Annotated in this window: 97 protein-coding genes, 1 tRNA gene, 2 pseudogenes and 1 riboswitch (2 of these 101 running past the window's edge); of the genes and pseudogenes, 55 read left to right on the plus strand and 45 right to left on the minus strand. The window is 39.7% G+C overall.

Annotation, left to right across the window (positions count from 1 at the left end; all coding sequences use genetic code 11):
• Together AC1M9E_RS00790 and AC1M9E_RS00795 are read left to right on the plus strand one after the other, a co-directional pair.
• Window positions 1-482, plus strand: partial view of a hypothetical protein gene (locus AC1M9E_RS00790; protein ID WP_481589197.1) — the 3' portion only. It extends 244 nt beyond the left edge of the window; only the last 482 of its 726 coding nucleotides appear in the window; its start codon lies off the left edge, out of view; the stop codon is at window positions 480-482.
• 76 nt (window positions 483-558) lie between these two features.
• Window positions 559-870 carry an ankyrin repeat domain-containing protein gene (locus AC1M9E_RS00795; protein WP_481589196.1) on the plus strand — a complete coding sequence of 104 codons (312 nt, stop codon included), beginning with the start codon at window positions 559-561 and terminating at the stop codon, window positions 868-870.
• 42 nt (window positions 871-912) lie between these two features.
• Here the strand turns inward: AC1M9E_RS00795 and AC1M9E_RS00800 are convergent, their stop codons facing one another.
• Window positions 913-1,455 (minus strand): type 1 glutamine amidotransferase domain-containing protein, encoded by a 543-nt coding sequence (locus AC1M9E_RS00800; protein ID WP_481607894.1) that lies wholly within the window; start codon window positions 1,453-1,455, stop codon window positions 913-915.
• Between the two features lie 489 nt (window positions 1,456-1,944).
• Window positions 1,945-2,970: an alpha/beta hydrolase gene (locus tag AC1M9E_RS00805; RefSeq protein ID WP_481607893.1), complete on the minus strand. Its 1,026-nt coding sequence runs from the start codon at window positions 2,968-2,970 to the stop codon at window positions 1,945-1,947.
• Window positions 2,971-3,296: 326 nt separating this feature from the next.
• Between AC1M9E_RS00805 and AC1M9E_RS00810 the strand changes: the two genes are divergently transcribed.
• On the plus strand, window positions 3,297-5,693 hold the full coding sequence (locus AC1M9E_RS00810; RefSeq protein WP_481607892.1) for a YgiQ family radical SAM protein: 2,397 nt from the start codon (window positions 3,297-3,299) through the stop codon (window positions 5,691-5,693).
• 427 nt (window positions 5,694-6,120) lie between these two features.
• Window positions 6,121-6,666, plus strand: a complete 546-nt coding sequence (locus AC1M9E_RS00815) for a DUF2726 domain-containing protein (protein WP_092767397.1) — start codon at window positions 6,121-6,123, stop codon at window positions 6,664-6,666.
• A gap of 44 nt (window positions 6,667-6,710) precedes the next feature.
• Here AC1M9E_RS00815 and AC1M9E_RS00820 read toward each other — a convergent pair whose 3' ends face one another.
• The 5 genes from AC1M9E_RS00820 to mdtD form a co-directional block, all read right to left on the minus strand.
• A complete protein-coding gene (locus AC1M9E_RS00820) occupies window positions 6,711-7,064 on the minus strand; it encodes a RidA family protein (RefSeq protein WP_481591509.1) in 354 nt (117 codons plus the stop codon).
• A 364-nt stretch (window positions 7,065-7,428) separates the two neighbouring features.
• Window positions 7,429-8,490, minus strand: coding sequence for a DNA polymerase IV (gene dinB / locus AC1M9E_RS00825; protein WP_488224935.1), 1,062 nt, complete (start codon window positions 8,488-8,490; stop codon window positions 7,429-7,431).
• Window positions 8,491-8,532: 42 nt separating this feature from the next.
• Window positions 8,533-9,543 carry an MBL fold metallo-hydrolase gene (locus AC1M9E_RS00830; protein WP_481607890.1) on the minus strand — a complete coding sequence of 337 codons (1,011 nt, stop codon included), beginning with the start codon at window positions 9,541-9,543 and terminating at the stop codon, window positions 8,533-8,535.
• A 99-nt stretch (window positions 9,544-9,642) separates the two neighbouring features.
• Complete coding sequence (locus tag AC1M9E_RS00835) at window positions 9,643-10,407, minus strand: glycoside hydrolase family 25 protein (RefSeq protein ID WP_488224936.1); 765 nt, start codon at window positions 10,405-10,407, stop codon at window positions 9,643-9,645.
• 88 nt (window positions 10,408-10,495) lie between these two features.
• Window positions 10,496-11,887: a multidrug transporter subunit MdtD gene (mdtD, locus tag AC1M9E_RS00840; protein ID WP_481607888.1), complete on the minus strand. Its 1,392-nt coding sequence runs from the start codon at window positions 11,885-11,887 to the stop codon at window positions 10,496-10,498.
• Window positions 11,888-12,051: 164 nt separating this feature from the next.
• On the opposite strand from mdtD, the gene AC1M9E_RS00845 reads away from it, so the two are divergent.
• On the plus strand, window positions 12,052-13,893 hold the full coding sequence (locus AC1M9E_RS00845; RefSeq protein WP_488224937.1) for a choice-of-anchor I family protein: 1,842 nt from the start codon (window positions 12,052-12,054) through the stop codon (window positions 13,891-13,893).
• 89 nt (window positions 13,894-13,982) lie between these two features.
• Here AC1M9E_RS00845 and AC1M9E_RS00850 read toward each other — a convergent pair whose 3' ends face one another.
• On the minus strand, window positions 13,983-14,609 hold the full coding sequence (locus AC1M9E_RS00850) for an LOG family protein (RefSeq protein WP_035268124.1): 627 nt from the start codon (window positions 14,607-14,609) through the stop codon (window positions 13,983-13,985).
• 349 nt (window positions 14,610-14,958) lie between these two features.
• Between AC1M9E_RS00850 and AC1M9E_RS00855 the strand changes: the two genes are divergently transcribed.
• The 4 genes from AC1M9E_RS00855 to niaP all read left to right on the plus strand — a co-directional run bounded on the left by AC1M9E_RS00855 (window position 14,959) and on the right by niaP (window position 19,236).
• A complete protein-coding gene (locus AC1M9E_RS00855) occupies window positions 14,959-16,545 on the plus strand; it encodes a TerC family protein (protein ID WP_035268121.1) in 1,587 nt (528 codons plus the stop codon).
• A gap of 54 nt (window positions 16,546-16,599) precedes the next feature.
• Complete coding sequence (locus AC1M9E_RS00860) at window positions 16,600-17,067, plus strand: YchJ family protein (protein ID WP_481607887.1); 468 nt, start codon at window positions 16,600-16,602, stop codon at window positions 17,065-17,067.
• Between the two features lie 61 nt (window positions 17,068-17,128).
• Window positions 17,129-17,773 carry a trimeric intracellular cation channel family protein gene (locus tag AC1M9E_RS00865; RefSeq protein WP_035268119.1) on the plus strand — a complete coding sequence of 215 codons (645 nt, stop codon included), beginning with the start codon at window positions 17,129-17,131 and terminating at the stop codon, window positions 17,771-17,773.
• Window positions 17,774-17,916: 143 nt separating this feature from the next.
• The gene (gene niaP, locus AC1M9E_RS00870; RefSeq protein ID WP_481596093.1) at window positions 17,917-19,236 is read left to right on the plus strand and encodes a niacin transporter NiaP; all 1,320 of its coding nucleotides are present in this window, start codon (window positions 17,917-17,919) and stop codon (window positions 19,234-19,236) included.
• A gap of 34 nt (window positions 19,237-19,270) precedes the next feature.
• Here niaP and AC1M9E_RS00875 read toward each other — a convergent pair whose 3' ends face one another.
• Window positions 19,271-21,001 (minus strand): hypothetical protein, encoded by a 1,731-nt coding sequence (locus AC1M9E_RS00875; protein ID WP_481593219.1) that lies wholly within the window; start codon window positions 20,999-21,001, stop codon window positions 19,271-19,273.
• Window positions 21,002-21,245: 244 nt separating this feature from the next.
• Here AC1M9E_RS00875 and parC point away from each other — a divergent pair, with 244 nt between their 5' ends.
• Both parC and AC1M9E_RS00885 read left to right on the plus strand, forming a co-directional pair.
• Window positions 21,246-23,462 carry a DNA topoisomerase IV subunit A gene (gene parC / locus AC1M9E_RS00880; protein WP_481607886.1) on the plus strand — a complete coding sequence of 739 codons (2,217 nt, stop codon included), beginning with the start codon at window positions 21,246-21,248 and terminating at the stop codon, window positions 23,460-23,462.
• A 150-nt stretch (window positions 23,463-23,612) separates the two neighbouring features.
• On the plus strand, window positions 23,613-25,286 hold the full coding sequence (locus AC1M9E_RS00885) for a long-chain-fatty-acid--CoA ligase (protein WP_481591500.1): 1,674 nt from the start codon (window positions 23,613-23,615) through the stop codon (window positions 25,284-25,286).
• A 36-nt stretch (window positions 25,287-25,322) separates the two neighbouring features.
• On the opposite strand, the gene AC1M9E_RS00890 is transcribed toward AC1M9E_RS00885, so the two are convergent.
• On the minus strand, window positions 25,323-25,706 hold the full coding sequence (locus AC1M9E_RS00890) for a hypothetical protein (RefSeq protein ID WP_035268065.1): 384 nt from the start codon (window positions 25,704-25,706) through the stop codon (window positions 25,323-25,325).
• A gap of 100 nt (window positions 25,707-25,806) precedes the next feature.
• Between AC1M9E_RS00890 and AC1M9E_RS00895 the strand changes: the two genes are divergently transcribed.
• Together AC1M9E_RS00895 and ppa are read left to right on the plus strand one after the other, a co-directional pair.
• Window positions 25,807-26,205 (plus strand): MAPEG family protein, encoded by a 399-nt coding sequence (locus AC1M9E_RS00895; RefSeq protein WP_035268067.1) that lies wholly within the window; start codon window positions 25,807-25,809, stop codon window positions 26,203-26,205.
• Between the two features lie 121 nt (window positions 26,206-26,326).
• Window positions 26,327-26,863, plus strand: a complete 537-nt coding sequence (gene ppa / locus AC1M9E_RS00900; protein WP_005233448.1) for an inorganic diphosphatase — start codon at window positions 26,327-26,329, stop codon at window positions 26,861-26,863.
• Window positions 26,864-26,964: 101 nt separating this feature from the next.
• On the opposite strand, the gene AC1M9E_RS00905 is transcribed toward ppa, so the two are convergent.
• Window positions 26,965-28,278, minus strand: coding sequence for an OprD family outer membrane porin (locus tag AC1M9E_RS00905; RefSeq protein WP_481591499.1), 1,314 nt, complete (start codon window positions 28,276-28,278; stop codon window positions 26,965-26,967).
• A 690-nt stretch (window positions 28,279-28,968) separates the two neighbouring features.
• Between AC1M9E_RS00905 and AC1M9E_RS00910 the strand changes: the two genes are divergently transcribed.
• Window positions 28,969-29,709, plus strand: a complete 741-nt coding sequence (locus tag AC1M9E_RS00910) for a TorF family putative porin (protein WP_481596094.1) — start codon at window positions 28,969-28,971, stop codon at window positions 29,707-29,709.
• Window positions 29,710-29,752: 43 nt separating this feature from the next.
• Here AC1M9E_RS00910 and AC1M9E_RS00915 read toward each other — a convergent pair whose 3' ends face one another.
• Window positions 29,753-31,237, minus strand: a complete 1,485-nt coding sequence (locus AC1M9E_RS00915; RefSeq protein WP_488224938.1) for a YifB family Mg chelatase-like AAA ATPase — start codon at window positions 31,235-31,237, stop codon at window positions 29,753-29,755.
• 89 nt (window positions 31,238-31,326) lie between these two features.
• Window positions 31,327-31,554 carry an accessory factor UbiK family protein gene (locus AC1M9E_RS00920; protein ID WP_092767430.1) on the minus strand — a complete coding sequence of 76 codons (228 nt, stop codon included), beginning with the start codon at window positions 31,552-31,554 and terminating at the stop codon, window positions 31,327-31,329.
• Between the two features lie 272 nt (window positions 31,555-31,826).
• Here AC1M9E_RS00920 and glnK point away from each other — a divergent pair, with 272 nt between their 5' ends.
• The 7 genes from glnK to AC1M9E_RS00955 all read left to right on the plus strand — a co-directional run bounded on the left by glnK (window position 31,827) and on the right by AC1M9E_RS00955 (window position 37,988).
• The gene (glnK, locus tag AC1M9E_RS00925) at window positions 31,827-32,165 is read left to right on the plus strand and encodes a P-II family nitrogen regulator (protein WP_004650081.1); all 339 of its coding nucleotides are present in this window, start codon (window positions 31,827-31,829) and stop codon (window positions 32,163-32,165) included.
• Between the two features lie 59 nt (window positions 32,166-32,224).
• Window positions 32,225-33,619: an ammonium transporter gene (locus AC1M9E_RS00930; protein WP_488224939.1), complete on the plus strand. Its 1,395-nt coding sequence runs from the start codon at window positions 32,225-32,227 to the stop codon at window positions 33,617-33,619.
• Between the two features lie 138 nt (window positions 33,620-33,757).
• Window positions 33,758-34,222 (plus strand): transcriptional regulator NrdR, encoded by a 465-nt coding sequence (gene nrdR / locus AC1M9E_RS00935; protein ID WP_092767359.1) that lies wholly within the window; start codon window positions 33,758-33,760, stop codon window positions 34,220-34,222.
• Window positions 34,223-34,253: 31 nt separating this feature from the next.
• On the plus strand, window positions 34,254-35,351 hold the full coding sequence (ribD, locus tag AC1M9E_RS00940) for a bifunctional diaminohydroxyphosphoribosylaminopyrimidine deaminase/5-amino-6-(5-phosphoribosylamino)uracil reductase RibD (protein ID WP_481607885.1): 1,098 nt from the start codon (window positions 34,254-34,256) through the stop codon (window positions 35,349-35,351).
• Window positions 35,348-36,640, plus strand: a complete 1,293-nt coding sequence (locus AC1M9E_RS00945; protein ID WP_481607884.1) for a DNA adenine methylase — start codon at window positions 35,348-35,350, stop codon at window positions 36,638-36,640. The genes ribD and AC1M9E_RS00945 overlap by 4 nt, the downstream gene beginning before the upstream one ends.
• Window positions 36,641-36,668: 28 nt before the next feature.
• Window positions 36,669-37,328 (plus strand): riboflavin synthase, encoded by a 660-nt coding sequence (locus tag AC1M9E_RS00950; protein WP_092767353.1) that lies wholly within the window; start codon window positions 36,669-36,671, stop codon window positions 37,326-37,328.
• 111 nt (window positions 37,329-37,439) lie between these two features.
• A complete protein-coding gene (locus tag AC1M9E_RS00955; protein ID WP_488224940.1) occupies window positions 37,440-37,988 on the plus strand; it encodes a VTT domain-containing protein in 549 nt (182 codons plus the stop codon).
• Window positions 37,989-38,032: 44 nt separating this feature from the next.
• On the opposite strand, the gene AC1M9E_RS00960 is transcribed toward AC1M9E_RS00955, so the two are convergent.
• The 4 genes from AC1M9E_RS00960 to AC1M9E_RS00975 form a co-directional block, all read right to left on the minus strand.
• Window positions 38,033-38,251 (minus strand): hypothetical protein, encoded by a 219-nt coding sequence (locus AC1M9E_RS00960; protein WP_035263886.1) that lies wholly within the window; start codon window positions 38,249-38,251, stop codon window positions 38,033-38,035.
• 109 nt (window positions 38,252-38,360) lie between these two features.
• The gene (blhA, locus tag AC1M9E_RS00965; protein WP_488224941.1) at window positions 38,361-38,969 is read right to left on the minus strand and encodes a cell division protein BlhA; all 609 of its coding nucleotides are present in this window, start codon (window positions 38,967-38,969) and stop codon (window positions 38,361-38,363) included.
• 30 nt (window positions 38,970-38,999) lie between these two features.
• Complete coding sequence (locus AC1M9E_RS00970; RefSeq protein ID WP_092767347.1) at window positions 39,000-39,407, minus strand: DNA polymerase III subunit chi; 408 nt, start codon at window positions 39,405-39,407, stop codon at window positions 39,000-39,002.
• Entirely contained in the window at window positions 39,407-40,846 is a 1,440-nt protein-coding gene (locus AC1M9E_RS00975; protein WP_488224942.1) for a leucyl aminopeptidase, read from the minus strand. The genes AC1M9E_RS00970 and AC1M9E_RS00975 overlap by 1 nt, the downstream gene beginning before the upstream one ends.
• Before the next feature lie 143 nt (window positions 40,847-40,989).
• Here AC1M9E_RS00975 and lptF point away from each other — a divergent pair, with 143 nt between their 5' ends.
• The 4 genes from lptF (at window position 40,990) to AC1M9E_RS00995 (ending at window position 46,023) form a co-directional block, all read left to right on the plus strand.
• Window positions 40,990-42,090: an LPS export ABC transporter permease LptF gene (gene lptF / locus AC1M9E_RS00980; RefSeq protein ID WP_481607879.1), complete on the plus strand. Its 1,101-nt coding sequence runs from the start codon at window positions 40,990-40,992 to the stop codon at window positions 42,088-42,090.
• A complete protein-coding gene (lptG, locus tag AC1M9E_RS00985; protein ID WP_488224943.1) occupies window positions 42,090-43,160 on the plus strand; it encodes an LPS export ABC transporter permease LptG in 1,071 nt (356 codons plus the stop codon). The genes lptF and lptG overlap by 1 nt, the downstream gene beginning before the upstream one ends.
• 123 nt (window positions 43,161-43,283) lie before the next feature.
• On the plus strand, window positions 43,284-44,828 hold the full coding sequence (gene gpmI, locus AC1M9E_RS00990) for a 2,3-bisphosphoglycerate-independent phosphoglycerate mutase (RefSeq protein WP_035263895.1): 1,545 nt from the start codon (window positions 43,284-43,286) through the stop codon (window positions 44,826-44,828).
• A 19-nt stretch (window positions 44,829-44,847) separates the two neighbouring features.
• Window positions 44,848-46,023 (plus strand): S41 family peptidase, encoded by a 1,176-nt coding sequence (locus tag AC1M9E_RS00995; RefSeq protein ID WP_228143113.1) that lies wholly within the window; start codon window positions 44,848-44,850, stop codon window positions 46,021-46,023.
• Window positions 46,024-46,051: 28 nt separating this feature from the next.
• Here AC1M9E_RS00995 and AC1M9E_RS01000 read toward each other — a convergent pair.
• From AC1M9E_RS01000 to gacA, 4 genes and pseudogenes are all read right to left on the minus strand, one after another.
• Window positions 46,052-46,231 (minus strand): annotated as a pseudogene (locus AC1M9E_RS01000) (helix-turn-helix domain-containing protein); the annotation flags it as partial.
• 107 nt (window positions 46,232-46,338) lie between these two features.
• Window positions 46,339-47,467, minus strand: a pseudogene (locus AC1M9E_RS01005) (sigma-54-dependent transcriptional regulator); the annotation flags it as partial.
• 17 nt (window positions 47,468-47,484) lie between these two features.
• The gene (locus AC1M9E_RS01010) at window positions 47,485-49,056 is read right to left on the minus strand and encodes an ATP-binding protein (RefSeq protein ID WP_488224944.1); all 1,572 of its coding nucleotides are present in this window, start codon (window positions 49,054-49,056) and stop codon (window positions 47,485-47,487) included.
• Between the two features lie 18 nt (window positions 49,057-49,074).
• On the minus strand, window positions 49,075-49,710 hold the full coding sequence (gacA, locus tag AC1M9E_RS01015) for a response regulator transcription factor GacA (protein WP_092767334.1): 636 nt from the start codon (window positions 49,708-49,710) through the stop codon (window positions 49,075-49,077).
• Between the two features lie 217 nt (window positions 49,711-49,927).
• Between gacA and AC1M9E_RS01020 the strand changes: the two genes are divergently transcribed.
• Window positions 49,928-50,989, plus strand: a complete 1,062-nt coding sequence (locus tag AC1M9E_RS01020; protein WP_143047408.1) for a serine hydrolase — start codon at window positions 49,928-49,930, stop codon at window positions 50,987-50,989.
• Window positions 50,990-51,037: 48 nt separating this feature from the next.
• On the opposite strand, the gene thrC is transcribed toward AC1M9E_RS01020, so the two are convergent.
• From thrC to xerD, 4 genes are all read right to left on the minus strand, one after another.
• Complete coding sequence (thrC, locus tag AC1M9E_RS01025; RefSeq protein WP_092767330.1) at window positions 51,038-52,177, minus strand: threonine synthase; 1,140 nt, start codon at window positions 52,175-52,177, stop codon at window positions 51,038-51,040.
• Between the two features lie 60 nt (window positions 52,178-52,237).
• Window positions 52,238-53,542: a homoserine dehydrogenase gene (locus AC1M9E_RS01030; RefSeq protein ID WP_488224945.1), complete on the minus strand. Its 1,305-nt coding sequence runs from the start codon at window positions 53,540-53,542 to the stop codon at window positions 52,238-52,240.
• A gap of 124 nt (window positions 53,543-53,666) precedes the next feature.
• Entirely contained in the window at window positions 53,667-54,482 is an 816-nt protein-coding gene (locus tag AC1M9E_RS01035) for a DsbC family protein (RefSeq protein ID WP_488224946.1), read from the minus strand.
• Window positions 54,483-54,591: 109 nt separating this feature from the next.
• Window positions 54,592-55,509 carry a site-specific tyrosine recombinase XerD gene (xerD, locus tag AC1M9E_RS01040; RefSeq protein ID WP_092767326.1) on the minus strand — a complete coding sequence of 306 codons (918 nt, stop codon included), beginning with the start codon at window positions 55,507-55,509 and terminating at the stop codon, window positions 54,592-54,594.
• 170 nt (window positions 55,510-55,679) lie between these two features.
• Between xerD and AC1M9E_RS01045 the strand changes: the two genes are divergently transcribed.
• From AC1M9E_RS01045 to ftsW, 5 genes are all read left to right on the plus strand, one after another.
• The gene (locus AC1M9E_RS01045) at window positions 55,680-55,931 is read left to right on the plus strand and encodes a FeoA family protein (RefSeq protein ID WP_488225190.1); all 252 of its coding nucleotides are present in this window, start codon (window positions 55,680-55,682) and stop codon (window positions 55,929-55,931) included.
• Window positions 55,928-57,784 (plus strand): ferrous iron transporter B, encoded by a 1,857-nt coding sequence (feoB, locus tag AC1M9E_RS01050; protein WP_488224947.1) that lies wholly within the window; start codon window positions 55,928-55,930, stop codon window positions 57,782-57,784. Before AC1M9E_RS01045 ends, feoB begins: the two co-directional genes overlap by 4 nt.
• A gap of 24 nt (window positions 57,785-57,808) precedes the next feature.
• The gene (locus AC1M9E_RS01055) at window positions 57,809-58,057 is read left to right on the plus strand and encodes a DUF6587 family protein (protein WP_488224948.1); all 249 of its coding nucleotides are present in this window, start codon (window positions 57,809-57,811) and stop codon (window positions 58,055-58,057) included.
• 150 nt (window positions 58,058-58,207) lie between these two features.
• The gene (murD, locus tag AC1M9E_RS01060; RefSeq protein ID WP_481591487.1) at window positions 58,208-59,563 is read left to right on the plus strand and encodes a UDP-N-acetylmuramoyl-L-alanine--D-glutamate ligase; all 1,356 of its coding nucleotides are present in this window, start codon (window positions 58,208-58,210) and stop codon (window positions 59,561-59,563) included.
• Window positions 59,564-59,573: 10 nt separating this feature from the next.
• Window positions 59,574-60,770 carry a putative lipid II flippase FtsW gene (gene ftsW, locus AC1M9E_RS01065; RefSeq protein WP_488224949.1) on the plus strand — a complete coding sequence of 399 codons (1,197 nt, stop codon included), beginning with the start codon at window positions 59,574-59,576 and terminating at the stop codon, window positions 60,768-60,770.
• Window positions 60,771-60,786: 16 nt separating this feature from the next.
• On the opposite strand, the gene AC1M9E_RS01070 is transcribed toward ftsW, so the two are convergent.
• From AC1M9E_RS01070 to AC1M9E_RS01100, 7 genes are all read right to left on the minus strand, one after another.
• Window positions 60,787-61,041, minus strand: a complete 255-nt coding sequence (locus tag AC1M9E_RS01070; RefSeq protein ID WP_035263916.1) for a zinc-ribbon domain-containing protein — start codon at window positions 61,039-61,041, stop codon at window positions 60,787-60,789.
• A 79-nt stretch (window positions 61,042-61,120) separates the two neighbouring features.
• Complete coding sequence (gene gluQRS, locus AC1M9E_RS01075) at window positions 61,121-61,984, minus strand: tRNA glutamyl-Q(34) synthetase GluQRS (protein WP_481607872.1); 864 nt, start codon at window positions 61,982-61,984, stop codon at window positions 61,121-61,123.
• A gap of 59 nt (window positions 61,985-62,043) precedes the next feature.
• Entirely contained in the window at window positions 62,044-62,565 is a 522-nt protein-coding gene (gene dksA, locus AC1M9E_RS01080; RefSeq protein WP_035263919.1) for an RNA polymerase-binding protein DksA, read from the minus strand.
• Between the two features lie 206 nt (window positions 62,566-62,771).
• Complete coding sequence (gene cpdA, locus AC1M9E_RS01085) at window positions 62,772-63,578, minus strand: 3',5'-cyclic-AMP phosphodiesterase (protein ID WP_481590437.1); 807 nt, start codon at window positions 63,576-63,578, stop codon at window positions 62,772-62,774.
• 3 nt (window positions 63,579-63,581) lie between these two features.
• A complete protein-coding gene (locus AC1M9E_RS01090; RefSeq protein ID WP_481607871.1) occupies window positions 63,582-64,208 on the minus strand; it encodes an NUDIX domain-containing protein in 627 nt (208 codons plus the stop codon).
• A 73-nt stretch (window positions 64,209-64,281) separates the two neighbouring features.
• Entirely contained in the window at window positions 64,282-66,177 is a 1,896-nt protein-coding gene (gene thiC, locus AC1M9E_RS01095; RefSeq protein ID WP_481591483.1) for a phosphomethylpyrimidine synthase ThiC, read from the minus strand.
• An 87-nt stretch (window positions 66,178-66,264) separates the two neighbouring features.
• Window positions 66,265-66,384: riboswitch (TPP riboswitch) on the minus strand.
• A 40-nt stretch (window positions 66,385-66,424) separates the two neighbouring features.
• Complete coding sequence (locus AC1M9E_RS01100; protein WP_481607870.1) at window positions 66,425-67,477, minus strand: hypothetical protein; 1,053 nt, start codon at window positions 67,475-67,477, stop codon at window positions 66,425-66,427.
• Window positions 67,478-67,756: 279 nt separating this feature from the next.
• Between AC1M9E_RS01100 and abuO the strand changes: the two genes are divergently transcribed.
• Together abuO and phoU are read left to right on the plus strand one after the other, a co-directional pair.
• Window positions 67,757-69,097, plus strand: coding sequence for a multidrug efflux outer membrane protein AbuO (gene abuO, locus AC1M9E_RS01105; RefSeq protein WP_092767312.1), 1,341 nt, complete (start codon window positions 67,757-67,759; stop codon window positions 69,095-69,097).
• Window positions 69,098-69,193: 96 nt separating this feature from the next.
• The gene (gene phoU / locus AC1M9E_RS01110) at window positions 69,194-69,919 is read left to right on the plus strand and encodes a phosphate signaling complex protein PhoU (RefSeq protein ID WP_035263928.1); all 726 of its coding nucleotides are present in this window, start codon (window positions 69,194-69,196) and stop codon (window positions 69,917-69,919) included.
• 398 nt (window positions 69,920-70,317) lie between these two features.
• Here the strand turns inward: phoU and scpC are convergent, their stop codons facing one another.
• From scpC to ompR, 3 genes are all read right to left on the minus strand, one after another.
• Entirely contained in the window at window positions 70,318-71,835 is a 1,518-nt protein-coding gene (scpC, locus tag AC1M9E_RS01115; protein WP_092767310.1) for a succinyl-CoA:acetate CoA-transferase ScpC, read from the minus strand.
• Between the two features lie 208 nt (window positions 71,836-72,043).
• Complete coding sequence (locus AC1M9E_RS01120; RefSeq protein WP_481593240.1) at window positions 72,044-73,504, minus strand: ATP-binding protein; 1,461 nt, start codon at window positions 73,502-73,504, stop codon at window positions 72,044-72,046.
• Between the two features lie 107 nt (window positions 73,505-73,611).
• Window positions 73,612-74,376 (minus strand): osmolarity response regulator transcription factor OmpR, encoded by a 765-nt coding sequence (gene ompR / locus AC1M9E_RS01125; RefSeq protein ID WP_035263934.1) that lies wholly within the window; start codon window positions 74,374-74,376, stop codon window positions 73,612-73,614.
• Between the two features lie 482 nt (window positions 74,377-74,858).
• Between ompR and AC1M9E_RS01130 the strand changes: the two genes are divergently transcribed.
• Together AC1M9E_RS01130 and AC1M9E_RS01135 are read left to right on the plus strand one after the other, a co-directional pair.
• On the plus strand, window positions 74,859-77,225 hold the full coding sequence (locus AC1M9E_RS01130) for a Tex family protein (protein ID WP_481607869.1): 2,367 nt from the start codon (window positions 74,859-74,861) through the stop codon (window positions 77,223-77,225).
• Between the two features lie 195 nt (window positions 77,226-77,420).
• A complete protein-coding gene (locus AC1M9E_RS01135) occupies window positions 77,421-79,616 on the plus strand; it encodes a bifunctional SulP family inorganic anion transporter/carbonic anhydrase (RefSeq protein ID WP_481607868.1) in 2,196 nt (731 codons plus the stop codon).
• 58 nt (window positions 79,617-79,674) lie between these two features.
• Here AC1M9E_RS01135 and AC1M9E_RS01140 read toward each other — a convergent pair whose 3' ends face one another.
• The 4 genes from AC1M9E_RS01140 to AC1M9E_RS01155 all read right to left on the minus strand — a co-directional run bounded on the left by AC1M9E_RS01140 (window position 79,675) and on the right by AC1M9E_RS01155 (window position 82,927).
• The gene (locus tag AC1M9E_RS01140) at window positions 79,675-79,992 is read right to left on the minus strand and encodes a hypothetical protein (RefSeq protein ID WP_092767300.1); all 318 of its coding nucleotides are present in this window, start codon (window positions 79,990-79,992) and stop codon (window positions 79,675-79,677) included.
• Window positions 79,993-80,104: 112 nt separating this feature from the next.
• Window positions 80,105-80,404, minus strand: coding sequence for a hypothetical protein (locus AC1M9E_RS01145; protein WP_035263939.1), 300 nt, complete (start codon window positions 80,402-80,404; stop codon window positions 80,105-80,107).
• A gap of 116 nt (window positions 80,405-80,520) precedes the next feature.
• Window positions 80,521-81,408, minus strand: a complete 888-nt coding sequence (locus AC1M9E_RS01150; RefSeq protein ID WP_488224950.1) for an SDR family NAD(P)-dependent oxidoreductase — start codon at window positions 81,406-81,408, stop codon at window positions 80,521-80,523.
• A 241-nt stretch (window positions 81,409-81,649) separates the two neighbouring features.
• Entirely contained in the window at window positions 81,650-82,927 is a 1,278-nt protein-coding gene (locus AC1M9E_RS01155; protein ID WP_488224951.1) for an O-acetylhomoserine aminocarboxypropyltransferase/cysteine synthase family protein, read from the minus strand.
• 298 nt (window positions 82,928-83,225) lie between these two features.
• Between AC1M9E_RS01155 and ettA the strand changes: the two genes are divergently transcribed.
• Complete coding sequence (gene ettA, locus AC1M9E_RS01160) at window positions 83,226-84,887, plus strand: energy-dependent translational throttle protein EttA (protein WP_035263944.1); 1,662 nt, start codon at window positions 83,226-83,228, stop codon at window positions 84,885-84,887.
• 52 nt (window positions 84,888-84,939) lie between these two features.
• On the opposite strand, the gene AC1M9E_RS01165 is transcribed toward ettA, so the two are convergent.
• From AC1M9E_RS01165 to AC1M9E_RS01185, 5 genes are all read right to left on the minus strand, one after another.
• Window positions 84,940-85,245 (minus strand): SEL1-like repeat protein, encoded by a 306-nt coding sequence (locus AC1M9E_RS01165; protein ID WP_051586493.1) that lies wholly within the window; start codon window positions 85,243-85,245, stop codon window positions 84,940-84,942.
• Window positions 85,246-85,403: 158 nt separating this feature from the next.
• Complete coding sequence (locus tag AC1M9E_RS01170) at window positions 85,404-85,745, minus strand: zinc-ribbon domain-containing protein (protein WP_035263946.1); 342 nt, start codon at window positions 85,743-85,745, stop codon at window positions 85,404-85,406.
• 105 nt (window positions 85,746-85,850) lie between these two features.
• Window positions 85,851-85,926, minus strand: a tRNA-Glu gene (locus AC1M9E_RS01175).
• 114 nt (window positions 85,927-86,040) lie between these two features.
• A complete protein-coding gene (gene gltX, locus AC1M9E_RS01180) occupies window positions 86,041-87,549 on the minus strand; it encodes a glutamate--tRNA ligase (RefSeq protein WP_481589160.1) in 1,509 nt (502 codons plus the stop codon).
• 127 nt (window positions 87,550-87,676) lie between these two features.
• Window positions 87,677-87,991, minus strand: a complete 315-nt coding sequence (locus AC1M9E_RS01185) for a hypothetical protein (protein ID WP_092767291.1) — start codon at window positions 87,989-87,991, stop codon at window positions 87,677-87,679.
• A gap of 404 nt (window positions 87,992-88,395) precedes the next feature.
• Here AC1M9E_RS01185 and AC1M9E_RS01190 point away from each other — a divergent pair, with 404 nt between their 5' ends.
• From AC1M9E_RS01190 to AC1M9E_RS01230, 9 genes are all read left to right on the plus strand, one after another.
• Complete coding sequence (locus AC1M9E_RS01190; RefSeq protein ID WP_488225191.1) at window positions 88,396-89,370, plus strand: sulfate ABC transporter substrate-binding protein; 975 nt, start codon at window positions 88,396-88,398, stop codon at window positions 89,368-89,370.
• 239 nt (window positions 89,371-89,609) lie between these two features.
• Window positions 89,610-90,626, plus strand: coding sequence for a sulfate ABC transporter substrate-binding protein (locus AC1M9E_RS01195; RefSeq protein ID WP_481589159.1), 1,017 nt, complete (start codon window positions 89,610-89,612; stop codon window positions 90,624-90,626).
• Window positions 90,627-90,810: 184 nt separating this feature from the next.
• Window positions 90,811-91,734, plus strand: coding sequence for a 16S rRNA (cytosine(1402)-N(4))-methyltransferase RsmH (gene rsmH / locus AC1M9E_RS01200; protein WP_481591473.1), 924 nt, complete (start codon window positions 90,811-90,813; stop codon window positions 91,732-91,734).
• Entirely contained in the window at window positions 91,734-92,078 is a 345-nt protein-coding gene (gene ftsL / locus AC1M9E_RS01205; protein ID WP_092767285.1) for a cell division protein FtsL, read from the plus strand. The genes rsmH and ftsL overlap by 1 nt, the downstream gene beginning before the upstream one ends.
• A gap of 9 nt (window positions 92,079-92,087) precedes the next feature.
• The gene (ftsI, locus tag AC1M9E_RS01210; protein ID WP_035263956.1) at window positions 92,088-93,917 is read left to right on the plus strand and encodes a penicillin-binding protein PBP3; all 1,830 of its coding nucleotides are present in this window, start codon (window positions 92,088-92,090) and stop codon (window positions 93,915-93,917) included.
• 7 nt (window positions 93,918-93,924) lie between these two features.
• On the plus strand, window positions 93,925-95,421 hold the full coding sequence (locus tag AC1M9E_RS01215) for a UDP-N-acetylmuramoyl-L-alanyl-D-glutamate--2,6-diaminopimelate ligase (protein WP_488224952.1): 1,497 nt from the start codon (window positions 93,925-93,927) through the stop codon (window positions 95,419-95,421).
• Window positions 95,422-95,430: 9 nt separating this feature from the next.
• Window positions 95,431-96,834 carry a UDP-N-acetylmuramoyl-tripeptide--D-alanyl-D-alanine ligase gene (locus AC1M9E_RS01220; RefSeq protein WP_488224953.1) on the plus strand — a complete coding sequence of 468 codons (1,404 nt, stop codon included), beginning with the start codon at window positions 95,431-95,433 and terminating at the stop codon, window positions 96,832-96,834.
• Window positions 96,835-97,953 (plus strand): phospho-N-acetylmuramoyl-pentapeptide-transferase, encoded by a 1,119-nt coding sequence (gene mraY / locus AC1M9E_RS01225; protein WP_488224954.1) that lies wholly within the window; start codon window positions 96,835-96,837, stop codon window positions 97,951-97,953.
• A gap of 71 nt (window positions 97,954-98,024) precedes the next feature.
• Window positions 98,025-98,831, plus strand: a complete 807-nt coding sequence (locus AC1M9E_RS01230) for a putative RNA methyltransferase (protein WP_481607866.1) — start codon at window positions 98,025-98,027, stop codon at window positions 98,829-98,831.
• Window positions 98,832-98,863: 32 nt separating this feature from the next.
• Here AC1M9E_RS01230 and ponA read toward each other — a convergent pair whose 3' ends face one another.
• On the minus strand, window positions 98,864-101,389 hold the full coding sequence (ponA, locus tag AC1M9E_RS01235) for a penicillin-binding protein PBP1a (protein ID WP_488224955.1): 2,526 nt from the start codon (window positions 101,387-101,389) through the stop codon (window positions 98,864-98,866).
• Window positions 101,390-101,557: 168 nt separating this feature from the next.
• On the opposite strand from ponA, the gene AC1M9E_RS01240 reads away from it, so the two are divergent.
• The 10 genes from AC1M9E_RS01240 to AC1M9E_RS01285 all read left to right on the plus strand — a co-directional run.
• A complete protein-coding gene (locus tag AC1M9E_RS01240) occupies window positions 101,558-102,616 on the plus strand; it encodes a pilus assembly protein PilM (RefSeq protein ID WP_035263966.1) in 1,059 nt (352 codons plus the stop codon).
• Window positions 102,616-103,242 (plus strand): PilN domain-containing protein, encoded by a 627-nt coding sequence (locus tag AC1M9E_RS01245; protein ID WP_179998862.1) that lies wholly within the window; start codon window positions 102,616-102,618, stop codon window positions 103,240-103,242. The genes AC1M9E_RS01240 and AC1M9E_RS01245 overlap by 1 nt, the downstream gene beginning before the upstream one ends.
• Window positions 103,239-103,967: a type IV pilus inner membrane component PilO gene (locus tag AC1M9E_RS01250; RefSeq protein ID WP_035263971.1), complete on the plus strand. Its 729-nt coding sequence runs from the start codon at window positions 103,239-103,241 to the stop codon at window positions 103,965-103,967. The genes AC1M9E_RS01245 and AC1M9E_RS01250 overlap by 4 nt, the downstream gene beginning before the upstream one ends.
• Entirely contained in the window at window positions 103,967-104,494 is a 528-nt protein-coding gene (locus AC1M9E_RS01255; RefSeq protein ID WP_035263973.1) for a pilus assembly protein PilP, read from the plus strand. Before AC1M9E_RS01250 ends, AC1M9E_RS01255 begins: the two co-directional genes overlap by 1 nt.
• A 19-nt stretch (window positions 104,495-104,513) precedes the next feature.
• Entirely contained in the window at window positions 104,514-107,003 is a 2,490-nt protein-coding gene (locus AC1M9E_RS01260) for a type IV pilus secretin PilQ (protein ID WP_488224956.1), read from the plus strand.
• 36 nt (window positions 107,004-107,039) lie between these two features.
• Window positions 107,040-107,582 (plus strand): shikimate kinase AroK, encoded by a 543-nt coding sequence (aroK, locus tag AC1M9E_RS01265; RefSeq protein WP_035263975.1) that lies wholly within the window; start codon window positions 107,040-107,042, stop codon window positions 107,580-107,582.
• Between the two features lie 25 nt (window positions 107,583-107,607).
• Window positions 107,608-108,687 (plus strand): 3-dehydroquinate synthase, encoded by a 1,080-nt coding sequence (aroB, locus tag AC1M9E_RS01270; protein WP_481607864.1) that lies wholly within the window; start codon window positions 107,608-107,610, stop codon window positions 108,685-108,687.
• A gap of 14 nt (window positions 108,688-108,701) precedes the next feature.
• Window positions 108,702-109,547 (plus strand): hypothetical protein, encoded by an 846-nt coding sequence (locus AC1M9E_RS01275; RefSeq protein ID WP_488224957.1) that lies wholly within the window; start codon window positions 108,702-108,704, stop codon window positions 109,545-109,547.
• Between the two features lie 413 nt (window positions 109,548-109,960).
• Window positions 109,961-114,436: a glutamate synthase large subunit gene (gene gltB, locus AC1M9E_RS01280; protein WP_171076729.1), complete on the plus strand. Its 4,476-nt coding sequence runs from the start codon at window positions 109,961-109,963 to the stop codon at window positions 114,434-114,436.
• Window positions 114,437-114,508: 72 nt separating this feature from the next.
• Window positions 114,509-115,343: the 5' portion of an FAD-dependent oxidoreductase gene (locus AC1M9E_RS01285; protein WP_035263992.1), read on the plus strand. It continues 587 nt past the right edge of the window; the window shows 835 of its 1,422 coding nt (coding positions 1-835); its start codon is at window positions 114,509-114,511; its stop codon lies beyond the right edge, outside the window.

A 115,343-nucleotide genomic window follows, 5' to 3' on the forward strand; every position in this document is an offset into this window, starting at 1 on the left:
ATGAATTTACAATTAAAGTGCTTTTAAGTAAGTCTTGTGATGAGCAAGCAATAGATCAAGGCTGGAAAAAAGTGGCTAGCCAATCTGAGAGACAGTTTGGCGCTTTTTTATTTTTATGGATAAATCATTTTAACTCTTTGCCTGTAGTTTTATCAGACAAAATGGTAAATTTTAGGAACTTAGTTATTCATAAAGGAGTCATACCAACAAGAGAAGAAAGTATAAAATATGGAGAAGAGGTACTAAATATTATTAATACTTTGAAGAAAGAGCTTATAGAAAATTATTCATCACAATTAGAGAAAATAGTTTTTAAACATTTATCCAAGTCATATCAGAATACTAATCCTAATTTACCTTTTACTACAATGTGTCTATCTACAATTGTAAGTCTGTCAAATGTGCAAGAGAGTCACAATAAAAAAACATTAGATGAACACTTAAAATGTTTATCCGATAGAAGGGAAATCTATAAAAGTTAATGCTAAGCAATATTTTTTGTTATATAAACATCGTAAGGTAAGAAGGTAAAATTTAATCTTGCATAGTGGAATTATTATGAACTTCAGCTCCATCTCCCCAATCCCTGAAGATAATAGCGAACTTCATCTTCCTGAACTCATCTATTGGGCTTCATTAGGCGAAATCACAGAAGTTGAAACAGCTTTAAATAACGGAGCTGATGTAAACCAAATTGATGATGAAGGTTATAGCGCACTTCAAGCAGCCGCAGAGAACGGGTACTTAGATGTAGTACAACTGCTAGTCGAAAAAGGTGCAAATGTTGCTTACAAAGGTCAATTTACAGCTTTAGAACTCGCTGAAATGGCAGGCGAGCAAGAAATCGTAGATTACTTAAAAAGTCTGTAAAACATGCAAAATAAAACCCCAAAAAAAAGGGGTTTTAATCGTTTAAGACTGCGTCAATTCTTTATAAATGGCTTCATTAAATGCAGGAATATCATCAGGACAACGTGAAGTAATGAGCGACCAACCGCCAGTATTACAACGATGCACCTCTTCATCGACCCATTTACCGCCTGCATTTTCTAAATCAATTTTTACTGACTTATAAGACGTCAAATTTTTATCTTTGATACGTTGTGCATCAATTAATGTCCAAGGCGCATGACAAATAGCTGCGATTGGTTTTTGATGGTCAGCAAAACTTTGAATCCATTTTTGAACCTGTGGATGAATTCGCAAGTTATCCGCATTCACCGTTCCCCCAGGAATAATCAGGATGTCATAGTCGTTTGCATTGACTTCATCAAAGCTTATGTCAGGTTGAACTTGATCTGAAGGCTCTTGATCCCCAACCACAGTCTGAACAGATTTCTTTTCTTCAGCAGCATGATAGGTTTCAATCCCTTTTAATTTTAAAAATGCTAAGGGTTTGATTAATTCATCTTTTTCAACACCAAAATTTGCAGTAATAAATAAAGCTTTTGCCATGTTCACATCCTCAATCTTTAAAATTTTGTATGTAAGCGGTTTGCACTAGGATATTCCGTCTTGTAGGAACAGCATAAGTCGCTTGCACTTTGGAAATTACAGTCAGAGTTGTTGCGTGACACACTTTAAAATTAACAAATGGAATTCATGAAAGTGTTGTGAAAGCGAAAAAGCATGATGAATAATTGTTTTACAAGCGTGACAACGTGTAGTGTGCTTAAAAAATTCTATGTGTAAGAAAAAGAAAAGCCCATCTTCCTGATGGGCTTTTCTTCGTATCGGCTGCTTGTAGGTATAACTCCTGTCGTACCTCACGTCCTGATGCTCAAACTTATTATTGTTGTTTTTTGTTTGGGAAACTTCCTGTTTCCTGATGGTTTAAGAATAGTGCAGTGACGTTGATATGCATAGCCGACAATAGAAGAGATGATTGTAGGAAAATGCTTACAAAACTGTCTAAGTGATTAATTTATCGCTCAATAGATCAATTTAGCGTTTTATATTTTCACGAATGAATTGATCACTGTATTTTACCAGCTGATCTAATGCAGGTTGCTCAACAGGGTAGTGCCCACCATTTTGTAAAGTCATCACACGATAAGGTACTTTCAACTGTTTCAAAACAGGTTGGCTCAATTTTAAAGGAGTCCATTGATCCTGTTCAGGTTGAGTCAGTAACACAGGTGCTTGATTAAACTGAGTCAAAGGATATGGTTTTTGGTAATGCATATAGCTGTTTAAAAACTCCACGCTCATGCTATTACCTGCGGATGTCTTGTCAGCCAGCATGATGCGTAAGGCTTCAGGGTCATTGGTGAGTTTTGACATCTTTGAGACCAAGGACATAGGTAAGGTGATTTGCTTCAAAGGGGTATGTGCTACTGCTTTCATACTCGGCAAAAGAACAGGGCTTAGAGCACTAAAACGCATAGTTCCTTTTTGAACGTCTTTAAATTCTTGATCGAGAAAGGTCATTCCGATGATGCCATCGACATGTTGATTCTGCATGGCCACATGTAGCGTGAGCATTCCACCTGCTGAGAGTCCATAAAGGAAAATAGGACGATCATCTTTTTGCACTTGTTCGTTCACAAAATCATTGACCAATTTCACCCAATGATCATAACGAATTTCTTTTTTTGAAGGATATTGTGTCAGACCATAACCGGGTAAATCCAATGCGAAGGTTTCATACCCTTTTTGGGCAAGTGGACGCCCAAGAATTAAACTCATCTGACGACCATTTGTACCTACGCCATGTAATAAAATGACTTTGGCTGGCGCTTTAGTATTGGGATAAGCATCGACATGTACACGGTAATCATTCCAACTCCAGTAGTACTCATGTGGTTTGTTTTGGTCATTCAGTCGAAATTTCGAAGGGAGTCTTTGTTGTAATTGTTGCCAAGCTGCTTGTTGCTGGTAAGACTGTGGAATTTTAGTTTGAGTCCAAGCCAAATTGGAAATTAATAAAGCCATCATGGTGGCAACGGTTGTGAGTATTATTTTGAGCACGATTAAACGCCTTTCGTTTTTTTCAAACACTATAAAAATGAAAAGCAACTTTGTTTATTACCCAAATCATCAGTCGTAAAGGAATCGAGTCAATTGCTAAGCTCAAGTTACTGAAATTAAATGCATATTATTTTTTGTTTAGATTTGGTTGTATGTTAAATGTACAGAAATAGGTCTTAGGTCATCAGTGATGAATAGAAAATTTAAGCAGTTGTATTTGATTGTTTTTTAATCAAGCAAGTTGAGTTGAATTCATGGTAAAATGATCGGCTTTCATCTTTGATCTATTTTTTGATCTTCCATCTGCCAGCCGAGAATTGCTAGCCATGTCTACTGCTTATACCGCTCAGACTGCGCCAAAAGCGTTGTTTGATTACGACAAATATTGGGCGTCTTGTTTTGAACCCGCGCCTTTTTTGCCGATGTCACGCGAGGAAATGGACCAACTCGGTTGGGATAGTTGTGACTTTATTTTTGTTTGTGGTGATGCTTATATCGATCATCCATCATTTGTAACCGGTATCATTGGCCGTGTGCTTGAAGCGCAAGGTTTCCGTGTTGGTATTATTGCCCAACCAGACTGGACGAATGTTGAAGCATTCCGTGTACTTGGTAAACCAAATATTGCTTGGGGCGTATCGGCAGGTAACATGGACTCTATGATCAACCGTTATACGGCTGACCGTAAGATCCGTTCAGATGATGCTTATTCTCCAGATAACCAACCGAATAAACGTCCTGACCGTGCAGCAACAGTCTATTGTCAACGTTGTCGTGAAGCGTTCCCTGATGTTCCTGTTCTGCTAGGCGGTATCGAAGGTTCATTACGTCGTATCGCGCATTATGACTATTGGTCTGACAAAGTTCGTCGTTCTATTTTAATGGATTCAAAAGCAGATCTATTAATGTACGGTAATGGTGAGCGTTCGATCATTGAAGTGATGCATCGTTTGGCACGTGGTGAGAAAATTCACGAGATTACTGATGTCCGTGGTACAGCATTTATTATCAATAAACACAATCGTGCGGCGAAAGCCAAATTTGTGGAAATTGCATCAAATGATGTCGATACCATTGGTCGTGTTGATCCAATCATCAATCCGTATGTGATGACCGAAGATATTGATGGTTGTGAAATTGAAAAAGACAAAGGTAACAGTTTAAGCCAGTACCAGAATTTCCAAAAAGAAGTGGTCACCAATCCAATTGTACGTGAAGGTGACAATTTGGATGCAGATACACAAATCGTTCAGTTACAGCCATCCTCTAAGGCAATTAAGCATAAGTTGCCACCACGTGAATTGGCTGTGATTCGTCTGCCTTCTTTTGAAGAAGTTGCTAATGATCCAGTGCTTTATGCCCATGCCAACCGTATTTTGCATTTAGAAACCAATCCAGGGAATGCGCGCGCACTTGTGCAGAAGCATGGTGAGCGTGATGTCTGGATTAATCCACCGCCAATCCCACTAACCACAGAAGAAATGGATTATGTGTTCGACTTGCCTTATGCACGTCTACCCCATCCATCTTATGGCGATGCGCGTTTCCCAGCGTTTGACATGATCAAGTTCTCTGTGAACATCATGCGTGGTTGTTTCGGTGGTTGTACCTTCTGTTCGATTACGGAGCATGAAGGTCGAATTATTCAAAACCGTTCTGAAGAATCGATCTTACGTGAAGTTGAAAAGATTCGTGATACGGCGCCGGGCTTTACAGGCATTATTTCGGACTTAGGTGGTCCTACAGCCAATATGTATCGTTTGGCCTGTAAAGATCCAGAAATTGAAAAGAACTGTCGTAAGCCATCGTGCGTGTTCCCAGGTGTTTGTCAAAACTTGCATACTGATCACGCACCTCTTACGCAGTTATATCGTAAAGCTCGTGCTTTACCGGGTATTAAAAAGATTTTGATTGGTTCGGGTCTACGTTATGACCTTGCAGTATTGAACCCTGAATATGTGAAAGAATTAGTCACGCATCATGTCGGTGGCTACTTAAAGATTGCACCTGAACATACCGAAAAAGGTCCGCTCAATAAAATGATGAAGCCGGGTATCGGGACTTATGATCGCTTTAAGCAGATGTTTGATCGTTTCAGTAAAGAAGCAGGCAAGGAACAATATTTGATTCCTTACTTTATTGCGGCACATCCGGGTACAACCGATTATGACATGATGAACCTTGCAATTTGGTTGAAAAAGAATGGTTTCCGTGCTGACCAAGTACAAACCTTCTATCCATCACCAATGGCAACTGCGACCACCATGTACTACACCGGTAAAAATCCGCTTGCGAAAGTGGCACGTTATACTGAAGATGTCGACATTGTAAAAGGTGAAAAACGCCGCCGTTTACATAAAGCTTTCTTACGTTACCATGATCCAAATAACTGGCCTTTACTGCGCGAAGCTTTGAAAGAAATGGGTCGTCAGGACTTAATTGGTAATTCTAAGCAACATTTGATTCCGATGTATCAGCCTCAGGGCACGGATGGTCAATATCAATCTGCACGTAAGAAAAACTCAACCGTAGCAGGTGATTCGCAAAAACGTACAGGTCAAACCGCTAATCGTGGTCAATCGCAAGGACAAAATAATCGTCCGAAGAAAGGCCAAATCTTGACACAGCACACTGGTTTGCCACCACGTGAGACTGGAGATCGCAAAAAACCTTTTGGCGAGGGGAAACCTAAGGGTAAATCCAAACCCAAGTCTCGTGCATAAATGATAATTTCTTTCAAAAGGACGCTGCGGCGTCCTTTTTTGAACATTTTCTATACAATATTTTCGATGATGCTCATTTATCGGAATATTGGGCTTGATTTGGGTAAGTCTCTTTTTTATTTTAAAATAATCATTTAAATTAGTAGTTTAGTGAGGTTTTGAGTTTTTCATTTCAGGTGATATTGTATTATCTTCAAATGAAATTTTCATCATTGTCCAACAATTATGTAATAGTGTGATGTGGTTCATGTTTTAAACTATAGCCAATAAGTGCAGAACATGTTTAATATAAGCTTGGTCTGAAGCGCTTTTCACTTGGACTATGCGATGTATAACATCAGCATAATGAAACAATAATAAAAGTTGTGTTTTTTGAAGTAGTTTAAAAAAGAAATTAACGATAAGAATTCAAATAAGGATACTAGTCATGGATATCATGATCATCGCGAGTGTGATCATACTCGCTGTGGTGTTGTTCATTGCTTATAAAGGATTAAAGCATCAACAACCCTCTGATAGCATGCTTCGTCAAAGAGCAGTGTTTAGCCCCTATCAGCAAGTAACTTTCAATCGTCTTAAAGAAATCATGCCAAATGCGCATATTTTGGCACATGTCTCTTTTGACGCCTTACTGACCACAAAGTTACCGCGTACACGCCGTAAATATGAGTCAATGTTTGCTGATTTTGTGGTGATGAATAAGGATTGTAAAGTTCTTGCCATTGTCAGTTTAGAAGATAAATTTTCATTCAAACGTGGACATACTTTACAGTTTCAAAATGCATTACTTGAAACCGCGGGATACAAAGTGATCTCTTACCATGCTGTCCCAGAATATGTGCAGTTAAGACGTGATTTTTTGGATGAATACACTGAGGATATGCCAATTGAATGGGGAGATGAATCCGTGATTGAGCATAAATTAGAAAAGTATAGTGCTGGGCGATTGGCAGATATTCGCGCATTTAGCTAATCATCTTTGAAATAAAAAAGCATGCTCAGGCATGCTTTTTTTTATCAAGGTTTCGCGGCAATTACCGTTAGCTCAACAAGAACATCGGGATGATACAGTTTAGCCTCTACGCATGTACGCGGTAGAGCTTGAATATCAGAAACCCATGCATCCCAAACTTCATTGAATGCTGCATAATCTTTGTCAATATCTTTTAGATAAATTGTCACAGACATGATATGGCTTTTATCTGTACCTGCTTCAGCCAATAAACGGTCAATAATGTCAAAGGTTTGTTGTGACTGTCCACGAATGTCGAGAGACGTATCTTCTGCTAACTGACCTGCCAGATGAACGAAGTGACCAAAAATAGCAACCTCAGAAAAACGTTTTTGAACGTGTAAACGTTGAACAGACATAAAGCTCATCCCTTATAGATATAAATATAGATTATGAAATGCCGTATAGGATTTAGAAAGTATAGGGTAAGTGGAACTATGAATTCGGTTTAATTGCTGTATCTCTGAAAGTTTATTTTTATGGGAGGAGATCAGAAATATTTGGAGGAAAAAGACATTGTACCCATTCAGATTAGAGTGCCCTGTAATATTCGGATGGATTGTCACGCCAATCACAGGACAAATGTGTTAGATATAGGTCTTCTAACAACATCTCAGCAGACACATGGGTAAATGTATTGCGCGATTAGATTACTCTAAAAAGGAAAAAAAGGCGAAAAAAATTGACTTAATTTTGTTCTTTTGCATGAAAACTAGACGAAATTTACAATCCGAATAAACTGAGTTGCGTGTCTTGTTGTTTTTCTGAAAGTTGATACACCCCAACACCAATGAGTCTAAACTGATATTCATCAGGAATATTCATTTCCATTAACAATAATTTGAGTGCCAGTTGCAAATCCTCTATGTGATTGAAAGGTTGTTTAAAGCTTTTAGAGTGTTGTAAAACTTGAAAATTTTTAAGTTTGAGTTTGACGCTGATACCTCTAGCGATCATTTCCTTGTTTTGAAGATTTTGCCAAACACGAGAAAGCAGTGAAGTCCAAAATTGATCACATTGGTTTAAAAAAAGATCTTCATCAAACGTGGTTTCTTTAGAAATTTGCTGTCTTTGGCGTTCGCTTTGAACAGGTCGCTCATCGATCCCTTGAGCATAGAGAAATAATTGTTTGCCATATTTTCCGAAATGATGAGTGAGAAAGTTTTCTTCGACTTGCTGTAAATCCCCAAGTTTTTCGAGTTGCAAAGCTTTTAATTTTTCCTGTGTGACCTTTCCTACACCAGGGATTTTTTTGAGTGGAAGATCATAGATAAACTGTTGCACCTGATTGGGTTTGATCACACAAATGCCATTCGGTTTATTCCAATCAGATGCAATTTTGGCTAAAAACTTATTTGGTGCAACGCCTGCTGAGGCGGTCAATCCAGTAAGCTGAAATATTTCATCACGAATATACATTGCAACTTCAGTGGCACTTGGGATCTGCTGTAAATTTTCAGTCACATCTAAATATGCTTCATCCAGCGATAAGGGTTCGATGATGCTGGTATATTTTTGAAATATCTCATGAATTTGAGCTGAAGCATGTTGGTATTTAGAAAAATTTGGCTCAATGACGATCACTTGTGGGCAAAGTTTTTTGGCTTGTGTCATCGACATGGCCGAACGTAAGCCATACTCACGAGCTGGGTATGATGCTGCTGCAACGACGGCCCGTGGGTGATGAGATGCAATGACCACTGGTAAGTGTTGTAATTCTGGACGCTCTCTAAGCTCCACAGAAGCGTAAAAAGCATCCATATCGATATGAATTATCTTTCGCAAAATGTTCAATCAATCATGAGATGCCTTAATTTTAACCCATAATTAAGGCGTCGTTGAGCTGATTATTGGGTATGCGTAAGGCTCCGTCAGTAAAGTCACCTTTCGACCTTGATGCTGTGCATGATCAATCACGAGTTGTAGGCTTTTCGGAGAATGATCTGCTATTCGTGGTAGAAACTCTAAAGGCTGTGAAAGTGGTTTAAAGAAATTGTCCCAATGAATTGGAATGACTTCTTTCGGTTGTAACTGATCAATGGTTTCAGCGAGATACTGTTGTTGAAACTCGGGTGATTGTTTTGAAAGCTGAGCAATTCCTAAAAACAAGACATCTACATTTAACTTTTGAAATTGATTAGGAAGCGCACCTGTGCTGGCTTTAACTAAAATTTTGTGATTATTGTGCTCAATCAAGTAGTCAAAGCTACCGCCTTCTTTAAACTCATAAAAACGTGCTGGCTGAGGCAGTGGATGCAGAATCTCTTCACCTAAATCATTGTTCACTGCTGTAGGTGGCGTATGTTGTGAGGGAATAGGCGTAATACGAAATGCACCCAATTGTAGTGCTTGAAAAGGCAGTGCCAGTTTCAATTGATGCTCAGGCACTTTGCCGCCTCGTGCTATATTTAGTGTACTCAACGAACCAATGATGTGAGTTTTTGGGAGTGAACTTCCGAGCACTGAGATATCCAAAGCATGATCATAGTGACTGTGGGTCACCAATATGGCTTTGAGGCGTTTAAGCTCATGGTCCTGAATCATATTGTGAAGCAGTGCTTGATCACTGGAGAGGCGTTGTAAAGCAATGTTCATGAGAGATGGTCGACTAAAAAAACCATCAATTAGAATTTGTGAATTACCATCATCAAATAGCAATGTGGAAACGCCAAAAAAGCGAACATTTAATTTTTGTTCACTGACGGGTTGGTCTATTTTAGCCTTCCATTGATTAAATTCGGAGAGCTTTCCTGATGGTTGCCATAAATAAAAAAACGCAGCCATGAGCGTGACAGCCAAAAGACCAACCACTGTTAAAATCCCTTTTTTAAGCGACATCATGTCATCCTTATAAAGCGTAACTCGCTTGCTTGAGCCCAGTTGCACTCTATTTTTTTGTTAGATCTCTTTAGTTGTAACGTACTGACTCCTTAAAATTTATGGCTTAATTTGATTTAATTTTAGAAATTTTATCCAGTCGTTTTGATCGCCATTAAATACATTCAAATCCACTGGTGTAGAAATACCCTTAATTTTACCTTTATTAGTGTATTGCCAAAAGATCCAATCTGGATTGTCTTTTAATTCAGGTTGAGAGTTGTATTCACGTACCCAGAGTGGAGTATTCGTAAAAGCACCCGCAAGTACGATGTTATAGAAGGCTTTAGAAACATAAAAGATAGGTTGTTTGCCATAATGTTGATGCAGCAAATCGTGCATAACATCGATTTCATATAACAGTTGTTCTTTGCTATAGGTATTGATGCAATTGCTGTCGTATTCCAAATCAATGACTGGAGGAAGGGCATCTTCTTTACGTGGCACAGAATCAATGAAATTTAATGCCTGAACTTTACCATCACGGCAAAGTCGATAGAAATGATACGCTCCGACTTTAAAACCATGCTCGCGTGCTTTGAGCCAATGATCCTGAAATTTTCGATCTTTAAAGTCGCCACCTTCTGTCGCTTTGAGGTAGACAAATTGATATTCCTTTTTGGGAATTTGTGACCAGCGAATTTCTTTTTGATGATGTGAGACATCAAATCCTTTGATTGGATATTCTTGAGCTGTTGCTGGTTGAAACGGCAAAAAGAAAAAGCTCAAGAATCCGACCATGAGTGCGATCAGGGCTGCACCTAAAAGGGAAGTCCACAAGATAATCTTCTGCGAATAGATATGCTGCTTATTTTTTGAATTCATGAGCACTTAAAGTTTGGTGCAAAATATAATTAATATCATAACGCGAATAAACGTAAATGGTAGTGACAGTATCTAGAATCCATATCCATTAGTCATCATCCATTTCTTTCGGAATTTTCCAAAAAATAAAGATGGTAATAATGTTAATTGAGCCCATTAAAATTAAGGTCCATTGGAAGGCCTGTTGCATTTGTGCAGTACCAAGATAAGCGGTGAATACATTGACCAGTGTACCTGCAAGCGCTACACCAATACTCATAGATACCATCATAATCATCGAGAGAAAACTGTTACCACTACTAGCATCTTGTTGAGGCAAATCCTTTAAGGTTAGCGTATTCATAGAAACAAATTGCAGTGAGTTCAACATACCAAAAATGAAGAAATGCAATGTTCTTAACCATAAAGGTGTTTCGGCTGAGGTGAGGGCAAAACTTGCAATACATAAGCCAATAAGGCAGGTATTGACTAATAACACCCGACGATACCCAAATCGTTGAATAATTTGGCGAATGATCGGTTTTGATGCCAGTGAACCCAATACCGTTGGAATCATAAGTAAACCGGTAATAAATGGTTCAAAACCAAAAGCAACTTGTAGCATTAAGGGGATAAGAAAAGGCATCGCATTGCCGCCTAAGCGGGCAAAAAAGTTGCCTACAATACCAATCGCGAAAATTTGATTTTTGAATAGTTTCCCACGAAATAGAGCATTTTGGTGGGTATGGGCATGCACCATGTACCAAGCACTTGCAGATAAACCAAACACAATAAGAACAATACTCCACCATAGTGGAAGATAGGGGCTAGCAAAATTTTCAATCCCTAAACTTAAGCCAACCATCGCGATGACTAATAACAAGAAGCCAAAAAAATCAAATTTAGCAACATGGGTCTCGGTCACATTTGGCATGGCTTTAAATGTGAGAAAAACTCCAATGAGTCCAATAGGAATATTAATTAAGAAAATCCACTCCCAAGTCACGTACTCCACTAACCATCCGCCAAGAGTAGGACCGATTAAGGGGCCAATCAGACCTGCAAGACTCATCAGAGACATGGCTGCAAGGAATTGGGTTCTAGGAATGATTTTCAACATTGCAAGACGCCCAACTGGAAGCAGTAAAGCACCTCCAATCCCTTGAATCACTCGGAAAAATAAAAGCTCATTTAAATTAGAAGAAAATGCACATCCGAGCGATGCCAAAGTGAAAATGATAATTGCAGAAAAATAAACATTTCGGACACCAAATCGGTCAGCCAGCCAACCACTGAGTGGAATACAGGCTGCGACTGACAATACATAAGCCACCACGACACTATGCATGTGTAGAGGATCTTCATTGAGGTGATGAGCGATTGCAGGAATCGCAGTATTGATGATAGTTGTGTCTAGACCTTGCATAAAAAAGCCGATCGAAACCAAAAACACCAATAATCTAAACTCAGGCTGTAAGGGTTGGTGTGCTGTGCTGCTCATCTTGTAGGATCATATTAGTAAGTTAATATTTTAAAACAGTTTCTCAGTATCACTTGTGGTTTATTTACGAAGGATTTGCAACAAAATTGCAATCTAATGGTCACAGCATTGTCATCGCATGGTCATAGAGTTGTTGCCAACAACATCATAAGAAGATTAAAAAAATGAAGCTAAAGTCTAACGCACTTGTGATCGCAATGTGTGCATTGGGGCTAGGGGCATGTAATGATGACACTAACAATATCACATCAGTACCAAATATTACGCCTGAATCGATTGAACTCAACTATCTCAGTCGTACAGAAAGTCGTGGTTTTGCGGTCAGCGCAGCAGAGATACCTGCCTATGATCCACAAAGCCAAAGATTGTTTGTTGTAAACGCAAAAGAAGGCGTGGTTGATATTTTTGATTATCGCCAACCTCAGCAACCTAAATGGATTGGCTCTTTAGATGCTAAATCTTATTTAACAGACTCAGAAGTAAATAGTGTTGCTGTAAAAAATGGAATTGTTGCCTTGGCTGTACAAGCCAAAGATAAAACAGATCCAGGAATCGTGGCACTTTTTAATGCCAATGATTCGAGCTTTATTGCCCAAGTTCCAGTGGGTTCTCTACCCGATATGCTGACCTTTAGTACAGATGGTAAAACCTTATTGGTGGCGAATGAAGGAGAGCCATCTCATGATTATGCGATTGATCCCGAAGGTTCGATTTCAATCATTGATCTCTCAAATTTGAACAAACCAGTTGCAAAAACAGCTGACTTCAAAGCCTTTAATAGTCAAGCTCAACTATTACGTGATCAAGGTGTGCGAATTTATGGTCCAAATGCAACAGTAGCGCAAAATTTTGAACCTGAATACATCACACTCAGCACAGATGGCAAAATTGCATGGGTCGCATTACAGGAAAATAATGCCTTAGCTAAGGTGGATGTTTTAAATGCCAAAGTCATGGCTGTTTATCCGCTCGGTTTTAAAGATCATGGCTTACAAGGTCATGGTTTAGATGTCAGTGATGCCGATGGTGAAAATGGTCTTGCGAAGATCAATATTCAAACTTGGCAGCATGTTCGTGGCTTATATATGCCAGATGCGATCTCAAGTTACGAAGTCAATGGTAAAACGTATATTGTCACTGCCAATGAAGGGGATGCTCGTGCTTGGGGTGAAGATGATCCTGAATATTGGGGAGAAAAATTAAAGGATAATCCGAGTGCTCAAGGTAATATTAAAAAGGGTTTTGTTGAAGAATGGCGTGTGAAGCATCTAGTCCATAAAGATGGTTTCGATAGACGACAAGGGGAAGATCTGCCACCACAGTTACGAGCACTGGCGAAAGGTGCTGAATTGAATCCTCTGCATTTTGCATATTGTGGAGCGATCGATGGAGATGCTAAAGGATGCCGTGAAGACAAGATGCTTGGTCGTTTGAATATCACTTGGACTGAAGGTTATCAAAAGAATACTGATGGCACACCTAAACTCAATGCTCGAGGCAATTTGGTTTATGATCATTTATATAGCTTCGGGGCACGATCTGTCAGTATTTGGACAGAAAATGATGCTCAAACAGGATTAGAGCTGGTTTGGGATTCGGGTGATGATTTTGAACAATATATTGCTCAGCACCATCCTGAGATCTTTAATGCAAACCATGAAGAAGCAGGGTTCGATAATCGTAGTGACAATAAGGGACCAGAGCCAGAAGGCGTGGTGATAGGTCAAATCGGCCAGAAAACTTATGCATTTATTGGTTTAGAACGAGTTGGAGGCGTGATGGTATATGACATCTCCAATCCTGCCCAACCCCAATTTGTGCAATATATTCATTCGCGAAAACTTGATGCAACCACTGCCGATATCGAGGAAGGTCAGGCAGGAGACTTAGGTCCTGAAGGATTAACCTTTGTTTCCGCAAAAGAATCTCCAACGGGTACGCCTTTACTGATTGTAGGGAATGAAGTCAGTGGTACTACAGCAACGTATCAAATCACGTTGAAATAGAGCCTGATCGTGTAGATGTATGATAAAAGAGCCATATGGCTCTTTTATTTTTTACTCGTCATGCGTAATGCTTTAAAGTCTTGTCGAATTTAGACCACGAATTGTTCAGGGCATTTCATGTTTGCGATGGCATTGATGATTTGATGTGAATGCTCGCATACGATGATTTTTGCCCGATGTTGAGCAGGTAGAAAACCTTCTTGTACTGCATGATCGAGTTGTGCAATCAAGGCATTATAGAATCCATTGACGTTATAAATAATCATTGGTTTTTGGTGTTGATTTAACTGTCCCCAAGTTGCGATTTCTAAGATTTCTTCAAATGTACCTAAACCTCCCGGGAGCGCAACAAAAGCACTAGCACGTTCAGCCATCATGGCTTTGCGTTCATGCATTGTTCTTACCACGTGAAGTTCTGTTAACTGATTATGGGCAACCTCGTAATCAAGCATAAATTCAGGAATAACACCAACAACTTCACCATTGTTTTCAATGACTGTATCTGCGACTTGTCCCATTAATCCGATACTTGCACCACCATATACGATGCCAAATCCTTGCCTTGCAATTTTTTCAGCCAAAGCAATGGCTTTTTGTTGGTAAATAGGATTATTGCCAAAACGAGAACCACAATAAAGTGCAATAAGGCATTGAGTTGCTTTTGATTTAACTGATGTATCGGTCTCTAAGGTGTTATTAAGAATGCTTGTATTCATATTTATTTACTCACCTTTTTTAAATTAACTTCATCATGTAGTTTAATCTAAGCAAGAAAGGTGACAACTGTATAGATAAATAAGATTTTTTTGAAATATTTTGTAGTTTCATTCCAAAATGATTGATAAAGCCAATCTTGATTCACCGAAAAAATAGTGAATTGCAATAAAATCTTTTCTATACTGAAAATCTGTTCGGCAACCAATACATCAATATGAGTAGTGATCGACATCGCTCAATAGAACAAAATATTATTTATTTTCTAAATTTAAATACTGCATTTATAACTTTGCCTCATCACTTTGGTTTAAATGAATCCCATCTTCCTGAAACGTGGGAGTGTAACTCATGATTTTTGAATGGATGTCTGATCCTTCCGCATGGGTGGGACTCTTAACTTTAATTATTTTAGAAATTGTTCTCGGGATTGATAATCTCGTCTTTATCGCGATTTTGGCGGAAAAACTGCCGCCTGAGCAACGCAATAAAGCCAGAATTTTAGGCTTAACGCTCGCGCTTGGCATGCGCCTAATCCTTTTGGCGTCAATCGCTTGGATTATCACGTTAACGAATCCATTATTCCATATCTTTGATCATCCGTTTTCAGCCCGAGATCTTATTTTGATTTTTGGCGGTATTTTCTTGTTAATGAAGGGAACTTTAGAACTACATGAACGTCTAGAAAGTAAAGTTCATGTTAAAGAAGAAAATCCTGTTCATGCTGCATTTTGGATGGTCATTGTACAGATCGTGGTATTGGATGCAGTGTTCTCACTCGACAGTGTGATTACAGCAGTCGGTATGGTCAAAGATCTTTCGGTCATGATGATCGCCGTAATTATTGCGATAGGAATCATGCTATGGGCCTCTAAAGCCCTCATGGACTTTGTGAATAAGCATCCAACTGTGGTGATTCTGTGTCTATGTTTCTTGATGATGATCGGTTTCTCATTGGTTGTCGAAGGCCTAGGCTTCCACATTCCGAAGGGTTATCTATACGCTGCAATTGGTTTCTCTGTCCTGATTGAGTTTTTAAATCAATTGATGCGCCGTAACCAAGAAAAAACGGTAACAACGACTGATTTACGTTTCAAAACAGCATCTGCCGTCATTCGTATGCTTGGTGGTAAGTCAAAAACGGCAGATGCTCAATCGGCAAATACGGATGATGTTTTGGCTACCCAAGCGTTGGTAGAGGAAATGTTCTCGGATGAGAATGCTGTATACCAAAGCGTGATGTTGCAAGGAGTATTAGGTTTATCTGAGCGACCAGTCAAATCATTAATGACCCCACGTCCAGAACTCGAATGGATCGATTTAGATGACGATCCTGAAAGTATTAAACATCAAGTGCTTTCTATGAAACATTCACGTTTGATCGTTGCACATGGCGAGCTAGACAATATTGCTGGGGTGGTGCTCACGCATAACGTTTTGAATGACTATATTGAATCAGGCGATTTTAATTTCGAAAAACACATTCGAGAGCCTGTCATAGTCCATGAAAGCGCTCAAGTCTTAATGGTGATGGATCAATTGCGTCAGGCACCCTTACAAATGGCGATTGTGCTCAATGAATATGGTTCCATTGAGGGTATTGCAACACCGATTGATATTTTAGAAGCGATTGCGGGTGAATTCCCGAACGAAAATGAAATAGAAACTGCAGTTGAAAGCTTAGAGGATGGTTCACTCATGCTCGAGGGTTCAACTGATATTCGTCATATTTCATTATTGCTTGATCGTGATTTAGTTGATGAGTCAGAACAGTATTCTACGCTGTCTGGTTATATCTTATTCCATTTAGGACATTTACCTGAAAATGGAGAAACCTTTGAAGCAGAAGGATATCTATTTGAGGTGGTTACAATGGATGGTCATAAAATCGAAAAAGTACATATTGTACCCATCGTAAAACAAGACCCATCAGAATGATTTAAACTCAGTTAAAATAGCATCTCATTAGGTGCTATTTTTTTTGGAATATTGATGTCCGAACTCAATTGTCCTTGCGGGCATGGAATTTATACACACTGTTGTGAACCTTTACATCGTGGTCAGCGTGTTGCAGAAAGTGCTGAACAGCTCATGCGTTCTCGCTATAGTGCATTCGCTAAACATGAAATCGACTATATTGTGAGTACCACAGCATCAGGTCAGCAAAGTCATTTAGACATTGCTGCCATTCGGGATTGGGCGATGAGCAATCAGTGGTTAAAATTAGAGGTTATTCAGCATTTACCTCGTCTGGATAAAACCCATGCTCAAGTTGAATTCAAAGCACATTACCAACATGTCGATCAGGTACATGTCCATCATGAAACCTCAAATTTCGTATTCACCAATAGACAGTGGTATTTTTTAGACCCAACGACAGATCAAACTGTGACGATGAAGCAGCCTTGTATTTGTGGATCAGGAAAAAAATTTAAGCAATGTTGTGCGCGATTTCTCTAGAATTAATTTTTAATTAACTTAGAATATTGCGCATTAAAAACCCTCATTTGGAAGTAGGGCAATGTTACTCACCGTTATTTATATTATTGCGATTACTGCGGAAGCGATGACAGGCGCCTTGTCTGCAGGTCGACGAAGTATGGATTGGTTTGGTGTCATTATTATTGCCTGTGTGACTGCTTTGGGCGGAGGATCAGTTCGTGATGTTTTGCTAGGGCACTATCCTTTAACTTGGGTGAAACATCCTGAATATCTAGTACTTACATGTTGTGCAGCATTATTTACGATTTTTATCGCAAAATGGATGCGACATTTACGTTCGGTATTCTTACTTCTAGATGCCTTAGGTCTGATAGGTTTTACCATTATTGGTTGTCAAATTGCGATTCAAATGGAACAGGGTTTCGTGGTTTGTGCAGTGGCAGGTGTATTGACAGGCGTTTCAGGGGGTATTTTACGAGATATCTTATGTAACGATGTGCCTTTAGTCTTCCGTCGCGAACTTTATGCCAGTATTTCTTTTGTTGCGGTCATTTTCTATTGGGGCTGTATCGAAGTCGGTTTTTCACAAGATATCACCATTATTTCTACTCTTGTTTTTGGTTTCACATTGCGTTGTATCGCAATTTACTTTGGCCTTGAAATGCCAAAATTTATTTATAAAGATGATGATGAACAGTCGGCGTCATCAAAAGATGTAAATTAAACTTTTTACACTCATCTTTCAAAATGGCCGATAATGTGATCGGTCATTTTTATATGGTTCTTTAGAAATTAAAAAAAAGCAGTGTTGAGAAAACAGCGATTGTCATTGGTTGTATTTAAATCACTCCTCACAGAGAGCATGCTATGGATTTAATCTCACGAATACAGCGTTTACCTATTGGTAAATTTCACTACACCTTGTTGTGGGTGATTGGATTAGGCTGGATGTTTGATGCAATGGATACTGGACTAATTTCCTTTATCTTGGCGAAGATGGCTGAAGACTGGCAAATGACGCCTGCTGAAAAAGGTTGGGTTGTATCCATCGGCTTTGTGGGAATGGCGATAGGTGCAGTATTCTCTGGTGGACTGGCGGATCGAATCGGACGTAAAGCAGTATTTGCTACAACATTGGTCATCTATAGTATAGCAACAGCTCTTTGTGCTTTCGCACCAAATTTAACATGGTTATTAATCTTTAGATTTATTGTAGGTTTAGGCTTAGGCGGACAGTTACCAGTTGCCGTGACTTTAGTGAGTGAATACATTCCAGCCCATGTTCGTGGTCGCTTTATTGTGTTACTTGAAAGCTTCTGGGGGCTAGGCTGGTTATGTGCTGCACTGGTTTCTTATTTTGTCATCCCTAAATTTGACTGGCATGTTGCATTTTTATTGGGTGGTTTGCCTGCACTTTATGTCTTCGTCATTCTAAAAAAAGTTCCGGAATCTGTTCCTTACTTGATCAATCGAGGTCGTATTAATGAAGCGCACGCGATTGTGCAAAAAATCGAGCGACAGTGTGGTGTCGAAGTCATCGAAAAAATTGAAGTGAAACCAGTTTCAACACATTCAAATGTCAGTTTTGGTCAGTTATGGTCAAGCGGTTTCGCTAAGCGCAGTTTAATGCTGTGGTTAATTTGGTTTGGGATTGTTTATTCGTATTACGGTATTTTTACGTGGTTACCAAGTCTTTTAGTCAAAGAGGGATATACCATTGTGCAGTCTTTTGAATATGTTCTCGGGATGATTTTAGCACAATTGCCAGGTTATATTGTCGCGGCATGGCTCGTTGAAAAGTTAGGGCGTAAAGCGACGCTTTCAGGCTTTATTGCAATGTGTGCAGTATCAGCATATTTCTTTGGGCAGGCTGATACCGTAGCGATGATCATGTTCTGGGGATGCTTGATGTCATTCTTTAATCTTGGTGCATGGGGCGTTTTATATACCTACACGCCTGAACAATATCCTGCAAATATTCGTGCTTTCGGATCAGGATGGGCAGCAGCAATTGGGCGTATTGGTGGGATTGTTGCACCTTTAGTGGTTACCCATATGATGGTGGCTTCAAATGGATTTAGCCAAGTATTTATGATGTTTACCGCTGTATTATTGGCAGTTGCAGCCGTGATCTTGGTGCTCGGTGAGGAAACCAAAGGTAAGACACTTGAGTCTATGGGGATGTAAATCTGTGAAAAAAGAGGAGCTAAGCTCCTCTTTTTTAGACCCATTTTTGACGTGCTTTAGTTAAGTCAAAATGTAATGTGTTCGACACTTGCTGAAGATTGAATTTTTCTTTATCTTCAGGGAGTTGAATTAAAATAGGCAAAGCTGATACCCCATTGTCGCCATTGACAAAAGCATAGTGACGCTCAGTCTGATTAATTGAAATCAAACTTTCAAACTCAAGGTACACCGTCGTTTCATCATGTTTTTTGGGCACTTTCACGAGATCTAAATATGCAATTCGTCGATTATTAATTCCAGCCAATTTAAGCGCTTCAAGCTCCGATTTTAACTTTTCAGTTTTATCAAACATTTTTTGAAAGAATCCTTTGTTTGATTGGCTTTCGAGTTCTCTTTTTTTCTGATTAAAAGCAATTTGATTGACTTTATGTTGGTCTAGAGCATCGGCAATAATAGTTTTGACTTGCTCAATCGCTGCTTGAGATTTGCTATGACTTGCCGCATAAGACTCTGCATCTAAACTCACGAAAATAGTATGTCGTCTTTTTTCCATCAATTTTAAATAGGATAAAATTTTATATTCGAAAATTTGAGCTTGAGTATTGAAGGCGATAATGGGTTCACTTGAAAAGTCTTTATAAAAACTCGCAATATCAGAGAACAGACGATGCATACTGATAAAACAATAATCAAATTCATCAGGGTGACGAATTGAATGACGCAGTGCATATTGAAAAGGTTGCAAGATCTCAAGGGTTAAAGCTTTTTCGAAATCTAAAAGTCGCTCGTTAATGACTTGTTCGACTGAAAATCCAGAAGCATCGAGCGGTTTTTTGAGTAATGGTAATAACAGATCAAAATTGACGTTATGAAATTTTTCCATCAGATCCAAAATAGGAGTCGTGATCTGTCGTTGGATCGTAATAATTCGACTGACTTGCCATTTAAATTGTTCTAAATAGCTTGGATCATTTAAGCGTTTCTTATCTAACACCACGCCATTTAGGTAAACTCGATCTTCAAGACCTAGCTTTTCTTCCATTAAAAAGCGGCGGATAGAATATGGGTTCTGTCTAAAGTCATGAATGGTCGCGACCAGATATAAATACTGACTGCTTTCAATGACATCAAAATCACGAATTTTTTGTTCTTGAATAATAAAGTCTTGGAATAATGGATGGCTAATTTGCTTCAGTTGTCTCGGGAGGATGGTTTTGAACCAATAGCCTAGAATTTGATGTTTAATATGAACTTCAAGAATAAAAGTACGAATTTCTTCAGCTGTTAAATGTCGGCAATTATCAGGAACATTTAAGTCGAGTGTTTTGATGATATTTGCAGCATCATATAAAAAAGTTTTTCGTAGGAGTTGTTTGTCTCTAAGAAAACTTTGATCTTCTTCTGTTTCAATACGATCAATTTGATTTTGTACAGTTTCTAAGTAATCGGCGATTTTAATTACGTCTTGATATGATTTAAGCGTTTCTAAAGTGGCTGCGATCTTTTCAGCCAAAGTTCGCATTTTCGGTGAGATTAAATGACTGCTTAAATCCTGAAGACCAACAATGCCCTTAAAAGTGAATGATTGTCGATGTTGATCCCAGTAAATATTCTTCGCAGTCAGGAATTGTTCCTGGATCAGACCTTGTATTGGTGCGGGAACACTATTAAAAATATTTTTTAAACGCGTTTGCCAATGAACATCTAGATTAGGGTCAATTTGAAATAATTTTGAGCGAAGATCATAAGGAATGTAATTATGCATGTTTGTTCCGTTCATACGATGAGCGTATGTAAAAGCATTTGTTATAAAGTTGTGTTTTGATTATTGTATATTCAATAAAATTAATTGGATACAAGAAAAAAGTCCAATTTAAAATGAAATAAAACCAACTGGCCTTTTTTTTGTTATTTTATCTTTACAAAGTGTCCAACCTTGCTTGTTCTTCGCAGTTTGGGAGACTAGCATACACCCTTAAACTATTCATTCATTAGGATTTCACGATTCAATGACAAGCCTTGCGCACCAAGCGACAGAGAATCGTTCTGTAGCAGAATTTACAGAACAAGCTTACCTAAACTATGCGATGTACGTGATTATGGATCGTGCATTGCCTCATATTAGTGATGGATTAAAACCTGTACAACGCCGTATCGTATATGCGATGAGCGAGCTTGGTCTAAAGCATAGTGGTAAACCCAAGAAATCAGCACGTACAGTTGGTGATGTTTTAGGTAAATATCATCCGCATGGTGATTCTGCTTGTTATGAAGCAATGGTCTTAATGGCACAGCCATTTAGTTATCGTTATCCATTTATTGAAGGGCAGGGCAACTGGGGATCACCAGATGATCCAAAGTCGTTTGCTGCAATGCGATATACCGAGGCCAAACTATCACAATATAGTGAAGTCCTGCTCTCTGAGTTAGGTCAAGGAACTGTCGACTGGCAAGATAACTTTGATGGTTCATTAAAAGAGCCTGTAAATTTACCAGCACGCGTACCGAATATTCTTTTAAATGGTACGACGGGAATTGCGGTGGGAATGGCAACAGATATTCCACCACACAATTTACGGGAAGTTGTTAAGGGTACAATTGCACTGATTCGTAACCCGAATTTGTCTGATGAAAAAGTTGCTGAATATATTCCTGGTCCAGACTTACCGACTCAAGCAGAAATTATTACACCTGCTGATGAATTACTGAAATCACAAAGCACTGGGCGCGGCAGTTATCGCATGCGTGCGGTATATTCGGTTGAAAAAAATGAAATTGTCATCAGTGAATTACCATATCAGGTTTCTGGCTCTAAAATTATCAGCCAAATTGCTGATCAAATGCAGGCAAAAAAATTACCGTTGGTAAGTGATGTACGAGATGAATCAGATCATCAATGTCCAACACGTTTGGTAATTGTCTTGCGTTCAAATCGTATCGATGCAGATGCGGTCATGAGCCATTTATTTGCCACGACCGATCTTGAGTCGAGCTACCGCGTCAATATGAACATGATTGGTGCTGATGGTCGTCCACAAGTAAAATCAATCCGTCGTATTTTATTGGAATGGATTGAAATTCGTAAAACGACTGTGACGAGACGTTTGCAATACCATTTGAATAAAATTGAAAAACGTCTACATATTCTGGCGGGACTTTTAATTGCGTATTTAGATATTGATACGGTAATTCGCATTATTCGTGAGGAAGATCATCCGAAAGAAGTCTTAATGTCACATTTCGGTATTGATGAAATTCAAGCCGAAGCCATTCTAGAGCTTAAATTACGTCATTTGGCGCGTCTCGAAGAAATGGAAATTCACCGTGAACAAGAAGAGCTTGAAGCTCGAGCAGCCGTGATTCGAGAGCAATTGGCGAATCCTGAATCTTTAAAAAATCTGATCATTTCAGAATTAAAAGAAGATGCGAAAAAGTTTGGTGATGATCGCCGATCTCCAATTGTTCAGCGTGAAGAAGCGACCGCGATTAGTGAACAAGATTTGATGCCAGCTGATCCTGTCACTGTCATTTTATCGGAAGCGGGTTGGATTCGTTGTGCGAAAGGACATGAGATCGATCTAGATAAAGTCAATTTCCGTGCAGGAGATCAATATTTAAGTCATGCACAAGGTAAATCTAATCAAAAAGTGTATGTATTAGATCAATCTGGTCGAAGTTACGCATTACCAATTACAGGATTACCTTCAGCGCGCGGCTTAGGTGAACCATTAAGCTCGAAATTATCGCCAGCAAATGGAGTAAATTTCCAACAAATTCTGATTGCTGAAGATGAGGTGGAAATATTAGCGATCAGCTCCAAAGGATATGGTTTTAAAACACAAGCGAAACAATTGGACACCAATGCTAAAGCGGGTAAAGCGTTTTTAACGCTTGCAGATGATGCAAGCGCAATGCCATTGCAACAAATTGATGGTACACATATCGCTGTACTCAGCAGTTCTGGACGATTATTACTGACAGAGCTGACAGAGTTACCAATGCTCAATAAAGGAAAAGGTAATAAATTGATGCAGTTGGATGCAAAGGAACGCATTGTGTCTATGACAACACTTAACTTGGATGATGTGCTTCAGGTCGTTGCTGGACAACAACAATTGAAATTAAAAGGTGATGATCTGCTGAAATACATCGGTAAACGTGCTTCAAAAGGGCAGGTATTACCACGAGGTTATCAAAAAGCAAATAAACTCTTCATTCAAAGATAAAGCTAGCATCTAGTCGACAAAATACGTTATATATGAAATGTATTTATGGCTATGGATGCTTTATTGAGCAATAAATTAAATAAGATGCTCAATACATTATCGAAAAGAAGAGTTTAAAACCAAGTATTACTAATTGGAGAATATGGCATTATGGAAAAGATTTGGTTCGCTGAATACCAAAAAACTGGAATTCCACAAACAGTAGAGTTACCACCAGAAAATACCTCTCTTGTTGATATTTTTGAGAGAAACTTCCAGAAATTTGGTTCGCGTGATGCTTTTATCTTTATGGATAAAACATTAACGTTCAATGAACTTGATACGGCGAGCCGTCAATTTGCAGCCTATCTTCAAAGCCTTGGTTTAGCAAAAGGTTCTCGCGTAGCGGTCATGATGCCAAACGTACTGCAATATCCAGTAGTGGCACTTGGTGTATTCCGTGCGGGCTTAGTTCTTGTCAACGTGAACCCACTTTACACAGCTCGTGAACTTGAGCATCAACTGAATGACTCAGGCACTGAAGCGCTTGTGATTATTGAAAACTTCGCTTCTGTTTATCAATCAATTCTTGGTAAAACGCCAGTTAAGCATGTGATCGTGGCGACAGTAGGTGATATGTTAGGTACCTTAAAAGGTACACTCGTGAATTTTGTTTTACGTAAAGTGCGTAAGCAAATTCCAGCTTGGAGTATCCCAGGACATGTGAAATTCACGACTGCGATGTCTAAAGGCAGTACTGCACATTATAAGCGTCCAGCAACAACGTTGAGCGACACTGCTGTATTGCAATATACAGGTGGTACAACAGGCGTATCAAAAGGTGCGGAATTAACACATCGCAACCTTGTTGCAAACTTAATGCAAGCAGATGGTATTTTCCAATCTAAATTTGGTGCTCAAGATGGTGCGAGCGACGATCGCATTTTCTGTGCATTACCGCTATATCATATCTTTGCATTCATGGTTTGTGCACTTTATGGTATGTACAAGGGTCAAGCAAACGTACTGATTCCTAACCCTCGTGATCTCCCTGCAGTCATTAAAGAGCTACGCAAATATCAGCCTGGTTTCTTCCCAGCAGTGAATACTTTATTCAACGCACTCGTTCATAATGAAGAATTCAAACAACTTGACCATAGCAAATTAAAAATGGCGATGGGTGGTGGTATGGCTGTATTGCCTTCAACTGCTGCAGCTTGGAAAAAAATCACAGGTACAAATATTATTGAAGGCTATGGTCTTTCTGAAACTTCACCTATTGCAACGGCAAACCCACCGGCATCTGAAGAGTTTAGCGGTACGATTGGTATCCCATTACCTTTAACGGATGTCGCTGTCTTGGATGACGATGGCAATGAAGTTCCACAAGGTGAGCAAGGTGAAATTTCAATCCGTGGTCCTCAAGTCATGAAAGGCTATTGGAACCGTCCAGATGAAACAGCTAAGGTGATGACCGCAGATGGTTTCTTCCGTACTGGTGATATCGGTATCATGGATGCTCGTGGTTACTTCAAGATTGTTGATCGTAAGAAAGATATGATCTTGGTATCAGGCTTTAACGTATACCCATCTGAAATCGAGGAAGTGATTGCAACACATCCTAAAGTACTCGAGGTTGCAGCGATTGGTGTAGCTGATGAAAAATCAGGTGAAGTGCCTAAGCTGTTTGTTGTGAAGAAAGATCCATCATTAACAACAGAAGAAGTATTAGCTTTTGCGAAAGAAAACTTAACAGGATATAAGCGTCCTCGTTATGTTGAATTCATGGATGAATTGCCAAAATCGAATGTCGGTAAAATCCTTCGTAAAGATTTACGCAAATAATTCAAATAAAAAAGCGCCGTAAGGCGCTTTTTTAATTTATTCTTTCATTAGCCAACGGTCGATATAAGGTCGCGCTGTTGCAATAATAAATGTAAATGTCAGCATTGTACCTAAATGACGCCCTACAGCAGAACTCGGTAACTGTCCTGAATAACTGAAGTAAATATCAACTAAGCTATATACAGAAATAATGCTCAGCCAGATCCATTTATTCGCTCGTTTAATCCCCACCGCGATAAAGGCGATGATGAGAACCAGCAATGTGCCGAGAGTCGATTGCCAATTCATATTGGCACAAATTACGCTGATCAAGAAAGCCATAATCGGAAGAACGATATAAAGCACACGATCGACACGTTTTTGATGTTGCTTTTGTAACTCGAGAACATCAAATAACTTTTTTTGGTCAGAATTGGTCATGCCATTACTCAGAATTTTAATAAACAAAATAATTTAACTAAAATTATCGCACAAACATCATGCTAAGATAAAACCAGCTTAAATCATTGGACTGAAATCCATGCACGGTATTGAAGGTGTTATTTACCTTATTTTAATTGCTTGTTTACTCCCTTATTTATTTACAGTCATTGCTAAAATTGCAGGTGGTTTCAAAGGGCAGGATAATCAAAATCCGCGTGAATTCATGTCTAAAACCACAGGCTTAGCGGCTCGAGCAAATGCAGCTCAGCAAAATAGCTTTGAAAGTTTGCCATTATTTATTGCGGCAGTTTTGATGGCTGAGTATATGGTTGTTCAACAACAATTGGTGATTCTATTAGGTTCGGCGTATATCGTCTTACGAATCATCTATGGGATTTGTTATTTATGTAATTGGGCGACCCTTAGATCAATTGTTTGGTTCTTATCAATGCTTTGTCCGATCTTATTGCTTTTATTAATTATTCGATTGCTCTAAGAAAAACAGACTAACACCATACCTAAAATACATCTTCAGCTTGTATAATCGAATGATGATTGCTGAATAAAGCGTTATAATCAACCCCATTTTAATGAACACTGACAGTAAAGAGTTTGCTATGAGCTACAGTAATATCCCTGCAGGTAAAGATGCACCAAACGATATCTATGTAATTATCGAGATCCCTGCAAATGCAGCACCAATTAAATATGAAATTGATAAAGATTCAGATGCACTGTTCGTAGATCGTTTCATGGGTACTGCAATGTTCTACCCAGCAAACTACGGTTATGTACCAAATACATTATCTCTTGATGGCGATCCATTAGACGTATTAGTTGTTACTCCACATCCTGTAGAACCAGGTTCGGTTATCCGTTGCCGTCCAGTGGGTAAATTAAATATGGAAGATGATGGTGGTGTTGATGCGAAACTTGTCGCTGTACCACACGATAAATTAACGCCAATCTATAAAGATGTTCAGGAATATACTGACCTTCCTCCTTTATTGATTAGCCAAATTGAACATTTCTTCCAACACTACAAAGACTTAGAGCCAGGTAAGTGGGTCAAGTTAAGTGGTTGGGAAGGTGCAGATGTTGCTAAACAAGAAGTGTTAAGCTCAATTGCTGCTTATGCAGAAGCAAACAAATAATTTGCCTGATGTATAAATAAAGCTACAAACTTTGATCTTGTAGCTTTTATAAAAAACCTGCACAAAGTGCAGGTTTTTTTATTGATCTTTTTAGTTGAAAATTAGAATAATTTCACGGGAATGTCTAACCAAATACGCCATTCGTTGGTGTCGCCGATATAAGCGCTTTGATATTCATCACTTGCACGGTAGTAAGAGTGACGAACACGTAAGCTTGCATCTTTAGCAAAACCAGATTGGACTGTATATTTCACTTGATTAAAGAATTCACGTTCCTGTGCATCATTGGTTAGCAATACTGAGCGGTCAGTACCCCCTGCAGATACATCAATATCCCATCCATAAACAAATGCCGAAGTCCATGACAGGCCAGGAACATTTAATGCACCAAAATCATAGGTATATTGTAGCTGTAGGGATTTTTCATCATTACCAATAAAATCAGATAAATACGAGTTAGGCATATAAATCGTTTGATGGCCATCACCAACACCTTTGCCCAAACCATAGTCATAACCTGTATTACCTGTATTTTGTTGGTAAGCAAGCATTACATTGTGTGGACCAGTATTGTAAGTTGTTGAAATTGCCCAAATATTATTGCTTAAGTTATTGAAATCATTTGAAGTATGAGAATAAGTATATGCCGTATTATTTGGTGCAGCATCCCATTCAGTACGATATGCACTGAAATCGTGAGTCAACTTACCTTTAGCCACGGCATAACTATAGTTGGCATTCACATAGTGACGTTCTAAACGATCTTTAATGTCTGTACCATAATAAGACGCATTGAGAGCATCACCAAAGTTATATTTAGCGCCCCAAACAACCGCGCGATCTAATTCATTTCCATCGGTATTGATTTGACTAGAACGTTGGTTTTCAGTAAATTTACCAGCAACCAAAGTCAAATTATCGATTTCATTACTTTGGATTAACAAGCCAGTGTAATATTCAGGTACCAAACGAGCTGTATTACTTGCAAGAACAGGTAAATCTAAAATCTGAGTCCCATAAGTAGCTGTGGTGTTCGACATACGAGCTTTGATGAAAGCACCACCTCTTGCCCAATGATCATAAGCATGACCATTATTATCGACTGGAATCATGTCATTACCGGTATGGGCATTATCACCTAATTTGAAAGACCCATCACCAATAACACCAACACCGAAACCAACGATACCTTTCGTGAAACCAGACTCAATTTTAACCATGGCTGTTTGAGCTGCTGAGCTGGTATCTTCGACACCGTTCTTTTTATCACGATGCAAGAAACCTGTACGGAATAATACTGATCCTTCAGCATCTTCTACGAATCCCTTTGACTCACTTTGCTCACTCGCAAATGCAGTAGAAATTAAAGCAGTTTGAATAAGAACTGCTAAGCTTAGTTTTTGGAATTTTTGCATTGGGAGAGAGCCTCATACAAAATGATTATGGTTAATGTTTAGTATTTGTATACGTAATGTATAACAAAATTGGCTCTATTATTCACAATTTCGCACCTAAAGTCATAAGCAAAAAGTATATAAATTAAACTAAGTTGTGAATTATTAAAGATTAAAATTATTATAAAATTAAATTTAACTATTAATAACATATATTTATTTTTAACCTGATATTCTTTTTTTTTTTTAATTTAGTCAATATGGCACGTTTTTTTTTTGTAACATCAGAAGTAAATAAGGATGAATAAAGGATTTTAAATAAGAATGATATTTATTCAGTTCATTTTCATTTAATTTTAATGTGGTTCAGACATCATTGGCTTTTCATGCCGCACTAAATTGATACTCCAATTTTAAATTTGTTTAAAAAATAGCCTTAAAATGATGCATCTTGTAAATGAATGTGTAATCTAAAAAGATATGCCTTTAACTCAAGTGGATCGTCAAAAAAAATTTCTTTGAATATTTTTGAAAATAAGAAATTTAAATAAATAAATTAATAAAATCATTACTTTAAATTATTTTATCTCGTTGTTTTAATTCCTTTGTATCTAGACACCTTTAACTTTGGCATAGCTATTGCTAATTCACATATGAGTTCAACAAATAAACCGAAAAAGCATCTAATCATGATGTGGGGGGAACATAAATATGAAATTAGCAATTCAAGCATTGGGTCTAGCAGTTGTAGCATCTGCATCAACATTTTCTTTTGCTGAGGCACCAACTTCACCGCATTCTGTATCGGGTAATATCAGTGTTTTATCAAGTTATATATTGCGTGGTAATACGGCAGCTCCTGAAAATACTGAAGCTACATTACAAGGTGGATTAGACTATAGCCATAGTTCTGGATTGTACGCAGGGTGGTGGACATCTACGCTAGGTACAGATGCTTACGGTACTACCAATCCAATGGAAAATAATTTTTATGTGGGTTACAACGGTTCAATCAATGAAAACACTGGTTTTACTGTAGGTACAACTTATTACTATTATTATGACGTTGAAACGTCAGTTTATGATGGCTTTGAATTATTACTTGGTCTGAATTACAAAGATGTTGGAGTAACTGCTCAAACTTTGTTGGAAGATACAGGTTGGGGGAACGCTGGAGACACATATTTAAAAGCTACATATAGTTATCCTCTACCAAACGATTTTAGCTTGGACACAGCTTTGGGTTTATATGTTTATGAAAAAGACGGTAAGTATGTTGCAGAAACACCAGAGTCAGAAAGTTTTAATTTCCGTCACTTTGATATTGGTCTAAGTAAAGCTTTAGGGGAAACAGGTGTCACAGCAAGCATGAATTATATTATTGGTGGTGATGATCGTTATGGAAACAATTTAAAGAATAAAATGGTATTAGCATTGGGTTATAGCTTCTAAACTCAACTCAAATAAAAAAAGCGACTCAACTGAGTCGCTTTTTTTATTCCTGTTTACGATAAGAGAGTGCTTCGGTTAAGTGAGCTGTTTGTATATGTTCAGAACTCGCTAAGTCAGCAATTGTACGAGCGACACGTAAGATTCGGTGGTAAGAACGTGCTGATAAATTCAAACGTTGCTGAGCCATAGCGATAATCTTTTTTGCAGAATCATCTAGTTGAGCCACTTGATCAAGCTGTTGAGAACTTAGATTTTGATTTGTCACACCTTGTCGTTGAATTTGCAACTCATAGGCCTGAATCACCCGTTTTCTGACTGTTTCAGAATTCTCCATCGGTGTAGTGCTTTGCATGTCTTGGGGAGGTAAAGGTGGCACATCAATATGTAAGTCAATCCGATCTAGTAAAGGGCCAGAAATTCGATTTTGATAGCGCTTAATTGATTCAGGTGAACATTGACAACGACTGTTTTGATTGAAGGCATATCCACATGGACATGGATTCATTGCAGCGACAAATTGAAAATTAGCCGGGAAAGTAATTTGTCTTGATGCTCTGGAAATGACGATTTCTTTCGACTCAAGAGGCTGCCTCAATACTTCTAAGACTTTTCGGTCAAACTCAGGTAATTCATCGAGAAAAAGTACACCTAAATGAGCTAAGGTGATCTCACCTGGTCGAGGGTGTGAGCCACCACCAACCAAGGCCACAGCGGATGCCGTATGATGTGGCGCTCTAAAGGGGCGATGACCAAATTGATAAGGTGTATTTGCAATGGAGTAAATACTTGCGACCTCTAAGTGTTCTTGATTGGTTAATGGGGGCAAGATGCCAGACAATCTTGAGGCAAGGAGTGTTTTACCAGTGCCTGGCGGGCCTTTAAATAAAATAGAATGTCCACCAGCTGCTGCAATTTCTAAGGCGCGTCTTGGACGTAATTGACCTTTGACATCAGCGAGATCAAATCGATTTATTTGAGGTTGGATCGTTTTATTCGCTAATATGGGTTGAATTGGACTCGATTGATCAAAGTGTTGGCAAACATCTTTTAATGACTTGGCTGTATACACCTCAAAATTGGGAAGAAGGGCTGCATCATCCAAATTACTCACAGGAATCATTAACTCATGACCTGCGGTTTGACATGCCATTGCGATAGTCAAAGTTCCAGTTACAGGTCTTAACAGACCATCGAGTGCCAATTCACCTATAAATTCAAAACGGTCAATATTTTGATCATGTAGTTGCCCAGAAGCGATTAAAATCCCCAAAGCAATAGGTAAATCAAGCCTTGAACTATCTTTGGGTAAATCAGCTGGGGCTAGATTGATCGTCAGCCGTTTGGTTGGAAATTGAAAACCGCTATTAATGATTGCAGAACGGACACGATCCTTACTTTCTCGAACAGCAGCTTCTGGAAGACCTACAATGGTGAGTGAAGGTAATCCTTGGCTGACATGAACCTCGACTTCAATCAGTGGTGCATGTAAACCAAGAAGACCTCGGGTATAAATTTTGGCAAATGACATAAAATTGAACCATTATTATATTATTTTTAGAATTGCTTTATTTTTAATCGCCAACTTTGTATTTAAGCACTGTATTGGTGCAATGTTGCTTATTTTTGATCGGAAATTAAGCTTTCTAATGATTTTAATTGCGTTTGAAGTTCTGTTAAACGCAAATTGGCATTGTTTAGTGCAGTTTTCTGACGCTCAATTTCTTCTTTAGAAACCAAATCCATTTTACTAATCGCTTCGTTTAACAACGCTCTCACATTTTTTTCTAAATCTTTCTTGGGTTGGTCAACCTGTTCTAAGATTGCCTGTAATAAAGTTTCAATCATAGTTCTTCCGAATAATAAGTCATCAACATTGAAGTTTAACATCCGTTTTAGATTGACCCTAGTGTTAACTACATTTCATAGGTTAAACCAATAACAACATAAAAAAAATCCATCAAAATTCCCAATATTTTTAGAACATAAGGCCGTGTAGGCGTATAAAATAGGTTATAAATAAGTTCATGCTGGCTGATTAATATCCCCAACCATTATGAAGTTTGGCATGAAATTTGAACATAAAACCTTACTGGTGAAAAAAGCCGAAGGAAAACAACATGAAACTCGTAACAGCAATTGTAAAACCATTCAAATTAGATGACGTGCGTGAAGCACTCTCTGAAATTGGCGTTCAAGGGATCACCGTAACTGAAGTAAAAGGTTTTGGTCGTCAAAAAGGTCATACTGAACTTTATCGTGGTGCTGAATATGTGGTTGATTTTTTACCTAAAGTAAAAATTGAAATCGCAATCAGTGACGAAATGGTTGATTCAGTGATTGAATCAATTACACGTGTAGCTAGTACTGGCAAAATTGGTGACGGAAAAATTTTCGTGACGAATCTAGAACAAGTTATCCGTATCCGTACTGGTGAGACTGGTGCTGACGCAGTTTAATTTGGCATGAAGTTTGCTGAGTAGCGAATAACTCACAAAAACTAGGTTGGGGGATACGAATGAAAAAAATGCTAATGGCGCTGAGCTTGTCTGGCGCACTCTTAGGTGGTTCTGTCGCATGGGCTGAAGAAGCAGTGTCAGAACCAACTTCTACTGAAGTTGCAGTTGTTGAAACTGAGGCTTCATCTACAGATTCTAATTTGGTTGAAACATTACCAGCAGCTCCAGAAGAAGCTCCTGCTGAAGAAGGGGTAGTTCTTGATACGGGTGACACTGCCTGGATTTTAGTTTCAACTGCACTCGTTTTACTCATGACCATTCCTGGTTTAGCGCTGTTTTACGGCGGTATGGTACGTAAAAAAAATGTCTTAAGTACCATGGCACACAGCTTTGTCGCTGCTGCGGTAGTCAGTATCGCTTGGGTGGTGGTTGGTTACACACTTGCTTTTGGTGAAGGTAATGCCTTTATTGGAAGTCTAGATAAATTTATGTTGTCTGGTATCACTACAGAAGCATTGAGTGGAACAATTCCAGAAATTTTATTTGTCATCTTCCAGATGACATTTGCAATCATTACCGTTGCCATTATCAGTGGTTCTATTGCTGAGCGTATGAAATTCAGTGCTTTTGTTGCGTTTATCGCAATTTGGGTGGTGGTTGTCTATGCTCCTATTACACATTGGGTATGGGGTGGTGGTTGGTTAGGTAACGATGGTGCACTTGATTTTGCAGGTGGTACTGTTGTTCATATTAACTCAGGTGTTGCTGGTTTAGTTGCGGCGTATATGCTTGGTAAGCGTATGGGGCTAGGCAAAGAATCAATGGCACCACATAACCTTACATTGACTGTCATTGGTGCGAGTTTAATTTGGGTCGGCTGGTTTGGTTTCAATGGTGGTTCTGCATTAGGTGCAAATGGTTCAGCAGGTTATGCATTGGTGGTAACTCAAGTTGCTGCTGCCGCTGCTGCCATTTCATGGTTAATCACTGAAAAAGTCGTTCGTGGCAAAGCTTCAGTGTTGGGTGCGGCATCAGGTGCGGTAGCTGGCCTGGTTGTGATTACGCCAGCTGCTGGATTCGTGACAGTAGGTGGTGCTTTAGCGATGGGCTTAATTGGTGGTGTCGTATGCTTCTGGGGTATTACAGCATTAAAACGTGCATTGAAAGCGGATGACTCATTAGATGCCTTTGGACTTCACGGTGTTGGTGGTATCGTTGGCGCAATTCTAACCGCATTCTTTGCAAGTGAGTTCATCATGGGCGATGCAGCACCTACAAACGTATTAAGCCAATTATGGGTACAAGTTGAAGGTGTTCTTGCAACAATCGCTTATTCAGCAATCCTGACATTCATCATCTTAAAAGTCATTGATTTAATCATCGGTATTCGTGTTGAATCAGACGATGAGCGTATGGGTCTGGATTTAAGTCAACATGGTGAGCGCGTTGAATAACGATTAAACACAACAATCAATATATAGTGTGAAACAGCCCTTTGGGGCTGTTTTTTTTCTATATATTGATGAAAGCTCAACATGAGCAGAATTTTTTGATACACTTGGTGCAAATAGAATTTGTTCAATTAAACCGCTATGCATTGTCCATTTTGCAACGCCGCTGATAGTAAGGTGATTGATTCACGTTTAGCTGCTGAAGGCTGCCAAATTCGCCGTCGTCGTGAATGTATTAGTTGTAATGAGCGTTTTACAACTTTTGAAAGTTTTGAAGTGGTGATGCCTCGTGTCACCAAGTCTGATGGTAAAAATGAACCTTATGATGAAGCGAAACTTCGTCGTTCACTCATGCATGCTTTACAAAAACGTCCTGTGACACAAGAACAAATTGAAGCGGTGGTCAGTGATATTCAACTTCAAATTCGTCGACTAGGTGAACGTGATGTGCGTTCGCGTACTATAGGCGAAATTGTAATGAAGGCTTTATTTGCACTCGATCATGTCGCATACGTACGTTTTGCATCTGTATATCAAGATTTCCAAGATGTAGAAGCGTTCCGCCGTCAAATCGAACAAATGCAACACCGAGATCAAGAACATTAATCTCGCCCCAAATTCAACTTCAAGGTTATGAATGTCTGAGTTCTCGCAACAAAAGATCGATCAAGATCAAATGTGGATGCGTCGTGCAATAGCATTGGCGAAGAAAGGTCAATATTCGACAAAACCAAATCCTAATGTAGGTTGTGTCATTGTCAAAGACGGACAGATTATTGGTGAAGGCTTTCACCCCCAAGCTGGGCAACCACATGCCGAAGTGTTTGCACTTCGTCAAGCAGGGGAGCAAGCACAGGGTGCAACCGCGTATGTCACATTAGAACCTTGTGCGCATTATGGTCGTACTCCTCCTTGTGCTAAAGGTTTGGTCGAAGCGGGCATTGAAAAAGTGATAGTGGCTTGTTCAGACCCTAATCCATTGGTTGCTGGTAAAGGTGTGGCTATCCTACAACAAGCAGGTATAGACGTTGAAGTCGGGATCTGTGAGTTGGAAGCGCGTCCTTTGAACTTAGGCTTCTTTAAAGCTATGTCTAAGGGATTACCTTATGTACGTTTAAAGGTCGCGTCGAGTCTCGATGGTCGTACAGCAATGGCTTCAGGGGAGTCGAAGTGGATTACAGGTGAACTGGCACGTCAGGATGTTCAACATTGGCGTGCAATTTCTGGTGCAGTGATCACGGGTATTGAAACAGTGTTGGCTGATGATTGTCAGTTGAATGTTAGAGCTCTACCGAATATTCAATTAGAACGAGTTGTGCAGCCAAAACGTGTGATTTTAGATCGTCAAGGTCGCTTACCTTTAGATGCTAAAGTGTTAGAGAATCCTGATACTGTCATGGTCATGGGACCATTTCGAGCAGAGCTTGCACAACTTGGCGTGATTCAATTCGAAGTTCAGCCCTTAGTTGAGTTGCTAAAAGTCTTAAAAGATTTTCAAATCTATGATGTGATGGTGGAAGCTGGTGCAACCCTATCTACTGCATTTTTGCAGGAAAATTTGGTAGACGAATTGATTAGTTATATTGCGCCTACACTATTAGGTCAATCAGCTCGTCCAATGTTTAATGCTGAATTTAAACAAATGACAGAACAACTCCGTTTTAAACTTCAAGATGTAACTCAGTTAGGTGATGACATCCGTTTAAAATTAATCCCTGATCAAGAGTCGCTATGAGTATAGAGTCAACGGTTTATCATAAACGTCGCCATGCAGCACGTACGACAGATGAGTATTTGTTTAATCAACTTGTGCCTTATTTAGGCAACAAGCGTCGTTTATTACATTTGATTCTTGAGGCATTAGAAAGCACTGGAACTTTGAATACGAGTTCAGGTCGAGCGCCTATCTTTGCGGACTTTTTTGCTGGGAGTGGTGTGGTTTCTCGTTTGGCTCGTCAAAATGGCTACCGAGTAATAGCGAATGATTGGGAGCCTTACAGCCACGCACTCAATCATGCCATATTGTCATGTACTGAAGCTCCTGTTTTTAAAGAATTAGGCGGATATCAGAAAGCAATTGATTATCTTAATCGCTTGCCTGAGGTCAAAGGATGGGTAACACACAATCTCTGTCCTCGTAATGATGAGATCTATGATCCTTCACGAGACCGTTTATTCTTCAAACGTCGAAATGGCATGCGCATTGATGCAATTCGTCAACAAATTGCAACCTGGCAAGCTCAAGGTGCAATTGATGATGTGGAAATGAGCGCTTTACTTGCACCTTTATTGTATTCAGCAAGTTTTGTGAGTAATACGTCAGGCGTATTTAAGAGTTTCCATCACGGCTGGGGCGGTAAAACTCAGACGGCTTTAGAGCGAATTGAATCATTACTATGGCTGACCCCAAGTCGTTTTTGTGAAAATTCAAATCTGACAGGCCCAGCAGCTGAAATGTGGTGTGTGGATGCTCAACACTTAGCAAACCAAATGAGTGGTTTCGAAGTCGATGTGGCATATTTGGATCCACCCTATAATCAGCATGCCTATAGTAGCAACTATCATGTATTGAATGCTTTGACTTTATGGGATCAGGTAGATTTACCAAGTCCAGATACTAAGGGTTTCAAGAGTGGAATCGACCGTGCTTGGCGTAAAGAACGACCAAGCCCATACAATTCTTCTAAACATGCCAAAGAAGCGTATGAAAAGCTTTTGCAAACCATTAATGCACGCTATATTTTGACCAGCTATTCAACGGATGGAAATATTGAGGCTGGCGATTTACTTAAAGCGAATTTAGAGCGTGGACGAGTCACAATTTTGACTCAAGATGTTCCAAGATATCGTGTGAGTAAGCAGCGTCAGTCTGAGCGTGCGCGCGTTCTTGAGTTTATCGTGATTACAGACACGCACGCAAAATCAGGACCGCCAATTCGACAGTTACTTGGTCAGTTACACCACTATGCTGAATTGGGTGGAGTTGACACTACAGGCGTCGCTGAACAATTGGATTTATGGTAAAAATAGAACAAATTTAAGAGTACCCATTATGTTTACAGGCATTGTAGAAAGTTTAGGAAAAGTCGAAAGTTTACAAAATGTAGGTGGTGATATCCGCTTGCGTATACAGACTGATCTTGATATGTCTGATGTTCACTTGGGTGATTCTATTGCGACTAATGGCATCTGCTTAACTGTTATTGCATGGGGCAATCAATGGTACGAAGCAGATGTGTCACTTGAAAGTATTCATCGTACAACTTTATCGAGTTGGAAGGTTGGGCAAACTGTCAATGTAGAAAAAGCGATGTTACCAACAACTCGCTTTGGTGGTCATATTGTTAGTGGACATGTAGATGTAGTTGGTGAAATTACGGTGCAACGTCAAGATGCACGTTCACTCTATTTTGAGGTAACGGCCCCGCCTGAAATTGCAAAATATTTAGCGGAGAAAGGTTCCATCACAGTTGATGGAATTAGTCTTACAATCAATCATCTACGTGGCAATGTGTTGAGTTTAAATCTTATTCCTCATACTGCAGAGCGGACCAATATTAGTACGTGGAAAGTCGGGACTAAAGTAAACTTAGAAGTCGATGTACTTGCACGATATATTGAACGTTTATTGCTTGGGGATAAGGCTGCTGAACATAAACCTGAGTCTAAATTAAGCATGGAATTTTTAGCACAGAATGGCTTTTTACGTTAAAAAATGATTAAAATAGAAAACAGCCTAAATTTTTAGGCTGTTTTTTTGTTTAAATAAATTAGGTATACAATCTATCTAAAGGAGAAAGCAACATGCTCAGAGAACTTCAGAATGATTGATTTTTTACTGCATTTAGAGCAGCTTTTACCTAGTTTATTAGAGCAATATGGCGTATGGATTTACGCAATTTTATTTTTAGTGATATTCGCGGAAAATGGTTCCGTTTTCATGTTTTTTTTACCCGGGGACAGTTTGCTCATCGCCATCGGTGCTTTATGCTCGACCACTGAGTTGATTCATTTGCACTATATGGGATTGTTATTATTTATCGCCTCAGTCCTTGGTTATATTCTCAATTTCTATACAGGGCGATGGCTTGGTATTAAATATTTTAGCGAGCACTCACGTTGGTTGAAACCTGAGTATATTGCCAAAACCAATGCTTATTTCGAAAAACATGGTGGTAAGACCATTTTAATTGCGCGCTTTATCCCTTTTGTACGTTCTTTTGCTCCATTCGCTGCTGGCTCTGGATATATGAGCTATAGCAGTTTCATGTTTTACAATATTATTGGTGCTTGGATTTGGATCGCACTTTTACTGGGTATGGGGTATGGCATGGGAAATATATTCTCAGCCATTTTAGATTTTTTTGCTTAAATTGATACTTCAAACCTGATAAAAAAAGCCCTCTGTGGGCTCTTTTAAATTTTATTAATGGTGAGTGATGTGCGATCAAACCAATTCTCTACCAAAGCTTCATCTTGAATTAAAAAGTCACCTTTTTTTGACTCATGTTTTAGATACACTAAAACGGATTGAAAATCTGCTCGACTAATCAATAGTTCTTGAGCACTGATTGTGACATGCTCGCCAGATTTCAAATGAGTGATTCGTTCAGAGATGTTGTTTAAAAGATCCATGGTGATACTTTCCTCATGTCCGTCAAATCGCAGAGAGCATTTAAATCACATTCATGGTGTGACAAATATGTTTCATTTTGATGACACTAAGCATCCACCGTTCGAGCCTCTAAGAAGGTAGAGATGTATTTTTTAAAATAAGTTCGATCTCTTCTTTTGCTGCTGCTTGAAGTTTTGATTTAAAGATTTGTACGGCATCTTCAATCATGGTTTCAGCTTCAAGCTCGAGACGTAAACGAATCGTATCTAAATCTTGATGAATTGATAAATGCGCAGAAGAGTTTCCTGAAAAGTCCCGATGGGGTGTAGTCACTTTTTGGTATTTTTCAGTATATTCACCGATCTCTGCATCAATCACTTGTCGTAACTGTACGAGCGAATCGGTTTGTTGTTGAAATTTTAGATATTCGTCTTGTAGAAGCTTTTGATTATAAGCCTCTTGCAGTGCACGTTTTTCTGCTAATGATTTTTCTAAAGCCAATTGCTTACGAATACGAGCTTCTTCAATTAATCGTGCTTTTTCATCCGCATAAGCCTGTTCAACCTTTAACTGAGCCACTTGTTGGGCACGATTATCATGGTCTAACCATTGCTCTGGTTGAGTTTGAGGTTCGAGTAAATCACTGATGCGATTAAGGTCGTCGATAAAAGCTTGGCGAACCGCTTCTGGCGCTTTCAACCAACGTTTTTTAAAATCTTGACCGACATTAATGGCCACCGTGATTCTCCTTTTTCCAATGACAACGCGCTAAAGTTTATGTGTTTGAGGTGAGATACCTAATTTTCGATAGGTTTTATATTTCTCTCGTCCAATTTCTTTGGCAGCTTCGTTGTTTTCAATAATTTCGATAATGTGACTGAAACGTGAAGGATCTTCAAGTGCATGAATGTGAAAATTAAACACGATCCATTCCTGAGTTTCAGGGAGCTTAGACGAAATACAAATAGCTGCTGATTGATCATCAATGCCATGTGTCAAAAAACTCTGTGGATCGAAACTCCAAAGTAAATCATCGAGTTCGTTTTGAATGCTCAATTCTGGACAATGAATCCATATTTTTGCAGGGTGACGCAGAATTTTTCGACATAAACGACAGGCACTTTGGACCTGTCGTTCTGGACTCTTTTCAAATAAGTAGAAGCTGATTTTAGACATTAATTTACGCGATTTGCGAGAAATTGAACCAATAATGGAACTGGGCGACCAGTTGCACCTTTTGCTGCGCCAGATGTCCAAGCTGTACCAGCAACATCTAAATGTGCCCAACGATATTCACGTGTGAAGCGTTGCAAGAAACAAGCAGCTGTAACAGCACCAGCTTTTGGACCACCAATATTGGCAATATCAGCAAATGGAGAGTCAAGCTGTTCTTGGTAGTCATCATAGACAGGCATACGCCATACACGGTCAAAGGATTGTTCACCAGCTTGAGAAAGTTCATGTGCCAGTTCATCATCTGGTGTGAACATACCTGTTAAAACAGAGCCTAAAGCAACAACACAAGCGCCTGTTAATGTTGCGATATCAATCACAAGTTCTGGGTTAAAGCGTTTGACATAGGTCAGCGTGTCACAGAGGACTAAGCGACCTTCGGCATCTGTATTTAGAATTTCAACAGTTTGACCACTCATCGTGGTGACGATATCACCTGGTCGAGTTGCATGACCTGATGGCATGTTCTCAGCCGCCGCAATTGCACCTACAACATGAATCGAAAGGCGAGCTTCACAGAGTGAGCGCATGGTTCCTAAAACTGAAGCTGCACCACCCATATCGTATTTCATTTCATCCATGCCTAAACCTGGTTTTAATGAAATACCACCCGTATCGAAAGTGATTCCTTTACCCACGAGGACGATAGGAGCTTGTTCAAGTTGACCTTGATATTCAAGAGTAATGATACGTCCAGGGCGATCTGAACCTTTGCTGACTGCAAGAAATGCATTCATGCCAAGATCAGCAATTTGCTGTTCATCTAGCACGGTTACTTTCAATAAATCTGGGAATTCTGCTGCCAATGCAATTGCATGATCCGCTAAATATTCAGGAAAACAAATATTTCCTGGACGATTTGCTAAATCACGTGCAACGTTTTGACCGCTTTCAATTGCTTGAATTAAGTTGAGTTGATTTGACGTTAGCGTAGAGTTTGATGCAATTAGATGAACTTGTTCGAGTATAAAGTCATTTTTTTTCGACTTAAACTCGTCAAAAGCATAAGCAGATTGAGTGAGTTTAAGTGCAAATAAGTAGTGTAATTCATTCGGCAAAGCTGAAATATCAACACTGATTTGTTTGAATTTTTTTTGTGAAGCTTTGATAATAGTTTGTGCAATTTTTGCTAATTTTGCAGCTTTAACTTCTTGTGCATTACCTAAGCCAAGTAGAATGCTATTCGGTTGATTATCAATTTGACCCAATAACGATAAAGACTCATTGAAACCTGCTTTGAATTGAGCTGCTTCAGTTAGGCTGTCTAAATTGTTGATTTGATAGTTGCTTTTAACTGCATGGGTGTTTTCAGAGTCCACTAAAATAACCAAATGTTGGCTTTCTGAAATTTGTGCCAATGATGTATTAATTGAAAGTTTCATATGCTTGTTGTGTGCCTATTGAGACCGTTTAAATCATTAAACCATTGAAACACTACCAATGATAGAATTTCAATGAGGTTTTATATTTTTAACATTCGGGTAAACTAGCGCTAGCCGATTTAACCTAATTTTGGAAGATTACTTTGATTATAAGACGTTACCTCGTCAAACAAGTGGTATCTACCTCTGTGGTTGTGATTTCATTGCTTACACTCATCATGTTGGGTGGGCGTTTGATCAAGTATTTTGGCGTGGCAGCTCAGGGTCGAATGGATGCAAGTATTTTATTTAGCATCATTGGCTACCGTCTTCCAGAATTTTTGACATTGATCTTACCTTTAGGTTTTTTCATTGGTCTCATGTTGGTGTTTGGCCGACTGTATGTAGATCATGAAATGGCGGTTCTCAATGGCAGTGGTGTTAGTCGTAATCAATTGGCTCGTTTATTGGTACCTCTCACAGCCATTTATTTGGCCATTCAAACGGTATTAATGGTATGGATGTCTCCATGGGGTATACGTGAATTTGAAAAGCTTACGACGACCCAAGCGGTTCGATCAGGCTTTGATTTGGTACGTCCAAAAGAGTTTATTTCCTCAGGTCCTTATACCATTTATGCTGGTGCACTTTCGGAAGATCGTAAAAACTTAAAAGAAATTTTCTTCTATCAGCGTGCAGATAAGCCTGAAAAACCTGACATCATGATTTTAGCGAAAGAAGCGACACGTGTTGAAATGGTCGGTGAAACAGCGAGTGTTGTTGATTTAACCCAAGGTCGCCGTTACGAAATTTATCAAGATAGTCCGAAATATAGTCATACCGAGTTTGCTTCATATCGTTTGCGTCTTGAAAGTGATAAAGAGGCGAAATTCGAAAGTGGTGATGTAGAAGCGTTACCAATTTCGAAGTTGATTGAAACTCGTGAAGACCCTGTAGTTGCCAGTGAATTGGGCTGGAGAATATTTGTGCCATTTACATTGATTGTGGCATTGATGTTAGCAACGGCATTGTCTGAGGTTACTCCACGCCAAGGACGATATTTAAAATTATTTCCTGCACTCTTAATTTTTGCTAGTTTGATTGTGGCATTAATGGCGATTAAAACCAGAATTAGTAAAGATGAGATTGGTATTTGGGCTTATCCCGCTATCTTGATTGTTTATGCAGTGGGTGCAGCGATTTTCTCGCGTAAACAAAAACTAGCGCCTAAGTTAAAAAAACGAATTGAGCAGGTGAAATCATAATGTTGGCACGTCGAATTGTCGCAAAACATGTGACGAAAACCACAGCGCTGGCGATGTTGGGTGCTACAGCGATTTTATCAGCCCTTCAAATTCTTTTTACCTATATGGGTGAATTAGGCAGCCTGAAAGAAGGATATGGAGCTTGGCAAGCGCTTATTCATGTTCTATGGGCTTCACCGCAATATTTATATGAAATTTTACCTATTTCAGCATTGATTGGTGCAGTGCTCGGTTTGGGTTCAATGGCTTCAAATAGTGAGCTGATTGTCATGCGTGCTTCAGGGATTAGCCTGTGGCGTATTGTGGGTTGGGTCATGCGCTCAGCAATGCTCTTGGTATTGCTTTCATTTTTACTCAGTGAATATGTTATTCCTTACACCAACGAGAGGGCGGAAAGTATTAAAGACCGTCGTTCTGTTGCTGAGCTTGGCGAAGTCAAAGGGTATTGGACTCGAGAAGGTCAGCGTTTTATTTATATTGACTATGCAAATGCGCAAGGGCAGTTACGTCAAGTTGAGATGATGGACTTTGATCAAGATTATCGTCTGAAGTCAGTCTTGACTGCGGATCAAGGTGAATTTGTACAAAATGGACAATGGTCTTTAATTGAAGCCAGTCAGATGGATATTTTTCCTGAAGGCTATTCGAGACTGATTCAAACTCCTCAGCAGGATGTTGCTTTAGCGCTTCAACCTAAATATGTTCATATGGTGACGATTGATCCTGAAGATTTAGCTCCAAGCCAATTGATCAGTTTTATGCGCTATATGGATGAATATAGTCAAGTTCCTAAAACGTATTTACTTGCATTCTGGCAAAAAGTGGCTTCGCCATTTGCATTGTTGGCACTCGTACTGATTGCTTGCTCTTTTATTTTTGGCCCTTTACGGCAACAGTCTATGGGTTTTCGTTTAGTGATTGCGTTATTTGTAGGGCTTGGTTTTTACTACCTACAAGACTTCTTAGGGTACGCGAGCTTGGTGTATTCACCATCTCCAGCTTGGTTTGTTTTTCTGCCAATTGTGCTTATCTTTGCGGTAGGTAGCTATTTGCTATATCGAGCGCGCTAGAGAATTTTTAAATTGAAAAATAGATGGTCTAGATCAATCAAAGCCATCGTGTTCAGATAGAGTCTTAATGAAAAATTCGTTAAGATACGTTGATTAATTTGTAAACAGAAAAGAGTGTATATCATGACGGATGCAACTGCTGGCAAAATCCCTCACGTTTTAGTCATTATGGATGGTGTGGGTCATCGTGAAGCGGTCGAAGATAATGCTTTTCTTGCAGCGAAAACACCTAATTTAACTGCAATGAAACAGAATCATCCACATGGTCTGATTTCAGGTTCAGGTGAAGATGTTGGTCTTCCAGATGGCCAAATGGGGAATTCAGAAGTTGGTCATATGAATCTTGGTGCTGGACGCGTGTTGTATCAAGATTTCACTCGTATTACCAAAGATATCCGTACTGGTGATTTCTATAAACATGAAGTATTGGTTGATGCTGTAGAAAAAGCAAAAGAAAATCAAAAAGCAGTACATATTTTTGGATTGTTGTCTGAAGGTGGTGTTCACTCTCATGAAGACCATATTGTTGCTATGGCAGAGTTGGCACTAAAAAGAGGTGCTCAAGTCTATTTACATGCTTTCTTAGATGGTCGTGATACTCCCCCAAAAAGTGCACAACCATCTTTAGAGAAATTAGATGCATTATTTGCCCAATATCCAGGTCAGGGTCGAATTGCAACGATGATCGGTCGTTATTTCGCAATGGATCGTGACAATCGTTGGGATCGTGTCGAACAAGCATATCGTTTATTAACAGAAGGTGAGGCTGTTCGCGTAGTTGAGTCTGCTGTGGAAGGTCTCGAACAAGCGTATGCTGCTGAAGAGTCAGATGAGTTTGTGAAAGCAACACGTATTGGGGATGTAGCCGCAGTACAAGATGGTGATGCTGTTGTTTTTATGAATTTCCGTGCAGATCGTGCTCGCGAATTGACAAAAGCATTTGTTGAACAAGGCTTCGATGGTTTCGAGCGTAAAGTTGTGCCTCAGCTTGCGAAATTTGTCATGTTAACGCGCTATCAAGCGACAATTAATGCGCCGGTGGCATATATGCCAGAACCGTTGGTCAATTCAATTGGTGAATACCTGTCTAATTTAGGTAAAACTCAATTACGTATCGCGGAAACTGAGAAATATGCCCATGTGACTTTCTTCTTCAGTGGTGGTCGTGAAGATGAGTATCCAGGTGAAAAACGTATTTTGATTCCATCACCAAATGTTGCAACCTATGATTTAAAACCAGAAATGAGTGCTTATGAAGTCACTGATGAGTTAGTGAATGCAATTAATTCAGGTGAATTTGACTTACTCGTTGTGAACTATGCAAACGGCGATATGGTTGGACATACAGGGGTATTCGATGCTGCCGTTAAAGCAGTAGAAGCAGTGGATGTCAGCTTAGGTCGTGTCTATGATGCAGTGATGGCGAAGAAAGGCCATATGTTGATCACTGCGGATCACGGTAATGTTGAACAAATGCAGGACTATGAAAGTGGTCAAGTCCATACTCAACATACAACTGAGCATGTGCCATTTATTTATGTAGGTCCAACTCAAGCGAAAATTGCAGAGGGTGGTGTGCTTGCAGATGTTGCACCGACATTATTGAATTTAATGCAGTTGCCTGTTCCTGCTGAAATGAAAGGTCGCAATTTAGTGACTTTAGTTTAAAAATAAGAAGGAATTCAGTATGAATCCATTGTTATTCAAACTCATGTTAGGTCTAGCTTTAAGTTTGAATGGGGTTCATGCTTTCGCTGCTGGATCTAAGGGTCCAGCAGTTGATCCTTTAGAAGAAGACTGGTCATCTAACAGTTCAGAAGTTCCGATTGAATCTATACAGCAGTTTGTTCAGATTTACGGTACAGTAAAAGAAAACTATGTCACTGAAGTCACTGACGATCAGTTATTTTTACAAGCGATCCAAGGTTTGGTGAGTGGGCTAGATCGTTACTCTCGCTATTTATCTCCAGAAGATTATCGCCAACTCCTCAAATATACCGAGGAGGATTTAGCGAGTATCGATTTTGATCTTAGCTTTGATACCTCACGAGGTTTATGGCAGATCGAAAATTTAGATCCCGATAGTGACTCGGCAAAATTAGGATTGGCCAACGGCGTTACACTTTACAAAATTGATGGACAAGAGCTTAGATTGCTAAACCAAGATCAAGTCAAAGACTTGCTCAGTGGCTCGATTGGATCAACCATCAGTTTACAAAGATCACCGAACTCATCTCCAATTATTTTAGTGAGAAATCAAAAACTAGATGTTGCCGATATACAAGCACATATGCTGAGTAATCAAGTTTTACTATTAAAGGTGAAAGTTTTTCAGCAAGATACTGCGAATGAAATAAAACGTTATATCGATGAGCATCATAGCCAACAACTCAAAGCTGTTTTAATAGATCTAAGAAATAATCCGGGTGGATTATTATCTTCTGCTGTGGAAACGGCAGATTTATTTTTAAATCAGGGTTTGATTGTATCTACACGTAGCCGTTCAGAAGGTGATCAACAATTCCAAGCTTTACCTGGACATGAATTTACAGGGCTTAAAGTCGGAGTATTGATTAATCAACGTTCGGCTTCTGCAGCAGAAGTATTTACGGCAGCAATGAAAGATCATCAACGCGCCGTAATCATTGGTGAAAAGAGTTATGGTAAAGGTGTTGTGCAAAAACTCTTTCCACTTGAAAATGGTGCGGCACTACAAATGACAGTATCTCATTACTTAACACCGAATGGTGTCGAGATTGATGGGCAAGGCATAGCCCCTAATATCGAATATCCTTGGCCGCAGGATATGAAGGAGGAGGTTTACCTCCAACACGCAGCCGATTTGTTGTTAAGAAGCCGTTAAATATCATCAATATCGGGGTGATGCTAAGTTATTCATCTTCAGTATCTAAACCAAATTTTTTTAAACGATATCGTAATGAGCGGAATGTCATTCCTAATTTTTTGGCGGCTAGGGTTCTGTTCCAATGCGTTGAGTTTAACGCATTAATTAAAACTTCTTTTTCTACTTTCTCAAGGTATTGTTCTAATCCCTCTTCGGGCAAACCTTTGGGTATTTGAGACGTTAAATCAGTAGTTGCTTCAATTTGACTATTTGGTTGTTGTGCTAAAGGTTGGGATGTTAAGCCTAATGAAGGGCTTTTAACATGCTCGACGGCTATGAGCTTATCATCGCAAAGTGTAAGTGCACGCTCGATGATATTTTTAAGTTCGCGTACATTCCCCGTAAATGGTTGTTGTTTAAGGAATTGTATCGCCTCTTGAGACAGTTGAGGGGCTTCAATACGCCATTCACTACTGATTTTATCAATAAAATGTTGAGCTAGAACAGGAATATCTTTGGGTCTATCGCGGAGTGGGGTAAGACGTAAATCCATCACATGAATTCTAAAAAATAGATCTTGTCTAAATTTGCCTTGTTGAACCAATTGCTCAAGATTTTGATGGCTTGCACTGACAATCCTAAAATCAACATCAAGCTCTTTATCACTGCCAATCGGACGTATTTTCTTTTCTTGAACTGCTCGTAGCAATTTAGCTTGCATGGCGAGTGAAAGCTCTGCAATTTCATCTAAAAATAATGTTCCACCATCAGCAGTTTGAATTAACCCTTGTTTGTCTTGGTCAGCACCCACAAAACTGCCTTTGATATGACCAAATAATTCACTTTCCATCAGGTCTTCATTCATCGCACCACAATTGATCGCGACAAAGGCATGATCATGACGATTACTGAGTTGATGAATAAGATTCGCAACGATTTCTTTACCAGTCCCTGATTCACCTGTAATAAAGACAGGTGCTTGTGATCGAGCTATTTTTTTGATTGCTGTACGAAGCTGTTGAGTTTGTTCTGAGACACCAATCAGCAGTTGTTCCTCAAGTGGAAGCTGATTGAGATCATTATCCACTGCAGGGGTATGTAATGCTTTCTTAAGCAATTGATGCAAATGCTGTTGATTAATAGGCTTACTGACGAAATCGAAAGCGCCTGCTTTTAAAGCAGAGATTGCCAGCTCCATATTGGCATAGGCGGTCAGTACCGCGATGGGCGTCTTCGGGTAGTGCTGGGTGACGTATTTAACTAAATCGATGCCATTGCCATCCGGTAAATTGAAATCGGTGATACACGCATCGTATTTATATTCGCTTAGAAAATGTAGCGCTTGTTTCAAATGATGTGCCATATGCGTTTTAATGCCCATCCGAGAAAGGGTCATTTGCATCAACATACATAAATCAGGTTCATCATCGACTAAAAGTACTAAAGGTTGTTGCTTTACCATAACCTGATCTTATCCATCTAAACGTCTGTCTTATGGCATGTAATACGAAAACATGCACCTTGCTGTTCTTGCTCGATATAACTCAATTTTGCTTGGTTAGCTTCACAAATACTTTGTGATAAATATAATCCTAAACCAGTTCCATTGGTTTCAGTACTAAAAAATGGTTGAAATAATTGAGATAAATCATGTTGTTGGATGCCTTTGCCAAAATCGATAACATCAATAAAAATTTGATTTTCTGAACAACTGCTTCTGACAAAAATGTACTCTGCGGTCGGATCATTATGACGAATAGCATTACGAATTAAATTAATCAGAACTTGTCGCAGTTGGATTTCATCAAAATAAACTTCAAGATTAGCTTCAAGCTGTAATTGAATATGAGAACTGATATCTGCTAAATCTTGGTGAATAAGATCATGCATAAACTGTTCAAAATGAATTAGTACACCAGCAGTTTTTTTATTCTTTGCCATATCCAATGTGTCTTTGACGATTTTATCAATACGCTTTGCTTGCTTGGCAATCATTTGATTGAGCATACGTTTTTGTTCTTCATCCGAATCATCATTAAGTTCATTAGCTTGTACGATTGCCGCTAAAGGATTACGTATTTCATGTGCAATGCTGGCTGATAATTGACCAAGAGAAGCTAATTTCATTTGTTGAACTTTCTGATTAAGCTTTTGCGCATCTTCCAAAATTAATAGCGTGAGCGCTTGTTGAGGTGTAACCAGTTTTTGAATACGAATATCAACCGTATAGGATGATTGATGCGATTCAAATTGAAAGCGCTCTCCATGAGCAACTAATGTGTTTTTGAGAATTTCATAGAGATCTGGTTGAAAATTTGCAAGATTATATTGTTCATGAGCATAGAGTGGCGAAATACCGAGTAGGGAACATGCAGCAGGATTGCAGACGATAATTTTACAGTGATCATCTAAGACCAGATAACCAACTTCGATTTGCTCAAGAATATAACGATTAATATTTTGTAATTTAAAGAGTTCGTTAGCTTGATGTGTATTGACCGATTCGAGTACTTGAAACCGTTGTATTGATACTTGACCAATGCCATGAACCACAAAAAATAAAAAGGCAAGAAAGGCACTGTCACCAATATTATTTAGACTTTCAATGGAGAACAAACTACCAAAAAACTGTTGATATACGATCCCAATCACCGCGACCAATGTGATGAATAAGGCTTGGTTTTTACTGAGTAAAAAATTTGCTGCAAAGACGGAAATGACAAACAATAACCCAATTGCGATATTGGGGCCACCGAGTGCAAAAGTAAGAGTATTTAGAAAGAGCAGGTCAACTGCAAATAAGGTGATAATTTGTTTAGAAATAACTTGTGGTAAGTATTTTAAAACGATCGTTTGTATGATGCTGCTTGCAACATAAAGGAGTAAAGCGTAAAAATAGATTGATTCGTATTGATAAAAATAACGTTCAGAATCAATCGTCAGTAGGAATATGAGCGTTAAGCTTAGGGCGATAATGATACGATAACTTGAATATAGTGTTCCAAGACGGTAGATCGTTTGGTAAATAGAAATTGAAGCAGCAGACGTCATTGGAATACTCAGATCAAATTAAGGCTTAATCAAACCATAACGAATTGCCAAATGCGTCAGTTTGACATCACTATCGATTCCTAATTTTTCAAATATACGATAGCGGTAGGTATTCACTGTTTTTACGCTAACAAAGAGTTTGTCTGAAATTTCTTGGGCACTAATACAATTCACAACCATCATCGCGACTTGCATTTCACGTTCAGAAAGTGCGTCAAAAGGAGAGGTTTGTGTATCAGATAAATAAGAACTCGCAAGCTGTTCAGCAATATCTGCACTGAAGTATTTACCACCTTGCATGACTTTATTAATTGCACGCACCATTTCTGTGATCGGAGCTCCCTTCGTGATATAACCACGAGCCCCCGCTTTTAACAGTAGTGATGGATAGGGTTCTTCCGCTAGGCCACTGACGGCGAGAACTTTAGTGTCAGGTGCTGTTTGTAATAAACGGCGAGTGGTTTCTACGCCACCGATACCAGGCATATTCACATCGAGCAAGACGACATTAGGGTGGTGTTGACGAACAAGACTAATTGCTTCTTCACCGGACTCTGCTTGACCAATGACTTGAATATCTGCTTGATCTTCAAGCATACGACAAATACCTGTACGAACTAACTCATGGTCATCTACCACTAATACCGTGATCACAAACACCTCCTCTGAAATCTATTCTTACTTTTTTGTTACATGATGCAAAAATTGCTTGCATTGGACTAACAAAAATAGCAATGCTATTCCTAATCTTTACTAAAATACTGTGCATAATCACGTGGTTTAATATTAATCACGTTTGTACCTAAATGTAAGTCATATTTGAGGTGATTAGCAATGATGCAAAATGCCTCCGTAAGATGAGTAAGTTATCGTGAAAAAACAGAAATTAACGCTAATGCATGTGCTGACTACATCAGTACTACTCTCTATGAGCTCATTGAGCTTTGCAGAATTAATTAATCATGCTAATTCTGCACCGGGGCAGGCGAGCATCAGTTGGTCATCTGAAGATGCAAGCCAATTCTTAAATAATGATAGTCTCAAAGCTTCTACTTCCTCTTCAGAAGAGTATACACCTCAAGCAACAACCACGATTACAACAACAATTCGTAAATCTACAGGCCCTGCGACCTCAACATCACCAACCTCTCAGATTCTTGATAACAGTCGCTATAGTAATCAACCTTCTGTGAACGCGCGTGCAGCATTGGTCATGGATGCAAATACGGGTGAAGTCTTATTTAGTAAGAACACGAATACTGCTCTACCGATTGCGTCTGTTACAAAATTAATGACAGCTGTTGTGATCGCAGATGCACAATTAAATATGTCTGAAAATATTACGCTGCAAAGCATTGATTTTGCAGGTGCGGGTGGTAAAAACTCAAGCTCGACATTGCGTGTAGGTGACACAATGAATCGTGCTGAAGCCTTATTATTCGCTTTAATGAAATCTGAAAACCCTGCAGCTGCGGCTTTGGCTCGTACATATCCAGGAGGTCGTGCGGCTTTCGTCTCTGCTATGAATAATAAAGCACGTGCCTTAGGGATGCATTCATCTAAATTTACTGAGTCTACAGGTCTAGATCCTCGCAATGTTGCTTCTGCGCGGGACTTGGGCATCTTGGTGAGTACCGCATCACAGTACGGTCTTATTCGTCAATTTTCTACGACGCCAACCTATGATTTTAACCTCGGTTATCGTGTGTTGAAATCGAACAATACGAACTCTCTCGTTCGTAACGGTGGCTGGAATATTAACATTTCAAAGACGGGATTTATTAATGAGGCTGGGCGCTGTGTGGTGATGCATACGACTTTGAATAATCGTCCAGCTGTAGTTGTGCTTTTAGGAGCAAGCAATACTCAAGCTCGTAATGATGATGCTGTTCGCTTAATGCGTTGGACCAGTCAGTTACCACGTGCGATCTAGACCATAAATAAAAAACCCTGCAGATGCAGGGTTTTTTATGATGCAATCTTACATATTAGACAAAATTGAATCGCGTACTTGATCCATCGTTGCATCAATTGAAAGCATGACTGCATCAGAACACTGTTTGATAGCAGTATCAGGATCTTTAAGACCATTACCAGTTACAGTACAAACAATGACTGAACCTTCAGCAATTTTACCCGCTTTAATATCGCGGATTGCACCACCAATCGAAGCTGCAGAAGCAGGCTCAACAAATACACCTTCATACATAGAAAGCAAACGTTGAGCTTCTAAGATTTCAGCATCTGTTAATTCATCAAACCATCCTTGAGAGTCACGTACTACCGCTTTCGCATGGTTCCAGCTTTGTGGGTTACCAATACGGATTGCTGTTGCAACAGTTTCAGGGTTTTGAACAGGTGCACCACGTAAGAATGGTGCTGCACCAGAAGCTTGATAGCCAACCATCGTCGGTAAACCTTCAGGTTTAGGACCAGTGAATTGATCAGTTTCAGCATCATAAATTACTTGCTCAAATTGATCCGCAGGTTGGTTTGCAACAGCTTCTGTATAACCCATCCAGTGTGCAGTGATGTTACCTGCGTTGCCTACTGGTAAGCAGTGATAGTCAGGTGCACGACCTAATTCATCAACGATTTCGTATGCAATCGTTTTTTGGCCTTGTAAACGGTAAGGGTTGATTGAGTTTACGATAGTTACAGGGGCTTGGTCAGCAACTTCTTTAACAAGGCGCATACCGTCATCGAAGTTACCACGAATTTGCATTGTGATCGCACCATACATCATTGCTTGAGCCATTTTACCCATTGCAATTTTGCCTTCTGGAATTAAAACGAATGCTTTAATACCAGCGCGAGCAGCATAAGCGGCAGCGGCAGCAGAGGTATTACCTGTAGATGCACAGATAATCGCTTTAGAGCCTTCTTCAACCGCTTTAGTGACTGCCATGGTCATACCACGGTCTTTAAATGAACCAGTCGGGTTTAAGCCTTCGTACTTCACATAAATTTCAACATTTTTGCCAATTAAACGTGGAATATTCGCAAGCTTAATCAGTGGTGTATTACCTTCGCCTAGGGAGATTGCACGAGTAGTTGCAGACACTGGTAAACGGTCGCGATAACGGTCAACTAAACCAGTGTAACGATTGGCATTAGACATGATGATGTTCCAATTGTGTGTAGAGCTGGAGAGGGCAGCAGTACCCTCTACCCGAGATGATTAATTATCAAGCGATTCTAAACGAATTCGTACAATTTCGCCATGGATGACGGGTAATGCTTGAATTTGTGAAAGCGCTTCATCCATTTTTGATTCAACAATAGGATCTGTCAGAATCACGATAGGAATAAGGTCTTTTAAGCGAGGTTGCTGCATAATGGCATCAATACTGATTCCTGCACGACTCAAGATCGTAGTAACTTCAGCAAGTACGCCTGTTTGATCTTCAGCATTAATACGGATGTAGTAACCCGTTGTCATTTCTTCACGACTTAGAATTGGTAAGTCTGTGAGTGCTTCAAATGCTAATTGTGGAATAGTTCCAGCACCGTCTTCAGTATAAGAAATGTCACGAACGATATCGACAACGTCAGCAACTACGGCAGAAGCAGTTGGACCAGCACCAGCACCAGCACCATAATATAAAGTTGGGCCGACTGCGTTCGCTTGTACGAGAACAGCATTTTTAACGCCGTTTACATTTGCGATCAACTGGTCATCTGGAATGAGCGTTGGGTGAACACGTAGTTCAATGCCTTTTTCTGCACGACGTGCAATACCTAAATGCTTAATACGGAAGCCAAGATCTTCAGCATACTTCACATCTTGAGCAGTAACTTTACCAATTCCTTCAGTAAAAACTTTATCAAATTGAAGTGGAATACCAAATGCACAAGATGCAAGAATGGTTAACTTGTGAGCAGCATCAATCCCTTCTACATCAAAGGTTGGATCTGCTTCAGCGTAGCCAAGATCTTGCGCTTCTTTCAAAACGTCAGCAAAAGCACGTCCTTTTTCACGCATTTCACTTAGGATAAAGTTGCCTGTACCATTAATGATGCCTGCAAGCCACTCGATTTTATTGGCAGCTAAGCCTTCACGAATTACTTTGATAATTGGAATACCGCCAGCAACAGCTGCTTCATAGGCGATCTGCACAGCATTGTCTTCAGCAAGTTTAAATAATTCGTTACCATGTTCAGCTAAAAGCGCCTTATTGGCAGTGACAACTTGTTTGCCATGAACAATTGCTTCTTTGATGACTTCATAAGCAGGGTGAATACCACCCATGACTTCAACAACAACATCAACATCAGGTTGACGAACGATATCAAGAAGGTCGGCACTTTGTTTAACTGAGTCTGGAAGATTTAAATCTGGGCGAGGGCGACGAGTACCCACATAAGTAATTTGAATTTCACGACCGGTGCGACGTCTAATTTCAGCAGCGTTTTCTTGTAATAGTTTAAGGGCACCACCACCTACGGTTCCTAGACCGAGTATTGCCAGACGAACTGGTTTCACGTCACACTCCAAAAAATATGTAAAATTTTATTGAACCTAGATCATAGCTAAAAAAAGAGGCAGACTCTAGGGTCAATCGAGTTAAATATTGATGTATAAAAAGCAGTAATTTATCTCATAAATATTAGTTATTTAAGCTACGTAGTATTTCATCTGCTGTCATGTATCCACCAAGATAAACACCTTCTAAGCTGTAAATTGCAGGCGTTCCATTTACACCCATTTTTAAACCCATTTGGTATTGATCTTTAACAGGATTTTCACAGTTGGTATTGTTTAATTGTTGACCTGAAATAGCTTGATCAAATGCAGTTTTACGATCTTTACTACACCAGACACTTTCCATTGCTGGGAAATACTGTTCTCCACGTGGCCACGCGATATAACGAACTTCAATTCCTTTAGAATTGATTTCATCCATATGTTCATGCAATTTATGGCAGTAAGGGCAGCTGATATCTGTAAAAACGTAAACGATATGTTTGGTTTTAGATTTAGCTGGATAAATAATGAGATCTTCAGCTTTTAACTGGCTTAGTAATCCTTTACTCAATGCCGACTGGAAGGATTGTCCAATATCTTCAACTTTTTTATTACCTAAACGTAGTAAATCACCTTGGAAAATATATTGACCATCTGCAGTAGTGTATACCGCAGTCATACCCTCTAAATTGACCCAGTAAAGATTTGGTACTTCGGTTGGTTTAATCTCGATAATTTTGGCATTGATATTGGCAGTTTTAAAATTTTTCTCTAACTTTTGAATCAAGCGTTGTTGCGCATTTCGCTCAGTTAAATTTGATGCTTGGCCCGTTGCTGGTGCAGTTGCCGTTAAAGTACCATCAGATTTTTGCGTGTCTTCAGATTTGGAGCATGCACTCATAAAAAGCGTCGTTGCAAGGGTAGAAGCGAATAAAATTTTCGAACGGGTAAATAACATAAACAACCCTTTTAAAGTTTTCAGCATTATTTTTACTGTGCTAAGCATAACAAAAAATATTCTCAAATCGTAAATTATAGCTCAGTGCTACAAAATTCAGATCGATGACTTAGCCACGGGGATGATGCTGAGCATGAAGTTGTTGCATGCGAATTTGTGCAACATGCGTATAAATTTGGGTTGTCGATAAATCACTATGCCCGAGGAGCATTTGTACCACTCGGAGATCTGCACCGTGATTGAGCAGGTGAGTTGCGAAAGCATGTCTTAATGTATGGGGGGATAGCTCTGTCGCTATACCTGCTTGGAGGGCATAACGTTTGATGGCATACCAAAAGTTTTGACGGCTCATAATCCCGCCATGTTGGGTCAGAAATAAGTAATCTGTAGCACTTTTATAGAGTTGTGGACGAGCTTCTGCTAAATATTTTTCAATCCATTCCACAGCAATTTGCCCCAAAGGAACTAAACGTTCTTTATTTCCCTTGCCCAAGATTCGCAAAAAACCCTGATTGAGATTGATGTGATCTATTCTTAAATTAATCAGTTCGCTCACGCGTAAACCACAAGCATAAAGGACTTCAAACATCGTGCGATCACGCAAGCCTAACGCTGTGTTTGTATCTGGTGCTTGAATGAGTGATTCAACATCTTGCTCAGATAAATCTTTAGGTAACGCTCGTCCTAACTTGGGTGTTTTATGTGCGGCTATAGGATTATCTGTTCTTAAATTTTGCTCTCTTAAAAATTTATAGAAAGACCGAAGTGCCGATAAAGTGCGAGCAATTGATCGAGGACTTTTCCCTTGTTTGGTGAGCTCAATCAGTACATCTGAAATATCATCATGTGACCATAAGGTCATGGGGCTGGTTAACAGAGTACTGCATTGGACTAAATCTGTGAGATAGGCATTTCGGGTGTGTGGGCTAACAGACTGAGCGATTAAATAATCTCGAAATCCGTGTAAGAACGAAAGTTGTTCTGGAATTTGAATGGGTGCAGGAACTCGAGGTTTCTTATTAATCATAGGGATATTCGATTGGGAAATTCGATTGATTTAATTGAGATTATCTAATGTAGTGTAATTTTCTATGCATGTCGATGTGTTATAAGAAGATGCGAATCATTCTTGATGAGAGTGCGGTAATAATTCTCATTTGTATGTATACTGTTCAAAATTTTTTAGGGTTAGGTACGGTGCGTTTATCTGATTTGAAAGTCAAACAATCTGCCATCATTACGCAAGTGCATCGCACTGTAGATGGTACTTCTACAGATATGGTGGCAAGTCGTTTAGAAACGCTAGGATTTGTTTCCGGAACTAAAGTACAAGTCATTACGAAAGGACTGTTTGGCGGCGATCCAATTCTCGTTCAAGTGGGTTTTACTCGCTTTGCCTTAAGAAAAAATGAAGCACAAAAAATTGAAATAGAAGGAGTGTCGGCATGAGCGATGCGTTGCGTGTTGCCCTTGTTGGTAATCCTAACTGTGGTAAAACTTCATTATTCAATCATTTGACTGGAACACGCCAAAAAGTAGGTAACTATGCAGGTGTAACCGTTGAGCGAAAAATTGGTCACTTCACGCTAAACTCAGGTAAAGCGGTTCGTGTTTTAGACTTGCCAGGAACGTATAGTTTAGACGCAACTAGTCCAGATGAAGAAATCACCCGTGATGTTGTTTATGGGAAAATTGCGGAAGAAGGTCATCAAGATGCATTTTTATGCGTTGTTGATGCAACCAATCTGAAGTTGCACCTTGGTTTAGTTTTGGAGTTGATCCAATTGGGTCGTCCAATGCTACTCGTACTTAACATGATGGATGAAGCTCGTCGTCGTGGAATGCAAATAAATACCCAAAAGCTTTCTGAGCGCTTAGGCATTCCAGTTGTAGAAACGGTTGCTGTACGTCGCTCAGGTATTGAAAACCTGATGAATGCGCTAGATCATGGCAAATATGCTGTTCCTCAAACTGAGCTGACAGGTTTGAAAGGATCTGATCACGACAAAGTTGAAGCGATTGTCAAAGATGTCGTTCAATTTGTTGAATTTGATGATAAACGTTCAGTTTTTCTCGATAAAATCTTTCTGCACCCTGTATTTGGTCTATTCAGTTTAGCGGTGATGATGTTCGTCATTTTCCAAGCAGTTTTTGCTTGGGCGGCACCCTTCATGGATGGTATTGAGACGTTCTTTGGCTGGTTGGGTGAAGTTGTTGGCGAGAATATTGCCCATCCATTACTCAATAGTTTAGTGGTTGATGGAATTATCGCGGGTGCTGGTGGTGTAGTTGTCTTTTTGCCTCAGATTCTCATCTTATTCTTTTTTATCTTGGTGCTTGAAGAATCAGGTTATTTACCCCGAGCGGCATTCTTACTTGATAAGTTGATGTATAAAGCAGGTCTTTCGGGACGTGCATTTATTCCATTACTGTCAAGTTTTGCCTGTGCAATTCCTGGAATCATGGCATCACGGACTATTAGTGATCCAAGAGACCGTTTGACCACGATCTTTGTTGCACCATTGATGACTTGTTCAGCTCGTTTACCCGTCTATGCGTTGTTGATTGCAGCTTTTGTTCCTTCTCAAATGGTTTGGGGACTATTTAACCTTCAAGGTTTAGTGCTGTTCGGTCTATATATGGCAGGGATTGTGAGTGCACTGATCGTATCGTTTGTGTTGAAGTTTTTCCAAAAAGATAAATCTCAACATATGCTATTGATGGAACTTCCAAGCTATCGTTTTCCAGATTTGAAAAATGTGTGGATTGGTTTGCTTGATCGAGCAAAAATCTTTTTAAAGCGAGTCGGTGGAATCATCTTTGCGCTTTCTATTTTATTATGGTTCTTGTGCACATTCCCACAACCACCTGAGGGTGCAACATTACCTGCGATTGATTATTCATTTGCGGGGATGTTAGGTCATTTGATGCAACCAATTTTTGCGCCATTAGGCTTTAATTGGCAGATTTGTATTGCCTTAATTCCAGCCATGGCTGCGCGTGAAGTTGTCGTTGCTGCTTTAGGCACGGTGTATGCTTTGTCTGCTGTTGATGAGGATGCGATGTCGGAAGGCTTGGCATCACTGATTAGTAGTGGTGGGGATTTGGGCTGGTCTTTAGCAACAGGATTATCACTTTTGGTCTGGTTCATTTATGCACCACATTGTTTGGCGACATTAGCGACAGTGAGACGCGAAACAGGTTCTTGGAAGACAGTTGGCTTTATGACCGTCTATTTATTTGGTTTAGCGTACTTTATGTCGTTCTTGACCTATCAAGTCGCGACCAGCGTGTTAGCTTAAATCTGAAGAGTTGAGGAGACTGAGATGATTGAAATTCTAATTATTACGGCATTGGTCCTTTGGAGTGCATTGGTCGTATTCAAAAAGGTTTTTCCACAGACGTCAAATTCAGTCTTTGTGAAACTGTCAGATGCTACGGAAAGAAAAGGGTGGAAGGCACTATCAAAGTGGCTTAAACCCAAAATGACTGCTGGATGTGGCGGAAATTGCGCTTGTCCTGTTTCAGACAAGGAAACACCCAAGTTAAACCCTCAAGCTGTGAAATGGAAGTAGTTTACTTCAATAAAAAAACCGCCTAAATTGGCGGTTTTTTTACGCATGGACACAAAATAATGTCAAGATTATGAAATCAAAAAAAGCATTCAAAGCAGCAAAGTGCTAACATTTCGGCAGTTTCTAATTAGACTAAAATATGGGGCAGAAATGTTAATACAGCGTGGTGGATTAAAAGTTGTCGCAGGACTCGGAATTTCGGGTGTTGCTGCGGTAAATTTTCTACATGAAAAAGGCTATCACGTTGCAGTAACAGATTCGAGGACCTCTCCACCTGGACATGATCAAATTCCACCTGAAGTCCAAACTAGCTTTGGGAAATTTGACGAAGAAATGTTGTTGTCTGCTGAGGAAATTATTATCAGTCCAGGGCTTGATCCTAAACTGCCAGTGATTCAAACAGCACTTGCACAAGGCATTCCTGTTGTCAGTGAAATTCAAATTTTACGACGTGCGACTGAAAAGCCTATTGTTGCAATAACAGGTTCTAATGCAAAAAGCACAGTGACCACCTTGATCGGCTTAATGGCGAAATATGCAGGCAAGAAAGTCGCTGTAGGGGGGAATTTAGGACGTCCAGCCTTAGATTTAACCAAAGATGATCCAGAGCTATATATCTTAGAACTATCCAGTTTCCAATTAGAAACTACATCGAACTTAAATGCTGAAGTTGCTGTCGTCTTAAATATGAGCGAAGACCATCTCGATCGTCATGGCGATATGATGGGATATCACACTGCCAAACATCGTATTTTTCAAGGTGTCAAGAAAGTGGTCTTCAATCGGGATGACTCTTTGACACGTCCTTTAGTACCTGATGCAACGCCAATGCAGAGTTTTGGGCTCAATGCACCAGATATGAATCAGTATGGTGTACTCAGAGATACTGATGGCACGATGTGGTTAGCAAGGGGGCGTGAACGTTTATTGAAAAGTTCTGAGATGTATATTCAAGGGACACACAATGTCGCAAATGCACTTGCGTGTTTAGCCTTAGGTGAAGCGATAGGTCTACCATTAGAGGTCATGCTGGAAACTTTGAAAACCTTCAAGGGGTTGGAACATCGCTGCGAATTTGTCAAAGAAGTGCAAGGTGTTCGTTATTATAACGACTCAAAAGGTACAAATATTGGGGCAACCTTAGCAGCATTAGACGGCTTAGGTGCGGCGATCGCAGTACAGAAAGCTAAAGTTGCCATCATTTTAGGTGGTCAAGGTAAAGGGCAAGATTTTACTGCTTTAAGAAAATCATTAACGGAATTTGCAAAACTCGCGGTACTCATTGGTGAAGATGCGCCAGTGATTGAACAAGCAATTCAAGGCACAACCACAATTCTTCACGCTACATCATTAGAAGAAGCAGTAAAATTATGCCAAGCAAATACACAGCAACATGATGTGGTATTGCTTTCGCCGGCATGTGCAAGTTTTGATATGTTTACTGGTTATCCACAACGCGGACATCAATTTGTTGCTTGTGTGAATGCGCTGCACGAAGAACAATAAGGACGAAGATATGGCTGAGTCAGCTCAGACAACGATTGATAAAGTGAATAAAATTTACCAACGTTGGTTACCACGTATTCCAAGTGAAATTACATCAAGGAATGTTCTAATTTTTTGTGTGATTGCACTGCTCTGTATTGGAACGGTGATGGTTGGTTCAGCTTCTATGCCTTACGCAGAAAGATTGCATGAAAATCCATTCCACTATGTCATCCGCCATGCCATATCCATCGTGGTTGCGTTTATCGCAGCAATTTTGGTTTATCGTGTTTCGTTAAATACCTGGTTTAATAACACATTTCCGTTATGGATGATGACTATGGCATTGCTTGTCGCGGTGTTATTAGTCGGTTCGGAAGTGAACGGTTCGACGCGTTGGATTCGAATCGCAGGATTTACCTTCCAGCCTACTGAAGCTGCGAAAGTGATGATGGCTATTTTTACTGCAGATTATGTTGTCCGTCGGGCAGAAGAAGTGCGGAATAATGTGAAAGGGCTGGCACGGTTAGCAACAGTAATGCTATGTACAGTTGGTTTGATTATTGCTGAACCTGACTTAGGTGCAACGGTAGTGGTTGCCTTAACGATGTTAGGGGTGTTCTTTCTTGCAGGTGCGCCACTAATCCAGTTTGGTATTGCATTGGGTGCCATTATCATGGCATTTGTAGTGCTGGTTGTGTTCGAGCCTTATCGTTTCGAGCGTTTAATGTCTTTTACCAATCCATGGGCAGATCCTTTAGGTTCTGGTTATCAGCTTTCAAATGCGCTTATGGCCTTTGGACGTGGTGAATGGTTAGGGGTAGGCTTAGGCCATAGTATTCAAAAAATGTCTTATCTCCCTGAGGCGCATACGGACTTTATGTTGGCTATTTTGGCAGAAGAGTTCGGTTTCATGGGCATTACGGTTGTTCTCGCACTGTCATTTCTTATGGTGGGTGCGTGTATTCGAATTGGGCATCGTGCCATTCAACATCAATTCTTGAGAGCGGGTTATTTGGCTTACGGGATTAGCATTATTTTTGTTCTGCAAATTATGGTAAATGCTGGCATGAATATGGGGCTGCTCCCAACAAAAGGTTTAACTTTACCATTTATTAGTTATGGTGGTTCATCTCTGATTATGTGTGCTGTCATGGTCAGTTTAATGCTGAAAATTGAAGCAACAACCCAAGAAAAGAATCAGGCTAAGGAAGTATCTAGCTTTTAAAATACACGATTGTATCTTAAGCATTCAAATCTGATGATGGTGGGGTACTATTTTGCTGCAACACCATTGTTGGCATATGTGTGCCACAGTTTAAACAGGTGACTTGACCAGATTTGGGTTTTGATAGTGGAATCAATGGAATAAAAAATAAAGAAAAATAATTGCGTTGTTGTTTAATTTCATAATTGCTATATGTACGACAGACTGGGCATAGAAATTGCCCCTTTTCCGTTTTGATGGTTTTAGGTCCTACCCCAAAAATAAAAAACATAATGAACTCCTGATTAATCTATCTAAATGGAATTCAAAAACATTTTCAGCTGAATAACAAGCATGATTCTGTATGGACACTATTCAAAAACACCTTGTATGGTGGTGCTAACTGGAATTTTCTTACGATCCCATTGTTGAATTGCCTGTAGAAGCATGCGATTTGGTTGATCTAGATCAACGGGATCTTGTCCTAATGCGTGAATAGCTTTGTTCAAGAGTTGGGGGGCTTGGGTGAGATCAAGCGCTACAGCTAAATTTTGCTTAGAAAGCTTTGTGCCATCTTTATTCATTGCTAGGGGCAAATGCATATACTGAAGTTCAGGGTAGCCCAATAATCGCCCTAACCAAATTTGTCGTTCAGTATTATCCAGCAAATCAGCACCACGCACAACATGAGTCATTCCTTGTAGATAATCATCCACAACCACGGCGAGCTGATAATTAATAATACCGTCGCGACGTTTAAGAACAAAATCTCCTAATTCATTGGTCAAATTCGAGCAATGCTGACCTTGTAAAAGATCCTCAAAACAAATCAACTCGTTTGATGTTTTAACCCGAATGGCTTGTTGATCGTGTGGTAGTTTTAAATCGCGGCAAGTACCGCTATAGATATGATTAGAGCCTAAGATTTTTCGTGTACATTGGCAGGCATAGGTGAGGTTACGTTGCTGAAGATCGTTTAAGACAGATTCATAGATGTTTAAACGGTCTTTTTGAAAGATAATTTCGTCATCAAACTCGAAACCGAAAGCTTCAATACATGACAAGATATGTTCTTCACTACCAGGATATATGCGAGGGATGTCTGTATCTTCAATTCGTACAACCCATTTGCCTGCATGAGATCTTGCTTCACAATAGCTTGCAACAGCTGTAATGAGTGATCCAAAATGAAGAGGGCCGGTTGGCGATGGCGCAAACCGACCCACATAAGCCATCCTGTTGTCCCCCTCCTTTATCAAAGGAGGGATTAGGGAAGGATTATTAAATAACATGATTAACCGTTATTTTGTTTCTCTTTAATTTCAGCTAAAGTTTTGCAATCAATGCAAAGCGTCGCTGTTGGACGAGCCTCTAAACGACGTAAGCCAATTTCGATCCCACAGGTTTCACAGAAACCATAGTCATCATTTTTGATTGCTTCGATAGATTGTTCAATTTTGCGAATTAACTTGCGTTCACGGTCACGAGTACGAAGCTCAATCGCAAACTCTTCTTCTTGCGTTGCACGGTCATTTACATCAGGCAATGCAGTATTTTCATCTTGCATTGTATTTAATGTTCGATCCACTTCTGACATTAACTCGTCTTTCCATGCCAATAAAATTTGACGGAAATGCTCAAGTTGACCTTCAGACATGTATTCTTCATTTTTTTTCGGCTGATAAGGCTCGATGCCAAATAGACTCGCTGTAGTACCGCCTTCGGAAGTCTTTGGCTTGGTCTTACGCACGCGTTTTACTTTTTCAGCAACTACGTTGTTTTCTTCCAAGACTTGATTTTGGTTGTCATTCGCCATAAAGGGCATTCCTCATCATATGCGTGTTTGCGTACGCAAAAAATATGGTGATATGCAAGTGTTTTTATCGCTTCCGATAGATTGTTGCTATCGGGGGCGTCATCATATAGATTTTTTATCAAAGATGAAAGCTATGAATATCTGTTTTGGACTGTTCAGATTCCATTCGGACAGATAACTTAATCCAAAACACTTTAAAAGAAAAGCTAATAACCTGAAATTTCTTTATTAATATTTTGCGCGAAATTTTGTAGGCGATGAACACGTGTTTCAAAGCTACCGTCAGTTTTCAGTAGTAGGCTGCGATAGCCTGGTGCAAGGTCATCAAAGGCAAAATCTTCAGTCTTTGGTTTAAACTGAACGGAGGTGGAGGGCGTTGATAAAAATTGAATATTTTTCCAAACATTCAACGAATCTTGGTGCACATGTCCAAAGATCACTGCTTGAATGTGTTGATACTCTGCCATGATCTGGGTCAATTGATCTGAATTTTTTAAGATGTGTCGATCAATCCACTTGGACTTCATTTCAAGTGGGTGATGATGACACGCCAAAATGACAGGGTGCTGCTGTGTTTCCTGAAGAATCATTGATAAATGATTCAATTGTTCTGCTTTAATCCAACCATCTACTTTGTGGGGCACAGCACTATTTAATAGGACGATTTTCCACGTTTCGAAAGTTAACACGGCCGGTATAGGATCAGGCGCTGCAAAAGGAAAATATTCGGCATCATCATGATTCCCTGGAATTTGATAAAACGGAATATTCAAATTTTTCATGAAACTCAAATATCGCTGATAAGTTGCCTCATGTGGTACCTGTGCCAAGTCACCTGTATGAATAATCGCATCAATGTCTTGATAGCGATTTAAAATATCATTGATCACTGCATGAAAACTTTGTTCAGGATTTATCTGAACAAACGGCGTGTCAGGATGATCCATGAGATGAGTATCGGTAATTTGGATAATGAGCTGATCATTTTTATTCTGTTTGATTAAAGGCGTCATAAATTACCTCAGCGCTATAGAGGTAGTGGCAATGTGCTGTTTGAGCCATTGCAGAGCCATGATGACAGGTGCATTACACAATCGTTTGGATGCCAATAATGGTTCAAGATCTGAATAAGCTAAGATATGCAGTTGGATATTCTCACCTTCATCTGGCATACCATGAATACCGCCTTGCTCAGGAAGATCTGCTTCTGCAACATACAAATGAAAAACTTCATCGCACGCACCAGCAGAAGGGTAGAAGGTAAATAAATGTGCCAGATTACGAATTTCACAACCAGATTCTTCTAAACTCTCACGCTGAATGCATGTTTCAGGTGATTCATCGCCATCTAATACGCCTGCAATGATTTCTAGTTGCCATGGGGAGATAGGATCATCGATTGCACCAATTCGGAATTGTTCAATCAGTGCAAAGCGCTTGAGTGCATCATTGTAGATGAGTACACCAGCAGCTTCTTTTCGATGCACTAATTCACGATGAATTGTTGGGGTATAAGTATTCTCACCAAATAAACGATGTGTGATGCTCACTTTCTCTATACGAATGAATCCTTGATAAAGGGATTCGCGAGAATGGACCTTAAAATCTTTATTATTGTAGGTGGCTTTTTCAAGAATTTTCATTCGTATACGTTAGGACAAAAATTTATTTCATCCTAACTGAGATTGCATTAAAGAAAAACAGATTTTTTAATTTTTACAGCTTCTGATACAACTTTTGTCCTTGCTTATGATACTCATTTTTCATGGCGTTGAGACCTGATTCAATCTCTTGATTTAACTTGAGATCTAGGTTATCAGACTGCTGATTTTGAGCGTATTCACGCACATTTTGGGTAATCTTCATTGAGCAAAATTTAGGTCCACACATCGAACAGAAATGCGCTGATTTATGTGCCTCTTTAGGCATGGTTTCATCATGCATACTACGTGCCGTATCAGGATCTAAACTTAAGTTAAATTGATCTTCCCAACGAAACTCAAAACGTGCTTTTGAAAGCGCATTATCACGGACTTGAGCACCTGGGTGTCCTTTGGCGAGGTCTGCAGCATGTGCTGCAATTTTATAGGTGATAATGCCATCTTTGACGTCCTTTTTATTGGGTAGACCTAAATGCTCTTTAGGTGTTACGTAACAAAGCATCGCTGTTCCATACCAACCGATCATGGCTGCACCAATTGCTGAAGTAATATGATCATAACCAGGTGCAATATCTGTTGTTAATGGTCCTAATGTATAAAAAGGTGCTTCTTTGCAAACCTCAAGTTGTAAATCCATATTTTCTTTAATCATATGCATAGGAACATGACCAGGACCTTCAATCATGACTTGCACATCGTGTTCCCAAGCTCGATGGGTTAATTCTCCTAATGTACGCAGTTCGGAAAATTGGGCTTCGTCATTGGCGTCTTGAATGCACCCAGGGCGTAAACCATCACCTAAGCTGAATGAGACATCATAGGCTTTCATGATCTCGCAGATTTCATCAAAATGGGTGTATAAGAAATTTTCTTTATGATGTGCAAGACACCACTGTGCCATGATTGAACCACCGCGTGAAACGATGCCCGTTAAGCGATTGGCTGTGAGAGGAACATAGCGCAATAAAACACCAGCATGAATCGTGAAGTAATCAACCCCTTGCTCAGCTTGTTCGATTAAAGTGTCTTTAAAAATTTCCCATGTAAGATCTTCTGCTATTCCATCCACCTTTTCTAATGCTTGATAAATCGGAACAGTTCCAATAGGTACAGGGGAGTTTCGAATAATCCACTCGCGTGTTTCGTGAATATTTTTACCCGTAGATAAATCCATGATGGTGTCAGCACCCCAACGTGTTGCCCATGTCATTTTTGCCACTTCTTCATCAATGGATGAACCCAGTGCTGAGTTGCCAATATTGGCATTGATTTTCACTAGGAAATTTCGTCCGATAATCATCGGTTCGAGTTCAGGATGATTGATATTGGCAGGAATAATGGCACGACCTGCAGCGACTTCTTGGCGTACAAATTCGGGTGTAATTTCTAATAAATTTTTTGCACCAAAGTTTTGACCAACATGTTGGCGAGTATCCACACCTTCGCGCTGTTTTTGGTTTTCTCGAATCGCAATGTATTCCATTTCAGGCGTGATAATACCCTGCTTAGCATAATGCATTTGCGTAACGTTATGTCCTGGTTTAGCTCGACGAGGTTTCTGGATATGTGCGAAACGAATGCCAGCTGTACGAATATCTTGAAGACGTTCTCGCCCAAATTTTGAGCTTAATGTCGCGAGTTGTTCTGTATCTGCGCGCTCTTCAAGCCATGTATCTCTGAGGTTTGGTAGGCCTCGATTTAAATCAATTTGAATCTCAGGGTCGGTATAAACACCTGAAGTGTCATACACCAAAATGGCAGGATTATACTCACCGCCTAAGCCCGTTGGTGTATCGGAGAGTGCAATTTCACGCATGGGTACGCGAATATCTGGACGAGAACCTTGAACATAGACTTTTTTTGACGCTGGTAAAATGCGGGTGAGATCTTGAGCATCTTGCTCATGTTGAGCAGAGAGATCTGTATTTGAAAGATTCGTTAATTGGTTCATTGCAATGATCCTTATGAATGACATCAACGAATCAAGCACGACCAAAAACGGTGGCGGAATTATCCTGAATGAATAACCTAGAACAAAGTTTTTAGATGGCTTGATTCCTACGCAGGTATTAACCTGATCAGGTTCAACGGTACTCACCATCAAAACAATGTTTTAGGTGATCTCAGCGAGTTATTACTCGCGCTCCGTCAAGCGATGCCAAAATATTAACATATAAAGTCAGATTAAAGTCATCAGACTATGATGCATAACAAATTGCGTCTTTAAAGCAATTACGACGATTTTCAAGATCAACAGTTTTTAAGTTTAAATAGTGACTTAGCTGTATAAGAACTTGCGGATTTTGATCAGTCTGATTTGAAGTTAATTTACTTTTTTGTTGTGAATCCAGTTCGATAAATTTTAAGAAAAGTCTCGCTTGATCTGCTAAACGACTATTTTTCATATTTGCGAGTTGTTCGATTTCAGTTAAAGCATCGGGTGCAATTTCAACACGTCCTTCAAAATCATGAGAAACAGGATCATGTTTGAGACCTTTAAATAATAGATTTGAATAAAAATGATAAAGGTACTCTGCATCTAAACGGAAACTGCTTTGAGGGTATTTTTTTAGATAATTTTCCCAATACTGGGCACGTCTAGAAATCTCTTGTGCTTCAAGATGAAAATGAGGATCTTCAAATTGTGCTTGCTGATTTTGTTCAGCAAGTTCTTGCATAAATGCTTGTTCTGCCTCAGGGAAATAGGGGGCAAATACTCGTGCTAAATAATATGGGTTTCTTTGATAGGTTGCTTGGTGGTTAATATCGACGAGATCAATATACGCTTGACCCTTATGCCGAAGTAAATATTGATCTCTTGGATGTAATTTTTCAATTTGTGATTGTTGAATCGTCGGAAATTGCGACTGGTCATGAGCATATAAATCAAAAGCTTTTTGCTGATCAGCTGATCGATCTATACTTAAGAAATTTCTATACATGATGTCTGCCAAACCGATCAATTCTTTCTGTTCCTGAAAGGGCATTAAGGGAAGACAAAGTCGAATATCTTGATTGATTTGCTCAATGGCGAATGTAGTCCGTTGAGCAGTTATCCCGAGCATTTCTTTTTTGAGTTTTTGACAAATGAGGTTGAGATCAGGTGTGGTGTTCTGGTTTTGGGTTGGGTTTGGAGATTCAGTAGGTATTTCTTCGGAAATCGGTTTTTGACACGCAGTTAAGCCAAGACTTACGACCATAAGAGTCAATAATTGACGAATAGGCTTAAACGTGTGCAAAAATGACTTCATTGAGATATCAAAATACAGTTAAAGTGTGAAATGAGGCGCAAATAGATTTTCACCTATTTTAAAACCGTACAGTGAAATTTATTGTAGTTGCTTCGCAATCAAGCGTTAAAATAATGTATGAAAAACATACATCAATGCGCATAATTCAAAATAATTCTCCGGATTAAATGAAAAAATAATAAAATTGATACGTAAAAAGCTCGATTAAAGATTATATTTGCAACATCCTATTCTAATTACTTGTTATTCAAATGCTTAAGGTGCTGTGAAGTCATTATCATGAAAAAAACTCTACTTGCAGTCAGTTTAATTGCGCTTAGCCCGATGAGCTTTGCATTGAACCTCGTTGAAGCCTATGAGCGAGCAAAGCAAACCGATCCAAATTGGCAAGCCAACGTTTTGCAGTATGAGGCTGATCAGTTAAATATAGGTTTAGCAAAAGGTAATTTGCTGCCGACAGTAACTGTTTCAGGAAATGTGACGCGTAAAAACCAAGATGTAAATCGTTCAAGTACAGAATCGAATCCTTTTTTTAATAGTTCTGACCTGTTGGCATCGACATCGACCACTCGTCAAATTGCGATTACTGCACGACAACCCATTTTCAGAATGGATGCTTGGCAGGGATATAAACAGGTAAAAACCTCAGTTCAACTGAGTGAAGTCACTTTAAAACAGCAACAGCAACAACATATATTAAATGTCTCTGAAGCTTATTTTAATGTACTACGTCAACAGGCTTTAACGCTCACTAACGCTCAAGAAGAAAAAGCATTATTCGAGCAGCTCAATATGATGAATGCCAAACTCAAAGAAGGTTTAGTTGCTGAAAGCGATGTGAGCGAAGCGAATGCACAATATCAAAATGCGCGAGCAAATCGAATTGCGACAGGTGTTCAATTAATCTTGGCACAAGAGCAACTTGCTCAGTTGATTGGACCTTACCAAGAAAAGCTCGCTGTTTTAAGTGATGATTTCGAGTATCAAAAGCCTGTACCGAATATCATGAGTGAATGGACTAAATTAGCTCAAGAACAGAATCTTGAAATTCTACAAGCGCGTTTGCAACGTCAATATGCCAATGATCAGCGACGTGTAGAGCAAGCGGCGCTTTATCCTCAAGTCGAAGCAGTAGCCACTTATGGTTATAGTGAACAGTCACCACAAACAGCTATATCAAGTGATGGGAAATTTGATCAGGTGGGTGTAGAAATGAACTGGAATGCCTATACCGGTGGACGAACTAAAATTAATATTGATAAAGCGACAAAAAATGTTGAAAAGTCGGAACGCCAATTAGAAGCTGCGATACGTAAAGCAACCACAGATGCTAAAAAATCTTACCTACAAATTGATATGGATAGTGCTACATTGCAAGCGCGCAAAGCTGCCATGGATTCTTCCGCATTAGTCGCGAAAGCATCCCAAGCTCAGTATGATGAAGGGCTTAAAAGTATGGTTGATGTGTTGCTTGCACAAAGAAATGCTTTTGCAACGCGATTAGATTTTGTGAATGCTCAATATGATTATGTGTTGAATGTGTTGAGGTTGAAGGCTTCTGTGGGTCAATTGAATGAAAATGAGCTTCGTCAAATGAATGCATGGTTAGTTGAAAAATAGAATAAATTGATTGTTTTGTCATCAAATATTCACAATTGATATGCTTTAATATGGCAAAAATTTCAATCCATTCACGCTGTGTGGAGTAATAAGACTTTGAGCTCTAATAATCCTGTACTTAGCCACCATATTTCTTCTCAATTTAACGAAGATTTGCAAGATGTCCATACCAAATTTATGGCGATGGGTGGTTTGGTTGAGCAACAAGTTGCTAATGCCATTCATGCTCTTTTAGACACCAATGTGAATTTGGCTGTAGATGTCCAATTTCAGGATAATACGGTAAACCGCTACGAGCGTGAAATTGATGAAGGCTTGACTTTGATTTTAGTACGCCGTCATCCTGCTGCAAGTGATCTGCGTATGGTGATTGCAATGAGCAAGGCCAATACCGATTTAGAACGTATAGGTGATGAAGCAGCTAAAATTGCACGTATAGCCCAAAATCTATGTGAAGAAGGTGAGTCACCTCGTGGTTATATGGAAACACGTCATATCGGTAACCAAGTTCGAGTAATGATTCATGATGCATTGGATGCATTTGCACGCGTTGATGCAGAGCAAGCACTAAAAGTATTGTTGGCTGATGCAGATATCGATCGTGAATATCAATCTGCTACACGTACATTAATGACTTACATGATTGAGGATCCTCGTCATATTTCTCGTGTTCTGAATGTCATGTGGGTGCTGCGATCTCTAGAGCGTATTGGTGACCATGCGCGTAATATTTCTGAACAAGTGATTTATATGGCTAAAGGCTACGATGTTCGTCACACCAGTGTGGAAGAGATTGAGGAAAAAGTTCAAGGTAATCATTAAAATAGAATTCGTTTCAAACACAAAAAACCTCGAATATCGAGGTTTTTTTATGTGGACACTAAACTTGAGTTCTGTAAAACATATAGACAAAAAAATTCCTAGATTTTGGGGGAAATCTAGGAAGGAAAACTGATGAAACAGTACGCTGTTATTATTATTTGTTCACTCATAATCTTGCTATGAAATAATAATACTTAAATTATGTGTAAAGTTCAGCCATAAAAGTGTGATTTTGTGTAATTTAATATTAATAAAATGTAAAATAGTTCACATTTAAGCATCTTATTCAATCCTGCCTATTTTATTGGTTTATGTCAAATATTATGATGATCTAAAAGTATTTTAGAATCTTTCGAAATAAAAAAAGCCCTGATATTCAGGGCTTTTTTAAGTCATACTTATGCAGATTTTGCTTCTGCAGGTGCAGATAACATATGACCTGTTTCTTCGAAATTAGAATGCCAAGAGAGCGCTTCTGTAAGTAGGTGAGGAGTTTGTCCACCTTTAGCACATGCACGATCGAAATAGTCGTTTAATGCGTCTTTATACAATGGGTGAACACAGTTATCGATGATTGCACGTGCACGTTCACGCGGTGCAAGACCACGTAAATCAGCAAGACCTTGTTCAGTAACAAGAACGTCTACGTCATGACCTGTGTGATCTACGTGAGATGCCATCGGCACTACAGATGAAATGTCACCGCCTTTAGCGATTGATTTAGTCACGAAGATTGCGATATGCGCATTACGTGCGAAGTCACCTGAACCACCAATACCATTCATCATTTTTGAACCACATACGTGCGTAGAGTTCACATTGCCGTAGATGTCAAATTCAAGCGCAGTATTGATCCCGATAATCCCTAAACGGCGTACCAATTCTGGGTGGTTTGAAATTTCTTGAGGGCGTAATACAAGTTTGTCTTTGTATTGCTCAAGATTATTGAATACTTTTTCACCATAACGTGCAGAAAGTGTAATTGATGAGCCAGAAGCGAATTTCATTTTACCAGCATCAATTAATTCAAAAGTACAGTCTTGAAGTACTTCTGAGTACATGATGAGATCTTCAAAATTCGATTCTTTAAGACCCGTTAATACCGCATTCGCAATTGAACCAATACCTGCTTGTAATGGACCTAAATTTTTAGGAAGACGTTCTTCAGCCACTTCTTTTTCAAAGAATTCGATTAAGTGGTTTGCAATTGCTTGAGTCTCATCATCTGGTGCAGTGACTGTTGATGGAGAATCATGGAATTCGCTGTTAAATACGATGCCAACAATTTTAGCAGGATCGATATTAATTGCATGTGTACCAATACGCTCATCAACTTGAGTGAGTGGAATCGGCTGACGTGTCGGACGATAAGATGGGATATAAATATCGTGCAAGCCTTCGAATGCTGGGCTTAAATTTGTATTAATTTCAACAATTACTTTTTCTGCAAAAATTGCAAAGCTTGCTGAGTTACCTACTGAAGTTGTTGGAATGATGCCACCATCTTCAGTAATTGCTACAGCTTCGATGACTGCAATATCAGGCTTTTTCAATTGTTTATTACGCATTTGTTCAACAGTTTCTGACAAATGCTGATCAATAAACATTACTTCGCCTTTATTGATCGCTTTACGCAAAGTATTGTCGACTTGGAAAGGTAGACGACGAGCCAATACGCCAGCTTCAGTTAACTGTTTATCTAAGTCATTACCCAAAGACGCACCAGTGATTAAAGTGATCTTTAAAGGGTTTGTATGAGCGCGTTTTACCAATGCCAATGGAACTGCTTTAGCTTCACCAGCACGCGTGAAACCACTCATACCTACGGTCATGCCATCTTCAATAAACGTTGAAGCTTGTTCAGCTGAAATGACTTTTTCATGAAGTGACTCTAAACGAATGCGATCTAAAGACATGGTTTACTCTTCTCTTGATATTCTGGATCTGGCACCGATTGTACCGATCAAGCGAGCCATTTTGCATACTTGTTAGGCTAAGGTCTAATTTTTTCAAAAAATGCGGATATAAAGATATATTATTGTTTGTAAGATATTGTTTTTTATATTTAATTTTCATTATGGTGAATAATTAAACCAATTCAACCGTTCAACTATTCACCATTCATCAAAATCGTTCGGTGATGGTTTGCCTGATTTTATCTAAGGTGCTATTGGTTGAAATATCAGCAGCTTGAGGTGTTAAAAGGGGTAGTAGAATGATAGCTTCAAGACCTCCTTCAGGACGATTATGAATTTTTAATTCACCTTCATGAATATCGACAATTCGTTTCACAATGGCTAAACCAAGACCACTCCCTTGGATGGTACGTGCTTCATTGCCACGTACAAAAGGTTGCATAAGGTCTTCAATTTGATCTTCTGGGATTCCATCACCGTGATCAGCAACACAAATTTTTAGATGATCTCCCTCAACTTTCGCACTTAGCTCAATGGGTTCAGCACCATAACGCTTAGAATTATTAATTAAGTTACCAATTAAGCGTTTGAGGGAAAGCGAACGTGCAGTAATCAGTGGGAGTTCTTCTGGTTCAAAGCGAATATCCAGGGGTTTAAACTGAATAACTAATTCTTGCAAAAGGGTATTGATATTGGTTTCTTTTAGGTCTTCATCTGAACCATCACGCATGTAAGAAATAAACTGATTAAGAATGGCATCCATATCATCCACATCAAAGATTAAACCTTCTTTCAAGAAGTCATCATCTGACATCATTTCGGCACTCAGTCGAATTCGAGTGAGCGGGGTCCTTAAATCATGTGAAATCCCAGCCAACATAATTTGACGATCACGTTCAGTGAGCTCCAATGTATAAATCATATGATTAAAGGCTTGGTTGACTTGGCGGATTTCCAAAGGTCCGTGGTTCGTCTCAAGATAGGGGGCTTTTCCAGTTTTACTATAGCTATTTGCTGCATTTTGCAGTCGGCGTAGTGGGCGATTGAGCTGTCTCACTAAAGTTAAGATAATCATGGCTGAAATCAGCGGTACGCCAAGAAACCATGCCAAAATCAATTCGGGGCTATAATTCGCATAAGTTTTTAACGGCTCTTGAACCCAATTCCCGTTCATTTCTGGGGTTTGAATCCAAATACGTGGGCTGGGTTTAAATTGGAAATAGACAGTCACTTCAGGTACGTCGAGTTCTTTGGCCAAACGTTTTTCAACTTGGTTCGTAAAGAATTCAGCAATGACTTTATCGCGCTGGTTGGGGAACGCAGCAGGGTCTGTAACGTATTCAATTCCAACACGCTGTTTTAACCATGTGTCAACATCAAGTTCAGTGTCACCATGAAAAATTCGAAGGTCGGGGTTGTTGATAATTTCGAGTTCAACCGCAAGGTAGCGTGCATGCTGTTGAATCTCTGGTAAATAGAGGGTTTTCCAAAAAAACCAAAGTGACATAAACAGACTAAAGAACACCACAAAAACAACCAAAACTGTTGTTCGCATTGCAGCGGAGCGCGGCTTGATTTTGTCAAGAAAGCGTTCCCATTTCGTTCGTTTTCGCTCTGAATACGCAACAAACTCATTAAATTTTTGTGGGTCAATAGGATCAAGTTTCACGGTCTAACCTGAGAGTTTGGGCTTAAAAAGAATAAGTGCATGTAATTGTTTAATACATAAAATAAAGACCCCGACATCATTGATGGCGGAGTCCATTGTTTAAAAAATTATTCTGCACCATCTGGTACAAATACATATCCCACACCCCACACCGTTTGAATGTAGCGTGCGCGCGCCGGATTTTCCTCGATTAAACGACGTAAACGAGAGACTTGAACATCAATAGAACGTTCCATTGCTCCCCATTCACGACCACGCGCCAAATTCATTAATTTATCACGTGTCAACGGTTCACGAGGATGTTGCACCAATGCTTTGAGTACTGCGAATTCACCAGTAGTCAAGGTCACCACTTGACCCTCACGAGTCAATGTTCGAGTCGATAGATCGAGTGACCAAGGACCAAATGAAACCACTTCAACATTTTGGCTTGGTGCCCCAGGAACCTCACGCACTTGTCGACGTAGTACAGCTCGGATACGAGCTAACAATTCATTTGGGTTGAATGGTTTTGGTAGATAGTCATCAGCACCTGCTTCAAGCCCTGCAATACGATCAGAGTCGCTACCACGTGCAGTGAGCATAATAATAGGCGTGTCGATGTTAGACTGCCTTAAACGACGACAAATGCTTAAACCATCTTCTACAGGAAGCATAAAATCTAAAACGATGAGCGAGAAAAGTTCACGTTGTAATAACCGATCCATTTGCGTGGCATCATGTGCGGTTTTAACCACAAAACCTTTATCTTCTAAAAACCGTTGTAAAAGGGTACGAAGACGCACATCATCGTCGACGACCAGAATGCGTTCAACTCTGTCAGTGTCATTGTGTACTACATCAGTATTTTCAGCAGGTACAACTAAACTCATGATGCACTCCCTTAAAAGTTGTATTTATAAATATTCATTTGTCTCAGTATAATGCCTAAGTTCTTGTTAAGACTATGTATCAAATTGCTCAAAATTACAATTTTAAGTGTGTTCTGAAACCAAATCACAACATGTATTGACCTGTTTTTAGGCAAATAATTTAAAATAAAATCGCTATTCAATATGAAGCTAATTTGAAGTGCTATTGAAAGCAAGAAATTTACATCAAAATCAGAAAAATAAAGTGATTTTAAAGAGTTAAATGTTTTAATTCATTGTCAAAGTGATGACACAATGACGCATTACACTCAAATAATTGATCAGAGACTTCACCTGAAGATTTTTCTCTGGGAGATAAAACTAGAAAAATTGAGACTTTTATTTAAAATTTCATTGCAAATATTCAAAACAATTGTGGATTTTATAGTCTCGGTCTTTATAATCACTAACTTTTAGTCCTTATCCTTGTGGAATTTAACACGATGACTGACTTAGTTCAGCAGTTGGCAAGTGAACTTGCCGTACGTCCAAACCAAGTAGAAGCTGCCATTAAGCTGATTGATGAAGGTTCTAGTGTTCCATTTATTGCACGTTACCGTAAAGAAGTAACTCAAGGCTTAGACGATACGCAGTTACGTCAACTGGATACCCGATTAACTTACCTTCGTGATTTATTTGAACGCCGTGAAAAGGTCATTGAATCACTGAAAGAACAAAATAAACTCACGGATGATTTGTTAGCTCGCGTCAATGCCGTTGAAACAAAAAATGCATTAGAAGAAATTTACGCACCGTATCGTCCAAAACGTACGAGTAAATCATTTAAAGCAAAAGAGGCTGGTTTAGGCCCAATCGCTGAAAAAATCTATAATGAAAATGTTGAACCTGCAGAAGCTTTAGAAGGATTTAATCATGAAGATTATTCTGATTTAGAGAGTCAATTAGACGCTGTTCAGCATATTCTCATTGATGACTGGGCACAAAATATTGCACTCACGACAGAGCTTAAAGCGATGTTTGCAAAAACAGCAGTGTTAAAAAGCTTAGTTGCTAGTGAAGAGAAAAAAGAAGTTGGTAAAAAATTCCGTGACTACTTCGATTTTTCTGAAAACTTAAACAAAGTTCCATCACATCGCTTATTGGCAATGTTACGTGGACGTCAAGAGAATGTACTAGGTCTAAAAGTTGATGGTGAAAATGATGCTCCTTTGGCGCGCATTGAAACTGAATACAATCTTGATCAAGTTCAACCTCAAGCCCGTCAAGATTTTCTGAAGCAAACTGCAAAATTATTCTGGCTCGGCAAAGTCCGGCCTACAATTGAGCATTCACTTCTGACAGAAAAGCGTTTGGCTGCTGAAGCAGAAGCAATGCAAGTATTTGCAGAAAATTTACGTCATTTACTTTTATCTGCACCAGCAGGTTCACGTACTACTTTAGGTGTGGATCCTGGTATCCGTACAGGTGTGAAATTGGCTGTCGTGAATGCATCTGGAGATGTACTGGCACACAGCACGATTTATCCATTCGCACCTAAAGAAGATAAAGAAGGCTCAATCAATGAATTGGCACGTTTATGTCGTGAATTCAATGTTGAGCTAATTGCTATTGGTAACGGTACCGCGAGTCGTGAAACAGAAGCTGTTGTTGTGGAAATGATGGCTGCTCATGCTGATCTTAAATTAACGCGCGTGTCTGTATCTGAAGCAGGTGCTTCAGTATATTCAGCATCTGAATTGGCTTCACAAGAATTACCAGATTTAGACGTATCGATTCGTGGTGCAGTATCTATTGCGCGTCGTTTACAAGATCCATTGGCTGAACTTGTGAAGATTGATCCTAAATCAATTGGTGTAGGTCAATATCAACACGATGTGAATCAAACAGGCTTGGCAAAAACGCTTGAAGCTGTAGTGGAAGACTGTGTGAACTCAGTTGGTGTAGATGTGAATACAGCATCTTCAGCGATTTTGGGTTACATCGCAGGATTAAACAAATCTATAGCACAGCAAATTGTAGACTACCGTAAAGAGAATGGTCGTTTTGATAATCGTCAAGATTTGAAAAAAGTACCACGCTTAGGTGAGCGTACTTTTGAGCAAGCTGCAGGTTTCTTACGTATTCAAGACGGTTCAGAGCCATTGGATGCTTCAGCAGTTCATCCTGAGTCTTATGGTTTAGTCAACAAGATTGTTGAAGCGAAAGCGACCACTGTAAAAGATATTATTGGCAATACTGAAATCATTCGTCAGGTTAAACCTGAAGAGTTTGTTGATGACAAATTTGGTTTACCAACGATCCAAGATGTTTTGGCGGAGCTTGAAAAACCAGGTCGTGATCCACGTCCAGAGTTCCGTACAGCGAAGTTCCGTGATGACATTACTGAGGTTTCACAACTGACTGAAGGCTTAGAGCTTGAAGGTGTAGTGACCAATGTAACGAACTTTGGTGCATTTGTTGATGTTGGTGTTCATCAAGATGGTTTAGTTCATATTTCAGAACTAGCGAATGAATTTATTTCTGATCCACATAAGTTTGTGAAACCAGGGCAAATTGTTCAAGTGCGTGTGTTACAAGTTGATGTGGAACGTAATCGTGTTAATTTATCGATGCGCCCTGCAGGATCTGAAGCACCTGCGAAGGCACCGCGCCAGCCACGTCGTGAAACTCATGGCCAGCAAGAGCAACGTGGTGAGCGTAAACCACACGCGAAGCGTCCTCAGCAAGCACGTCCACAGGGTGATCGCCCACAACATGCGAAAAAACCTCAGCAGCAGAAACCACAAGAACAGAAGATTGGTGGTTTAGGTGCATTATTATTACAAGCAGGGGTTAAAGGTTCGAAGTAATCTTTAATCAGGTAAAAAACCTCCCATATGGGAGGTTTTTTTATGCTTATGTTTTTAAATAAATGAAGAACATCAAGGTGATTTATTTTAAATGTAAACTTTAAGATGGTATAAAACAACAAGAAAAACTTAATAATCAATTCACTTCAAAATTATTTTTAACTTTATAAGTCATATAATTAAGAGAAATTAAACATGAGTATATCTCAAAATAACGAGCTGAAACCTCGATTTTATAATCGTGATTTGCTCTCAGGTCTGGTTGTTTTCCTTGTTGCACTTCCGCTTTGTTTGGGCATAGCTCATGCATCAGGTGCACCACTCATTTCAGGCATTATTGCTGGCGTGATTGGTGGAATCGTTGTTGGTTTTTTTAGTGGCTCACATATCAGTGTATCTGGTCCCGCTGCAGGCTTAGTGGCGATTGTATTGACCCAAATTGAATTACTACAAGGTAATTATCAAGCCTTTTTGTTCACATTGTTTTTAGCTGGAATTTTACAAATATTATTTGGTATTTTTAGGTTAGGTGTTTTCTCAAATTTCGTACCCACCAATGTGATTTTGGGATTGCTTGCCGCGATTGGTCTGTTACTGATTATCAGTCAATTACCTAAATTGATTGGTTTGGATGTCAAAGGCTTTGTTTTGATTGATCAATGGTCAATTCAATCTGTACTGAGTCATATTGATATTGGCTCAGGATTAATTGGTCTAAGTTGTATTGCGTTAATCCTACTGTGGGATAGTAGTAAATTAAAAAAACTGCCGCTGCCTTCAGCCTTGATTGCGGTGATATTTGCTGGACTTCTTAACTTTATCATGTTGAAAATCGGCTCTCCATATGCAGTAAACCCTCAACAATTGATTAATCTTCCGAATATCTTTTCTGGTTCAGAAACGATTTTCCAGTTTCCAGATTTTTCGTATTGGAATAATAGTTTAATTTATACGGGTGCAATTACATTAGCGGTGGTAGCTTCTCTTGAAACACTATTGAATTTAGAAGCTGCCGATAAGATGGATCCACAAAAGCGCTCATCACCACCGAATCGTGAATTATTTGCACAGGGTGTTGGAAACTCTATGTCAGGATTGATCGGTGGTATGCCGATTACCTCAGTCATTGTTCGTAGTTCAGTGAATGCAACCAGTGGAGCTAAAACCAAATTTTCTGCAATCTTTCATGGTTTTTTACTGATTGTTGCAGTGGTGGCGCTCACCCCATTAATCAATGCGATACCGCTATCTTCATTAGCAGCAATCTTAATCTTGACTGGATTTAAATTGGCAACACCAAGCCTATTTAAACGGATTTATGCGCAAGGTTGGAAACAATTTTTACCTTTTATTGTCACGGTAGTTGCAATCATTGCAACTGATTTACTGAAAGGCATCATGATTGGTCTAGTGATCAGTTTATTGATTATCTTACAGAGTCATTTACACCGTGGTGTACGTGTGATCCATGAAAAACACTTGCATGGTTCACTTACCCGTATTGAATTAGCACCGAATTTAAGTTTTTTAAATCGTGCCGCACTCGTCACCGCTTTAGAAAAAGTTAAACCGCATGAAAATGTGCTAATCGATGCATCCAATACCTATTATATTGATCCAGATATCTATCAAATTATTAAGGACTTTCAAAGTGAAGTGGCGGTAAAGCAGGGGATAAAAGTTAATTTACAAGGTTTTAAAGCACATTATCCTGAAATAAAAGAGGACGAGCTCGATCTTGATGTGAGTACGCAAGAACTCCAAAAACAGCTCAGTCCTGATCAAGTTTTACAGATGCTAAAAGACGGGAACTTGCGTTTTATTAATCATCAGCGTTTACACCATAATATTGCTCGCCAAATTCAAGTTACGTCAAATGCAGGGCAACATCCTATTGCTGCAGTGTTGGGTTGTATGGATTCTAGAGCACCGACAGAGCGCATTTTTGATGTAGGAATCGGTGATTTATTCAGTTTGCGTATTGCTGGAAATATTGCTGGTCAAAAAGTCGTGGGCTCTTTAGAGTTTGCATGTAAAACCAAAGGTTCAAAACTGATCGTGGTATTGGGGCATACGGACTGTGGTGCGGTAGGATCTGCTTGTCATTTATTTGAGCAAAAAGTGGATTTGAGTCAACTAAAAGATACACCGAACGTTCAGCATTTTTTGAAGCCGATTATGCAGGCGGCGGAAACAGTCAAAAATGATATGAGTAATTATCAACTTACAACCAATTTTATTGATGCCGTAACTGTGTTAAATGTGCGAAATAATATTAATTATATTATTAAAAATAGTGACACGTTAAGAGACATGATTGAGCGTAAAGAGATTGGGATTGTTGGCGCAATCTATGATGTGAAATCTGGTCAAGTCAACTTTTTATCTTAAATGATCTCATTTCATCAGTAAGTGATATTAAAAACCTCCCAAATGGGAGGTTTTTAATTTATCCATTAATCATGGGGACAATCCAGCTGGTTAAGATCAATAAAATCCCGAGATGACCTAATTTTCGTGAAATTTTTACGAATTTTGGAACGGATTGTTCGATCTTTTGTGCATAGTCTTGTAGGTTGGCAGCTTTAGTTTGGCGGCTATGCCACAAGAATACGGCAAGATCGATACAGATGAGAATAGTTCCTACATCTGCGACTACGTCTAAAACTTTAAATTCTTGAGTATAAAAACCGAGAGTAACTTGATAAATGAGGAATATCGCAAATGCGATGGCTGCACATTGCAGCACTAAAGCTAAACCACGCATAAGTACAAAGCATAAAATCAATAAGATGTAAGGTTTATAACATAACTCTGCCACCTAACGAATGATCTCAAAATTTTTTTACGCCTAGATTTGAACCCAATCATGATTAGCACTAAATAAGATTCGGTAAGATCAAGCTGAATGCAATAGTGCCTAAACCTATTTTTGACAAATGATATGCATAAGACTTTGGTGCTTTGGCATGATTCATCTGCTGTTGATCCAATTCAGTTTTATTTTGAGCATCGGCTGGTTTTATGTTGAATCCCAGCTCAAGCAAAATTAAAAATAAACCTAGCTGTAATAAGGTGTCGAATGAGTAATGTTGCTGAATAATCATGCTCATGATTTGAGTAAAAATCAAAACAGCAACTGCTAGAAAAAATAATCTAAAAAAATAAATTTGAGCCATGACAAACTCCTATTTTATGTTTTGATCATGGCATTTAATTCTTAAAGAATAATTAAAATCACACAGTGAAAATGTAACAAGATCATCTCACAAAGTACTTAAATTAACTTGTTCGATCACCAATATTCGCCAGGAAATAGTCGGGCATATGCACGCTGTACAATGTTTAATTTTTCTTGGCGACCGACAGAAGCAGTAGAGCTTGGAAATAAATTAAATCCAATCGACATCAATTTATTATTAATATCAGGTGCAATTGCATAAGTAATTGATGCAAGTTTTCCAAGACCAGTCGTTACCTTTTTTGGACGGTTCACAATAGCACCAGCGATTAAATCTGCAGCTTGAATCGGTGAAAGTGCTGGCACGTATTTATATATTTTAGTTGGAGCGATCATCGGCGTTCTGACCAAAGGCATGTAGACCGAGGTGATAGCGATATTATGCGCATGGACTTCAGCTGATAGGCAACGGCTAAATGCATCCAATGCAGCTTTTGAAGCGACATATGCAGAGAAGCGTGTAGCATTGGCTAATACACCAATTGAACTGATATTAATAATATGTCCACGTTCACGGTCTATCATATGTGGAAGGATATTTAAAATGAGGCGAACAGCACCAAAATAGTTGAGTTGCATCGTGCGTTCAAAATCGTGAAAACGGTCGATGGACTCATGGACTGCACGGCGAATCGAACGACCTGCATTATTAATTAAAATATCAATATGTGTGACGCTATTCAAGATTTGTTGCGTTACAGCATCGATTGAACTCATATCATTCAAATCACAAGGAAAAATGTCAGCTTTTCCCCCTTTTTGCTCAATCTCATATTTTACTTGTTGTAAAGTTTCCTCAGTTCGTGCCACCAATAATACATGCGCACCTGCCGCAGCCAATTGATGTGCAACAGTTAAACCGATACCACTGGACGCGCCTGTAATCAGAATATTTTTTCCATGGACACGTTTTTTAAAACGCTGTTCTAATTTTTTATTCACTTCATTCTCCCTGTAAATGCAATGAATTGTGGAACACGTATTTTTAAACGTGTCATACAAATCAGCATAGTGGAAAAATGAAAATCAACCATGGCATAAGTTTATGAATTTATTGTAAAAATTAGAGTAAATGCTCTAATTTTTTATTGTGGTAATACGAATAAAATAATTGAAAAAGACGATATGGTAAATGAGGATAAAGCCCCAGTCATGAGGCTTTATTTCTAATGTATTACCAAGATTAAACTTGAGCGAGCGCTTGTTCTAGGTCGGCGATTAAATCGTCAGCATGTTCGATTCCAATAGATAAGCGAACCATATCCGTAGAAACGCCAGCAGCTTTTAACTCTTCTTCATTCAGTTGGCGATGCGTTGTAGTTGCTGGGTGACATGCTAAGCTTTTTGCATCACCGATATTCACCAATCGTGTGAATAATTGTAGGGCATCAATAAAGCGAGTTCCGCCTGCTAAGCCATCCTGTACTCCAAATGAAAGAATTGCTGAAGGTTTGCCCTTAACGTATTTCTGAGCTAAAGCATGTTGCGGGTGATCAGGTAGTCCTGCGTAATTTACCCATTTTACTTTTGGATGAGCTTGTAAATATTGAGCAACTTTTAAAGCATTTTCAGTATGACGTTCCATACGTAAACTTAATGTTTCTAAACCTTGCAGGATTAAGAAAACATTTTGTGGGCTAATCGCTGCACCTGTGTTGCGTAATGGCACGACACGAGCACGTGCAATATAAGCTGCTTCACCAAGTGCTTCGACATAGTTCACGCCGTGATAGCTTGGATCGGGCGTATTTAATGCTTTAAAACGATCTGGATATTTACCCCAAGGGAATTTACCGCTGTCAACAATGATACCGCCGATTGAATTACCATGTCCGCCGATGTACTTGGTTAGAGAGTGAACAACAATATCTGCACCAAATTCAAAAGATTTTTGAAGCACTGGTGTAGCAACTGTATTGTCCACAATCACAGGAATGCCAAGTTCATGTGCAATCTTGGAAATCGCTTCTAAATCAATAATATTGCCGAGTGGATTACCAATAGACTCAACGAAGACTAATTTAGTTTTTTCATCAACAAGTGCTCGCAAACTTTCTGGATTTTGATAATCGAAGAAGCGCACTTCGATCCCTTGTTTTGGTAGCGTATGTGCAAATAAATTATATGTACCACCATAAAGTGTAGATACAGAAGCGATATTGTCCCCAGCTTCAGCAATGGTTTGAATGGCATAGGTAATGGCTGCCATACCTGATGCAAGTGCTAATGCGCCGATCCCACCTTCGAGTGCTGCAATACGTTGTTCAAGCACAGCAGTCGTTGGGTTCATAATCCGTGTATAAATATTCCCAGAGACCTTTAAATCGAATAGGTCTGCGCCATGTTGCGTATTATCAAATGAGTAAGACGTCGTTTGATAAATGGGTACCGCAACTGCTTTAGTCGTTGGTTCAGGTGAGTATCCAGCATGGATGGCGAGGGTTTCGTCCTTATATGTCATTTTGAGATCTTCTTGTGGTTTAAAAATTGTTCAATGAGAATATAGCACCCTAATCATATTATAAAATTTATAAAATATTGAAAAAGTTATCTAAAATTCTCATATGTTGCTCATTTAAAAGCCATATTCTTGTGCACTTTGAATGGTAAGTTTGATGAAAAAATAAACTTGTAACATTCCTTGCAAGTTCGGGCGTATGGCTTATGTTTTTATCGTATTCATCGTATAATGCTCCCTAATTATTTGTCCGCGATTTGTATTTACAGCGGATTTTGTTTTTTTTATAGAGGAGTCCTACGTGGCCCAATATATTTACACGATGAACCGTGTCTCTAAGATGGTTCCGCCTAAGCGCGAAATCCTTAAAGACATCTCTTTATCATTTTTCCCAGGCGCTAAAATTGGTGTTCTTGGTTTAAACGGTGCAGGTAAATCTACCTTGCTTCGTATTATGGCTGGCGTAGATAAAGATTTCTCTGGTGAAGCTCGTGCACAACCAGGTATCAAGATCGGCTACCTTGAGCAAGAGCCGCCATTAGATGAAACAAAAGACGTGCGTGGCAACGTTGAAGATGGCGTTCGTGAAGCACTTGATGCATTAGCTCGTCTTGATGAAGTTTTCGCTGAATATGCAGCTGAAGATGCCGACTTTGATGCACTTGCAAAAGAGCAAGAAAAGCTTGAAGCAATTATTCAAACTTGGGATGCGCATAACTTAAATAACCAGCTTGAACAAGCAGCGGCAGCGTTAAACTTGCCAGCTTGGGATGCTGATGTTACTAAATTGTCAGGTGGTGAGCGCCGTCGTGTGGCACTTTGCCGTTTGCTCTTGTCTAAACCAGACATGTTGCTTCTTGACGAACCGACGAACCATTTGGATGCATCATCTGTTTCATGGTTGGAACGTTTCTTAAAAGACTTCCCTGGTACAATCGTTGCGATTACGCATGACCGTTATTTCTTGGATAACGTTGCTGAGTGGATTCTTGAGCTTGACCGTGGTATGGGTATCCCTTATCAAGGTAATTATTCTTCTTGGTTAGAGCAGAAAAATGCCCGCTTAGAGCAAGAACAGAAGCAAGAAGAATCTTTTGCTAAAGCATTGAAAAAAGAACTTGAATGGGTTCGTTCTAATGCAAAAGGTCAGCAAAAGAAAAATAAAGCACGTATGGAACGCTTTGAAGAGCTTAACTCTCGTGAATTCCAACAACGTAACGAAACGTCTGAAATCTACATTCCACCTGGTCCACGTCTAGGGAACAAGGTTGTGGAAGTTGAAGGTATCAGCAAATCGTTTGGTGATCGTACACTTTACAAAGATTTATCTTTTGTTGTTCCACCTTGTGCGATCGTGGGTATCGTGGGTGAGAACGGTGCGGGTAAAACCACACTATTCCGTATGATGACAGGTGAATTACAACCTGATACAGGTACGGTAACGCTAGGTGAGTCAGTTAAAGTGGCTTACGTGGGTCAGATTCGTGACACCTTAGATAACAATAAAACGGTTTGGGAAGAAGTTTCTGGCGGTTTAGATATCTTACGTATTGGTGAATATGAAATCGCATCACGTGCATATATTGGTCGTTTTAACTTTAAAGGCCAAGATCAGCAGAAGCGTGTAGGTCAATTGTCAGGTGGTGAGCGTAACCGTTTACAACTTGCGAAAATTCTACAAATGGGCGCAAACGTTATCCTTCTCGATGAACCATCGAACGACTTGGATATCGAAACTTTACGTGCGCTTGAGGATGCAATTTTAGTATTCCCAGGTACTGTAATGGTCATCTCGCATGACCGTTGGTTCCTAGACCGTATTGCAACGCACATCTTGTCATTCGAAGGTGAAACACCAGAATTCTTCACAGGAAACTATGCTGAGTTCGAAGAATACCGTCGTAAACGCGATGGCGATGATCTAGTGGCTAAGCGCCAAAAATATCGCAAAATTGGTGGTTAATTCCATCTAATAAAAAAACCAGCCTTCAGGCTGGTTTTTTTATGAATTAATTTTATGAAAATGCTAAAAGACTATAAGCTTGAAGTAGAGTTCTTTTTGCATTTTCATTTCCAGCATTCGCTGATTGGTTCAGCCATTTTTCAGCAATTTGATAATTTCGATCCAAACCTAGTTCACCATTTAAGTAACTCAGACCTAATTGATATTGTGCTTCAGCATTCCCACGTAATGCATCACGTAGGTATAACCACATTTGATTTCGAGGGTTTAAGGATGTGGATGGCTCGAGATTGGATAAATTAGCCGTTCGAGTACGTTTTAGATCAAAGAATAGTGATTGAAATAGTTTTATTATCATTATGGTTCTCCTTGCTTATCCATGCAAAAATGAGATCTATTTCATTAAATTATGCTCTTTTGAAGGTTTTGTCTACTACTCATATATAAAATTTAAATTTATTTAATTTTAAGTCCTAAAAGCTCAAATGAGCTTTTAGGACTGATGAAAATAAACAATTAATTTTCCCATTCGTGATTACATTCACGACATTTCCATTTCTTTTGAGATTGCATGAAGGCTTGCATCGAAATTTTGAAATCTGGTAAATCTTTCCAGAACATCACACCTGCAATCACTGCAATTAAAAATACGATCACAGTTGCAATTTGAAGTGTCTCGCCAGCACCATTGCTAAAAATCATCAGTACAACGCTAATAATGACCAATAATAGGAGTAAAAATAGAGTGGGTACGAGGATAATTAAGCTTTTAGGAACATTTGGTCGTACAGCAGGTGCATTTGCACTTGCTAAAGGAAGAATTTTACGACTTTGACATTTAGGGCATTGGTACTGCATGAGTGCTCCGTATTTCTTTTGCTTAATTCTATAACATCGAAACTAAAATCAAAAATGTATAGATGAAAAAAAACCACTGATCGAGGTCAGTGGTTTTTTAGAATTTGGCGTCCCTACGGGGATTCGAACCCCGGTTACCGCCGTGAAAGGGCGATGTCCTAGGCCTCTAGACGATAGGGACTTATGAGGCAACACAGTCAATGCTATAAAAGCAATCTAGGTATCAAGCTAAGTGCTCAATCTGTGTGAGCGCTATATTAGGGATATAACACTCATGCGTCAATAAAAAAATTAATTAAGCTTCATCAACTGCGTCATTTTTCGGCAATTTTAAGCTTTCATTCAATTTTTCCCACACTTTAAGCTCTTTTTTACTTGGACCGCCAACGATTTCGAGTGCATGACGCAAGCGAGCAAAAGTCAAGTCAGGACCAATGGTCACCATGGTTTGCATCACTGGCGTTGAAGCAGTAGAACCCGCAATGGCAATAAAGAACGCAGGCATAAAGTCACGTAATTTAATTTCCATTTGTGCAGCTAAATCCATTAGCGTTTGGCTAACAGTGTCATTATTCCAAGTAAATAAGCTTTCTAAGCGCCAAATTGCAAATTGTAGGCTTTGACGAACTTGCTCTTCAGATAACTTTTTACTTTCGAATTGTGCTTTAGACAGTGTAGGGAAGTGATTAAAATAATGTGCTGACCAATTCACAGCTTCAGACAATAGGTTAATACGTGGTTGGATTGCAGCCGCAATTTCTTCTAACTTGGCACGATCTGCCTTCCACGCCAATAAAGTGTCTAAAAGCTCAGCAGGGCTAAGTGCTTTGATCCATTGACCGTTTAACCAATTGAGTTTTTCTACATCGAAAATTGGACCCCCAAGCGATACACGTTGGATGTCAAAATTCTCGATCATCTCAGCCAAATTGAACTTTTCGCGTTCATCTGGCATTGACCAACCCATACGACCCAAATAGTTTAATAATGCTTCTGGTAATACACCGATATCTTTGTAGTAATTGATTGAAGTTGGGTTTTTACGTTTAGATAGTTTTGACTTATCAGGGTTACGTAAAAGTGGCATGTGGCAAAGCACTGGCATTTCCCAACCAAAATATTGATAAAGCAATTGGTGTTTAGGAGCAGATGGAATCCATTCTTCACCACGAATCACGTGAGTGATTTCCATTAAATGGTCATCAACAACGTTTGCTAAGTGGTAAGTTGGTAGGCCATCGGTTTTCAGCAGAATTTGCATATCAACTTGTGCCCATGGGATTTCTACTTCACCACGCAGTAAGTCATTAAATTTACAAATCCCTTCTTCAGGTACTTTCATGCGAATAACATGCGGTTCGCCAGCCGCTAAACGTCTTTCAACTTCTTCTGGCGTATGTTTTAGACCACGACCATCATAACGAGGAGATTCACCACGTGCTTGTTGTTCTGCACGCATTTGATCTAATTCTTCAGCAGTGGCAAAACAATAGAATGCATGACCTTTTTCAACCAGTTCTAACGCATATTTTTTATAAATATCCATACGTTCAGATTGACGATATGGCGCATGAGGGCCACCCACATCTGGACCTTCTGACCAATTTAAACCTAACCAGCGCAATGAATCGAGAATCATTTTTTCTGATTCAGGTGTTGAACGGAGTTGGTCTGTATCTTCAATACGTAAGATAAATTCACCGCCATGCTGTTGAGCAAAGCATAGGTTAAATAATGCGATATAAGCAGTACCTACATGGGGGAAACCTGTAGGAGATGGTGCAATACGAGTACGAACTGTCATAGCCAGAAAAAGTTATCAAATAAAAATTGGTTTTATTATAGCAAAAAGCCCAGTGGCTTAATGATTAATTCATTAAATCGGACTGGGCTAAATTTGGCTCAATTGGGGAGATTGAGAAAAATGGTGCTTAAGATGTGTGCTGAGGAAATAAACTTTGTAAAAAACGCGAAAACTGTTGGTGTTGCGATGCTAGAAAGTTTTGCGTTGGAGCATTCTTAATAGAGGTGATCACTTTAATCTGATCCATCTCTGAAGAAGGTTTGTTCTCAGCACGTTCACGCTTTTGTTGAGTCAATGCGCGTTCGATAGGTGTTAAAGACTTTTCAGCAACACTAGAGTTTTGTAGTGATTTAGCAGGATTTTGTAACGCTGCTGCATGTGTCTGGCTCATACCAAAAACACATAAAGTTAAGCTTAACGCTTGTAAATAGCACAAATTCATTTCAATTTTCCCCTATTTTGAATTTATTGTAAGAGTAATTAGGTTTACATTTTAAACATAAAATTCACAAAAGTACAAATGCATCACACTTTCTTACAATTTGTTATTCAACAATCCTTAAGTTACTCAACCTGTAGCTGAAATAAATTTTGCCTCTTTTTATCAATAAAATATGGAGATTTGGTGAAGATATGATGTTATGCGGTAAATTTTAAAGAGAGTATAAGTGATAAAAATGCAATTTATATGAAGAAAATGTATATAAAATTTAGATATTTACAATGATTTAATTCGTCTATTGAATACATTGTGACTGAAGTAAATAAAAAATATAGTGCAATCATAAATGTAATAAAAAAGAGATTTTAATGAATAAGCACTTTTTCAATAAATTATTGGGCCCAATGAGTATTGGGGCATTGTTGTTCAGTATGACTGCACAGGCGAATACATCATTTTTAAATGTTTCTTATGATCCTACTCGCGAATTTTATCAAGAATATAACCAAAGTTTCGGTGAGTTTTGGAAAAAACGTACTGGTCAAGACGTGCAATTTAAGCAATCTCATGGTGGATCTGGGAAACAAGCACGTGCTGTAGCAACAGGATTACAAGCAGATGTTGTGACCTTGGCACTTGCAAATGATATTGAAGAAATTGTAAAAGCAGGTTATATCAATAAAAATTGGCAAAAAGAATTTCCCAATAATTCAGCACCCTATACATCTACCATTGTTTTTTTAGTAAAAAAGGGCAATCCAAAAAATATCAAAGACTGGAATGATTTAGTCAAACCAGGTGTTGAGATCATTACCCCGAACCCAAAAACAGGTGGTGCGCCACGATGGATTTATTTATCTGCATGGGGCTATGCACTTAAACAGCCTGCCGGAAATGATGCCAAAGCTCGTGAGTTAGTCAAACGATTATACAAAAATGTCAAAGTGTTAGATTCAGGAGCCCGTGGATCACTCACGACTTTTGCTGAACGTGGAATTGGTGATGTTTTACTGTCTTGGGAAAATGAAGCGCTCTTAGCGACGCAAGGTTTGGGGCAAGATAAATTTGAAATTATTTATCCATCCATTTCAATTCTAGCTGAGCCTTCTGTTGCCATCGTAGATAAAACCGTAGATAGAAATGGGAATCGTAATCTCGCAAAAGGATATCTTAACTATCTGTATTCACCTTTGGGGCAGGAATTAGCTGCTAAACATAATTTTCGACCACGTAATGAAAAAATCGCAGCTAAATACAGTACTAAATTTCCAAAGATACAATTATTTACCATCGATAAAGTATTTGGTGGTTGGGCGAAAGCGCAGCAAACGCACTTTGTAAATGGCGCTATTTACGACCAAATTTCAGCAGAAAAATAATCTATTTTTAGAACTTATGTGAATGGATCGCGATATGCTATCCATTTTTAATTATAAGAAATCCATAAAATACTATATATTTGAATATAGACTGTATTTAAGATGATTTATGAATTAATTCATAATCTTGAAAGAAAAATGGTAGCAATATAACGTAAATCACATGTCCAAATTAAATTGATGAATATGATTTTATTTCATATATTTAGATTAATTATGTATATCTAGATTTTTTGACTATGAAAACTCAATTTAAAGCCTTGCTTACAGCGGGCTTACTCGCAACAGGTTTATCGTTCAGCGTATCTTCTCAAGCAGCACAACGTGATTTCCTGAATGTATCTTATGATGCGACTCGTGAATTTTATGATGAGTTTAATCAGTCATTTGGTCAATATTGGCAGTCAAGAACTGGAGTGAAAGTCAACTTTAAACAATCTCATGGTGGCTCAGGTAAACAAGCACGCTCTGTGGTTGATGGCTTGAAAGGCGACGTTGTCACTTTGGCTTTGGCAAATGATATTGAAGAGATCGTGAAATCGGGTCAAATCAATAAAGGATGGCAAAAAGAGTTCCCTTATAACTCTGCACCTTATACATCAACCATTGTTTTTATGGTGCGTAAAGGTAACCCTAAAAAAATTCAGGATTGGCAAGATCTTGTTAAGCCGGGTGTAGAAATCATCACACCAAACCCTAAAACAGGTGGACTACCACGCTGGGTATATTTATCAGCTTGGGGTTATGCACTCAAACAACCAGGTGGTAATGAAGCGAAAGCAAAAGACTTTGTTGGCAAGATGTACCATAACGTCAAAGTGATGGACTCTGCGGCGCGCGCTTCTATGACGACATTTGCTGAGCGTAAAATTGGCGATGTGTTGCTCACTTGGGAAAATGAAGCACTGGTCACTCAAAAAGCCTTGGGCAAAGATCAGTTTGATATTGTTTATCCATCTATTTCTATTTTGACAGAGCCTTCTGTTGCCATCGTTGATCGTACTGTAGATAAAAATGGCAATAAATGGTTGGCAACTGGCTATATCAACTATTTATATTCACCATTAGGTCAGGAGATGGCTGCTAAGCATTTCTATCGTCCGCGTAATGCTGAAGTGTTAGCAAAATACTCAAAACAATTTCCTAAGTTAAAAACATTCACCATTGATGAGGTTTTCGGTGGTTGGGCAAAAGCACAACAAGCACATTTTGTGAATGGTGCGATTTTTGATCAGATTTATAACAGTCGTCGTTAATATACTGAAGTAATTGAAAATTAATAAAAAAGCCTCCAAGTGAGGCTTTTTTATTTGAACATTCCAGTGAATGAAACGGTTTTGCCTATAGAAAGTAAAATTTACCTACAAAAAGTCGTTTGGAGCTTTATTAAAACAAGGTAATAATGTGCAGTTAAATTTTTAGATGTTCTGAAACGTTATTATGTCGCATATTTCTGTATTACTTCATGAAACTGTAGATGCCCTATTGGGTGGGCGTAATACAGGGATTTATGTAGATGGCACCTTTGGTCGAGGAGGTCATACTCGACTTCTCTTGTCCAAATTAGATGAACATTCTCGTGTCTATGCATTTGATAAAGATCCGCAGGCTTTGGCTGTGGCTGCTCAGTTAGAACAAGAAGATCCAAGATTTACCATTATTCATGCAAGTTTTGCAGATATTAAAACAGCCTTAAATCAACGCGGTGTTGAAACTGTCGATGGTGTTATGGCAGATTTAGGTGTGTCATCACCACAACTTGATCAGGCCGAACGTGGTTTCAGCTTTATGAAAGACGGTCCACTGGATATGCGAATGGACAACTCTCAAGGCTTAACTGCAGCGCAATGGTTGGTTGAAGTTGATGAAGAGCATTTAGCGAATATTATTTTTCAGTATGGTGAAGAACGATATAGCCGCCGCATTGCGAAAGCGATTAAAGCAGCAGGTTATATTGAGACTACAGGTCAATTGGCTGAAATTGTAAAAGTTGCCCATCCGAAATGGGAAAAAAATAAGCATGCTGCGACACGTACATTCCAAGCAATTCGAATTGAAATCAATAAAGAATTAGAAGATGTGCATGCTTTTTTACCTGAAGCACTGGATATGCTTCATAATGGAGGTCGATTAGCGGTCATCAGTTTCCATTCCTTAGAAGATCGAATTATTAAACAATTTATTCAAAAAGAGTCGACTTTAGCTGAGGATGATGGTTGGGGCTTACCTCAGAAACCTAAAGAAACTCGTCGTTTGAAAAAAATTGATCGCGTACGTGCAAGTGAAGAAGAAGTGAAACAAAATCCGCGTTCTAGAAGTGCTTGGTTGCGAGTTGCAGAGCGAATAAATTTTAAAGGCGAATAATGAAAAAGGAAAAAGACGTAGAACAACAGGAACTGGTAGCAACGACCTTGGTGCGTAAAAAAATACTGATCTATAGCGTTTTAACCGCTATGGTCATGGTGAGCGCATTTATGGTGGTCTATCAGGTCTATTCTTATCGTCAAGATTTTCGTGAATTCAATACGCATATGCGTGAGCTTGAAGACATTAATGCTGAATGGGGTCGTCTACTTATTGAGCAACAGACATTTGGAGCGACTGCACAGATTGGGACACGTGCAGTGACACAATTACGTATGTATTCACCACCAACATCACAGACTGTGGTGATTTCACTTCCTGCTGAAACCGCGAAAAATCAATAGGCACGCTGAATGGTTGATAAAAGCAAAACAAAACAAACACGTAAAAAACAGCAGCCAATTACACAGAAAAGAACCGTTGCTGTAGATATGTGGCGTTTCTATTTAATGTGGGGCTTAGTCCTGACATTTTTTGTGGTATTGGTTGCACGTGCCTTTTATGTTCAAATTGTGAATAAAGACTTTTTGCAAAATAAAGCTAACGCAAAAATTTTACGTACTGAAAAATTAAGTGCGATGCGAGGGGTTATTAGCGACCGTAATGGCGTTCCCTTGGCAATTAGTACACCAATTATGAAGGTGGTGATTGATCCTCAACATTATTTTGAAACTAAAGCAACTTTTGATGAAATTACTGAAGAGTTAAAAAAGAATCCAACCAGTCGAAAATTAAAAAATCAGTTACCACAGGAAAACCTGAATTTAGATGAGCTAGCAGATGCAGTTGGGCTGGATCGAGCTGACCTCAAAAAGCGTGTTCAAGATCGAGCTCGTTCACGTTATTTAGTATTGAAAAAAGAAGTACCACCTGCTCAAGCGGCTCTGTTAGCACAACGCAATTTTGCTGGCGTATATTCTGAAAAATCATATAAACGTTATTACCCACAACCACAACCCAACTCTCAAATCATTGGTTTAACCAATACCGAGGGAACAGGGATTGAAGGTTTGGAGATGCAGCTGAATAAGCGGCTTGCAGGGGTCAATGGCGAACAGAAAATTGTACGTGATAAGCATGGTAACCGTGTTCAAGTTCCAGAAGTTATTAAAGAAGTTGAAGCTGGGGAAAATATTACACTGAGTATTGACTCTCGACTGCAATACATTATGTATCGAGAGCTTACCGCGGTAGGTGTAGCAAATAATGCACGTTCTGCTACAGCAATTGCGGTCGATGTCAAAACCGGTGAAATTCTAGCGATGACCAGTTGGCCGTCGTATAACCCGAATGATAAAAAAAGTTTATCCAATAAAGATGCAATGCGAAATCGCGGTGCAGTTGACTCGTTTGAACCAGGTTCGACGATGAAACCATTAACGGTGGCGATGGCGCTTGAAAGTGGTAAGTACACTGCAAACTCAGTCGTTAATACCACGCCAGGGTCGATGCGTGTCGGTAATCATACAATTCGTGATACGCATAATTATGGAGCGCTTACTTTAGGTGGCATTATTCAAAAATCCTCCAACGTGGGTGTAGCGAAAATTGCCTTATCTTTGCCTTATCCGACTTTACCAACGTTCTATAAGCGTCTTGGTTTTGGACAGCGTTCGGCTGTCAAATTCCCTGGTGAAAGCCCAGGTCTGATCTTACCGCCAAGTAAATGGAATATTTCAGAAGTTGCAACCATGTCGTATGGATATGGTCTTAATGCCACGGTACTACAATTGGCAGATGCTTATGCCATGCTGGCAAACAAAGGGAAGAAAGTTCCTTTAAGTTTGTACAAGCTGGATGAAGCTCCTCAAGGTGAACAAATGATTGATCCTAAAATTGCGGATCAAGTCTTGTTAATGATGGAGACAGCAACATTACCAGGCGGTACAGCGACTCGTGCTCAAATACCAGGTTATCGCGTTGCAGGTAAAACGGGTACAGCACACAAATTACGTGCTGACCGTAAAGGTTATTCGACCAATGAATATCGAGCTTTATTTGCAGGTGTTGCACCTGTAAGTGATCCACGTTTGGCGATGGTCGTCGTGGTCGAAAATCCAAAAGGCACATATTACGGTGGTACTGTCTCAGCACCTGTTTTCGCAAAAGTAATGCAGGAGTCGCTGAGACTGTTAAACGTACCATTGGATAAACCCTTAGATACTCCAAAATCCATTCCATAGGTGATGAATGTCGATTACATTTCAACAAATCTACGCTGTAGATCATCCAGCAGAATGGATGCAACAAGCATTTAATGGCTTCCAATTAGATAGTCGTAAAGTTGAAGCGGGACAAGTGTTTATTGCTTTGACCAGTCTTTCTCAACCTGAAAAAACTGCAGAATATGCACAGAAGGCACTGGATCTTGGTGCTTTGGCTATTATTTCAGAACAAGATTTAGGTTTAACGCCAAGTTTGATCGTTCCGAATGTGCGTATGCTCATGGGACAATGGCAGAAAGATTATTTGCAACAGACACAGCCAGTAAATCCACTTCGAGTATTGGCTGTCACGGGAACCAATGGTAAAACGACCATTTCAAGGCTTGTTGCAGAGCTATTGGTGTTAAGCAAACACCCATGCGCGGTGATGGGGACGACAGGGAATGGGATTTTACCTCACATTGAAGCATCTACACATACCACGTTAGATGCGTTGCATATGCAAAATCAATTGCATACTTATGCTCAGCAGGGGGCTAAGTTTGCTGCTATTGAAGCCAGCTCCCATGGTCTTGAACAGGGGCGTCTCAATGGAACGCCAATTGAAGTTGCTGCTTACAGTAATTTAAGTCGAGATCATTTGGATTATCACAAGACTTTAGAGGCCTATGCTGAGGCAAAATCACGCTTATTTCAGTTTGAGAGTCTTAAAGTTGCAATTATCAATATCGATGATGCTTACGCAAATATCATGCTCAAAGCGGCGGAGCAAAATCCAGCAAAACCTAAAATTTTAACTTACTCCACTACTCAACCCGCGGATTACCGTGTTGAAGAGATTCAATATAGTTTAGACGGTGTTCATTTTAAATTGGTGACCAAGTCCCAAAGCTATTTAGTGCAGAGTCCGTTATTGGGTCATTTTAATATTGAAAATGTGGTTGCGAGCTTAATCTCTGTTGAACAGGCGGGTTTAGATTTATCTCAGTTAGTCGCTTTAGTTCCTCAGTTAAAAGGCGCGCCAGGGCGTATGCAAGTGTTGCGTGATCGAGATCGTTTGTTTGTCGTGGATTATGCCCACACTCCTGATGCATTAATTCAGGTTCTTCAAACATTAAAACGTCATATTTCACAGCAATTATGGGCTGTGTTTGGGTGTGGTGGTGATCGTGATCGCGGTAAACGACCATTAATGACACAGGCTGCTTTAGATTATGCAGATGTTGTATTGCTCACCTCAGATAATCCACGTACTGAAAACCCAGAACAAATTTTTGCTGACATGAAGGCTGGAATTGAATTTTTGAACAGAGAGGTTCATGAAATTCATGATCGTCGTGAAGCGATTAAGTTTGTAGTGAAAACAGCAAAAGCAGGTGACATTGTTGTGATTGCAGGCAAAGGCCACGAAAATTATCAAGAGATTGATGGTGTCCGTCATTGGTTTGATGATGTGGTAGAAGTCCAAGCAGCCATTAAGGGTCAGCATGCGATTGAGCCAGCATCTTATCCAGCAGACTAAGGAATCATTATGCACACATCTACTACAAGTACTGCGACACTTGTCCCATGGACTTTGTCTGATCTAGTTGCTGCTACTCAAGGGTATTGGTTGAATGATAAAAAACCGACTGGAGAAGTAAAGCGTATTTTGACAGACTCACGTCATGCGGAGTCGGGGGATGCTTTTTTAGCGCTGAAAGGTGAGCGTTTTGATGCGCATGACTTTGTTCAACAAGTGGCTGAAAAAGGCTGTAAGATTGCGATTGTTGAGCGACCTTTAGATATCGATATTTGTCAGTTGGTGGTAATAGATACGAGATTAGCTTTAGGTATGCTTGGTGCATTTCGTCGCGCTCAACATGCGCAATTAAAAGTTATTGCACTAACTGGTAGTAGCGGCAAAACCACCACTAAAGAAATGCTTGGAAGTATTCTTGCTCGCAAAGCACCGACATTGATCACGCGAGGTAATCTCAATAATGATCTGGGTGTGCCTATGATGCTATTAGAGCTTCGACCAGATCATGAATATGCAGTGATGGAGCTTGGAGCAAGTCATCAAGGAGAAATTGACTATACCTCGAAGCTCGTTCAACCTCATGTTGCGGGTATTATTAATATTGGTACGGCTCATCTTGGTGAGTTCGGTGGGCGTGACGGAATTTGTAAAGCTAAATCTGAAATCTATGGTCATGTTTCAGAAACTTCGATCGTGCCAGCAGCTGATGATTATATAGACCAGATCCGTCAAAGTGTAAAAACAACAAAAACCTTAAGTTTTGGAGAAGGTGGCGATGTCTATGCTTCAGATATTCAGCTGAATCCACAGAGTGCTCAATTTAAATTACATACGCCTGTAGGTGTCCAACCCGTGGATTTACCTTTTGCTGGTGAGCATAATGTTCAAAATGCTTTGGCTGCTGCTGCTTTTGCATTGTCATTAAATATCAGCTTGGATGATATTGTCACGGGTTTAGAACAAGCTGTGGGTGCAAAGGGACGTTTGAATTTTATTCAAAAAAATGATTTTTTATTTATCGATGATACATACAATGCCAATCCCACTTCGATGCGTGCAGCGGGTGAAGTGCTTGCACAGCAAGAAGGTATTCGTGTCATGGTGATTGGGGATATTGGTGAGTTAGGTCCGACTGCTGCTCAACAACATTATTTACTCGGGCGAGATTTGGTTTCGATTCGCGGACTCAACTTTGTTGTTGCTGTCGGTGAGTTTGCACCAGCAACACAGGAAGGCGCACGTAGTACTCAGTACGGGAAAAAGTTACAAGCTTTCCTCAATCAAGAGCAAGCTCTACCATTTTTAATTAGTCTAATCGAAACACATCAACCGCAAAAAATGAGTTTCTTATTCAAAGGTTCTCGTTATACCCATATGGAAACGTTGATGGCAGATTTGATGGAGAAACTCTAAATGCTGTTATGGTTATTTGAACAACTTTCCGGCTATCACAGCTCGTTCCAAGTGGTTCGTTATTTAACATTACGTGCGCTGCTCAGTGTCTTGACAGCACTCACGATAGGTCTAGTCCTTGGTCCTGTCATGATCCGTAAGTTACAAGCTTTAAAATATGGCCAAGCGGTAAGTTCTTTCGCTCCGGAAAACCATGCCAAAAAAATGGGAACACCAACCATGGGTGGTCTCCTTATTTTGCTTTCTATTGGGATTTCAACTTTACTTTGGGCAGACCTTTTAAACCCTTATGTTTGGATTGTGCTTGGCGTGATGGTGATATTTGGTGCCGTAGGTTGGGCGGATGACTGGATTAAAATCCGTTATAAAGACAATGCAGGTTTGCCAGCACGTAAGAAGTTTTTTTGGACATCTGTCGCTTCTCTAGGTGCAGGGATATCACTCTACGTAATTGCGACTCAGCAAACTAATCCTGTACACACTGCGAATATGTTGGATTTGCTGATCCCTTTCTTTAAAGATCTTACAATTCCTTTATCGGTAATCCCTTTAGGGATCGGCTTTATTATATTCACTTATTTAGTGATTAATGGTGCGTCGAATGCTGTTAACCTAACTGACGGTTTAGATGGCCTTGCAATAATGCCAATTGTATTGGTTGCGGCGGGCTTAGGAGTGTTTGCTTATTTGGCGGGTGATGTTCGTTTTGCAAATTATTTACATATTCCCTATGTGAAATACTCATCTGAACTCGTTGTTATTTGTGCTGCAATGATAGGTGCAGGTTTAGCATTCCTTTGGTATAACGCGCATCCTGCACAAGTATTTATGGGGGATATTGGTGCCTTGTCGCTTGGAGCGATGCTGGGAACTATTGCGGTGATGGTACGTCAGGAAATTGTATTTGCAATTATGGCGGGTGTATTTGTAGTCGAAGCAGTCTCTGTATTCTTACAAATCGGTTCGCTTCGTATGCGAAATAAACGTGTTTTCCTTATGGCGCCGTTACATCATCACTATGAAAAGAAAGGATGGCGTGAAACACAGGTGGTCATCCGTTTCTGGATTATCACAATTATGCTAGTAGTTTTAGGTCTAATGACCTTAAAATTGCGCTAAGCAAGAATCAAATGAGATCAAGTCGGCTTATGCCGACTTTTTTTCATCGCTAAAATTTTTTGGAGAAAATGATGAATCTGTTGATGTGTCCTGTTTGTCGCGAGGCATTGGCGCTTGAGGGGAAAACATGGCGCTGCAAGAGTAATCATAGTTACGATATTGCAAAGCAAGGTTATGTGAATTTGCATGTCGTACAGCATAAACATAGTAAAAATCCAGGGGATACCCCTGAGTCTGTTCAAGCTAGACGGTCGTTTTTATCAGCGGGATTTTATGCGCCATTACAGCAAGCTGTCGTTGCTAAAATCCGAGAAATACGTATTGAAAATCTTTTAGATATTGGTTGCGGTGAAGGATATTACACCAATGCAATGGAAGCTGAAGCGATACAAGTTGTGGGGGTGGATATTGCTAAAACTGCAGTTCAGGTAGCAGCAAAATTAAATCAAAATGTCACTTGGGTTGTGGGTACGGGGGCTGTGTTGCCTGTTTTAAGCGAGACCATCGATTTATGTACCAGTTTATTTAGTCCTATTCCCGAGGCGGAAATATTACGTGTATTAAAATCATCGGGGTATTTAATGGTTGTTACCCCAGGTCCACAACATTTATATAAAATGCGAGAAGCACTATTTGAAGAAGTTAAGGCACATGAGCCACATAAATTTGTAGCACAGTTGAGCGAGCACTTTGAGTTAATTGATGAAAGCTTAATTCAGGCACCATTGGTGTTGAACCAAAATGACCTAAAGTGTCTTATCGCAATGACGCCATATGCTTATAAGGCCAAACCTGAACGGCGTGAGCAATTAGAGCAAGTTGAAAAATTTGAACTGAGTGCAGAGTTTCAGATCTATATTTTAAAAAAGAAAAGTTAAAAGAAGCCCTCTTTTAGAGGGCTTTATTTTGGTTATTGAACTTGATTAATCAAATTTTCGATTGAATCTCGTTTAACTTGTGGTGTTGAATTCATATCCGGTGGTGTCGACGACGTTGGCGTTAACGGTTGATCGTTATCTGGTAGATCATCAAAATCGCGATCATTCGTTGGTGCTACCACTGGAGCAGGGCGATAAATTGGACGAGCTAAAGGTGGAGTTTTATCTTTTTGCTCATGGTTTAATGTATGTACACGACCACGTTGTTCTCGAGTTAAAGGAGCTTTTGCATTTTTATCTAAACTTACCCAAGCATATGGTGTATTGGCAAGCGACTTCTCCATAAAGTCACTCCAAATTGGAAGAGCAGCGATACCCCCATATTCACGACGACCTAGCGTAGTCGGTTGGTCGAAACCTACCCATGAAACTGCGACTAGATTGCCGTTAAAGCCAGCGAACCAAGCATCTTTTGCATCATTGGTTGTTCCTGTTTTACCTCCTAAATCACCACGACCAATTTTTAAAGCTGCGCGACCAGTACCATGCTGAATTACGTCTCGTAAAATATTCGCCATATCAAATGCTGAACTGGATTTTAAAATTCGATGTGCTTGACGATATTGGCTACGCTCTTCATCGGTTAAAGTGGGTTGCTTATCCTCTAAAGACTGATTGGTAACTTCAATAATTTCGTCGTCTGGTGTTGTTGCTTCAGCAGAGGTTGTATCTTGCTTCTGAGATTTAATACATGAAATACATGCGTATTCAGGATTGGCTTGATAAATCACTTTGCCGTAAGCATCCTCAATACGGCTAATGAAGTGAGGTTGCACGCGGAAACCGCCATTGGCAATTGCGGCATAGCCTGTTGCCATTTGAACAGGGAGTACTTGAGGTGTTCCTAATGCAATCGTGTAGTTACGTGGAATCTGATCATCCTGCAAACCAAAATCCATAAACAATTGGCGAGTACGTTCTAGACCGACTGTTTGTAAAAGGCGAACAGAGACAGTATTACGTGACAAATATAAAGCGCGACGTAATGGAATCATCCCCAAATAGCGCCCATCAGAATTGCGTGGTGACCATTTACCAATGGTAATGGGATTATCACTAACCATGGTATGCGGCGTCATACCTCGTTCAAGTGCAAGCGAGTAGACAAATGGTTTGATAATAGAGCCAGGTTGACGCCAACCTTGCAGTGCACGGTTAAATTTCGATTGATAAAAATTATATCCACCAACGATCGCGACAATTGAGCCATCATTTGGGTTAAGTGCAATTAACTGACCTTGTACACGAGGCACCTGTACCAAGGACCACATACTGCGATTTTGATTTGGACGTAGACGAACAATATCTTTGACTTTTACAATTTGTGAAGCATTGCTAGGTGCACCACCCACACTATTGGCATTGCGATAGCGTCTCGCCCAAGACATGCCAGACCAAGGAACAGTGACTGATGAACCATCTTGTAAAGTTGCTTCAAAAGAATTGCTTAAAACTTTAGTGACTTCAGCAGGGTAGGTGTTTGCAAATGGTACAAAGTCTTTTAAGGGTTTGTCATGGGCTTCTGGGCCACGCCATCCATGACGACGGTCATAACTTTCTAAACCAACACGAACTGCTTCTTCGGCAAAGGCTTGACGATTGTAATCAATAGTGGTGTAAACCTTATATCCTGAATCGATCGCGAGATCGCCAAATTTTTTGACGAGTTCAGAACGAACCATTTCACCGACATAAGGGAATTTATTGTTAATACCGCGATCAGGCATGTCCAAAGCGATAGGCTCTGATACTGCATCTTCATATTCAATTTGACTGATATAACCCAATTGAAGCATACGACCTAAAATCCAATTGCGACGTTCTAACGCACGTTCAGGATTGGCCACAGGATTATACTTAGAGGGTGCTTTAGGTAATCCTGCAATCATTGCCATTTGGGCAATTGAAAGATCGTTTAAATTCTTGTTGTAATAAATTTTTGCTGCTGCAGCTATGCCATAAGCATTTTTACCGAGGAAAATTTTATTGACGTAGAGTGTAAGAATCTCTTCTTTAGATAATTTTTGTTCAATTTTACGTGCTAAGAAAATTTCGGTGAGTTTGCGCTTGAGAGTTCGTTCTGGTGTTAAATAATAGTTTTTAGCCACCTGCATGGTAATTGTAGAACCACCAGTTTGAATGTCAGAACCCTTGATCGATTCACTGACTGCGCGTCCTAAACTTTTAAAACTAATACCGCTATGCTCAAAAAAAGAAGAGTCTTCTGCAGCTAAAAAAGCATGAATAAAATCTTGTGGGATTTGCTCATATTCAACTGGAACAGAAAGTTTGCCACCATATTCTGCGATTAATTGGTTATCTGCTGTATAAACTTGCAGCGGTTTTAATAGTGGAGCCTTCTTAAAAGCAGTCATCTCTGGCAAAGATGGTGCAATATAGAGATACATTCCATAAAAGCCCATTGGAATTGTGACTAAGATAATGATAATCAGCAAAAAAAAAGGGTGAATCTGTCCACAACAAGATAGCTTTTTCATAACAAGTAAGTTTTAATAGGTGCTAAAGGCAAACTAATAGAAGGTCAGTATAGCTTCTCATTTAACAGAATGTTAGTTGAGTTATTATATCCGCAAAAAAATTAGACCAAGTGTAGTTAGTTTGTATTGTGCTGTTGTTGGGGACAAAAAAATAATAGGAATTGCATTGTGCTTAGACTATATCGTAAGCCAAATAAGGGGTTAGTGGGGGTAGATGTTAGTTCGACCTCTGTTAAGCTATTAGAGCTATCAGTTAAAAACGGTCGCTATTGGGTTGAAAGTTACGGGTTAAGTCCATTGGTTGATGGGAGTGTTGTTGAAAAAAACATCCTCAATCAGGATAACGTGGCTGATGCTTTAGAGCGCGCGATTAATATTGCAAATCCGCAATCAACGAATGCTGCTTTTGCAGTGCCTACGTCTATGGTGATTCACAAGGTCATCGAGATGGATGCCGACATGAGCGATGATGAGCGTGAAGTTCAGATTCGTATGGATGCTGAGCAATATATACCATTCCCACTTGACGAAGTCAGTTTAGACTTTGAAGTTCTTCCTGAGCGATTAAACAATCCAAACAGAGTGAACGTTTTACTCGTTGCGACACGTACTGAAAACGTGGACTCTCGTATTGAAGTATTGGATTTGGTCGGGCTTACCCCAAAAGTTGCCGATGTTGAAAGCTATGCACTGGAACGTAGTTTTGAAGTCTTTGCAGATACATTACCGATTGGTGCAAATCTTGTTGGTGTTCTTGATATTGGTCATACCATGACGACTTTATCAGTTATGCAAAATGGCAAAATTATTTACACGCGCGAACAAGTGTTTGGCGGTAAGCAATTGACTCAAGATGTGCAAAATCGTTATGGCTTATCTTATGATGAAGCTGGGCGTGCTAAAAAAGACAACACCTTACCAGATGACTTTGAAACAGAAGTTTTAATGCCATTCCTTGATGCAGTGATTCAACAAGCAGCGCGTTCATTACAGTTCTTTTTCTCTTCTTCTCAATTTAACGAGATTGATCATATTTTATTGGCGGGTGGTAATGCCAATATCCCAGGTCTTGCAAAAATGATGCAACAAAAATTGGGATATCGCGTCACTATTGCTAATCCATTTTTACAAATGGGCTTTTCTCCTCAAATCGACCTGAAAAAAATAGAAAATGATGCACCATCATTATTGGTGGCGTGTGGCTTGGCATTGAGGAGTTTTGATTAATGGCTAAAATTAATTTACTCCCTTGGCGCGAAGAGCTAAGAGAACAGCGAAAAAAGCAATTTGTTTATATCTGTATCGCAGTGGTATTACTTGCGATTTTATCGGTTTTAGCAGCTTGGTTCTTCTTGAATCATAAATTGCAAGACCAAGAACAAGCAAACCAACTTATTGTAAGCACCAATCAAAGTTTAGACGTTCAATTAAAATCCTTGGAAGGATTGCAAGAACGTCGAAATGCAGTGATTGAGCGGATGAAACTGATTCAAGGTCTTGAAGGTCAACGACCTGTTACTGTGCGTTTAGTAGACGAATTGGTACGTGTTGTTCCTGAAACAGTGTATCTGACGAAATTTACCCGTACTGGTAATAAATTTACCATCGAAGGTAAAGCTGAAAGCCCGAATGCAGTAGCAGAGTTATTACGTGGTTTAGAAGCTTCCCAGTGGTACCGAAATGCATTTATGAATTCATTCTTGGCTGCGCCAGAAGTGAAGGAAAAAGCACCAAGTTCGGTAATCCCTCGAGTTGAAGAGTCATACGGTACATTTATCGTGACTGTCGACTTGGGTGCAATTGCTCAACCGACATCAGATATGGACGCGAATAATGTGGGAGGTGCACCATGAGTCGTAATGATTTAAATGATTTTGATTCAGACGTCACTGCACCTAAAAAGAAGTCCATGACTGTTGAAAAGTTCTTTCAGCAATTTAATACTTTGGACTCCAATAACTACGGTAGTTGGCCACTGTCTGTAAAAATTACCTGTTGGATTTTTATTTTCCTATTTGTTTGTGCTATTGGTTACTTTTTGGTGATTAAACCAAAACTTGAATCCATTGATCTTGCTAAAGCACAAGAGGCAAATTTACTGACAGAGTTTAAAGAAAAGGATTCTAAGCTCCGTAATTTGCAGCAATACCAAGCACAGTTGCAACAAATGGAAATGAATTTCAATGAGCAATTACAACAATTGCCAAAAGAAACAGAAATTCCAAGTTTAGTTGAGGACATCAACTTAACAGGTGTGAATTCAGGACTCAAATTTAAAAATATCCGTCTAGAAAATGAAGTGGCTCAAGAATTCTTCATTGAGCAGCCAATTTCGATAGAAACGACAGGTGATTATCATTCATTTGGGCGTTTCGTGAGTGGAATTGCGTCTTTACCGCGTATCGTAACCTTACATGATTTTGTGATTACAGCGACGCCAAGTACAGATAAAAAATCTGATATTCCACTGATCAATTATTCATTAAAAGCCAAAACATATCGTTATGTTGCATCGACTGAAGATACGGTAGGTTCAGCGGTTGTTCCGCCAGCTGATATGCCAGCAGGAGGACAATAATGAAATCATTTAAGCTTTTGTGCGGATTAGTTATTGCAGCGACTATGGTGGGATGTGATTCGCGTATTGATGCGGTCAATCAAGAAATGGCGAATATTCGTAGCCAGCCGCCTTTACCCATAGAACCGGCACCTGTATTTAATCCAGTTCCAAATTTTCTTTACTCGGCACATCAACTTCGAAGTCCATTCTTGCCAAACTCATTGGCAACAGAGCTAAGAATCATGTCGGGTAAACGTGTTTATCCTAATTTTAATCGTCAACCACAGCCTTTAGAAAGCTATGCATTGGAAACGTTAAACTTCAAAGGAAGTTTAAAACGTAACAATGGCCAGATTCTCGCTTTGATTCAAACCCCTGATGGTGAGATTGAGCGTGTGCAACGTGGTAATTACATGGGGATGAACCAAGGGCGCATCGTGAAGATAACGCCGACTCAAATCGATCTGATTGAAATTGTTTCAGATGGTCGAGATGGTTATATCGAAAGACCGAGAAGCTTAGTGTTGCTTGGGCCTGTTGGTTAAGACGAGTTAAGGAATAACAATGAAAAAGAGTATGCAAAATTTTTGGGGTGGGGATCGACAGTATATGAACCGTTTTCTTCGTCAATTCGCTATGACCACTGTTTCTATAGCTGTTATGCAGGCAGCGGCGGCTAAAACTACGATGACCAATATTGTGCCTTTGCAGGTGCCAGGTCAAGGAACAGAAATCCGTGTCATGTTTAACGGATTACCTCCACAGCCACAGTCGTATCAATTGGAAAATCCATCTCGACTCGTTTTGGATTTTATGCAGGCAGGTCAAACACTGGCGAATACTAAAATACCTGTGTCGACCACTGAAGCAAACTCAGTGGAAGTCATTTCTAATGATCAGCGTTCACGGTTAACTGTCAATTTAACGCAGAAGGGGAGCTACACGACACGTGTTGAAGGCAATACCTTTATTTTAAAAATAAATAATCCAAACTCTGCGAAAGTGGCAACACCAGCGGCGCCAGAGGTTACACAAGCCAAAGCAGCAGAACCAGCGCCTAAAACAAGTGTTTTAAAGCCAGTCATACGTCCTAATCTGACGAATAACGTTACACCTGTTGCGGCTACAACTGTGGCAACGACACCTGTAACGCCAACACCTGTGATTCCTGTTGCAGCACAGCAGGTATTGAAACCAACTGCACCAACGCCTACGGTTTTAAGACCTGCCGCTCCACCTGCACCAGTGGTTCGTCAGCAAGTTGCAGCACCTGTACCACCTCCAGTAGCTCCTGTTTATCAGCAGCCTGTTGCGTATACACCGCCAGCACCTGTCGCTTATCAAACAGTACAACAAGGACTGCAAGATATTGGTTTTGAGCGCGGTAGTGCAGGTGAGGGACAAGTTGTACTGAATTTAAAAACAGCAGATACACCAGTAGATGTACAACAGCAAGGTAGCAAAGTTGTGGTGCGTTTCCTCGGTAACAAAATTCCATCGCATTTGGTGCGCCGTTTAAACGTTAATGATTTTGCCACGCCAGTCTCTACAGTAGACGCTTATAATGATAAGTCGAATGGTGTAATTTCCATTCAGTCGAGTGGTAGCTTTGAATATATGGCTTATCAAACAGATGGTAAGTTAACGATCAGTCTAAAACGCCCAGAAGAGAAAAAAGGCTTAAGCAGCCAAAATCGTACACCGAAATATACAGGTAATAAGATTTCTCTCGACTTCCAAGACATTGAAGTGCGCCGCGTATTACAATTGTTGGCTGATTTTACCGGCATTAATATGGTGACTTCGGATTCAGTTCAAGGGAATATTACATTACGCTTAAAAGATGTGCCTTGGGATCAAGCGCTTGATATTGTAATGAAAACCAAGAACTTGGATAAGCGTCGCAACGGAAACGTGATTTGGATTGCACCTGTTCCAGAATTGATTAAAGCCGAAGAAGAAGAGGCGAAAGCCATTGCACAAAGTGTGAAATTAGCACCATTACAAACCGAATATATTCAATTGAGCTATGCCAAAGTTGAAGATATTGAAAAGTTGATTACTGAAGGTCGTAACAGCCGTTCATCCAATGGTAATAATACAAACTCAACAACTGACCCATTGGGGGACAGTGTCGGGTCATTATTAAGTCCACGTGGTACAGTTTCAATTGATCCACGTACCAATACATTGATCATTAATGATACAGTTCAAAAAATTGATCAAATTCGCAAGATGATTGATTTACTGGATGTTTCTGTAAAACAAGTCATGATCGAAGCTCGTATTGTACGCGCGACAACAGATTTCACCAAAGAAATGGGTGTGAAATGGGGTGTAGTATCGAAAGGTGTTGCAACCAATAATGATCTTTTGGTTGGTGGTAGTGATCAAACGCTGTGGGATTTAAAATCACCAAGTGAGGATGGTCGTTATAATATTCAACGTCCTGATAACTTAAATGTGGATTTAGGTGTGGCTGGGGCTGCAGGTAAAATTGCATTTGGTTTAATCAATATGTCTGATTTTATGCTGGACCTTGAGTTGTCGGCACTACAAGCTGATGGCTACGGTGAAGTTATTTCTACCCCAAAAGTTCTCACTGCTGATAAGCAACAAGCGAAAGTTGCTTCAGGTCAGGAAATCCCTTACCAAACCACTGAAACTGCAGGTGGTGCTGCAACGGCGACGACTTCCTTTAAAGAAGCGTTGTTAAGCTTAGAGGTAACACCAAGTATTACGCCTGATGGTAAAATTCAAATGAAATTGAACATTACCAGTGATTCACCAGCAGGTTATGCACAGAATGGGGAAATCATTTTGAATAAAAATCAAATTGATACCAATGTGCTTGTGAACAACGGTGAAACTGTGGTGCTAGGTGGTATTTTCGAGCAAGAAACGATTTTTAACCAAACCAAGGTGCCTTTCTTTGGTGATATTCCTGCTGTTGGTCGTCTATTCCGTAAAGACAGTAAAACAGAGAATAAGCGTGAGTTATTAATCTTTGTGACACCAAGAATTGTTAATGACAGGCAAACTAGAAACAATTAATATAGTTTCAATGAAAGCAATTCAATAGGTGACTCCTTGCCAAGCAAAGAGTTTGAAACCCTACCGAATATTTATTTGGTAGGGCCCATGGGAGCTGGTAAAACAACCGTTGGTCGACATCTTGCAGATTTACTTCATCGAGAGTTTCTTGATAGTGATCATGAGATAGAAAGAAAAACTGGGGCGACCATCCCATGGATTTTTGAGAAAGAGGGTGAACAGGGATTCAGACATCGTGAATCACTGGTAATTGATGATTTAACATCAAAACAAAATTTAGTTGTTGCGACGGGTGGCGGTGCAGTTACTCAGTCGATTAATCGATCTTATCTAAAAGATCGAGGTATTGTGATTTATCTTTATACTCCCGTAGAAATACAACTTCAAAGAACCTACCGTGATAAAAATCGACCTTTATTACAAGTCGAAAATCCTGAACAGAAATTACGTGAATTATTGAATATTCGTGATCCGCTGTATCGTGAAGTTGCACATCATATTATTGAAACGAATCAAGGTGCTGCGCGTGATTTGGCACAACGTATTCTTAATGTGATTGTCGCAAAAGAATTGAATTAAATTTGTTTTATTGGCTTATAACATCATGCAAACCTTATTCGTTGAACTCGGTGAACGCCGTTATCCTATTTTCATTGGTAGTGATTTAGATCCGCAACAATTACTTGAACCCTATATTCATGGGCAACAGGTCATGATTGTCACCAATGAAACAGTTAAACCGTTGTATTTAAATCACTATGTATCAGCTGTGGAAGGTTTAGGTAAAAAAGTTGAGACATGTGTTCTACCTGATGGTGAATGTTATAAAAATATTGAACATTTGAATTTAATTTTTGATGCCTTGCTTGAGGCAGGATTTAACCGAGATTGTACAGTGCTTGCCTTGGGTGGAGGGGTGATTGGTGACATGGCTGGATTTGCATCAGCTTGTTTCCAACGCGGAGTGTATTTTATTCAAGTCCCGACTACGCTGCTATCGCAAGTCGATTCGAGCGTTGGCGGTAAAACTGGAATCAACCACTCATTAGGCAAAAACATGATTGGCGCATTCCAGCAGCCACAGGTCGTACTTGCGGATATGGCGCAACTTAAAACATTGCCTGAGCGTGAGTTATCAGCAGGTTTGGCTGAAGTCATTAAGTATGCCCTATTAGGAGATGTTGATTTTCTTGCATGGCTTGAGGAAAACATGGATGGTCTCGTTGCACAACATCCAGAAGTACTTGCTGAAGCAGTGTACCGCTCTTGTGCACACAAAGCGCGAATTGTGGCCAATGACGAGAAAGAACAGGGTGAGCGTGCATTACTGAATTTAGGTCATACCTTTGGACATGCGATTGAATCTTATCTGGGATATGGTGAGTGGTTACATGGTGAGGCTGTGGCGACGGGAATGGTGATGGCGGCAGATTTATCTTATTTAATGGGGTGGATCACAGAAGCTGACCTTGAACGTACAAAAATTATCATTCAACGTGCGAAATTACCGATAAAATGTCCTCAAATTCCACTTGATGAATTTTTGGCATATATGTCTCATGACAAAAAAGTCCTGAATGGTCAATTACGTTTAGTGCTCTTGAAGTCGCTAGGGCAAGCAGTAATTACCAAAGAGTTTGATGTGGAATTAATGAAACAAGCGATTTTACGTAATCAAGCATAATCTTAGGTTTTCTCATGACGGTACGCCACTCATCCCCACGCACAGCGCAACAATATATTTGGTTGATCGGTGGCATACTGTTTTTAGTCGCATCTTTTGTATTCTGGATTTTGACTGATAGCAAAGAGTTGGTTACTCAGTCTAAGCAAATTGAAGAAACTCAAGTCCAGATTCAACCTGAAAAGGTGGCAGCAACAAATTATTTGGGCGGGCTGACTGATCAAGTGCGACCTTTGGAATTAACTGCGCGTAAAGTGGCTTCAGGAAACCATTTGCCTGAATTTAGAGGCACAAAGTTTATTCAAGACAATAAAAATAATTATTTTATCGAACTATTTCGCGTTACCAATGAAGATGTAATTAAAAGTTTTCTTAATAAGCAAACTGATCGTAAACCATACATTTATTTTCGTTTGAGTGGTGAGGATCAAGTTGAACAGTACATTTTGGGTTATGGGCTGTTTATGGGGGAAGGTGCTGCCAAGACAACTTTAAATGGATTGGATTTAAAGTTACCACCTTCTGTAGCGCCTAAAGTTGCTGGCTTTAATCAGTTTGTGGGTCAAGTCAAAGACATGGGTTCTGAAGAACTAACAACTGCAAAATTATACGAAATTAAATTACGACCTGCAGCGGTACCATTGATTGATGAGTCATTGCTGGTTCGTCCTAAGCCAACCCCTGTGGCTGATCCTGCTAAGGCAACAACCAATGTGACTATTACAAGAAAAGATCAGTCAGGAAATGTGGTTGATGTGAGACGTTCGCAATCGAATGTTGACCCTATTTCGAGCGATAATTCAAAGAATAATACGGATAAACGGAATCAAGAGGCTCAAATTAGTGATCCATTTAATTAAAATGGTATAAAATGGCGCAAAATTAAACGAAAGCATAATAAATTTGCACATCATTGGTGCGATAAAGTGGTTCTAATTTGGTGCCTTTTCGGTTAATAATGACAAAATAATTGAAATAAAACGCTTGCACGGAATAAATAAATATTGGCATAGATTTTGCTTTATTGGTGCACTGATTAAGTAAATTGTCCCTATTTTGGAGCGAAGACCTTAATTTAGTGTGCGATTTAGTCAAATTGATCTGCTTTAAATGAGTGCAAATCGTCTCGTACATTTGTGAAATTAAATCAGAAAAGACGTTCAATAACGAAAGACATACAGAATCATGTCTTTGTTTTATAAAGAAATCGTATTTGAAGAATAGATAAGTTTTGCCCAATGAGGGCCATGTTGAAGAAGGGTACGCTATGCACATGCCATCGCCTAATACTGTAGCTCCCGCTAAAGGTCTATACCAACCGGATGAGTTTAAAGATAACTGTGGTTTCGGATTAATCGCCCATATGCAAGGTGATGCGAGTCATGACTTGGTCAAGACCGCGATTCATAGTTTAAGTTGTATGACGCACCGCGGTGGTATTGCTGCAGATGGTAAGACGGGTGATGGATGTGGTCTACTATTGGCTATGCCTAAGCAATTCTTCCGTGAAGAAGCAAAACGTTTAAGTGATATTACACTCAGTGAAATTTTTGCAGTAGGTACAGTTTTTCTTAGCCTAGATCCTGCAATTGCTGCACATGCAAAACAAGTGCTGACTAAAGAAATTGAATCAGAAGGTTTGCGTGTAATTGCATGGCGCTTAGTGCCAACCAATAATGAAGCATTAGGCTCAATTGCGATGCAGTCTTTGCCAGCTTTTGAACAAGTAATTGTTAACTGTCCAATGGGTGTTGAAGAAGTTGAGTTTAATCGTAAGTTATTCTTGGCTCGACGTCGTGCTGAACAAAAATTAAGTCAAGATAGTTCATTCTACGTTACAACACTTTGTTCAACTGTGATCTCTTATAAAGGCTTAATGATGCCTGAAGCGATTGCAGATTTTTATACAGATTTAGCTGATCCACGTTTGGAATCACACATTGTAGTGTTCCATCAGCGTTTCTCAACCAATACATTGCCACGTTGGCCATTGGCACAACCTTTCCGTTACTTAGCGCACAATGGTGAAATTAATACCATTACAGCAAACCGTAACTGGGCGATGGCACGTACACCAAAGTTTGAAAACCCGCTCTTACCTGGTTTAACTGAGCTCAACCCAATCGTAAATCGTACTGGCTCTGACTCTTCAAGTTTAGACAACATGCTCGAGATCTTGGTTGGTGGAGGTATGGATTTATTCCGTGCACTACGCATGCTCGTTCCACCAGCATGGCAAAACGTTGAAACTTTAGATGCTGATTTACGTGCATTCTATGAGTTCAACTCTAAACATATGGAAGCATGGGACGGGCCAGCAGGTCTTGTGATTCAAGATGGTCGTCATGCGATTTGTATGCTTGACCGTAATGGCTTACGTCCTGCACGTTGGGTAATTACTAAAAATGGTTACATCACACTTGCATCAGAAATTGGTGTCTGGGGTTATGAACCAGAAGATGTGGTCTCTAAAGGTCGTGTTGGACCAGGTCAGATCTTAGTCATTGACACTTTCACTGGTAAATTGCTGGATACTAAAGACGTCAGTAATCATCTGAAAAAAATGCGTCCTTATCGTCAATGGTTGCGTGAAAATTCAGTGCGTATCCAAGGCAGCCCTGAGTTAGAAGAATATCTATGTGATCAAGGCTTAAAAGGCGATGCTTTAAAAGCAGCGCAAAAAATGTTTATGGTGACATTTGAAGAGCGAGATCAGTTATTACGTCCAATCGCTGAAAGTGGTCAAGAAGCAGTAGGTTCGATGGGCGATGATACGCCGATGGCAGTATTGTCTCGTCAAGTACGCCATGTAACAGATTACTTCCGTCAACAGTTTGCTCAAGTAACTAACCCACCAATCGATCCATTACGTGAATCGATCGTAATGTCTTTAGAAACATGTTTGGGTCGTGAACAAAATGTATTTGAACAAGGTCCAGAGCATGCGGATCGATTAATTATTTCAAGTCCTGTACTGTCAAACTCTAAAATGCATCAAATTCGCACTTTAGGTCGTAAGGGCTATGAGATTGCAGATATTGATCTAAACTATGCAGAGACTGAAGGTCTAGAAGCCGCGATTACACGTATTTGTGAAGAAGCAGCGCAAGCAATTCGTGATGGCAAAACCCTATTAGTGATTTCCGATAAGAAAATCCGTGAAGGGTTCTTACCAGCCAATGCAGCGATGGTAACGGGTGCTATCCACCATTACCTCATCCATGCAGGTTTACGTACAGATGCAAACATTATTGTTGAAACAGCTTTAGCGCGTGATCCACACCAGTTTGCCGTAATGCTTGGCTTTGGCGCAACAGCAATTTACCCATATCTTGCATATGACGTCATTAATGATTTAATTGCGAAAGGTGAGTTGTTAGGTGATCCGATTCATGCGCAAGCGAATTTCCGTAAAGGGATTGAAAAAGGATTGTTGAAAGTCCTTTCAAAAATGGGTATTTCCACCGTTGCTTCATATCGCGGTGGGCAGTTGTTTGAGGCTGTTGGTTTATCTGAAGAAGTTGTTAATAAATGCTTCACAGGTGTTCCAAGCCGTATTAAAGGTGCGACTTTTGTTGATCTTGAAAATGATTTGAAAAAATTAGCAGAAACCGCTTGGAAATCACGTAAGCCAATTGAGCAAGGTGGTTTGCTGAAATTTGTATTTGATAAGGAATATCACGCTTTTAATCCTGATGTAATTAATGCTCTACATAAATCTGTACGTTCTGGGAAATATGAAGATTTCAAAGAATATGCTGAGCTTGTAAATAATCGTCCAGTGGCAACCATTCGTGATTTATTTAAACTCAAAACAGAAAATTCAATTCCACTGGATCAAGTTGAATCTGTAGAAGCGATTCTTCCGCGTTTTGACTCTGCAGGGATGTCTTTAGGGGCATTATCACCAGAAGCACATGAAGCGATTGCCATTGCAATGAATACAATTGGTGGTCGTTCGAACTCAGGTGAGGGTGGTGAAGATCCAGCGCGTTACGGCACAATCCGGAACTCAAAAATCAAACAAATCGCATCAGGTCGTTTTGGTGTAACGCCTGCTTACTTAACTTCTGCAGAAGTACTGCAAATTAAAGTGGCACAAGGTGCAAAACCGGGTGAAGGTGGTCAGTTGCCAGGTGGTAAAGTGAATGGCTTAATTGCACGTTTACGCTACTCTGTACCGGGTGTGACATTAATTTCTCCACCACCGCACCACGATATTTATTCAATCGAAGATTTATCGCAGTTAATTTTTGATTTAAAACAAGTGAACCCTCAAGCGATGGTCTCCGTAAAACTGGTATCTGAGCCAGGTGTGGGTACGATTGCTGCGGGTGTTGCAAAAGCCTATGCTGACTTTATTACCATCTCTGGTTATGACGGTGGTACAGCAGCATCGCCATTGTCTTCGATTCATCATGCGGGTTCGCCATGGGAGCTTGGTCTTTCTGAAGCGCATCAAGCCCTTCGTGTAAATGATTTGCGTGGTAAAGTTCGCGTTCAAACGGATGGTGGTTTAAAAACGGGTCTAGATGTCGTGAAAGCAGCTATTTTAGGTGCGGAAAGCTTCGGTTTTGGTTCTACACCAATGATTGCGTTGGGTTGTAAATACCTCCGTATCTGCCACTTAAATAACTGTGCGACTGGTGTAGCGACTCAGCAAGATCATTTGCGTCAAGAGCACTATATCGGTGAACCACAAATGCTCATTAACTTCTTCACCTTTATTGCTGAAGAAACACGTGAGTGGTTGGCTGCATTAGGTGTATCAAGTTTGAAAGACTTGATTGGTCGTACCGATTTACTAGAAATGCTACCTGGTGAAACAGATAAGCATGCTCACCTAGATTTAAGTGCTTTACTTGAATCACATCCAGCTGCTGAAGGCAAAGCTCAATATTGCGAAGTCGAAGGAAATGCACCATTTGATAAAGGTGTTTTGGCTGAGTCTATGATCGCAGAAATATTGCCTGCGATTGAAGCTGGTACAGGTGGTGAATACAGTTTTAGCATTGGTAACTGTGACCGTTCTATTGGGGCACGTGTTTCAGGTGAGATCGCTCGTCGCTATGGTAACTTAAGTATGGAAGCACACCCTGTTAAAGTGAATTTGACAGGTACTGCTGGACAATCACTTGGTGTATGGAATGCGGGTGGTCTGCATATCAAGCTTGAGGGTGATGCGAATGACTATGTGGGTAAAGGTATGGCGGGTGGTCGTATCTCAATTTTCCCACCGAAGGGTTCTCCATTCCAAACACAAGAAACAGCGATCATTGGTAACACATGTTTATATGGTGCAACAGGCGGTAAATTATTTGCTGCAGGTACAGCTGGTGAACGTTTTGCTGTTCGTAACTCAGGTGCGTTCGCGGTGATTGAGGGTGCTGGAGATCACTGTTGTGAATACATGACAGGTGGTATTGTGACGGTACTGGGTAAAGTTGGTCATAACTTCGGTGCAGGTATGACAGGTGGTTTTGCTTATGTACTTGATTTAGATAATGACTTTGTTGATCATTATAACCACGAGTTGATCGAGCTTAATCGTATTTCGACCGAATCAATGGAAGAACATAAAGAGTTCTTAAGCCGCATTTTAGATGAGCATATTAAGGAAACTGGTAGTGCTTGGGCGTACAAGATCCGTAACGAGTTTGATTTCTACAGCCGTAAATTCTGGTTGGTGAAACCAAAAGCTGCAAACTTGCAGACTTTATTAAAAACAACTCAAGCTGATCCTCAATAATTCCACTACTGCAGATATATAGGCAGATGCAGCTGAACTAACAATAGACTGCATCTACCCACGGAGAGAGACATGGCAGAACGCCTTAATAATGACTTTCAATTCCTGGATGTCGCACGCCAAGATCCAGAGAAAAAAGATCTCAACGTCCGCAAAGCTGAGTTTGTGGAAATTTATAAACCCTTTACAGCTGAAGTTGCGAAAAACCAAACACATCGCTGTTTAGGTTGTGGTAACCCTTACTGTGAATGGAAATGTCCAGTACATAACTATATTCCAAACTGGTTAAAACTGATTGCTGAAGGTCGTATTTTTCAAGCAGCAGAGCTTTGCCACCAAACCAATACACTACCGGAGGTGTGTGGTCGAGTTTGTCCTCAAGACCGTTTGTGTGAAGGTGCATGTACACTAAATGATGGGTTTGGTGCGGTGACCATTGGAAATGCTGAAAAGTATATTAATGATACGGCATTTGCATTGGGCTGGCGTCCTGACATGTCTCATGTCAAATGGACAGATAAAAAAGTCGCGATTATTGGTGCAGGCCCTGCAGGTCTAGGTTGTGCGGACATTTTGGTGCGCAATGGTGTTAAACCTGTCGTATTTGATAAGCGCCCAGAAATAGGTGGTTTGCTGACCTTTGGTATTCCTGAATTTAAGATGGAAAAGGACGTGATGAAACGTCGTCGTGAAATCTTTACAGGCATGGGGATTGAATTCCGTTTAAATACAGAAATTGGCACAGACATCACCATTGATCAATTGCTTGCTGATTATGACGCTGTCTTCATGGGTATGGGAACATACACATACATGAAAGGTGGTTTCGCAGGTGAAGATTTGGAAGGTGTTTATGATGCCCTTGATTTCTTAATTGCCAATGTGAATCGTTGCCAAGGTTGGGAGA

Source organism: Acinetobacter sp. 24-47-47 (assembly GCF_057737035.1).

Excerpts from the sequence above, each read along its gene's own strand:
- mraY (WP_488224954.1), top strand. The coding sequence starts at position 96,835 with ATGCTGTTATGGTTATTTGAACAACTTTCCGGCTATCACAGCTCGTTC.
- AC1M9E_RS00995 (WP_228143113.1), top strand. The coding sequence starts at position 44,848 with ATGAATCCATTGTTATTCAAACTCATGTTAGGTCTAGCTTTAAGTTTG.
- AC1M9E_RS00855 (WP_035268121.1), top strand. The coding sequence starts at position 14,959 with ATGATTTTTGAATGGATGTCTGATCCTTCCGCATGGGTGGGACTCTTA.
- niaP (WP_481596093.1), top strand. The coding sequence starts at position 17,917 with ATGGATTTAATCTCACGAATACAGCGTTTACCTATTGGTAAATTTCAC.
- AC1M9E_RS01090 (WP_481607871.1), bottom strand. The coding sequence starts at position 64,208 with ATGAAAATTCTTGAAAAAGCCACCTACAATAATAAAGATTTTAAGGTC.
- abuO (WP_092767312.1), top strand. The coding sequence starts at position 67,757 with ATGAAAAAAACTCTACTTGCAGTCAGTTTAATTGCGCTTAGCCCGATG.
- gpmI (WP_035263895.1), top strand. The coding sequence starts at position 43,284 with ATGACGGATGCAACTGCTGGCAAAATCCCTCACGTTTTAGTCATTATG.
- xerD (WP_092767326.1), bottom strand. The coding sequence starts at position 55,509 with ATGATTAATAAGAAACCTCGAGTTCCTGCACCCATTCAAATTCCAGAA.
- feoB (WP_488224947.1), top strand. The coding sequence starts at position 55,928 with ATGAGCGATGCGTTGCGTGTTGCCCTTGTTGGTAATCCTAACTGTGGT.
- AC1M9E_RS00960 (WP_035263886.1), bottom strand. The coding sequence starts at position 38,251 with ATGGATCTTTTAAACAACATCTCTGAACGAATCACTCATTTGAAATCT.
- AC1M9E_RS00890 (WP_035268065.1), bottom strand. The coding sequence starts at position 25,706 with ATGACCAATTCTGACCAAAAAAAGTTATTTGATGTTCTCGAGTTACAA.
- nrdR (WP_092767359.1), top strand. The coding sequence starts at position 33,758 with ATGCATTGTCCATTTTGCAACGCCGCTGATAGTAAGGTGATTGATTCA.
- AC1M9E_RS01010 (WP_488224944.1), bottom strand. The coding sequence starts at position 49,056 with ATGACGTCTGCTGCTTCAATTTCTATTTACCAAACGATCTACCGTCTT.
- AC1M9E_RS00810 (WP_481607892.1), top strand. The coding sequence starts at position 3,297 with ATGTCTACTGCTTATACCGCTCAGACTGCGCCAAAAGCGTTGTTTGAT.
- AC1M9E_RS00905 (WP_481591499.1), bottom strand. The coding sequence starts at position 28,278 with ATGCAAAAATTCCAAAAACTAAGCTTAGCAGTTCTTATTCAAACTGCT.
- glnK (WP_004650081.1), top strand. The coding sequence starts at position 31,827 with ATGAAACTCGTAACAGCAATTGTAAAACCATTCAAATTAGATGACGTG.
- AC1M9E_RS00915 (WP_488224938.1), bottom strand. The coding sequence starts at position 31,237 with ATGTCATTTGCCAAAATTTATACCCGAGGTCTTCTTGGTTTACATGCA.
- thiC (WP_481591483.1), bottom strand. The coding sequence starts at position 66,177 with ATGAACCAATTAACGAATCTTTCAAATACAGATCTCTCTGCTCAACAT.
- AC1M9E_RS01275 (WP_488224957.1), top strand. The coding sequence starts at position 108,702 with ATGACGGTACGCCACTCATCCCCACGCACAGCGCAACAATATATTTGG.
- AC1M9E_RS01195 (WP_481589159.1), top strand. The coding sequence starts at position 89,610 with ATGAAAACTCAATTTAAAGCCTTGCTTACAGCGGGCTTACTCGCAACA.
- scpC (WP_092767310.1), bottom strand. The coding sequence starts at position 71,835 with ATGTCTTTAGATCGCATTCGTTTAGAGTCACTTCATGAAAAAGTCATT.
- ppa (WP_005233448.1), top strand. The coding sequence starts at position 26,327 with ATGAGCTACAGTAATATCCCTGCAGGTAAAGATGCACCAAACGATATC.
- AC1M9E_RS00800 (WP_481607894.1), bottom strand. The coding sequence starts at position 1,455 with ATGGCAAAAGCTTTATTTATTACTGCAAATTTTGGTGTTGAAAAAGAT.
- AC1M9E_RS01260 (WP_488224956.1), top strand. The coding sequence starts at position 104,514 with ATGAAAAAGAGTATGCAAAATTTTTGGGGTGGGGATCGACAGTATATG.
- AC1M9E_RS00795 (WP_481589196.1), top strand. The coding sequence starts at position 559 with ATGAACTTCAGCTCCATCTCCCCAATCCCTGAAGATAATAGCGAACTT.
- AC1M9E_RS01230 (WP_481607866.1), top strand. The coding sequence starts at position 98,025 with ATGAATCTGTTGATGTGTCCTGTTTGTCGCGAGGCATTGGCGCTTGAG.
- aroB (WP_481607864.1), top strand. The coding sequence starts at position 107,608 with ATGCAAACCTTATTCGTTGAACTCGGTGAACGCCGTTATCCTATTTTC.
- AC1M9E_RS00835 (WP_488224936.1), bottom strand. The coding sequence starts at position 10,407 with ATGAATTCAAAAAATAAGCAGCATATCTATTCGCAGAAGATTATCTTG.
- AC1M9E_RS00895 (WP_035268067.1), top strand. The coding sequence starts at position 25,807 with ATGCACGGTATTGAAGGTGTTATTTACCTTATTTTAATTGCTTGTTTA.
- thrC (WP_092767330.1), bottom strand. The coding sequence starts at position 52,177 with ATGTCTAATGCCAATCGTTACACTGGTTTAGTTGACCGTTATCGCGAC.
- AC1M9E_RS01190 (WP_488225191.1), top strand. The coding sequence starts at position 88,396 with ATGAGTATTGGGGCATTGTTGTTCAGTATGACTGCACAGGCGAATACA.
- ftsW (WP_488224949.1), top strand. The coding sequence starts at position 59,574 with ATGGCTGAGTCAGCTCAGACAACGATTGATAAAGTGAATAAAATTTAC.
- AC1M9E_RS00845 (WP_488224937.1), top strand. The coding sequence starts at position 12,052 with ATGAAGCTAAAGTCTAACGCACTTGTGATCGCAATGTGTGCATTGGGG.
- AC1M9E_RS00920 (WP_092767430.1), bottom strand. The coding sequence starts at position 31,554 with ATGATTGAAACTTTATTACAGGCAATCTTAGAACAGGTTGACCAACCC.
- AC1M9E_RS01100 (WP_481607870.1), bottom strand. The coding sequence starts at position 67,477 with ATGAAGTCATTTTTGCACACGTTTAAGCCTATTCGTCAATTATTGACT.
- AC1M9E_RS00865 (WP_035268119.1), top strand. The coding sequence starts at position 17,129 with ATGTTACTCACCGTTATTTATATTATTGCGATTACTGCGGAAGCGATG.
- AC1M9E_RS00975 (WP_488224942.1), bottom strand. The coding sequence starts at position 40,846 with ATGAAACTTTCAATTAATACATCATTGGCACAAATTTCAGAAAGCCAA.
- AC1M9E_RS00815 (WP_092767397.1), top strand. The coding sequence starts at position 6,121 with ATGGATATCATGATCATCGCGAGTGTGATCATACTCGCTGTGGTGTTG.
- AC1M9E_RS01055 (WP_488224948.1), top strand. The coding sequence starts at position 57,809 with ATGATTGAAATTCTAATTATTACGGCATTGGTCCTTTGGAGTGCATTG.
- mdtD (WP_481607888.1), bottom strand. The coding sequence starts at position 11,887 with ATGAGCAGCACAGCACACCAACCCTTACAGCCTGAGTTTAGATTATTG.
- AC1M9E_RS01140 (WP_092767300.1), bottom strand. The coding sequence starts at position 79,992 with ATGCGTGGTTTAGCTTTAGTGCTGCAATGTGCAGCCATCGCATTTGCG.
- AC1M9E_RS00950 (WP_092767353.1), top strand. The coding sequence starts at position 36,669 with ATGTTTACAGGCATTGTAGAAAGTTTAGGAAAAGTCGAAAGTTTACAA.
- parC (WP_481607886.1), top strand. The coding sequence starts at position 21,246 with ATGACAAGCCTTGCGCACCAAGCGACAGAGAATCGTTCTGTAGCAGAA.
- AC1M9E_RS01155 (WP_488224951.1), bottom strand. The coding sequence starts at position 82,927 with ATGACATATAAGGACGAAACCCTCGCCATCCATGCTGGATACTCACCT.
- murD (WP_481591487.1), top strand. The coding sequence starts at position 58,208 with ATGTTAATACAGCGTGGTGGATTAAAAGTTGTCGCAGGACTCGGAATT.
- AC1M9E_RS00930 (WP_488224939.1), top strand. The coding sequence starts at position 32,225 with ATGAAAAAAATGCTAATGGCGCTGAGCTTGTCTGGCGCACTCTTAGGT.
- AC1M9E_RS01215 (WP_488224952.1), top strand. The coding sequence starts at position 93,925 with ATGTCGATTACATTTCAACAAATCTACGCTGTAGATCATCCAGCAGAA.
- AC1M9E_RS00885 (WP_481591500.1), top strand. The coding sequence starts at position 23,613 with ATGGAAAAGATTTGGTTCGCTGAATACCAAAAAACTGGAATTCCACAA.
- AC1M9E_RS00875 (WP_481593219.1), bottom strand. The coding sequence starts at position 21,001 with ATGCATAATTACATTCCTTATGATCTTCGCTCAAAATTATTTCAAATT.
- AC1M9E_RS01170 (WP_035263946.1), bottom strand. The coding sequence starts at position 85,745 with ATGCAGTACCAATGCCCTAAATGTCAAAGTCGTAAAATTCTTCCTTTA.
- AC1M9E_RS00820 (WP_481591509.1), bottom strand. The coding sequence starts at position 7,064 with ATGTCTGTTCAACGTTTACACGTTCAAAAACGTTTTTCTGAGGTTGCT.
- AC1M9E_RS01245 (WP_179998862.1), top strand. The coding sequence starts at position 102,616 with ATGGCTAAAATTAATTTACTCCCTTGGCGCGAAGAGCTAAGAGAACAG.
- AC1M9E_RS01145 (WP_035263939.1), bottom strand. The coding sequence starts at position 80,404 with ATGGCTCAAATTTATTTTTTTAGATTATTTTTTCTAGCAGTTGCTGTT.
- AC1M9E_RS01255 (WP_035263973.1), top strand. The coding sequence starts at position 103,967 with ATGAAATCATTTAAGCTTTTGTGCGGATTAGTTATTGCAGCGACTATG.
- ftsI (WP_035263956.1), top strand. The coding sequence starts at position 92,088 with ATGGTTGATAAAAGCAAAACAAAACAAACACGTAAAAAACAGCAGCCA.
- AC1M9E_RS00955 (WP_488224940.1), top strand. The coding sequence starts at position 37,440 with ATGATTGATTTTTTACTGCATTTAGAGCAGCTTTTACCTAGTTTATTA.
- AC1M9E_RS00945 (WP_481607884.1), top strand. The coding sequence starts at position 35,348 with ATGAGTATAGAGTCAACGGTTTATCATAAACGTCGCCATGCAGCACGT.
- AC1M9E_RS01165 (WP_051586493.1), bottom strand. The coding sequence starts at position 85,245 with ATGATAATAAAACTATTTCAATCACTATTCTTTGATCTAAAACGTACT.
- AC1M9E_RS01250 (WP_035263971.1), top strand. The coding sequence starts at position 103,239 with ATGAGTCGTAATGATTTAAATGATTTTGATTCAGACGTCACTGCACCT.
- AC1M9E_RS00910 (WP_481596094.1), top strand. The coding sequence starts at position 28,969 with ATGAAATTAGCAATTCAAGCATTGGGTCTAGCAGTTGTAGCATCTGCA.
- ponA (WP_488224955.1), bottom strand. The coding sequence starts at position 101,389 with ATGAAAAAGCTATCTTGTTGTGGACAGATTCACCCTTTTTTTTTGCTG.
- ftsL (WP_092767285.1), top strand. The coding sequence starts at position 91,734 with ATGAAAAAGGAAAAAGACGTAGAACAACAGGAACTGGTAGCAACGACC.
- AC1M9E_RS01185 (WP_092767291.1), bottom strand. The coding sequence starts at position 87,991 with ATGAATTTGTGCTATTTACAAGCGTTAAGCTTAACTTTATGTGTTTTT.
- AC1M9E_RS01035 (WP_488224946.1), bottom strand. The coding sequence starts at position 54,482 with ATGTTATTTACCCGTTCGAAAATTTTATTCGCTTCTACCCTTGCAACG.
- AC1M9E_RS01070 (WP_035263916.1), bottom strand. The coding sequence starts at position 61,041 with ATGTTTTTTATTTTTGGGGTAGGACCTAAAACCATCAAAACGGAAAAG.
- AC1M9E_RS01130 (WP_481607869.1), top strand. The coding sequence starts at position 74,859 with ATGACTGACTTAGTTCAGCAGTTGGCAAGTGAACTTGCCGTACGTCCA.
- gluQRS (WP_481607872.1), bottom strand. The coding sequence starts at position 61,984 with ATGGCTTATGTGGGTCGGTTTGCGCCATCGCCAACCGGCCCTCTTCAT.
- AC1M9E_RS00860 (WP_481607887.1), top strand. The coding sequence starts at position 16,600 with ATGTCCGAACTCAATTGTCCTTGCGGGCATGGAATTTATACACACTGT.
- AC1M9E_RS01220 (WP_488224953.1), top strand. The coding sequence starts at position 95,431 with ATGCACACATCTACTACAAGTACTGCGACACTTGTCCCATGGACTTTG.
- AC1M9E_RS00970 (WP_092767347.1), bottom strand. The coding sequence starts at position 39,407 with ATGTCTAAAATCAGCTTCTACTTATTTGAAAAGAGTCCAGAACGACAG.
- dksA (WP_035263919.1), bottom strand. The coding sequence starts at position 62,565 with ATGGCGAATGACAACCAAAATCAAGTCTTGGAAGAAAACAACGTAGTT.
- ompR (WP_035263934.1), bottom strand. The coding sequence starts at position 74,376 with ATGAGTTTAGTTGTACCTGCTGAAAATACTGATGTAGTACACAATGAC.
- gltX (WP_481589160.1), bottom strand. The coding sequence starts at position 87,549 with ATGACAGTTCGTACTCGTATTGCACCATCTCCTACAGGTTTCCCCCAT.
- cpdA (WP_481590437.1), bottom strand. The coding sequence starts at position 63,578 with ATGACGCCTTTAATCAAACAGAATAAAAATGATCAGCTCATTATCCAA.
- lptG (WP_488224943.1), top strand. The coding sequence starts at position 42,090 with ATGTTGGCACGTCGAATTGTCGCAAAACATGTGACGAAAACCACAGCG.
- AC1M9E_RS00830 (WP_481607890.1), bottom strand. The coding sequence starts at position 9,543 with ATGTCGCTTAAAAAAGGGATTTTAACAGTGGTTGGTCTTTTGGCTGTC.
- rsmH (WP_481591473.1), top strand. The coding sequence starts at position 90,811 with ATGTCGCATATTTCTGTATTACTTCATGAAACTGTAGATGCCCTATTG.
- AC1M9E_RS00850 (WP_035268124.1), bottom strand. The coding sequence starts at position 14,609 with ATGAATACAAGCATTCTTAATAACACCTTAGAGACCGATACATCAGTT.
- ribD (WP_481607885.1), top strand. The coding sequence starts at position 34,254 with ATGTCTGAGTTCTCGCAACAAAAGATCGATCAAGATCAAATGTGGATG.
- gltB (WP_171076729.1), top strand. The coding sequence starts at position 109,961 with ATGCCATCGCCTAATACTGTAGCTCCCGCTAAAGGTCTATACCAACCG.
- AC1M9E_RS01135 (WP_481607868.1), top strand. The coding sequence starts at position 77,421 with ATGAGTATATCTCAAAATAACGAGCTGAAACCTCGATTTTATAATCGT.